Raw genomic sequence first — 115,343 nt, forward strand, 5'->3', positions numbered from 1 at the left:
ATGACGGATGTCAGTGGGCTGCCAGTCAGTCTGATCGGTCATCTCTATGCCATGGAGCCGTTGCCGATCCGTGGTGCTGGCCGGTCGGCAGGAGAGGCGGCGGATGCTGGTAATGCCGACACCGGTGTGAGTAGCCGGTCAGCGGAGCGCTGAGGTGAGCGATGCATCTTTCAGGACCCCCGTCGTCCCGGCATCGGGATCATGAGGGTTGTACGAGAGCCTGGTTTCGCTTATCAGGCCGTCTATCGTTACCTGATGCGATTGATGGCGGAGACGGCTGGTGATGACAACACCAAGCTACCTTCGCTGCGTCAGCTGGCAGAGCGTCTGAACGTGTCGATTTCGACCATTCAATACGCTTATTCGTTGCTGGAGAAGGAAGGGCGGGTCTATTCAGTTGCCAAGTCCGGGTATTACGCACGGGCATCAGCAGGGCTGTCGTCTCCAGTTATTGGCAATGACCTGCTTGAAACGCTCTACATCAATACGCGGCGCCCGGGAATGCGGCTGTTGAGCGCCGAAGACCCGGTCTCCGTGCAATCGCTGGACAGCCCGTTGCTCTTACTCGAACGCGAACTGCTGCGGCAATATCCCCGGCAATCAACGCTGGTTGACCAGCCTTGCGGCGAGCTTGAATTACGCGGAGTCGTGGCAGCCCGCTATACCACTTCACCGCAGCAGTGCTGGCACGCCGAAGATGTCTACATCGGTGCGGATCTGCGCGGGGTGCTGGAAATTCTGGTTGCCGTTCTGAAGCTGAAACATGCAACGGTCCTGGTCGAGTCGCCCTGCGACTGGGTCATACTGCGGCTGCTTCAGGCTGCAGAGGTACGCGTAATCGAATTGCCGCTGCAGGCCTGCGGCGGGCTGGAACCGCAGCGCCTGGAAGCGCTGCTCAATACTGAAGATGTCAGGTTGATTGTGCTTTCTTCGGGGTTGTGCATGCCGCGTGGCACACAGGTTCCTGCAGATAATCGCAGCCGCATCGCCGGGTTGCTTGTCAAGCACGGCACCTGGGTGCTGGAAAACGATTGTTATGGTGAACTCAGCGAAGCAATGGACGGCGGGTGCCTGCGTGACTTGCTGGATCCCGAACGGCTGATGGTTTTCTCCACGTTCGAGAAATTCATGGGGATCGAAGCACCTTACGGGGTTGTGTTGTCGCGCCAATGGAAGAGCGAACTACTGCGGCATTTCCTGATGCGTTCGTTCCGACTGTCACCCATCCGCCAGAAAGCGATCGCTCGACTGTATGGAAACGGTCGGATCGATCAGCATCTGCATGTCCTTCGTCGGCTGCTCAGGGAGCGTCGGGCGCCCATGATCCACTTGCTGCGCGAGCGCTTGAGCGATGCACTGCAGGTCGTTGAGCCGCAGGGCGGTGCAACCGTCTGGGTGCGAGCAAAGCGTCCGGTGGACATGCGCGATGTATTTCAGCGCCTGCTCAGACAGCAGGTTCTGATCGCGCCGGGAGAGCTGTTCAGTTTGCAGGGTTTGCACCGTCGGCATCTGCGTCTGAATCTACTGGATCAGGGGGAAACCGGCTTGAGCGGGGCGATTGCAATGCTCGGGGATGCATTGCGCCTGGCTGCTGTGGAATGAACGTTGGAAAGCGTCGGATAGATCCCGTCGCGCTGCGGTCAAACTGCCAGTAAACTGCGCTGTATTTCCTGAACCACTCTATTTCAGAGGTTTTGCATGACTATCAGTCCTTTTGCGGGCAAACCGGCACCGGCAGAATTGTTGGTCGACATCCCGCGACTGGTAACGGCTTATTACACCGGCCAACCGGACGCTTCGATTTCCACCCAGCGTGTGGCGTTTGGTACTTCCGGGCATCGGGGCAGCTCCTTTGACCTGAGCTTCAATGAGTGGCACGTTCTGGCGATCAGCCAGGCGATCTGCCTGTACCGCGAAGCACAGGGCATTGATGGCCCGTTGTTTGTCGGTATCGACACTCACGCACTGTCGACCCCCGCCGGAGCCAGTGCGCTGGAGGTGCTGGCAGCCAACGGCGTGACCGTGATGATCGCCGAAGGTGACGAATACACGCCGACGCCGGCGGTTTCGCATGCAATTCTCTGCTACAACCGTGGCCGTACTTCTGGCCTGGCCGATGGCATCGTCATCACGCCGTCGCACAACCCGCCACAAAGTGGTGGCTACAAATACAACCCTACCAATGGCGGCCCGGCCGACACCCATATCACCAAGTGGATCGAAGCCAAAGCCAATGAACTGCTGGCCAACAAGCTGGCGGGTGTCAAACGCATCAGCTACGAGCAGGCGCTCAAGGCGAGCACCACGCACCGCCATGACTACCTCAACACCTACGTCGCCGACCTGATCAACGTGATCGACTTCGATGCCATTCGTGGCGCCAAATTGCGCCTGGGTGTCGATCCGCTGGGTGGAGCAGGGGTGCGTTACTGGTCGGCAATTGCCGAGCATTATCGTCTTGATCTGGACGTTGTTAACAAACAGGTCGATTCGACGTTCCGTTTCATGACGGTCGATTGGGACGGTCAGATTCGCATGGACCCATCGTCCAGCCATGCGATGCAAGGTTTGATCGGTCTCAAGGAACGTTACGACGTGGCGTTCGCCTGCGACCCGGATCACGACCGTCATGGCATTGTTACGCCTTCAGGCGGTCTGCTGGCACCGAACAACTATCTGGCGGTATCCATCGATTATCTGTTCCAGAACCGCCCGCAATGGCGCGCCGACGCTGCCGTGGGTAAAACCGTGGTCAGCAGTGGCCTGATTGATCGTGTGGCCAAGCGCCTGGGTCGGCGCTTGTATGAAGTCCCGGTCGGCTTCAAATGGTTTGCCGATGGACTGTTCGACGGCTCATTGGGTTTTGGTGGCGAGGAGAGTGCCGGCGCTTCGTTCCTGCGCAAGGATGGCGGCGTCTGGAGCACCGACAAGGACGGCCTGATTCCAGCTCTGCTGGCGGCTGAAATGACTGCGCGTACCGGTCGTGACCCAAGCCAGGTCTATCACGCTCTGACCGATGAGCTGGGCGAACCGTTCTCGGTGCGCGTCGATGCCAAGGCCAACCCTGAGCAGAAAGCCCTGCTGAGCAAACTGTCGCCGGAGCAAGTGACGTCGACCGAACTGGCGGGCGAGAAGATTCAGAGCATTCTCAGCCATGCGCCGGGCAACGATCAGGCCATCGGCGGTTTGAAGGTGATGACCGAAAACGGTTGGTTCGCTGCACGTCCTTCCGGCACCGAAGACATCTACAAGATCTACGCCGAAAGCTTCATTGGCGACGACCACCTGAAGCAACTGGTGGCTGAAGCGCAAACGCTGGTGGATGGCGCAATCAGCACCAAGTGATCTTCAGGGAGGTGAGTTCTTCCTGTGGTGAGGGGATTTATCCCCGATGGACTGCGTAGCAGTCCGCTCCATTGAAAAGACGGCCGCTTTGCGGCCTATCGGGGATGAATCCCCTCGCTACAAAAAAAGGGCGACTGTAATGGTCGCCCTTTTTTTGCCCGCAAATCAGCCGATCAAGCCAGATCCACCAAAACGACTTCGCTGTCTTCGAGCGCTGTCACCCTCAGTACTGATTCATGCTCGACGGCAACGCCATCTCGAGCTTGTGCACGCAAGCCATTGACTTCAATCAGGCCGGTGGCGGGCACCAGATACGCACGGCGTCCTGCATCCAGTTGATATTCAGCTGTTTCGCCCGCCTTGAGGTTGGCTGCGACCAGTCGCGCATCGGCGCGAATGCGCAAGCTCTGATCATCGCCTTCTTTGCCGCTGGCCAGGGTGACAAAGCCTTCGCGCTGACCTTTGGGGAACGGTTTGGCACCCCACGATGGCGGCGCCCCGGTTTCCGTCGGCAGAATCCAGATCTGAAAGATTCGGGTCTCTTTGTCTTCCAGGTTGTACTCACTGTGCGCAATGCCGGTACCGGCGCTCATGACCTGTACGTCGCCGGCTTCGGTCCGGCCCTTGTTGCCAAGGTTGTCCTGATGGGTAATCGCACCTTCACGCACGTAGGTGATGATTTCCATGTCGCGGTGCGGATGTAACGGGAACCCGGTGCCGGCGGCGATGACGTCGTCATTCCACACCCGCAGATTGCCCCAGTTCATGCGTTGCGGGTCGTAGTATTCGGCGAACGAAAAGTGGTGATGGGCATCCAGCCAGCCGTGATGAGCGCCGCCCAGCGTGTTGAAAGGTCTGAGTTCAAGCATGATCGTCTCCTCAAAAGGTCCGTCATGGGGCGTAACGCCAGAGCCACGAAGCGAGACCGTCGGTTAATGACGAGCATCATCCATCAGTCAATCATCGATAAAAAGCGTAAAAAGTGCGGCATTCTCATCGAATCCGTTGATGGGAAGCGGGTTCGAAACGGTCTCACCCCACTTTCATTTCATCGCCTAAACCTATGAGCTGTAAGCATTTCGCTAGAACTCAGGGGCAAATAAAGACACCATAGCCCCCAACAGCCTCACACACTGGAGCCCCTCAGCGTGGCGCAACACACTCCCGATCTGCCTCCCGAACTCCGTCCACTGGCCGAGATGCCATGGTTCAAGCGTCTGGCCGCGCGTTTCTTCGGCCACGGCCTGACGCGCTTGCGCGCTCAACACCGCGCGTCATGGTTGCATGGTCAGGCTGACGGCTTTCGCAGTGGCCACACCGCTGGTGTGGAGTACGGCTTCAAGGAGGGCAAACTCGAAGGCCTGGAGGAGGGTCGGCAAGTGCTGTTGATTCGTGACAGTCGCAGCACCGAACATCGTCCGCCGAACGTGGACAATCATTTGTTCGACGACTGGCGCCTGCCCCTCAGTGCCGAGCTGAAGAAGCGTATGAAGGCCGATGTGGCGCGCTTGCTGCCCGAACATGCTCAGCCAAGCGCCGCGCAATGGAAAATGATTTTCAGTGATACGCCTTCGACCTCGGTGATTGCCGGTGCCGGAGCGGGCAAATCGACGACGCTGGTGCTAAGGCTTGTGTTGCTCACTCACTACCTGGGCTTTGAACTTGATTCGATGACCGTGGTGACCTTCACCCGCGAGTCGCGCAAGGACTTCATCAACAAACTGATCGAATTGTTTGCGCTCTGGGGCTTGGCCCTGAGCCTGAAACAGGCGCGGGAACTGGTGCGCACCTTTCACTCGCGGATTCTGCCGATGGTGCGCAGTCTGCCGGGATTTGAGCGCTTGCAGGCGTTCGAGAACCTCAGCGACCGAATTCAGGGTGCTGACGAAGAGGTCGACAGCAATCCGTTCGATTTGCGGATCAACGACGCTCAGCGCCGCCAGCTCAATGCCTGTTACCACCGGTTGTTCACGGAAGACGAGCGTTTCCGTCAGCTCATTCAGCCGTTGGCCAAGGCGGGTTTGCAGCTCAAGGAGCTGGAACGCGATCACCCGGACGTGCAAAAGCGCATGGCGGTGACAGAGTTGGCGGCCAAGCGCGATGAAGAGCTGTGCGATGCCATCGAAGACTTGTGGTTTCGCGCAGGCGCCTGGCCGATCAAAGGCATTGAGCCCGGCCGGCAGACGTTCGAGATCAACGGTTCGACCTTTCACTGCCATGGCTACATTCCCAGCCTCGATGCCTGGGTGATGCTCGGGTTCGATCCTCGGGAAAACCCGCAGATCTGCCGACCCAACGCCAGGCTCGGAGTGCGCGCCGAGTGGGCAGTCAAGCGCACCCTGTTTCAAGCTTTCTGTCGTAAGCCATTGATTTGGTTGGATAGTTACGAAGCTTCGAAGCGGGTCTTGTCGACGTTGGCAGGCGACGCGAGCGCCGGTCCAGGCTTCGATTACAAGGTCAAAGGTGAGCTGGTTTCGGCGCCGCTGCTGGACTGCTTTGTCGCGGCGGCCGGCTTCATCGAAAACCTCGGGCTGGACGTGCCGGACGCTGTCGGCCGGATGAGTTTTGCCAAGGACGATCCGGACCGGTTCTTCTTCGAGGCGCTGAGCCTGTTCTGGCGTGCCCTGGAAGATCATTTGCTCGATCAGAAGCCGCCGGTGATGACCTATAACCGGATGTTTGCGCTGTTCAGCGAACATTCGCCAGAGAACCTCAAACTGCTCAGTGACGAGCTGCTGCGCCCCATGTCGCACTTGATGATCGACGAGTTTCAGGACGTTTCGCCGCAAATCGTCTCCTGGATCCGTGCCAGTCTGGCGGAAATCCGCAGTCGTGGCCCGGCGATGCATGTTGGGCGGGGCGCACAGCGTTCGTCGTTGCTGTGTGTGGGCGATGACTGCCAGTCGATCTACGGCTGGCGTGGCAGTTCGCCGAGCTATTTCATGGAATTCAACAAGGAATTCCCTTCACCGGGCACTACACGGGTGATGCTCAGCGACAATTACCGCAGTCATCAACACATCATCGATGCCGCTGAACACATCGTCCGTGCGGCGCCGGCAATCCCGGGCAAAAAAGCCAAAGCCAGCGGCGCCCCCAAGGCCTTGTGGCCGGTGAGCGTGCTGGAGCGCGATGATCAGGCTTTGGGGCAGCGCTTGGCCGAACACTATAATCGCGGCGATTCAATCTTGATGCTGTATCGAAAAGGTAGCGATAAGTCGTTGATTGAACAGCATATTCAGTCTGTAGTTAATGTTGATTCGAGCTTGCCGTACGAAGCGCGACGCCTGAAACAGCTGACTTACCACAGTGCCAAGGGACTGCAAGCCGATGCGGTGTTTCTGCTGGGTGACTGCCAGCACCTGACCAGTTCTCCGTACAAGAACCAGGTGTATCGCATGGCCGGCCTGGGCAAGGCTGGCGACAGTGAGCCCTATGACACGGCGCAGAAGGACGAAATATTGCGGCTGGCCTACGTCGGCATCACCCGGGCGGTCAGCCATTGCTATTGGTACGTCGAGCCGCAGGACACTCAGTCAGTCAATATGCCGAGAGCGTCTGACCGGGTGGCCCAAGACAAGGCATTCTTCGTCGATCATCGTAAGCAGCCGCAAACCGCGTGATGCACGCCCACACGCTCACGCACAAAAAAGCCCGCCGGAATTGGCGGGCTTTTTCAATAAAAACAAAAGGTTAAGCGTAACTCTTGAGAGACTCTGGAGGAATGAAAGTCTCCAGTTCGTCTTCCACGGCTTCAATGATTCGTTCGACATCGGCCGCGTTCATCACCGTGGCGCAGGGAATGCCGGCGATGGCGATCATGGTTTCACCGCTGGCACGATCGAACAGTCGGGCAATCATGCTGCCCGGCGCATCCATCGTCGCTTCAAAACCCATTGGATGAAAATGCCAGCGCATCAACTGGCACGCGTTTGGGAAGGTGACTTTACTGGAACCTTTATTCATGTGTTGCCCGCCTTCTTCATCGAGCGATTCCTTTTGCTCATGCTAGGTGGGAAGAGCCTTCATTGGCTCAACCGGTCAGTGACATTAAAAGTAGCATCCGCATGTGAATTTTCCGTGAGCTTTTTCAGTTCATTTTGCGATTGCTGCGCATTTTTTGATGTAAGCCACGCCTCATTCACTCTTCGCCAAAAGGCCACTACGGTTTACTGATTGATCGTCTGGATGAAGTTGGGCAAGCTCGGTGCTTTTGCGCAGAGCCCTTTATGCATGTCGACGACGACGGCCCAGAACAGACCCCGGCCACGGCCGCTACGGTCATGCGCTATCACTTGAGCTGGAAACATCGCGACCTGGACAGCGTCATGGCGCTGTACCACCCGGACGTCCAATACAACGATTTCTTTCAGAACCGGGTGCTCGGCTTTGATGAGTTGCGTGAGTACGTGCGTGTCAGCATGCCGCGAGAATCCGACGAAGCGCTGGAGCATTGCGACCGGATCCGCGTGGATGGCAACACTGCCTACATTCAGTACGAAGTGACCTTGCGCGGTGGCGACGGACTGGTGTCGTTCCGTTCCAGTGAAGCGATCACAGTGAAGGACGGCCTGATCTGGCGGGTCAACGAATACGCCTCGCTGGTTCGCACGCCAAACAGTGGCACCGTCGCCCCCAGCCAGCGTCCGGCGGTGAGTCGACTGGGCCTGTCACCGCGCCAGATCAGTTTCATGGCCGAAGACCTGCAGCAATATTTCGAACGGCAACAGCCTTACCTCGATCCCGAGCTGGATCTGCAACGGGTGGCGAAGGAGTGCGGGTACAGCCGCAATCAGATTTCCTACCTGCTCAATCAGGTGCTGGGGCAGAGCTTCTATCGATACGTCAACCACGCGCGCCTGCAGCATTTGCTCAAGTCACTGGATCACGCCACGCCACCGCTGCGTATCGATGAACTGGCATTTGCTGCCGGTTTCAACTCGCTGTCGGCGTTCTACAGTTGCTTTCGCCAGCACACCGGCCAGTCGCCGAAGGCCTACGCCAAACAAATTTCTTTGCGGGCACGCGCGCAAGACAGCCGTTGAAGACTCGCACTAGGATCGACGCCATCGAAGGTTTTCAGTGGCGGAGTCTTGCATGCCGGCGTGGCGCACTATCAGTTTGTGGATGGATCAACTCGACGAGCCGCTGATCGCGCGGCCGGCGCTGGAACAGGATCTGGATGTCGACGTGGCCATCATCGGCGCCGGTTATACCGGGCTGTGGACCGCGTACTACCTGAAGAAACTCGCGCCGGGTCTGGATATCGCCATCATCGAGGCGCAAACCGCCGGTTTCGGTGCGTCCGGGCGCAATGGTGGCTGGCTGATGGGCAATCTGCTGGGCGAGGATCGACTGCTCGCCGGCCTCTCGCCACAACAACGCCGCGCCTCTTTTGATCTGCTGCACAGCATCCCCGATGAAGTGGAAGTTGTCCTCGAACGTGAGGGCATCGACTGCGATTACCGCAAGGGCGGGGTGCTGTACTGCGCCGCTCGCTACCCGGAACAGGAAGCCAGCCTGCGCGAATACCTCGACAAGCTGCACGCCCAAGGCCTGACCGACAACGATTACCGCTGGCTGAGCCCCGAACAACTGGCGCAACAGATTCGCGTGGCGAAACCCTACGGCGGCATCTATGCGCCGCACGTGGCGACGATTCACCCGGCGAAACTGGTGCGCGGTCTGGCGCGTACCGTGCAGAACATGGGCGTGAAGATCTACGAAAACAGCCCGGTCACGCACTGGCAGTCCGGTAGTTTGCGCACGGCCAGGGCCAGTGTGCGCAGCCGCTGGATCGTGCCGGCCGTTGAAGGCTATTCGGTGACGCTGCCGCCGCTGGGTCGCTATCAGTTGCCGGTGCAAAGTCTGATTGTCGCCACCGAACCACTGTCGGCTGCGACCTGGGATGAAATCGGCCTCAACCGTGGCCAGGCCTTCAGCGAGTTCAGCCGTCAGGTCACTTATGGTCAGCGCAGTGCCGATAACCGCCTGATCTTCGGCGCTCGCGGCGGCTACCAGTTCGCCGGCAAGTTGCGCCACAACTTCGATCTGACCCGCGATGAAGTCGAACTGCGGCGTTATCTGTTCGGTGAGCTGTTCCCGCAACTGAAACACGTGCAAATCACCCACGCCTGGGGCGGCAACCTCGGCATGTCGCGGCATTTCAAGCCGCACATGCTTTGCGATCGGGCCAATGGCATCGCGCTGTCCGGCGGTTATGGCGGGGAGGGCGTGGGTGCCAGCAACCTTGGCGGCCGCACCCTGGCCGATCTGATTCTGGAGCGCGACACCGAACTTGCGCAGCAGCCGTGGGTGCTGCCAGACGGCGGGATTCATGCGTTGCGCGCCTGGGAGCCGGAACCGTGCCGCTGGCTCGGTTACAACGCGATCATCAAAAGTTTTGTCCACGAAGACCAGACCCTGGCCAATCCGGCCACCGCACCGTGGCGGCGCAAGCTCGCCAGTCAGGTCGCGGGCTTCATGGAAGGTTTCATGCACTAACCGCCGTTTTCTTCACAAGACAGGTCTCACCATGAGCATTACGCAGTTCAAGAACACCGCCAGCCTGCAACTGGACCAATCCAACCCGGTCGCCGTGCCGATCGGCGAGCCGGTCGCGATGGCCTCGACCACCAGCGTCGAGCGCGACGACGGCGTTGAAACCGGCGTCTGGGAATGCACCCCGGGGCGCTGGCGCCGGCAGATCACCGCGCAAGAGTTCTGCCATTTCATCTCCGGGCGTTGCACGTTCACCCCGGACAACGGCGGTGAAACCCTGCACATACAAGGTGGCGACGCACTGATGTTGCCGGGCAACACGCTCGGCATCTGGGATATCCAGGAGACCGTGCGCAAGACCTACGTCCTTATTTTCTGATTGTTTGATCCTTTGATTGCCTGCCAACAAAAATAGCCACTACAGGAATCGACCCCCATGATCCAGAAAACCCTCGCTCTGGCGCCGCTGCTGCTGGCTGCCTCCATTAGCCATGCCGCTGAAACGGTGAAGATTTACAACTGGTCCGATTACATCGCGCCGGATACCACGAAAAACTTTCAGAAAGACACCGGCATTGGCGTCACCTACGACGTCTACGACAGCAACGAAACCCTCGACGGCAAGTTGATGACCGGCAAATCCGGGTATGACGTGGTGTTCCCGTCCAACCACTTCATGGCGCGGCAGATCCAGGGCGGGGCGCTGAAGAAGCTCGACAAGAGCCAGTTGCCGAACTGGAAGAACCTCAATCCGGTATTGCTCAAGGCCTTGCAGGTCAATGACCCGAACAACGAGCACGGCTTTCCGTACCTGTGGGGCAGCACCGGCATCGGCTACAACGTCGCCAAGGTCAAAGCGGTACTGGGCGACAACGCGCCGGTGGATTCCTGGGACCTGATCTTCAAACCCGAGTACATGGAAAAACTGCAGAAGTGCGGCGTGGCGATCCTTGATAACGGCCCGGAACTGCTGCCGGCGGCACTCAACTACCTGGGTTTGCCACCGCATAGCAAGAACCCCGAGGACTACAAGAAAGCCGAAGCACTGCTGATGAAAGTGCGGCCGTATGTCAGCTACTTCCATTCCTCGAAATACACCAGTGACCTGGCCAATGGCGATATCTGCGTGGCGGTCGGTTTTTCCGGCGACATCCTGCAAGCGGAAAACCGCGCCAAAGAAGCGAAGAACGGCATCGACATTGGATACGCGATTCCCAAGGAGGGCGCGGCAATCTGGTTCGACATGGTCGCCATGCCCGCCGATGCGCCGGACGAGAAGGCCGGTTACGCGTTCATGAACTACCTGCTGCGCCCGGACGTGATGGCCAGCATCAGCAATTACGTGCACTACGCCAATGGCAACCAGCAGGCCGACGGCCTGATCGACCCGGCCATCAAAAGTGACACCAAGGTTTATCCGAGCCCGGAGATGATGGGCAAGCTGTTTGCGCTGGAAGCCATGCCGCTGAACATCGACCGGATCCGCACCCGTGTCTGGAACAAGATTCGTACTGGTAGCTAACCCACCCCAAACCCTGTAGGAGCTGCCGAAGGCTGCGATCTTTAGATCTTCAAATGCAAAGATCGCAGCCTCGTTCCACTCGACAGCTCCTACAGGGACAGGGGTATCAGGCGTTATTAAATAGTTGATATCAATACACTGGCATCGCACTAATAGAGTGCAGGAAAGTGAGACGCGTCTAACAAAAAACAACTTACCAATATTTAATATTTAAATAGAAAATCGTCAGACAATTGGAGGCGGTGAAACCGGGTAAAACAATCTTTCGACCCCGCAGGCTTTGTTTACGGTAGTTTTGCGCAACAGTGCAATTTGATCTCAAAAAAAGGCTAGACGTATGATTTCAAATTGTGTCAGGTTCGTTACGCCTTCATTGGGCGAGTGATAGGACGATCTCGCCAGGGATCGTCGCTATCTGACAAAAACTGTTCCATTGCTAAACAAGGAAGTGTGTTTATGTCGAAAGTAAAAGCTAACGCTATTGATATCACTGCAGACACATTCGTGCCGGTAGGCGCAGTGCAGGCTCTGGCGGCAACCAGCTCCGCCTGGAACCAGATCAATAGCTTCAGCCATCAATATGATCGTGGCGGCAACCTCACGGTCAATGGCAAACCCTCCTTCTCGGTGGATCAAGCCGCCACCCAACTGCTGCGAGACGGAGCCTCCTGGCACGACCTCGACAACAGCGGCAAGATCGAACTGACCTACACCTTTCTGACCGCCAAAACCGCTAACTTCAGCGGCCTGGGCGTCACCGGTTTCAGTCAGTTCAGTGCCCTGCAAAAAGCCCAGGCGGTGCTCGCCATGCAATCCTGGGCGGATGTCGCCAACGTGACGTTCACCGAAGCTTCCCGTGGTGGCGACGGTCACATGACCTTCGGCAACTACAGCGGCGGCCAGGAAGGCGCGGCGGCGTTTGCGTTCCTGCCAGGCACCGAGCCAGGTTATGACGGTCAGTCCTGGTATCTGACCGGCAGTGGCTACGACGTCAACAAAACCCCGGGTCTGAACAACTACGGGCGTCAGACCCTGACGCACGAAATCGGCCACACCCTGGGCCTGTCTCACCCTGGCGACTACAACGCCGGCGAAGGCAACCCGACTTACAAGGATGCTTCCTACGGGCAAGACACCCGCGGTTACAGCCTCATGAGTTACTGGAGTGAAAGCAACACCGCCCAGAACTTCAGCAAGGGCGGTGTGGAAGCCTATGCCTCCGGCCCGCTGATGGACGACATTGCCGCGATCCAGAAGCTGTACGGCGCCAACCTGACCACCCGTACCGGTGATACGACCTACGGCTTCAACTCCAACGCCGGTCGCGATTTCCTCAGCGCCTCGTCGTCGAGCGACAAGCTGGTGTTCTCGGTGTGGGATGCGGGCGGCAAGGACACCTTCGACTTCTCGGGTTTCACCCAGAACCAGAAGATCAACCTCAATGAAGCCTCGTTCTCCGACGTGGGCGGCATGATCGGTAACGTATCCATCGCCAAGGGCGTGACCATCGAGAACGCCATCGGCGGCTCGGGCAACGACCTGCTGATCGGTAACAGTGCGTCCAACGAGCTCAAGGGCGGTGCCGGCAACGACATCATCTACGGCGCCGGTGGTGCGGACAAACTGTGGGGCGGTTCGGGTTCGGACACTTTCGTGTTCGCCTCCAGCTCCGACTCCAAGCCGGGTGCAATCGACCAGATCCTCGATTTCGTCAGCGGTCTGGACAAAATCGACCTGAGCGCCATCACCAACGGGTCCGGCCTGCACTTTGTCAGCAGCTTCACCGGTTCGGCCGGCGACGCGATCCTGACCTCGTCGGGCGGCAACAGCCTGTTGTCGGTGGACTTCTCCGGGCACGGCGTGGCGGACTTCCAGGTCAGCACCGTTGGCCAGGCAGCGACCAGCGACATCGTGGCGTGATGTAAACGGGAAAGCGGCGCTTCATGCGTCGCTTTCTTTGCTTGCATCGTGTTGATGGCTGGGCAAGGCTAGGTGCCGGAGCGAATTTTCTGATGATCCGTAAAGTTTTTACCTACAAGGGAATGGCGTGGCTTTCGGCGGCGCTGATCATGATTTCTGGAGAAGCAACCATGGCAAGCAGCCTCAGACTGGAAGACCCCTCCGTGTTCGCCGGGCAGTGGCAGGCGATTCTGACTGCGCCCGATGACGCCCCAGAGGCGCAGGCATTGCAGGATAAACCCTCGAACACCTGTCTGATCGATCTGGAACCCAACCAGACACTGGGCAAGGGCGCCGAATGCCTGGGGGCATGGCTTGAGCAAGCGCCAGTCGGCTGGTTTCCTGATCCGGACGGCCTGTCGATTACCGGCAAGGAGGGTTCAAGAATCCAGTTCTTCAGCCGACAACGTGATGGGCTTTATCTGAGCACTTTGAAGTCGGGACTGGTGATTACGCTGACGCGCCATACACCGCAGCTGTGAACAACGGCACCGACTGAACCGTTGACTATAAGGTTTGATGTTGCAGTTATAAGCAACAGCTCAATGCAACGAGTGGCGTTGAACTGTTGAAAGTTGTTATTGAAGTGTAAGTGCAAGTTGCAAGAACCCGTCCGGTCTGTGCACGGATAATTAATAGAAGCGTCTCGCCAAAGAATGGCGGGGATTACATTCAGGAATAATCAATGAAGATGGCGAAGGCCCCAGCCACCGCTCCCTTATTCAAGGCTTTGGGTGACTATAAAAGCATTCTGATCAGCGTCGGGTGCTTTACCGCACTGATTAACGTGCTGATGCTGGTGCCCTCCATTTATATGCTGCAGGTCTACGACCGCGTGCTGTCTTCGCAGAACGAAACCACCCTGGCGATGTTGTCCTTGATGGTGGTCGGCTTTTTCGCCTTCATCGGCATGCTGGAAGTGGTGCGCAGCTTCATCGTAATCCGCATCGGCAGCCAACTGGAGCGCCGCTTCAACCTGCGGGTGTATCAGGCGGCGTTCGAACGCAACCTGTTCAAAGGCGAGGGTAACGCCGGGCAATCGCTGGGCGACCTGACCCACATTCGCCAATTTGTCACCGGGCCAGCCCTGTTCGCGTTTTTCGACGCGCCGTGGTTCCCGGTCTATCTGTTCGTGATTTACCTGTTCAACGTCTGGCTCGGGGTCCTCGCCACGGCGGGTGCGCTGCTGCTGATCGCGCTGGCGTGCCTCAACGAATACATGACCAAGAAGCCGCTGGGCGAAGCTGCCGGTTACTCGCAGAAGTCCAGCCAACTGGCGACCAGTCACCTGCACAACGCGGAAACCATTCAGGCCATGGGCATGCTTGGTGCGTTGCGCAAGCGCTGGTTCGGCGTGCATTCGCGCTTCCTCGGTCTGCAGAATCAGGCCAGCGATACCGGTGCGGTGATCAGCTCGATCAGCAAGACCCTGCGCCTGTGCCTGCAATCGCTGGTGCTGGGGCTCGGCGCGTTGCTGGTGATCAAGGGCGACATGACGGCCGGGATGATGATCGCCGGTTCGATCCTGATGGGCCGGGTGCTGAGCCCGATCGATCAGTTGATCGCCGTCTGGAAACAGTGGAGCGGGGCGAAGCTCGCCTACCGCCGTCTGGATGCCTTGCTGCAGGCGTTCCCGCCGAGCGACGAGGCCATGGCGTTGCCTGCGCCAAAGGGCCAGATTGCCTTTGAACAAGTCAGTGCCGGCCCACCGGGGCAACGCGCGGCGACCCTGCACATGGTCAACTTCGCGATTGGCGCGGGCGAAGTGCTGGGCGTGCTCGGTGCTTCCGGGTCCGGCAAGTCGACCCTGGCCCGAGTGCTGGTTGGCGTGTGGCCGACCCTGGGTGGCACGGTGCGCCTGGACGGTGCCGACATCCATCGCTGGAACCGCGATGAGCTCGGCCCCTATATCGGCTACCTGCCACAGGACATCGAACTGTTCAGCGGCAGCATCGCCGAAAACATTGCCCGGTTCAGTGAAGCCAACCCGGAAAAGGTCGTGGCTGCCGCGCAACAGGCTGGCGTGCACGAGATGATTCTGCGGATGCCGCAAGGTTATGACACACAGTTGGGCGAGGACGGCAGCGGTCTGTCCGGCGGCCAGAAACAACGTGTCGCATTGGCGCGCGCCCTGTATGGCGACCCGAGCCTGGTGGTGCTGGATGAGCCGAACTCCAATCTCGACACCGTCGGTGAGGCTGCGCTGGCCAGCGCCATCGCCCAGCTCAAGGCCAAGGGCACTACCGTGGTGCTGGTCACACACCGCTCTTCGGTATTGGCCCAGGCCGACAAGTTGCTGGTGCTCAACGACGGTCGTCTGCAGGCATTCGGCAACAGTCAGGACGTACTCAAGGCGCTGTCCGGCGCTCAGGAACAATCACGGGAAAAATCTGCGCAGGCACCGGGCGGGCTCAGCATGAGCCGGCAGTACCAGCCCACGACAAGGAATTCGGGTGTATGAGCAGCGCCAGCATGAACACTGAAAACGAAGCCTCCATGGAACACGCATACGTCACCGAGCGCCCGGAGCGCGATGCGAAATTCTTCGCGCGCATGGGCTGGATTCTGGCCATCGTCGGCGCCGGCAGTTTCTTCACCTGGGCCGCCCTGGCGCCGCTGGATCAAGGCATTCCGGTGCAGGGCACCGTGGTGGTGTCGGGCAAGCGCAAAGCCGTGCAGTCAATGAGTGCCGGCGTGGTCAGCCGGATTCTGGTGCGCGAAGGCGAGATCGTCAAACAGGGCCAGCCGCTGTTCCGCCTCGACCAGACCCAGGTCGCGGCCGACGTGCAGTCGCTGCAAGCCCAGTACCGCATGGCCTGGGCCAGCCTCGCACGCTGGCAGGCCGAGCGCGATAACCTCAAGCAGGTGACCTTTCCGGCAGAGTTGAGCAATGATCCGGATCCGCGTCTGGCGCTGGTTCTTGAAGGCCAGCGTCAACTGTTCAGCAGCCGCCGTGAAGCGTTTTACCGCGAGCAGGCCGGCCTGCGCGCCAGCATCGAAGGTGCCACCGCGCAACTGGCGGGCATGCGTCGCGCCCGCACCGACCTCAACGCCCAGGCCGATTCGCTGCAGCAGCAACTGAGCAACCTGCAGCCGCTAGCGGACAACGGCTACATCCCGCGCAACCGCTTGATGGAGTACCAGCGGCAGCTGTCGCAAGTGCAGCAGCAACTGGCGGAAAACACCGGTGAAAGCGGCCGGGTGGAGCAGGGCATCCTCGAATCGCGGCTGAAGCTGCAACAGCATGGCGAGGAATATCAGAAGGAAGTGCGCACGCAACTGGCCGACGCACAGCTCAAAAGCGTGACCCTGTCCGAGCAACTGACTTCCGCCGGTTTCGACCTGCAGCACAGCGAGATCCTCGCCACCGCCGATGGCGTGGCGGTCAACCTTGGCGTGCACACCGAAGGCGCCGTGGTGCGTCAAGGCGAAACCTTGCTGGAGATCGTCCCGCAAGGCACCACCCTGGAAGTCGAAGGGCACTTGCCGATCAATCTGATCGACAAGGTCGGCACGCATCTGCCGGTCGATATCCTGTTCACCGCGTTCAACCAGAGCAAGACCCCGCGCGTGCCGGGTGAGGTCAGCCTGATTTCCGCCGACCAGATGGTCGACGAGAAAACCGGCGTGCCGTACTACGTGTTGCGCAGCAGCGTCAGTGATCAGGCGATGGAAAAACTCCACGGTCTGGTGATCAAGCCCGGTATGCCGGCGGAAATGTTCGTGCGCACGGGCGAACGTTCACTGCTCAACTACCTGTTCAAACCGCTGCTCGATCGGGCCGGCTCCGCGTTGACCGAAGAATAAGGATGTTCGGCTGTATGAATAAGCTTTCGATGTTGGGGGCGGCGTTCGCGCTGCTCGCAGGAAACAGCGCACTGGCGGCCATGGGGCCATTCGAGGTCTACGAACAGGCATTGCGCAACGATCCGGTGTTCCTCGGCGCGATCAAGGAGCGCGACGCGGGCCTGGAAAACCGCATCATCGGCCGCGCCGGACTGTTACCAAGACTGGGTTACAACTACAACCGGGGTCACAACACCTCGAAGGCCACGCAACTGACCGCTCGCGGCAACCTGACCGAAGACCGCAACTACAACAGCTACGGCTCGACCCTGACCTTGCAGCAACCGTTGCTCGACTACGAAGCTTATGCGGCGTATCGCAAAGGCGTGGCGCAGGCGCTGTTCGCCGACGAGGCGTTTCGCGGCAAGAGTCAGGAGCTGCTGGTACGGGTGCTGGACAACTACACCAAGGCCTTGTTCGCCCAGGATCAGATCGACATCGCCCAGGCCAAGAAGAAGGCTTACGAGCAACAGTTCCAGCAGAACGAACACATGTTCAAGCAGGGCGAGGGCACGCGCACCGACATTCTGGAAGCCGAGTCGCGCTACGAACTGGCGACCGCCGAAGAGATCGAGGCGCGCAACGAGCAGGACGCCGCGCTGCGTGAACTGGGCGCGCTGGTTGGCGTGCAGACGGTGGATATCAGCGAGCTGGCACAACTGGATCAGAACTTCCAGACCTTCGCGTTGATGCCGGCCAACTACGACACCTGGCATGAGCTGGCGATCAGCAACAACCCCAATCTGGCGTCGCAACGGCAAGCGGTAGAAGTGGCCAAGTACGAAGTCGAGCGCAACCGCGCCGGGCACCTGCCGAAAGTCAGTGCCTATGCGTCGATCCGCAAGACTGAATCGGACAGCGGCAACACCTATAACCAGCGCTATGACACCAACACCATCGGCTTTGAAGTCAACGTTCCACTGTATGCCGGTGGCGGGGTGTCGGCCTCGACCCGCCAGGCCAGCCGCACCATGGAGCAGGCGGAATACGAACTCGACGGCAAGACCCGCGAAACCTTGATCGAACTGCGCCGCCAGTTCAGCGCCTGCCTGTCGGGCGTCAACAAATTGCGTGCCTATCAGAAGGCACTGGCGTCGGCTGAAGCGCTGGTGGTGTCAACCAAGCAAAGCATTCTTGGCGGTGAACGGACGAACCTCGATGCGCTGAACGCCGAACAGCAACTGTTTACCACCCGCCGCGATCTGGCTCAGGCGCGCTATGACTATCTGATGGCCTGGACCAAGCTGCATTACTACGCGGGGACCTTGAACGAACAGGACCTGGCGCGGGTGGATGAGGCGTTCGGACAAGGCCCGAAAACCCAGTAACACTGAAAATCCTGTAGGCGCTTTAAGCAGAGCAAAAGATCGCAGCCTGCGGCAGCTCCTACATTGAGCAAGGACTGGCTGAACTGTAATCCCTGTAGGAGCTGCCGAAGGCTGCGATCTTTTGATCTGGCTGTCAGTGCCTGCAAAACAATAAGAAAAGTGAGTGGTGAACATGGACGTACGCATCAAGCCGGCAGCGGTCGGCACCCTGTTGCTCGCAGTTTCCATCGCGCAAGCCCATGCGCAGTACCTTGAATCCGGCAAGCCCGGCGATCCGGCCAGTTGGCGCAGTGCCGAATTCCAGCGCGACTGGGGCCTGGCGCGGATGCAGGCCGATCAGGCTTACGCCGCCGGTATCACCGGCAAAGGCGTGAAGATCGGCGCCCTCGACTCCGGCTTCGATGCCGCCCACCCTGAGTTCGCCAGCGACCGCTATCACCCGGTGCTGGCGTCCGGCAGTTACGTCGACGGCTCGCTGTTCAACGTCAATGGCACCCTCAACCCCAACAACGACTCCCATGGCACTCACGTGGTCGGCACCATGGGCGCGAGCCGTGACGGCACCGGCATGCACGGCGTGGCCTACAACGCGCAGATCTACGTCGGCAACACCAACAACAACGACAGTTTCCTGTTCGGCCCCAAACCCGATCCGCGCTATTTCAAAGCGGCCTACGACGCGTTGGCCGCGGCCGGCGTACGCGCGATCAACAACAGTTGGGGCAGTCAGCCGCCGGATGTCAGTTACCGCACCCTGGCCGATCTGCACGCCGCGTACGCCCAGCACTGGAATCAGGGCACTTGGCTCGACGCGGCGGCGGATGTCTCGCGCCGTGGCGTGATCAACGTGTTCAGTGCCGGCAACAGCGGCTACCCGAACGCCAGCGTGCGTTCGGCGTTGCCGTACTTTCAGCCGGATCTGGAAGGCCATTGGCTGGCGGTGTCCGGGCTGGACCAAAGCAATCAGCAGAAGTACAACCAGTGCGGCATCGCCAAATACTGGTGCATCACCACGCCGGGGGCGAAGATCGACAGCACCATCCCGGGCGGCGGTTATGCGATCAAGTCCGGCACTTCGATGGCCGCGCCGCACGCCACCGGCGCACTGGCGCTGGTGATGGAACGCTATCCGTACATGAACAACCAGCAGGCGCTGGAAGTGCTGCTGACCACCGCCACGCAATTCGACGGCTCGGTCACCGATGCGCCGACCGAACGGGTCGGCTGGGGCGTGGCCAACCTCGGTCGGGCGATGCGCGGACCGGGGCAACTGCTCGGCGCGTTTGATGCCAATCTGGCCGCCGGGCAAAGCGATGTGTGGAGCAACGACATCTCCGACAAGGCCCTGATTCAGCGGCAAAGCGAAGACCTCGCCGAACACCGCGCCTGGCAGCAAACCCTGCAGGACAAAGGCTGGCAAAACGGTATCCCGGCCGGCGCCAGTCAGCAGGATCAGACCGACTACGCGGTCGGTATGGCGCGTGATGCCGCAGCGGCGACGCGGGTCTATCAGGGCAGCCTGATCAAGTCCGGGGCAGGGCGCTTGTTGCTGACCGGTGACAACACTTTCCGTGGTCCGACCACGGTCAATGGCGGCGTGCTCAGCGTCAACGGTTCACTGGCCTCGGCGGTGACCGTCAACGACAGCGGCACCCTTGGCGGTTCGGGGCGCATCGGTGCGCTGATCGCCAACAGCGGCGGCCGCGTGGCGCCGGGTAACTCCATCGGCACGTTGAACGTGACCGGTGACGTGGCCTTCGCCCCCGGTTCGACCTACGCGGTGGAGCTGTCGCCGATCAGCAGCGACCGCATCGTTGCCGGCGGCAGCGCGAGTGTCAGCGGTGCCACGGTCAGCCTGTCGCTGGAAAACAGCCCGACCCTGCTCAGCACCACGCAAGCGCGCAGCCTGCTCGGTCATTCGTACGACATTCTGCAAGCGGCCGGTGGCATTCAGGGCCAGTTCGGCGCGGTGCTGCCGGATTACCTGTTCATCGGCGGCAACCTCGACTACACGACCAATGCCATTCAACTGGACATCCAGCGCAATGCGACCTCGTTCGCCAGCATCGGGCAGACCCCGAATCAGCGTGCGGTGGCGACTGCAGTCGAAGGTTTGGGCGCCGGCAACTCGGTGTACGAAAGCTTGCTGGTGTCGGCGTCTGCTGCATCGGCGCAACAGGCGTTCCAGCAACTCAGCGGGGAAATCTACCCGGCACTGGGCTCGATGCTGATCAATGACAGCCGCCAGTTGCGCGACGCGGTCGGTGAACGTCTGCACGATGCCAACGCCACGCCAGGCAATGGCTGGATCAAGGCCCTCGGCGCCTGGGGTTCGACCGAATCCGGTAACGACACCTCGCGCTACAGCACCTCGATTGGCGGTTTGCTGGCCGGTGTCGACGGCGCGCTGGATGAGCAGACGCGCATCGGTCTGGTCACCGGTTACAGCGACAGCTCGCTGAACATGGGCTCGGACACGCACTCGTCGGCCAAGGTCGACAGCTATCACCTCGGCGCTTACGCCGGTCATGACATCGGCGCCTGGCGCCTGAGTACCGGCGCGGCCTACAGCTGGCATCGCGCCGATGTGAAGCGCGATCTGCAATACGGCGACGTCAGCGCCAAACAGAAAGCCAAGGTCGATGCGGCCACCACGCAGGTCTTCGGTGAAGCGGCTTATCGCCTGAACTTGCAACCGGTCGCGCTTGAGCCGTTCGCCAACCTCGCTTACGTGCATCTGGATACCGAAGGCTTTACCGAAAAGGGCGACGCGGCCGCGCTGAAAAGCTCCGGCGAGCAGCGTGATGCGGTGCTCAGCACCCTCGGTGTGCGTGCGGTCAAGCGCTTCAATCTGTCGACTCAACAGTCGCTGGATGTCAGTGGTCGTCTCGGCTGGCAACACAGCTTGAGTGACATCGACGCCGAACAGCATCTGCGTTTCGCCAGCGGTAGCACACCGTACTCGGTCGAAAGTTCGGCGCTGGTGCGTGATGCGGCGCTGGTGGGCGTGCAAGCCAGCCTGGCGTTGAGCAAGGACGTACGGGTCAACCTCGATTACAACGGACAACTGGCCAACCGCGAGAAGAGCCACGGCGTGGGGCTGAGCCTGAACTGGCAATTCTGACGGAGGGCGTACGCCTGTCCCTGTAGGAGCTGCCGAAGGCTGCGATCTTTTGATCTTGCTGTTAAAAAGATCGCAGCCTGCGGCAGCTCCTACAGGGGGATGTGAGCACACACCTGTGGTGAGAGGATTCATCCCCGATGGGACGCGAAGCGGCCCCGATAGTCGTCCGGGTGTGCGACTGCTGAGCAGTCGATCGGGGATAAATCCCCTCGCCACAAGCGTTATTTCCCGGGCCCGGGTGTGGGCCTGGTAGACGGATTTTTCGCAACAACACTAAGGAAGGTCGCTGGATGAATAACAACAATACCCCCGCGCAAACGGGCGGTCGCTTCGCCATGAAAACCCTCAATTGCGCCGTACTCTGTGCGTTGACCAGCTGGGGCACCGCGCACGCGGCGCCTTACGTGGAAAACGGCCGCAGCGGTGATCCCGCCAGTTGGCGCAGCGCCGAGTTCCAGGCAGATTGGGGCCTGGGCGCCATCGGGGCGGATTCCGCTTACGCTGCCGGCTACACCGGTAAAGGCGTGAAACTGGGAATCTTTGACCAGCCGGTGTACGCCGCGCACCCGGAGTTCTCCGGCCCCGACAAAGTCGTGACCCTGGTCACCAGCGGGATCCGCGAATACACCGACCCTTACATCCCGGTCAAAGCCGGGGACGCGTTCCGCTATGACGGTTCGCCCTCGGTCGGTTCCGACGGCAAGCTCGGCGCCCACGGTACTCACGTCGGTGGCATCGCTGCCGGCAGCCGTGACGGCGGGCCGATGCACGGCGTGGCGTTCGGTGCGCAGATCATCAGCGCCGACAACGGCGACCCGGGCCCGGAGGACGGCATTGTGCGTGGCAACGACGGCGCGGTGTACAAGGCCGGATGGGATGCGCTGATCGCCAGCGGCGCGCGGATCATCAACAACAGTTGGGGTATCGGCATCACTGACCGTTTCGACCTTGGCGGCCGCGACCCGGCGTATCCGCACTTCACCGTCAACGACGCGCAAGTGCAGTTCAACGAAATCCGCACATTGCTCGGCACCAAGCCGGGCGGCGCCTACGACGGCGCGATTGCCGCCGCCCGTAGCGGTATCGTGACGATTTTTGCCGCCGGCAACGATTACAACCTGAACAACCCGGACGCCATCGCCGGCCTCGGTTACTTCGTGCCGGACATCGCGCCGAACTGGATCACCGTCGCCGCGTTGCAGAAGAACCCGGATCTGGCCAGCGCCAATCCGTACATCATGAGTACGTTCTCTTCGCGTTGCGGTTACACCGCGAGCTTCTGCGTTTCGGCACCGGGCACGAAGATCTTCAGCTCGATCATCGAAGGCACCAACGCCGACAACCTGACCACCGGCTACAAAAACTACAACGGCACCTCAATGGCCGCGCCGCACGTGGCCGGCTCGATGGCGGTGTTGATGGAGCGCTTCCCGTACATGACGGGTGACCAGGTCGCCACGGTGCTGCGTACCACCGCCACCGACCTCGGCGCACCGGGCATCGACGCCTTGTACGGCTGGGGCATGATCAACCTGCGCAAGGGCATTGATGGCCCGGCGATGTTCGTCACCGAGCAGGACATTCCGGAAGAATTCCGCATCCAGGGTGCCTACGGTTCCGGGCAGTTTGTTGCGGACCTGCCGGGCATTGGCGCGATCATCGACAAGGGCAAACCCACCGAGCGCGTCTGCACCGACATCACCTGCGGCCTCGACACCTGGCGCAACGACATTTCCGGTCACGGCGGCCTGACCAAGCAGGGTATCGGCACGCTGGTGCTGACCGGCAACAACAGCTATAGCGGCCCGACCCTGGTCAATCAGGGGCGTCTGGCGATCAACGGCTCGCTGGCTTCGGCGGTCACGGTCAACGACAGCGGCATCCTTGGCGGTAACGGCCGCATCGGCGCACTGACCGCGAAAAGCGGCGGTACCGTGGCGCCGGGCAACTCGATCGGCACGCTGAACGTCGCCGGTGACGTGACCTTCGAGCGCGGTTCGACCTACGCGGTGGAAGTGTCGCCAACCAGCAGCGACAAGATCGTTGCCGGTGGCCAAGCGGTGATCGATGGCGCCACGGTCAGTCTGTCCCTGGAAAACAGCCCGACCTTGCTGACCACGACTGAAGTGAAGAGCCTGCTCGGCACGCAGTTCAACATCCTGCAAGCGGCCGGTGGCATTCAAGGCCAGTTCGGGCAAGTGCTGCCGAACTACGCGTTCCTCGGCGGCACCCTGGCGTATTCGGCGAACGGCGTACAACTCGACGTCGGGCGCAATGGCGCGTCGTTCGCCAGTGTCGGCCTGACGCCGAACCAGCGTGCGGTCGGTGCGGCTGCCGAGGGGTTGGGCGCGGGCAATGCGTTATTCGAAACCTTGCTGTTGTCGCCGAACGCGGCGGCGGCGCAACAGGCGTTCCAGCAACTGTCCGGCGAGATTCATCCCGCCATTGGCACGATGCTGATCAACGACAGTCGCTACCTGCGTGAAGCGGTGGGCGAGCGTCTGCGTGAGCGCGATCTGTTCAATGCCAACGCACCGACTGACGAGCGCAGCAATGCCTGGGTCAAGGTGCTCGGTTCGTGGGGCAAGAGCGATGGCGGCCATGAAAATGCCGACTCCAACAGCTCCATCGGCGGGCTGCTGGCCGGTGTCGACGGCTTGATTGCTGAAGATACTCGTCTGGGTTTCGTTACCGGTTATAGCGACAGTTCGTTGAACATGGGCAGCGGCACGCATTCGTCGGCCTCGGTCGACAGCTATCACCTGGGTGCGTACCTGGGGCATCAGATCGATGCGCTGCGTCTGACCGCCGGTGCGGCGTATAGCTGGCACCGCGTGGATGTGAAGCGTGATCTGCAGTTCGCCGGCGTCAATGGCAAAGAGAAAACCAAGCACGATGCCGCGACCACTCAAGTGTTCACCGAAGTGGCTTACGATCTGCGTCTGCAACCGATGAATCTGGAACCGTTCGCCAATCTGTCGTATGTGCACCTGAACACCGACAGCTTCACCGAAAAGGGTGATGCCGCGGCGCTCAAGAGCTCTGAAGACAACCGCGATGTGGTGCTGTCGACCCTTGGCGTACGCGCCAAGCGCAGCTTCGCCCTGTCGGACAAGCATCAGCTGGAACTGGGCGCGACCCTCGGCTGGCAGCACAACCTGAGCAGTGTCGATGCTGACAGCCACCTGGCCTTCGCCAATGGCAACAGCGCGTTCACTGTGCAGAGTGTGTCGATGGATCGTGATGCGGCCGTGGTCGGCGTCCGTGCCGGGCTGGCGCTCAATCGCGATGTCCGGGTCAACCTGGACTACAACGGACTGATCGGTAACAACGAGAAGGACCACGGTGTGGGTCTGACCCTCGACTGGCAGTTCTAAAGGAGTACCGGCAGCCCTCCAGGGGCTGCCGGTCATGAAGGAAGAGAGAGCACAACATGGGATTGTTCGATTACAAAAATGCCGATGGCAAAGCGTTGTACAGCGATGCCATCGCCCTGACGCTGTATGCCTACACGCCAACCGGCCAGCCGTTGCCGGCCACCGCCTGGAAACCCCTCAGCGCCACGGCGCTGGGCTATCAGGGCAAGGTCGGCGCGCAGGGCACGTTCTTCGGCGAGAAGGACGGCTTCACCAGCGCCGAGGCTGAAGTGCTCGGCAAGTACGACGCCGGTGGCAAGCTGATCGGCATCGGCGTGGCCTTTCGCGGCACTGGCGGACTGGGTTACAGCGACACTTTCGGCGACATGAAGAACAATCTGCTGGCCGCCATCGGGCCATCGGATTACGCGAGTAACTACGCGAAAAACGCCTTCGACAACCTGCTCAAGGCGGTTGCCGCGTTCGCGCTTGCCAACGGCATTGCCGCCAAGGACGTGCTGTTCAGCGGTCACAGCCTCGGTGGCCTCGGGGTCAACAGCGTGGCCGAGTTGAGCGCCAGCAACTGGGGCGGGTTCTTCAAGGACGCCAACTACATCGCGTTCGCTTCGCCGACCCAGAGCAGCACCGGCAACAACGTGTTGAACATCGGTTACGAAAACGATCCGGTGTTCCGCGCACTGGACGGCACCACGTTCAGCAGCGGGTCGCTGGGCAAGCACGACGGGCCGCATGAGTCGACCACCGACAACATCGTCAACTTCAACGACTACTACGCCTCCACCGCGCAGAACCTGGTGCCGTTCAGCATCGTCAATCCATTGAGCTGGTCGGCCCATGGCTCGTTGGGGTATGCCGATGGCTTGAACCGGGTCATCGATTCGAAGTTCTACAACCTGACACACAAGGACTCGACCCTCATCGTCTCCAACCTGGAGGAATCGTCCCGGGGCAAGACCTGGGTCGAGGACTTGGGGCGCAGCGGCGAGCCGCACACCGGCAGCACTTTCATCATCGGCACCCAGAGCGGCGACTGGCTCAAGGGCGGGGCGGGCAACGACTTTCTCGAAGGCCTGGGCGGTGATGACCGGTTCCGCGATGACGGTGGCTTTAACATTCTGCTCGGTGGTCAGGGCCACAACACGTTCGAGCTGCAGAAACCGCTGCAGAACTTCAGCTTCGCCAACGACGGTGACGGCACGCTGTATGTGCGCGACGCCTACGGCGGCATCAGCATGACCCGCGACATCGGTGCGCTGGTGAGCAAGGAGTCGGGGTCGTGGTGGGGCAGCAAGGACATCACCTGGGGCGTTACGGCCAAGGGTTTGACCAATGGCAGCGAACTGACCCAGTACACCCATTCGCTCAACGGCGATGGGTACGGCAATGCGCTGCACGCCAGCGCCGAGGGTGACTGGCTGTTCGGTCTGGGTGGCGATGACAAGCTGATCAGCGACAAGGGCCACGTGACCTTCGTCGGCGGCGCCGGCAATGACGTGATGACGGCGGTGGGCGGCAACAACACCTTCCTGTTCAGCGGCGCCTTCGGTTTCGACGCGATCAATGGCTACCAGGGCAGCGACAAACTGGTGTTCATGGGCGTCGAAGGCGCGGGGCAGGGCTACGACTACAAGCAGCATGCTGTGCAGTCGGGAGCTGATACGGTGCTGAAGATTGGCGAGTATGCCGTGACCCTGGTGGGGGTGGGAGTGGCTAACCTGTCGGACTCGGCGTTCGTCTTCGCCTAGCTCTAATGTGGGAGCGAGCTTGCTCGCGAAAGCGGTTTGCCAGCCAAGCAAATGGCAGCTGACACTCCCTCTTCGCGAGCAAGCTCGCTCCCACAGATTTGATGTGTAAGTAGTGAAAATGCTCCGGGGCGTGCCCGTGAGGGGCGCTCTGGCTGTGAGCTATCTCTGACAATTCAAACAAAAGAGAGGCAATAGCAATGGGTGTGTATGACTACAAGAACTTCGGTACAGCCGATTCCAAGGCGCTGTTCAGCGATGCCATGGCGATCACGCTGTATTCCTATCACAACCTCGATAACGGCTTTGCCGCCGGTTATCAGCACAACGGTTTCGGCCTCGGCCTGCCCGCCACGTTGGTGACCGCGCTGCTCGGTGGCACCGATTCGCAAGGGGTGATCCCCGGTATTCCGTGGAACCCCGACTCGGAAAAACTCGCCCTCGACGCGGTGAAAAAGGCTGGCTGGACACCGATCACCGCTTCGCAACTGGGCTACGACGGCAAGACCGACGCGCGCGGAACCTTCTTCGGCGAGAAGGCCGGTTACACCACCGCTCAGGTGGAAATTCTGGGCAAATACGACGCTCAGGGCCATCTCACCGAAATCGGCATCGCTTTTCGCGGCACCAGCGGCCCGCGGGAAAACCTGATCCTCGACTCGATCGGCGACGTGATCAACGATCTGCTGGCAGCTTTCGGCCCCCAGGATTACGCCAAGAATTACGTCGGTGAAGCGTTCGGCAATCTACTGAATGACGTGGTGGCGTTCGCCAAGGCCAATGGCCTCAGCGGCAAGGACGTGCTGGTCAGCGGCCACAGCCTCGGCGGGCTGGCGGTCAACAGCATGGCTGACCTGAGTGGCGGCAAGTGGGGCGGGTTCTTCGCCGATTCCAACTACATTGCCTACGCCTCGCCGACCCAGAGCAGCACCGACAAGGTGCTCAACGTCGGTTACGAAAACGACCCGGTGTTCCGCGCCCTCGACGGCTCGACCTTCACCGGCGCCTCGGTCGGCGTGCACGACGCGCCCAAGGAATCGGCCACCGACAACATCGTCAGCTTCAACGATCACTACGCCTCGACCGCGTGGAATCTGCTGCCGTTCTCCATTCTCAACATCCCGACCTGGATCTCGCACCTGCCGACTGCGTACGGCGACGGCATGAACCGGATCATCGAGTCGAAGTTCTACGACCTGACCAGCAAGGACTCGACGATCATCGTCGCCAACCTGTCGGACCCGGCGCGGGCCAACACCTGGGTGCAGGATCTGAACCGCAACGCCGAAACCCACAAGGGCAGCACGTTCATCATCGGCAGCGACAGCAACGACCTGATCCAGGGCGGCAGCGGCAATGACTACCTCGAAGGGCGCGCCGGCAACGACACGTTCCGTGATGCTGGCGGCTACAACGTGATTCTCGGTGGCGCCGGCAACAACACCCTCGAGTTGCAGAAATCGGTGAACACCTTCGACTTCGCCAACGACGGTGCCGGCAACCTGTACATCCGCGACGCCAACGGCGGGATCAGCATCACCCGCGACATCGGCAGCATCGTCACCAAGGAGCCGGGCTTCCTCTGGGGGCTGTTCAAGGACGATGTAACCCACAGCGTCACGGCCAGCGGTTTGAAGGTCGGCAGCAACGTCACCCAGTACGAATCCAGTGTCACCGGCACCAGCGGTGCCGACACACTCAAGGCGCATGCCGGCGGCGACTGGCTGTTCGGTCTGGACGGCAATGACCACTTGATTGGTGGCGCGAGTAACGACGTGTTTGTCGGTGGCGCCGGCAATGACCTGATGGAGTCCGGGGGCGGGGCGGATACGTTCCTGTTCAACGGCGCGTTCGGTCAGGATCGGGTGGTGGGTTTTACGGCCAACGACAAACTGGTGTTCCTTGGCGTGCAGGGTGTGTTGCCCAATGATGACTTCCGCGCCCATGCCTCGACGGTGGGGCAGGACACGGTGCTGAAGTTTGGTGGTGATTCGGTGACGCTGGTCGGGGTGGCGCTGAATAGCCTCAGTGCCGATGGAATTGTGATCGCCTGATGCATCCGTAACCTGTGGCGAGGGAGCTTGCTCCCGCTGGGTCGCGAAGCGGCCCTGAAGATTTTGTGAGCGCTACGCGCTCAAGCGGGAGCGAGCTCCCTCGCCACAACCTGGTATCAAAAGTGACTCGATAGCCACACCCTGACTCAAAAGCTGTGCAATCAGCAAAAGCGGCCTAAAGCCAGCACGTGCCCACACGTTCTATAGCCAGCCGCCATTGAGTACAGGAGATGCACACGTGAGAAGGGTCAAGGGGTATGTCGGACTTGTCGGACTGGCGCTGTTATCGGCCAATGCCTGGGCCGATCTGCCGCCAACCTCGATTCTGAGCCGTTACGGCATCAGTAGCGATCAACTGCCGAAACCGGCGAAGACGGAAGCCATCGAACCGGTCGAAGAGAAAAGCCTGTTTCAGATCCAGCCCGAACAGCCGTTCGTGACGTTTCGGCGGGGTGACGACAAACAGGCGCAAGCCACCGGCAACCTGAGCATCGACCGCATGACCCAGCAGGATCTGGAGCGCTGCCGACGTCTGCAAGCCGAGCTGGCGCGCCGGGGTGAACAGTATTTCAGCTGTGATCACAGCATTGTGGGCCTGCCTGCTTTCGAATAACCCACACAGATCACGCTCTCCCTGTAGGAGCTGCCGCAGGCTGCGATCTTTTGATCTTGTTTTTAAGATCAAAGTCAAAAGATCGCAGCCTTCGGCAGCTCCTACAGGTAAAGCGGGGGTGTCAGTCTTCCTTGCGTACGGTCGCGACTTCGTCGGAACGGACTTTCACCTTGGTCCCGGAAATATCCTCGAACTCATAGAACCCGTCCTTGTTCTTGGTTTTCGGCATGTCCTTGGTCAAATACTGGGTGCCGTTCTGCAAGGTCACCACGGTCGGAGTCGAGCAGCCGGCCAATGCCAGAAAGGCTGCTACCGCCAGGGGAAGACCCAGAGTCTTGATGTTCATACCCACCTCAAATACCTCATTCCATATGAATTGACCGTATCCGGTCTCTAACGCGGTTGGTGCCATCGAACCGGGAAAAGTTCGACAGCACCCTGAAAAAATTCCGATTGTCGCTGCCATTGATCTTTTTCCGTTTGCACGCGACCGGCCAGAGCTGGTATCTGTACGCATAACCAGTACTCGCTCGCCATGGCCCTGAATTCCCGTGACTGCCAACCCACTCGACGATCCGTTCTATTACCTCAACAACTTCCGGCAAGTGCTTGATTGGCTTGGGCTTCGCTATGCCGATGTGATGAGCGAATCCGAGCATGGCTTCATCCGCGACTTCAAGATCCTGCCGCGCGCTTCGCAGGGGCTGCTGGTGCGCATGGTCATGCGCAAGGGCGTGCATTTCCGCCTCGGCAAACTCAACTACCCGGAAATCGGCGACATCAGCGACGCCGCGCAGCCATTGTTGAGTCACGGCTGGCTCGACGATCAGGCTCTGTTGAGCGTGGCCGAGGTGTTCGACGTGTTGCTCAAGGCTGAACTGCTGCAGGCGTTCGGCCAGTTCATCGAACAGCCCAAGGGTCGCAAGGACGACTGGCTGCCGGCGCTCGCCGAGCAATTCAGCGAGTCGCGCAGCCTCTGTGATTGGGCGCCGACGCTCGGCGACCGCTTGCTCAGCCTGACCATCATGGACCTGTGCGACCGTCTGCGTCTGATGTTCTTCGGCAACCTGTACCAGGACTGGTCGGAATTCGTCCTTGCCGACCTCGGCATCTTTACCTACGAAAAAGTCGAGTTCTGCGCCGACTCCCGTGGCCTGCGCAGCCGCGAAGACGTGGACGCCTGCCTGTTCCTGCATCAGTGCCAGCAACGCTTCGAGGCCGGTGAGCCGTTGGAGATCATCGTCGAACAGGTCAGCGCACTGCAATTCGACAACCCGTGGCTGCAACGGCGGCGCGGCAAGGTGCTGTTCCAGATCGGCCAGTATTGCGAACGCATCACTGAGTTCGCCCTGGCGCTGAGCATTTACCGCGATTGCGCCTATCCCGGCGCCCGTCAGCGAATGATCCGCGTGCTGGAGCGCTGCGGCGAATACGCACTGGCGCTGGAGCTCGCGACGCTTGCCGAACAGGCGCCGGAAAGCGCCGCCGAACAGCAGAGCCTGCAACGGATGCTGCCACGGCTGCGGCGCAAACTCGGCGGGCCACCGCTCAAGCGGGCAACGCCACGCCCGGTCGAGCGCCTTGATCTGCAACTACCGCGCACTTATCCGGGATTGTCAGTGGAGTTCCACGTACAAGCGCATCTGCACGAAGACAGCGGCCCGGTGCATTACGTCGAAAACAGTCTGATCAACTCGCTGTTCGGCCTGTTGTGCTGGCCGGCGATTTTCGCACCGTTGCCGGGGGCGTTCTTTCATCCGTTCCAGCGCGGGCCGGTGGATCTGCTCAATGAAGATTTTCAGCAACGCCGCGCCGAACTGTTCCAGGCCTGCCTCGACCAGCTCGACGACGGCCGTTACGCCGCAACCATTCGTGAGCGCTTCGTCGCCAAATGGGGCGTGCAGTCACCGTTCGTGTTCTGGGGCGCGTTGAATGAGCAACTGCTGGAGCAGGCGCTGGCGTGTTTGCCGCCCCAGCACCTCAAACACTGGTTCCATCGCCTGCTGCTCGACATCAAGGCCAACCGCACAGGCATGCCCGACCTGATCCAGTTCTGGCCGCAGCACAAGACCTACCGGATGATCGAAGTCAAAGGCCCGGGTGACCGCCTGCAGGACAACCAGCTGCGCTGGCTGGAGTTCTGCCACCAACACCAGATGCCGGTCGCCGTGTGCTACGTGCAATGGGCGGAGCAGAGCGCTTGAGCTACAGCATTGCCGTCCGCGCGCTGTGCGAGTTCACCGCCAAGACCGGCGACCTCGACCTGCGTTTTACCCCTTCGCCGACAGCGCTCGAAGGCATGCTCGGGCACCGTACCGTTGCCTCGCGGCGCAGCGATAAATACCAAAGCGAGGTGGCGCTGGAAGGCGAGTTTCTGCAATTGAAAGTCAGGGGCAGGGCGGACGGCTACGACCCGGCGCAGAACTGCCTGGAAGAAGTCAAAACCTATCGCGGCGACCTCAGCAAGCAACCGGCCAACCATCGCCAGTTGCATTGGGCGCAGGCGAAAATCTACGGCTGGCTGATGTGCCGCAAGCTTGAACTTGAACAGATCAACCTGGCGCTGGTGTATTTCGACATCGTCAGCGAAAAGGAAACCTGTCTGGTCGAGACCTTCAGTGCGCCGGTCTTGCAGGCGTTTTTCGAACAACAATGCCGGTTGTTCCTGAACTGGGCCGAGCAGGAAATGGCCCATCGCGAGGCGCGCAATCTGGCCGCGCAGCAATTGGCCTTTCCCCATGCCGACTTTCGCCCCGGCCAACGGCATCTGGCCGAATCGGTGTTCAAGGCGGTCAGCACCGGCCGTTGTCTGATGGCCCAGGCGCCCACCGGGATTGGCAAGACCCTCGGCACGTTGTTTCCCCTGCTCAAGGCCCTGGCGCCGCAGCAACTGGACAAGGTGTTTTTTCTGACCGCGAAGACCCCGGGGCGCAAACTGGCGCTGGATGCCAGTCAGGTGTTGTTCGATCAATCGCAAAACCTGCCGCTGCGGGTGCTGGAGATGGTCGCCCGGGACAAGGCCTGCGAATACCCGGACAAAGTCTGTCACGGTGAATCCTGCCCGTTGGCCCAGGGCTTTTATGATCGACTGCCCGCCGCCCGGCAAGCGGCCAGCCGGATCAATCTGCTCGATCAGGCGGCGATGCGCGAAGTGGCCCGTCAGCACACGGTTTGCCCGTATTACCTGAGCCAGGAGATGGCGCGCTGGGCCGACGTGGTGGTAGCGGACTACAACTATTACTTCGATTTCAGTGCGCTGCTGTTCGGTCTGGCTCAGCTCAACCAGTGGAAAGTCGCGGTGCTGGCCGATGAAGCGCACAACCTGGTCGAACGCGGGCGCTCGATGTACAGCGCCAGTCTCGATCAGGCCGCGCTGGCCAGCGTACGCAAGTCCGCCCCCGAAGCCTTGAAGAAATCCCTGCAACGGGTCAACCGCGAGTGGAACGCGCTGCATCAGCCGCAACTGGCGCCGTATCAAGCCTACGACAAAGCCCCGGAGAAACTGCTGCAAGCCGTGTCCCTGTGCAGCGCGGCCATTGGCGATTACCTCAATGATCATCCGCAGGGGCTCGACAGTGCGCTGCAAACCTTCTATTTCGACCTGCTGCAGTTTGGCCGGGTCGCAGAGCTGTTCGACGAGCATTACCTGTTCGACATCAGCAAGCGCGACCTCGAGCGTAAACGACCGCTGTCGCAACTGTGCCTGCGCAACGTGGTGCCGGCGGCGTTCCTCGGCCCGCGCCTGAAAGCGGCGCGCAGCAGCGTGCTGTTCTCGGCGACACTGAGCCCGCGACGCTATTACGCCGATCTGCTCGGCACGCCCGTCGACACGGTCTGGATCGATGTCGAATCGCCGTTCAGTGCCGAACAACTGCAGGTGCAGATCGTCAGTCGTATTTCCACGCGCTTCAATCATCGGCAGGCGTCGCTGGAACCGATCGTCGAGCTGATCGCTCGCCAGTTCAGTGAACGCCCGGGCAATTACCTGGCGTTCTTCAGCAGCTTCGATTACCTGCAACAGGTGCTGACGCTGCTTGCCGAACGCCATCCGCAGATCAATCTGTGGCAGCAGTCCCGGGGCATGGCCGAAGGGCAACGACAGGCCTTTCTCGATCAGTTCACCGCCGACAGCCAGGGCGTCGGCTTCGCCGTGTTGGGCGGTGCGTTCGGTGAGGGCATCGACCTGCCCGGGGCACGGCTGATCGGCGCGTTCATTGCGACTCTGGGACTGGCGCAGCTCAACCCGGTCAACGAACAGTTGAAACGACGCATGGCGGCGATTTTCGGTGCCGGTTACGACTACACCTATCTGTATCCGGGCGTGCAGAAAGTGGTGCAGGCTGCCGGGCGGGTGATCCGCACGCGTGAGGATCGCGGCGTGGTGATGCTGATCGATGACCGCTTCGCCGAACCCAGGATCCAGCAACTGCTGCCACGCTGGTGGTCGCTCGGCACAGACTCCTGCGCAACGAGTACTTTGATCACGTCGTGAATTGACGCGCGTTTGCACCTTCCCATGGCGCCGGATTGCCGCATACTTGCGCTAATGAAAACCAGCGGTGAACCTGATGAGTGACAACCCGAGCAAAACTGCCGCGATCGAGGAGATGCGTTTCCGTCTGTTGATCGATGCGGTGGTCGATTATGCGATTTACATGATCGATCCGGACGGCATCATCACCAGCTGGAACACCGGCGCCAAACGCTTCAAGGGCTACGAGAAGCAAGAAATCATCGGCGAGCATTTCTCGCGTTTCTACACCGAGCAGGACCGTGCGGCAGGCTTGCCGCAACGGGCGCTGGACACCGCAATCCGCGAGGGGCGATTCGAAGGCGAAGGCTGGCGCGTTCGCAAGGACGGTACGCATTTCTGGTGCCATGTGGTGATCGACCCGATCATCGATCCGGACGGCACGCTGCTGGGCTTCGCCAAGATCACCCGCGACCTGACCGACCGCAAAATGGCCGAAGAAACCCTCAAGCAAAGCGAGCAGCAGTTCCGTCTGCTGGTGCAGGGCGTCACGGACTACGCGCTTTACATGCTCAGTCCGGACGGTCGGGTATCCAACTGGAATCAGGGCGCCCAGCGGATCAAGGGCTATCGACCGGAAGAAATCATCGGCGAGCATTTCTCGGTCTTCTACACCGCTGAAGACCGCGAGCGCGGCGAGCCGCAACGGGCGCTGGAAATCGCGGCGCGGGAAGGGCGTTTTGAAAACAACAGCTGGCGGGTGCGCAAGGATGGCAGCCGTTTCTTCGCCCATGTGGTGGTGGATGCCATTCGTGGCGAGACCGGGACATTGCTCGGTTTCGCGAAAATTACCCGTGACGTGACTGAAGTCCATGAATCGCAGCAGGCGCTGGAGAAAACCCGCGAGGCATTGCTGCAGGCGCAGAAGATGCAGGCCATCGGTCAGCTCAGCGGCGGCATTGCCCACGACTTCAACAACCTGCTGACCGTGATCCTGGGCAACCTGGAGATTGTGCGCAAGCGTGTGGGTGACGACCCGAAAATCAATCGCCTGCTGGAAAATGCCGCACAAGGTGCGCTGCGCGGCGTCTCACTGACCCAACGCATGCTGGCCTTTGCCCGGCGTCAGGAACTCAAGACCGAACCGGTCGACATTGTGCACCTTGTGCAAGGCATTACCGGGCTGTTGCGCAGTTCGCTGGGGCCGGGGATCAGTATCGAAACCTCACTGCCCGCGGGACTGGAACCGGTACTGGCCGATGCCAATCAACTGGAACTGGCGGTGCTCAATCTGGCAACCAATGCCCGCGACGCCATGCCCGATGGCGGCAGCGTGGTGATCAGCGCCCGGGCGGAAGTCGTCCTTGAACCGAGCGATTCGACCCTGGCGGCGGGACGTTATGTGTGCCTGAGTCTGCGCGACACCGGCGAAGGCATGGACGAGCACACGCTGGCCTCGGCGCGGGATCCGTTTTTTACCACCAAAGGCCTGGGCAAAGGCACCGGGCTGGGGCTGTCGATGGTGCACGGATTCATTGAGCAGCTCGGTGGCCGTTTCATCCTCAAGAGCGAAAAGGGACAAGGCACGACAGCCGAACTCTGGTTACCGGTCGCGGCGGAAGGCGCACAGGCCCCACGGGTGCAGCCAGGCAGCGAAGCCATCACGGTGCCACGCCTCAGCGTGCTGGTCGTGGACGACGATTCGCTGGTGTTGACCAGCACCACGCTGTTGCTCGAAGACCTTGGCCATCGTGTGGTCAGCGCGACTTCCGGTGCCAGGGCGCTGGCGTTGTTCGAGCAGGGCGAAGTCATCGATCTGATGATCACCGACATGGCCATGCCGCAGATGAGCGGCGCGCAATTGGCGCACGCAGTGCGTCTGCTCAAACCGGACCTGCCGATTGTCCTCGCGACCGGTTACGCCGAACGTCTGGAGGGTTTTGCCGCGCAATTGCCGCGTCTGCCCAAGCCGTTCACCCAGCTGAACCTGATGGAAATCATTGCCCGGTCGATGAAGTGAATCCGCCTGAACTTGTCCGGGACTGGGGCCTTCTAACAGGTTTCCCCGCCCCGGAGCGCGCGTCCCTTGCCTCGCATACTGACTCAGCCCAGCGCTGAAGAGCACCTGACCGAACACGATGCCAAGATGTTCGGCTCACCCAAGGAACGGCTGGATTTCTATCGCAAGGAAATCCAGTACGAAACCAGCATTCTGGCCAACCGCACCGATGCCTATCTGGCCGCGCAGTCGTTTCTGGTGATCGCGTTTGCTTCGTGCATGTCCAACCTCAACCCCGAGTGGGGCAAATTGTTCACGCTGGTGGTGCCGCCATTCCTGGCGCTGCTCGGGCTGCTCAGCTCGCTCAATGCGTGGCCGGGAATTCGTGCCGCGTACGACATCATTGACCATTGGCATTACAAACAGAGCGAGTTGTTGCGCAGCGAACCGATCATGGGCATGGCTTACGACGAGTCGCCACTGTTCAGCGAGATGGAGTCCAGCCATAAGGGCTATCGCAAATCGCTGTTGTTTTCGGTGCGCACGCCGTGGATTTTCGCCACGTTCTGGATCCTGCTGGGCGCTTATGCGGTGTTCATTCAGGTGACCAACCCCGGGGGTTGAGCGCCGCCCAAAGAAAAAGCCCGGACTTCGCAGCCGGGCTTTTTCTTGTGCGCTTTATTCGACAGTTTCAAGCTGCCGACGCAATGCCTGCGAGTGATGCGGGGACATCGGAATTGGCGGAAAGTCCTCGTTGAGGACACACAAGTGATCGATGGCTTCGGCGAACTTCGCATCGGCTTTGCGGCGCATTGCTCGATAGTGCTCAAACTGCTCAAGGTCCAGATTGTCCGCCTCCAGCAGCTCGTAAGCGGCGCGGTTGAGGGCGTGGGCATCTTCGAACAGTTGACGATTGCGTTCCAGGGCCAAAGCCCTGCAAGCCTTGATTTGTGCCGGATTCGAGCATTCTTTCATGACCGTGACCTTGTTATCCAAAGATTCCTCTTCATGGGCTGCAAGCCGCAGGGGAACCGAACCTGCCGGACCTCGCCAAGTGCATCCAGCGAGGGGTTATGGTTGTGACTGCCGGAATCTGGAGAGGGATCCATTTATTTTCAGAAAAAACTTCGATGAATTTCCCAAGATAATCCCACCGGAAAAATCAGTTTTTTCGTTTCTGCCGTTGCTCGTAGCGCGCCAGCAACGGCTGCGTGCTGATGCCATGCAGCAAAATGCTCAGTGCCACCACCGACAAGGTGATATGAGTGCACAACGTCGCGACCGAAGGACTCAGACCGTGATTCAAGGCATAAAACAGATAAAACAGACTGCCGATTCCGCGAATGCCGAACCAGCCGATCAATAGTCGCTGACCACCGTCGAGCAAGTTACCCCATGGCATCAGCGCGACGCAGAGTGGACGCACCACGAAAAAAAGCACCGCGCCGATGACCAACGCCCGCCAGTCCCAATGCGGCACCAGTACCACGCCGAGCAGCGTTACCAGAAACACTTCCATGGCCCGTTCCACCAGGCTGCCGAACGAGAGCATGTCGCCCATCATGATGCCGGCGGCGACCTGACTGCTTTCCAGTTGTTCGGTGTCACCGTGCACCGCGTTCTGCGGTTCGATGTTCTGATGGCCCACCACCGGTTGCACCAGATGTTCGGCCGGCGGTTGGCTCGCGCCGGTGGATTTGACTTCCTCCTGGCGCAAGCCGAGGCCGGCAGCGAACACTGACAGAAAACCATAGCCGCCAATCGCCTCTGCGCCGACGTAAGCCAGAGCAATCAGCGACAGCGCCAGGTAATCATTCGGGCTCAGGGTGCTGTCGTCGTTACGGATGCGCAGCGACAGGGTCAACCGACCGATGCCGCGACCCATCCAGTAACCGCTCAGCAGTCCGACCGGCACCGCCCAAAGCAAATCATGCAGCAGCCAATCGGTGAGTGCGCCGGGTTGCGCGTCGGCCTGCAACAGCAGCAAACCGAGCATCACGAACGGAAACGCGATGCCGTCATTGAGCCCGGCTTCGCCAGACAGGCCAAAGCGCACACTGTCGACATCCCGTGCATCGTTGACCTGCACCAGCGCTGCCAGCACCGGATCGGTCGGCGCCAGCATCGCCCCGATCAGCAGCGACGGCCCCCACGACAGTTGCAGGCCCCAATGCAGCAATACGCTGACCCCGGCGATGGTCAGCACCATCACCGGGCCGGCCAGCCCAAACGCAATTCGCCAACGCTTGTCGCGCAGTGGCAGGCGCAGCTTCAGGCCGCAGACAAACAGCGAAAACAGCACCGCCACTTCCGTGAGGTGTTCCATCCACACGGAGGCGTTTTCCAGTGACAGTTTCAGCAGGTCCAGACCGCTGGGGCCGATGCCGATCCCCAACAACAGGCACACGGCCGAAGTGGTAACCGGCATCCAGCGCAGGTACGACGAGGTCAGCGCCAAGGTCAGCAACACGGCACCCAGTACCGCGACCCAGATGGCAAAGCTCATCTTTGCTCGTCCAATGACGATAGCGTTGGCACCCGGTTAACCAACGGTCGTTCGCAGGTACTCGGGCGAGAGCACGTTGAACCACAGCAGAATCATCGACACCAGAATGGTCACCATCACCAGCAGGCCGACGCCCCAGACGCAAGCCGAGTACAGCAGGCCCTGTTCCTTGCGTTCATGCATAAACGTCGGCAAGCCAACAAACAGCAAGAACGTCGAATACACCGAAGCGGCCCCCAGTACCAGAATCGCCAGCCAGCGACTCGGATAGAGGCCGGCGATCCCGGCGACGAAGAACGGTGTCACGGTATAGGCGGCAAAGCCGATGCACTGGTTAAGCGTGGGGCGCGCGTCGAACGTACGCGACATCCAGCGGATGAACCCGCCGATGACGGCGACCCCGGCGACAATCGCCACATACAGCAGAATGCTCAGTTGCAGTGCACTGGCGGTGCTCAAGCGTACTGTCTCGCCAGCCGCCAGACTCCAGCCGACATAGCTGGTGCCGAGGAACAGACACACGGCGGGAATCAGCGCCAATAGCAGCAGATGCGCCAGATAGTGACGGGGATGGGCCTCTTCCTCGCGGCGGATGTCGGTCCAGGCGAAGTTGGGCTGGGTGAAGAGTTTGATAAGTGGGGCGGACATGACGACCTCCTGATCCTGCGGACCGGTTGGGGCTGTTACAGGTATGGAGGGACGTCATGCCGCCAGGTTCAGTTTTTTCTTGCGCCGCTCAGAGCATCGGCTTGCCGCCGGTCACGCCATAGCGCTGCCCGGTGATGTAGCTGGCTTCATCCGAGGCCAGCAGCACGTAAATCGGCGCCACTTCCACCGGCTGCCCCGGTCGGCCAAGCGGGGTGTTGCCACCGAAGTTCTGCACTTCTTCATCGGGCATGGTCGAGACGATCAGCGGCGTCCAGATTGGTCCGGGGGCCACGCAGTTCACGCGGATTTGTTTCGGCCCGAGGATCTGCGCCAGACCGCCGGTGAAGTTGGCAATCGCGCCTTTGGTGGTGGCGTAGGCCAGCAGTGTGGGTTTGGGCATGTCCGAGTTGATCGAGCTGGTGTTGATGATTGAAGCGCCGGGGCGCATGTGTTTGATCGCCGCCTGGCACAGGCGGAAAATCGCGGTGATGTTGACGTCGAAGGTCATCACCCATTCGTCATCGGGGATTTCTTCGAAGGTTTCGTGGGTCATCTGGAACGCGGCGTTGTTGACCAGAATGTCGATGCGCCCGAAGCGCTCAACGGTCTTGTCCACCAGTTCCTGGCAATGGGCCTTGTGCGCGAGGTCGCCGGACAACAGCAGACACTGGCGGCCCGCCTGTTCGACCCAGCGCGCAGTCTCTTTGGCATCTTCATGCTCATTCAGATAAGCCACGACCACGTCAGCGCCTTCACGGGCAAAGGCAATCGCCACCGCACGGCCGATGCCGCTGTCGGCGCCGGTGATCAGCGCAATCTTGCCGGCGAGCCGCCCGGAACCGACGTAGGTCTGCTCGCCACAATCGGGGTAGGGCTGCATGTTGCTTTGCGAGCCCGGCACGGCTTGAGCTTGTTTGGGGAAGGGTGGTTTTGGGTAATCGGTCATCACAAATCTCCGAGGTTCTCAGGGCGGGTATGGGCGGTTGACCCGGACGGTTTGCCGTGAGTTCGATCGGATTTGCGCTGGATTTTTTGGCGATGACAATGCAAAACCCTGTGGGAGCGAGCTTGCTCGCGAAGGCAGAGTGTCAGCCGACATCAATGTTGACTGAACCACCGCATTCGCGAGCAAGCTCGCTCCCACAGGGGGATCTACTGTGGATTCAGGTATTGCGCTGGGTCAGGGCATGCTCCATGCGGCGGATGCCTTCTTCGAGCAACGACCGCGGGCAGCCGAAGTTCAGGCGCACGAACTGTTGGTGCTGATCACCGAAATCCAGTCCGGCGCTGAGGCCGACTTTGGCCTGTTCGAGGAAAAACTGCTGCGGATTGTCCAGGTCCAGCGCCGAGCAATCGAGCCACGCCAGATAGGTCCCTTGCGGCACATTGAGGGTCACGCCCGGCAAGCGGCTGCGCACCGCATCCACCAGCCAGTCACGATTGGCCTGCAGATAGGTTTTCAGTTCGGCCAGCCACGGCGCACCTTCGCTGTAGGCGACGCGGGTGGCTTCCATGCCCAGCGGGTTGACGCTGTCGACCATGCCGCAACGGGCGTGGTTGACGCGCTCGCGCAGGGCGGCGTCCTGGATGATCATGAACGAGGTCTTGAGGCCGGCAATGTTGTAGGCCTTGCTGGCCGACATCAGGGTGATGGTGCGCTTGGCGATTTCCGGGCTCAGGGAGGCGGTCGGAACGTGCACGCGGCCGTCGAAGCACAGCTCGGCGTGGATCTCGTCGGAGATGATCCAGGCGTCATGCGCCAGGCAGATGTCGGCGATATCCGTCAGCTCTTGGGCGCTGAACACCTTGCCGATCGGGTTGTGCGGGTTGCTCAGGAGCAGCGCACCGCCATTGGCCAGGGACTGACTCAACGCATCCAGCGGAGTGGCGTAGGTACCCCCGGCCTGGGCGACGAATTCCAGCTCGACCTTGTTCAGCCCCCAATGCCCCGGCGCGTGACGCAACGGCGGATAGTTCGGCACTTGCACCACGACGTTCTGCTGCGGCTGCACGAGGGCTTTCAAAGCCATGTTGAAACCGGATTCAACGCCCGGCAGAAAGATCAGCTCCTGCGGTTTGACCTGCCAGGCGAACTTGTTCCACAGGTCGGCGACGATGGCTTCACGCAGGTTGTCCTGCGCCACGCTGTAGCCCACCAGCGGGTGCAACAGGCGTTGCTGCAATGCCTCGATGATCACCGGCGGCGCGGCGAAATCCATATCCGCGACCCACATCGGCAAGACATCGGCCGGGTAGCGGCTCCACTTGGTGCTGCCGGTATTGTGGCGGTCGAATACCTGATCAAAATCGAAAGTCATGCGCGGTCTCGTGAAGGCGGGGTTGGTTCTGGGCGCCATTCTAAGCCCAACGCGACCCCTGTGGGAGCTGGCTTGCCAGCGATGGCGTCGTCACTGTCGCTATTAGTGTTGACTGATCCACTGCTTTCGCTGGCAAGCCAGCTCCCACAGGGTTTTGCGTTCATTGGCCAATAGACCGACAAACGGCCGACGGTCGGTTTTCACACAGAGCATGTGGTCATTGTCTACAGTGAAAAAGCCGGCAGCCATTCTGCCGTAACCGTGTTTGTCCAGAAAAAGCCCGGCTCAAGTACCGGGTTCCACCTGATCAGGAGTGCACGATGGATCTCAGCCGTCGTCAATTCTTCAAGGTCGCCGGTATCGGCCTTGCAGGCTCTAGCCTGGGCGCGTTGGGCATGGCCCCGACGCAGGCCTTCGCCGAGCAGGTGCGTCACTTCAAGCTTGCCCACACTCATGAAACCCGCAACACCTGCCCGTATTGCTCGGTCGGTTGCGGGTTGATCATGTACAGCCAGGGCGATGCCGCGAAGAACGTCGCGCAAAATATCATCCATATCGAGGGCGACGCCGACCACCCGGTCAACCGCGGCACCCTGTGTCCAAAAGGCGCGGGCCTGCTGGACTTCATTCACAGCCCCGGCCGCTTGCAATACCCGCAGGTGCGCAAGCCCGGCAGCAGCGAATGGACGCGGATCAGTTGGGATGAAGCGCTCGATCGTATCGCCGACCTGATGAAGGCCGACCGCGACGCCAACTTCATCGAAAAAAATGCCAACGGGCAAACGGTGAACCGCTGGGTCTCCACCGGGTTCCTCGCGGCGTCGGCAGCGTCCAACGAAGCGGGCTACATCACCCAGAAGGTGATTCGCAGTCTCGGCATGCTGGGGTTCGATAACCAGGCGCGTGTCTGACACGGCCCGACGGTGGCAAGTCTTGCCCCGACGTACGGCCGTGGAGCCATGACCAATACCTGGACCGATATCGCCAACGCGAATCTGATCCTGGTGATGGGTGGCAACGCAGCAGAAGCGCATCCGTGCGGCTTCAAATGGGTGACCGAGGCCAAAGCGCACAACGCTGCCCGGCTGATCGTGGTCGACCCGCGTTTTACCCGGACCGCTTCGGTGGCCGACTATTACGCGCCAATCCGCACCGGTACCGACATCGCCTTCATGGGCGGGTTGATCAATTACTTGCTGACCGAGGACAAGATCCAGCACGAGTACGTGCGCAACTACACCGACGTTTCGTTCATCGTCAAAGCCGGGTTCAGCTTCGAAGACGGTCTCTTCAGCGGCTATGACGCGGCCAAGCGCAGCTACACCGACAAATCCGGCTGGGGCTACGAGCTGGGCGAGGACGGCTTCGTCAAGGTCGACCCGACCCTGCAGGACCCGCGCTGCGTCTATCAATTGATGAAGCAGCATTACAGCCGCTACAACATTGATCTGGCGAGCCAGATCTGTGGGATGCCGGTCGAGGCGATGAAAAAGATCTGGGAAGATATCGCCACTTGCTCGATCCCGGGCAAGACCATGACCATTCTCTACGCCCTCGGCTGGACGCAACACTCGATTGGCGCGCAGATCATCCGCAGCGCGGCGATGGTGCAATTGCTGCTGGGCAACGTCGGCATGCCCGGTGGCGGGGTGAATGCCTTGCGCGGCCACTCGAACATTCAAGGCCTGACCGACCTCGGGTTGTTGTCCAACGCACTGCCGGGCTATCTGACCCTGGGGGGCGATGCCGAGCAGGACTACAACGCCTTCATCAAAAAACGTACGCAAATGCCGTTGCGTCCGGGGCAGTTGTCCTACTGGCAGAACTACAGCAAATTCCACGTCAGCCTGATGAAGTCGTGGTACGGCGCCAACGCCACCGTCGAGAACAATTGGCTCTATGACCATTTGCCGAAACTCGACATTCCCAACTACGACGTGCTGAAAATGTTCGACCTGATGAGCCAGGGCAAGGTCAACGGCTACATGTGCCAGGGATTCAACCCCATCGCCGCGCTGCCGGACAAGAACCGGGTCATGGGCGCACTGGCCAAGCTCAAGTGGCTGGTGGTGATGGACCCGCTGGCCACCGAGACCTCGGAGTTCTGGCACAACGTCGGGCCGTACAACGACGTGAAAAGCGCGGAGATCCAGACCGAAGTGATTCGCCTGCCCACCACCTGCTTCGCCGAGGAGGACGGCTCGCTGGTCAACAGCAGCCGCTGGCTGCAATGGCACTGGAAGGGCGCTGATGGCCCGGGCGAAGCGCAAACCGATATCCGCATCATGAGCGAACTGTTCTTGCGCCTGCGCAAGCGTTATCAGGCCGAGGGCGGCAAGTTCCCCGACCCGCTGCTGAAACTGTCGTGGCCGTACAAGATCCCCGACGAACCTTCGCCGGAAGAACTGGCGAAGGAAATCAACGGCAGCGCCATGGCCGACTTCACCGATGCCAGTGGCGCGACGGTCAAGGCCGGTTCGCAACTGGCGGCATTCGCTCAGCTCAAGGACGACGGCAGCACCGCGTCCGGTTGCTGGATCTTCGCCGGCAGCTGGACCGAGGCCGGCAACCAGATGGCCCGGCGTGACAACGCCGACCCGTATGGCATGCACCAGCATCTGGGCTGGGCCTGGGCGTGGCCGGCCAACCGGCGGATTCTCTACAACCGCGCTTCGGCAGACGTCGCGGGCAAACCGTGGGATCCGAAAAAACGTCTGGTGTGGTGGAACGGCAAGGCCTGGGGCGGCACCGATGTGCCGGACTACAAGGCCGATGTGCCGCCGGAAGCCGGGATGAACCCGTTCATCATGAACCCCGAAGGCGTGGCGCGGTTCTTCGCCGTCGACAAGATGAACGAGGGGCCATTCCCCGAGCACTACGAGCCGTTCGAAACGCCCATCGGCATCAACCCGCTGCACCCGCAGAACAAGAAAGCCACCAGCAACCCGGCGGCGCGGATCTTCGACTCGGTCTGGGAAAGCCTCGGCGAAGCCAAGGACTTCCCGTACGCCGGCACCAGTTACCGGCTGACCGAGCACTTCCACTTCTGGAGCAAGCATTGCAAGTTGAATGCGATTGCCCAGCCCGAGCAGTTCGTCGAAATTGGCGAAGTGCTGGCGAAGGAGAAGGGCATCGCCGCCGGAGATCGAGTGCGGGTCAGTTGCAAGCGCGGGTTCATCGAGGCGGTGGCGGTGGTGACCAAACGCATCCGGCCGCTGCAGGTCAACGGCCAGGTGGTGCATCAGATCGGCATCCCGCTGCACTGGGGATTCACCGGTCAAACGCGCCACGGTTACCTGACCAACACCCTGGTGCCGTTCCTCGGCGATGGCAACACACAGACCCCGGAATCCAAGTCATTCCTGGTCAACGTGGAGAAACTGTAAATGGCCAGCCAAGACATCATTGCCCGCTCGGCCACCACCACGGTGCCGCCCTCGGTGAGGAATCAGCAGGAAGTCGCCAAGCTGATCGACACCACCAAATGCATCGGTTGCAAGGCCTGCCAGGTCGCCTGCTCGGAATGGAACGAGCTGCGCGACGAGGTCGGCCACAACCACGGCACCTACGACAACCCGCAGGACCTGAGCGCAGAAACCTGGACCTTGATGCGTTTCACCGAACACGAGACCGACGCCGGTAACCTGGAGTGGCTGATCCGCAAGGACGGCTGCATGCATTGCGCCGAGCCGGGTTGCCTGACGGCCTGCCCAAGTCCCGGGGCGATCATCAAGCACGCCAACGGCATCGTCGATTTCGATCAGGATCATTGCATCGGTTGCGGTTATTGCATCACTGGTTGCCCGTTCAACATTCCGCGGATTTCGCAGAAAGACCACAAGGCCTACAAATGCACCTTGTGTTCGGATCGGGTGGCGGTAGGGCTGGAGCCGGCCTGTGTGAAAACCTGCCCGACCGGCGCCATCGTCTTCGGCACCAAGGAAGACATGAAGGAGCACGCCGCCGAACGCATCGTCGACCTGAAAAGCCGTGGCTTCGACAACGCCGGGCTGTACGACCCGGAAGGCGTCGGCGGCACTCATGTGATGTACGTGTTGCATCACGTCGACACGCCGAAGATCTACGCCGGGTTGCCGGATGCACCGGCCATCAGTCCGCTGGTGGGCTTGTGGAAAGGCATCAGCAAACCGCTGGGCTTGCTGGCAATGGGCGCAGCGGTGCTGGCCGGGTTCTTCCACTATGTGCGTATCGGGCCGAATCGCGTTGAGGAGGATGAACATCCGACGCCACCTGATACCTCGGTGCACGTTGTCGATCCGGCGGTGCACACCTTCGACCCACGCGGGGAGGACCGGCCATGAGCAACAAGACGATCCTGCGCTACACCGCCAACCAGCGCACCAATCACTGGCTGGTAGCGATTCTGTTCTTTATGGCCGGGCTGTCGGGGCTGGCGTTGTTTCATCCATCGATGTTTTGGTTGACCCACCTGTTCGGCGGCGGACCATGGACGCGGATTCTGCACCCGTTCATGGGCGTGCTGATGTTCGTGTTGTTCCTCGGCCTGGTGTTCCGTTTCTGGCGCGCGAACTTCTTCATCGACAACGACGGGAAGTGGCTGCGCCGCATCGACCGGGTGCTGGTCAACGATGAAGAAAGCGTGCCGCCGGTGGGCAAATACAACGCCGGGCAGAAGCTGCTGTTCTGGACTTTACTGCTGTGCATGCTCGGCTTGCTGTTCACCGGGCTGGTGATCTGGCGCGCGTATTTCAGCGCGTATTTCGGCATCACCGCGATTCGCTGGGCCATGCTCCTGCATGCGCTGGCCGGGTTTGTGCTGATTCTCAGCATCATCGTGCACATCTACGCCGGCCTGTGGATCAAAGGTTCGGTGGACGCGATGCTGCATGGCTGGGTCAGCCGCGCCTGGGCCAGGAAACACCACGAACTCTGGTATCGCGACATCACCCGTAATGAACGCAATCCGGACGTGTCGGAACGACCGATCACCAAAAAGGGCTGACTTTTGCCAACCATTCTTGAACCCGGGGAAATCGAAGCGGCGGCCAGTTCGCCGCCGTTTCTGCACCTGCCGCCGCACAACCTGTTCACTTTGCGCGCCCAGCGTCTGGAGCAATTGGCTCATGGGCATCCGCTGGCTGATTACCTGCGGCTGATCGCCGGATTGTGCCGGGCTCAGCAGCAGGTGTTCGATGATCCGCCGCTGACAGTACCGTTTGATCAGCAAAGGATCGAAGCCTGTCAGCAACATGGGTTACCGCCGTTCGCCGCCGACACACTGGTGCGCGAAGACGCTTGGCAGGCTTATCTGGAGGCTTTATTGCAACGTTACGTGGCGCCCGAGCAACCCGCCGTAGTCGACGCGCTCGCTACACTGCGCAGCGCCAGTGCCGGCCAGTTGCGTGCGTGGGCGGTGGCGTTGGTCAGCGGTCAATACTCGATGGTGCCGGCGCAGTTGGTGCCGTTCCTCGGCGCCGGGCTGCAAGCGGCGTGGAGCCACTGGTTGCTCAGCGCACCGAACCTGCAACTGAAACCCGGCGACAGCCTCAGCCAATGCCCGGGCTGCGGGTCACCGGCGATGGCCGGGGTGATCCGCCACCGCGGCAAGCACAACGGTCTGCGTTATCTGGTGTGTTCGCTGTGCGCCTGTGAATGGCATGTGGTGCGGGTCAAGTGCGTGTATTGCGAGTCGAGCAAGGGGCTGGATTACCTGAGCCTTGAGGATGATCGCCACGCCGCCAATCAGGCGCCGATTCGGGCGGAGGTGTGCCCGGGCTGCAACAGCTACCTGAAGCTGGTGTACCTGGAAAACGATGCCGAAGGCGAAGCGCTGTCGGCGGATCTCACCAGCCTGCTGCTCGACATGCGTCTGGCGCAGGACGGTTATCAGCGTCTGGCACCGAATCTGTTGCTGGCGCCGGGAGACGAATGACCAGAACGTCTACACTCGCCGGACAGTCTTGTTTTTTCGGGAGTGGCTGATGTCCGCAAGTGTGGCCCCGCGTTTACCTTCCATTGATGGGTTGTTACGTCACCCGGCCTGTCTGCCGCTGGCCGAGCGTTATGGGCGTGAGTCGTTGCTGGCCGGTTTGCGCCAGTTGCTCGATGAGTTGCGTTCCAGCGTATTGAACGGCCAATTGTCGGCGATTGAAATCAGCCCCGACGTGCTCGCCGGCCGCGTCGGCGAACGTCTGGCCCAGCAGCAGCGCAGCAACGTACGGCGGGTGTTCAACCTGACCGGCACGGTACTGCACACCAACCTCGGCCGGGCGTTGCTGCCCGAAGAAGCCATCGACGCGGTGCAGATGGCCGCGCGCTATCCGCTCAATCTGGAATTCGATCTGGCGACCGGCAAGCGCGGTGATCGCGACGACCTGATCGAAGGCCTGATCCGCGAACTGACCGGTGCCGAAGCCGTCACCGTGGTCAACAACAATGCTGCTGCGGTGTTGCTGACGCTCAATAGTGTCGGCGCGCGCAAGGAAGGCATCATCTCGCGCGGCGAACTGATCGAGATCGGCGGCGCGTTTCGCATCCCCGACATCATGGCCCGTGCCGGGGTACGCCTGCACGAAGTCGGCACCACCAACCGCACCCACGCCCGCGACTATGAAGCGGCGATCAGCCCGCGCAGCGGCTTGATCATGCGTGTGCACGCGAGCAACTACAGCATTGAAGGCTTTACCGCCCGGGTGCCCACCGCCGAACTGGCCGAACTGGCCCATCGGCATGGTTTGCCGTTGCTGGAAGATCTGGGCAGCGGCAGTCTGCTCGACCTGACCCGCTGGGGCCTTCCAGCGGAGCCGACGGTAAGGCAGGCGCTGCTTGATGGCGCGGACATCGTTACCTTCAGTGGCGACAAATTGCTCGGCGGGCCGCAGGCCGGGTTGATTGTCGGGCGCAAAGACTTGATCACAAAGATCAAAAAGAATCCGTTGAAGCGCGCCTTGCGGGTCGACAAGTTGACTCTGGCCGCACTGGAAGCGGTGCTTGGCCTGTATCGCGATCCGGATCGCCTCGCGGAACGGCTGCCGAGTTTGCGGCTGTTGACTCGTCCGCAAGCCGACATATTCGCCCAGGCTTGCCGTTTGCAACGGGCGATGGCTGGCGTCTTGGGCGAACCCTGGCAGGTCAGCGCCGTGCAGGCCTTGGGCATGATCGGCAGCGGCAGCCAACCGGTGGCGCGCCTGCCGAGTGCCGCGCTGTGCCTGCGTCCGCAAGTGTCGAAACGCTTGCGCGGGCGTTGCCTGCTGAATCTGGAAGCGGCGCTGCGCGGGTTACCGATCCCGGTGCTCGGGCGTATTGACGACGATGCGCTGTGGCTCGATCTACGCCAACTCGACGATGAACCGGCGTGGCTGGCGCAGTTGCCGCAGTTGCAGGTCGAGTCGTGATTGTCGGCACCGCCGGGCACATCGACCACGGCAAGACTTCCTTGCTGCAAGCCCTGACCGGGCAAGCCGGCGACCGCCGCCCGCAGGAGCGCGAGCGCGGGATGACCATCGACCTCGGTTATCTCTACGCGGAGCTGGAGCCCGGTGCCGGGCTGACCGGGTTCATCGATGTACCGGGCCACGAGAAATTCACTCACAACATGCTCGCCGGCGCGCAGGGCATCGATCTGGTGTTGCTGGTGGTGGCGGCGGACGACGGGGTGATGCCGCAAACCCGTGAGCATCTGGCGATTGTGCAGTTGCTGGGCATTCCCCGGGCACTGGTGGCGATCACCAAATGCGACCGGGTCGAACCGGGCAGGGTGGAAGAGGTTGAACGCCAGGTGCTCGACCTGCTGGAAACCGGGCCGTTTGCCGAGGCACCCATGCTGACGGTGTCCAGCGTGACCGGGCAAGGTGTCGATGAACTGCGCCAGAACTTGCTGCAAATTCAAAGCGAAGTCCATGAGCGCAGCCGCGAAGGTGGTTTTCGCCTGGCCATTGATCGTGCCTTCAGCGTGGCGGGCGCCGGGATTGTGGTGACTGGCACCGCGTTGTCGGGCGCCGTTTGCGTCGGCGATAAGCTCGCCCTCGGGCCATCCGGTAAAGCGGTGCGGGTGCGCGGGTTGCACGCGCAGAGTCAAACCGCCGAACAGGCCTTTGCCGGGCAACGGGTGGCGCTGAATATCAGTGGTGACCGGTTGACCCTGGAGCAGATTCATCGCGGCCAATGGCTGCTGGCCGAATGGCTGCACGCACCGACGCAACGGGTCGACATTGAGTTTCAACTGCTGCCCGGCGAGCGCACGTTCGAACACTTTCATCCGGTGCATGTGCACCTCGGTACTCAGGACGTTATCGCCCGCGTGGCGTTGCTTGAAGGCCCGCGTCTGCGTGCCGGTGAGCGCATGTTCGCGCAACTGCTGATCAACGCGCCGGTACACGCGGTGAAGGGCGATCGCCTGATCCTGCGTGACCAAAGCGCGCAACGCACCCTCGGTGGCGGTCAGGTGCTCGATCCGTTCGCCCCGGCCCGGCAGCGCCGCAGCCCGGAACGGCTGGGGCAGTTGCAAGCGCTGGCCGACAGCGTCAGTCTTGAGCAGGCGCTGCCACTGCTGCTCGACCACAGCGCGGGCGGCCTCGATCCGCAACGGCTGGAGCGCCAGTTCAATCGCCCGCGTGATGACTGGACGCTACCGGCCAATGTGCGCCTGATCGATACCCGCCAAGGCCCGGTGCTGTTCAACGTGCAGCGCTGGGGGCAGTTGAAGTTCATTCTGTTGGAACAGTTGGCCAGACTGCATGAGCTGGAACCGGACCAGATGGGACCGGATCGCGATCGCCTGCGACGCTTCAGTGGTCTGGCGCTGGAGCGCTCGACCTTTGCCAGTCTGCTGGAAGAGCTGCGCAGCGCCGGATCGATCAACGCCAGCGGGCCATGGCTGCATCTGCCAGATCATCAGGTGCGGCTGAACGCCGAAGACGAAACCCTGTGGCAGCGCATGCAGCCGCTGTTCGAAGAAGCCGGCTACGATCCGCCGTGGGTGCGCGATGTTGCGAAAATGCTCGGTGAAGACGACGCTGCGGTGCGTCTGCTGCTGCGCAAACTGGCGCGCCTGGGGCTGATGCACCAAGTGGTGCGCGATCTGTTTCTGCCTGCTGGGCAACTGCGGCGCATGGCCGATGTCCTGTTGCAACTGGAGCAGGAAAATCCACAGATCCAGGTGACAACTTTTCGTGATGCGCTAGGCTTGGGACGCAAACGCTGTATTCAGTACCTGGAATACTTCGACCGCCTCGGCCTGACCCGGCGCATCGGCGAATCCCGGGTGATCCGCCACGACAACGCGCTGGCCAGTGCCGACGCACCCTGAGTTCAAAGGAAGGCAATCGCGCCCGGTGGCGCGGCCGGGCTTCAAACCCGGTTGGGGACGGCATCCGTTCCCGGGCAGGTTCGACTCCGGCTGCCTTCCGCCAATTACCGCAGCATTCACGACGCACTGAATCCCCTGTGGGAGCGAGCTTGCTCGCGAATGCGGTACGTCATTCAACATCTGTGTCGACTGATCGGGCGCTTTCGCGAGCAAGCTCGCTCCCACAGGGGATTGGGGTTTTCAGACTGGCGTGTACAGCAGGGTTTCGTTGTCGGCGGCTTCGTGTAGTTTTCCAGTCGATGGATTCGTAGGGCGACGTCAGCTCTGAGTCTGGGTTTAACCACCCGCCATCAAAGCCCCAACGGATACTGAATCACCACATAAATCCGGTCGATATCATCGCCGGCCTGTGCCTCATTCGCTCGGTGCGAGACGTGCGACAGCTGCACCGACAAATCCTTCGCCGCTCCCGATTGCACGATGTATTTCAGGTCGATATCCCGTTCCCAATGCTTGCCGCCAGCGCCTTGCTGCGGTTGATAGTCGCCGGTGTCGGCATCGAACGGGTTGTACGCGCCGCCCTTGGGCGCGTGGGTGCCGTCGATGTGGCTGCCGCGAACATATCGGGTCATGAAGGTCAGGCCGGGGATGCCGAAGGCGCCGAGGTCAAGGTCGTAGCGTGCTTGCCAGGAACGTTCGCCGGCGCCGTTGAAGTCGGCGTATTTGATCGAGTTGGCGAGGTAGATCGAGTCGCCGCCCACGAAATCGAACGGCGTGTCGCCATTGATGCGTTGCCAGCCGAGCATGACCGCGTGCGGGCCGAAGTTGTACTTGCCGGACAGGCTGAACGCGGTGTTGTCGATCGCCCCGGCCAGCGCGCGACCGGTATCACGGGTGTGGTAGAGGTTCGCGTCGAGCAGCAGGCCGGACTGTTTGACGTGCAGATTGGCGTAGTACTGATGCCAGGTGTCCGTCAGTTCCGAAGCGTACAGCGAACCACCGACGGGGCTGTCGCCATACAGGTCGGCGCCGAGAAAACTGATTCCGCCGGCCTCGGTGGTGGCGCCGTAGCCGGAAAAGTCGCCGTGGCTTGAAGAACTGTCCTGATTCTTGAACGCGGTGAAGTGGCCAGCCGTGAGGTTTACGTTGTCGACTTCACGGCTGTTCAACAGCAAACCTGTGGCGTATTCCGGTTGCAGGCGTTTGTCCGAGGTGTCGAACACCGGGGTTTCCACGGTCATCTCGCCGAACGCGAGGGTCGTTCGCGAAACCTTGAGTTTGAACGCGCCGCCAGCACTGGAGTAGTTCGGTTCACTGCGACCGCTGCTGTCGACCGGCAACAGACCGGTGCCGGAATGACCTTTGCCACCGTCGAGTTTCAGGCCGAGAAAGGCGTGGGCATCGATGCCAAAACCGACGCTGCCCGGTGTGTAGCCAGAGGTGAACGTGCCAATAAAACCCTGGGCCCACTCCTGCTTATAGTTTTTGCCGGCGGGCGAGGGCGAGCGGTAGTCGTTGCTCAGGAAGAAGTTGCGGCTGAGCACTTCGGTTTTGGCGTCGTTGAAGAAGTCGCTGGCGAAAACAGTGTCGGTCGCTGCGCAAAGCAGGGCCAACAGTGCAAGGCGTGGTGTCGAGGGAGCCATCGAGAGAGACCGACAATCAGGGAAAGTCTCCGATGATGGGCACGATCAACCGGGCCGGATTGAGCCGATGTGCTGAGTTCAACCGAGTGCCCTTGTGGGAGCTAGCCTGCTAGCGAAGGCGGCCTGCCAGTCGACATTGATGTTGAATGACACTCCGCTTTCGCTAGCAGGCTAGCTCCCACAGGGGGTATGGGTTACAGGCGGCCGTATTCGCGAGCGGTGCGATCCACGGCGATGCGCGTTTTGTCGACCAGCTCATCCAGCTCCGCCCGCGTGGCAATCAATGCGGGGGCCATGATCATTCGGCCCAGCGTCGAACGAATGATCAAGCCTTCTTCAAAACCAATGGTGCGGCAGCGCCAGGCGATGTCGTTCTCGTTGGCAAAGCGCTTGCGGGTGGCTTTATCTTCGGCGAATTGCAGCGCCGCCACCAGCCCGACGCCCTGAATCTCGCCCACCAGCGGATGGTTGCCGAACACTTCGCGCAGGCAGCTTTGGAGGTACGGGCCGGTGTCGTTTTTTACCTGCGTGACCACGCCTTCATCGCGCAGGGCCTTGAGGTTGGCGATCGCCACCGCCGCCGCCACCGGGTGACCGGAGTAGGTCAGACCATGGGCGAACACGCCGCCTTTTTCCACCAGCGCTTCGGCCATGCGTCGCGACAGGATCAGGCCGCCCATGGGGATGTAGCCGGAGGTCAGGCCTTTGGCGATAGACAGTGTGTCCGGTTCAAAACCGAAGGCCTGGTGCGCAAACCATTCGCCGGTGCGACCAAACCCGCCAATCACTTCGTCGGCGCACAGCAACACGTCGTACTTACGACAGATGCGCTGGATTTCCGGCCAGTAGGTGGCGGGCGGGATGATCATGCCGCCAGCACCCTGGAACGGTTCGGCGACGAACGCGGCGACCTTGTCGGCGCCCAGTTCAAGAATCTTGTCTTCCAGTTGCCGTGCGGCGCGCAGGCCGAATGCTTCCGGGCTGAGGTTGCCTTCATGAGCGAACCAGTACGGCTCATCGATGTGCGCGACGTCGGGGATGCTGCCGCCCATTTCGTGCATGAATTTCATGCCGCCCAGCGCCGTCGCGGCCAGCGTCGAGCCGTGGTAGCCGTTCCAGCGGCCGATCATGATTTTCTTCTCGGGCTGGCCCATCACCTGCCAGAACTTGCGCACGGTGCGGATCAGCACTTCGTTGGCTTCGGAGCCGGAGTTGGTGTAGATCGCGTGGCTGTAGTGCCTGGGCAGCAGGCTGAACAACAGTTCGGAGAGCTCGATCACCTGCGGGTGAGTGGTGTGGAAGAACATGTTGTAGTAGGGCAGTTGTTGCAGCTGCGCGGTGGCCGCGGCGGCCAGATCCTTGCGCCCGTAACCGAGGTTGGTGCACCACAGCCCGGACATGCCGTCCAGATAGCGCTTGCCGTCGTTGTCCCACAGCGCCAGGCGATCCCCGCTGACCATCACCCGCGGGCCTTCCTCGTTGAGCGCCTTCTGGTCGACGAAGGCGTGAATGTGGTGGGCGGCGTCGGCGGCCTGGTAATCGCGGGTGCTGCGGGTCGGATCGAATACGGCGGACATGGCGGTTCTCCAGAGAAACGGGGCAAGTGAGTGCGCGTTCATTCCAGCGGTGCACGGCTAATATTTTTCACTTAAAAATATTTTTGTAAAGAAAATATTTGTCGGTGAAAAAAGAAATCCGTAGGCTGACGGCCATCAGCAAGACAGGACACCAGCACCATGAGCGGGCTCAGAGAACGGCAAAAGGAACAGCGCAGGGAAATCATCGCGCAGGCAGCGCTGGAGTTGTTCATCAGCAACGGCTTCGGCGCGACCACGCTGGAGCAAATCGCCAATCAGGCCGGGGTTTCCGCGCCAACGGTGGTCAATTATTTCGGTGGTAAACAGGAAATTTTGCTGGCCTTGCTCAAACAGCCGGACGAGCAGGCGATGCGTGATGCGCGGGCCAATCTGGACGACGACAGTGATCCGCTGGAGGCGCTGTGCGAGTTCGAAGGCTTGATGACCGACTACCAACTGCAAGCGATGCCGGCCTCGCTGTGGCGTGAGTTGGCGCCGTTTCTGCTGACCGGCGAGCTGGCTCAGGCGATGAGTCCGTGGAATGCGGCGGTGATCGAAGAAACCAAAGCGCTGCTCGGGCATTTCCAGACACAGGGCAAGCTGCGTGCGTCGGTCGATCTGGACGTGGCGGCGACGCTGTTCAACCAGTACGCGAACATGGCGTTCATCCGTTTGGCGACCCAGGAAGTACCGGACCGGCCGGCGCATGCCTTGCACATGCGCGGGGTGTTGACGCTGTTGTGTCACGGCATGCTGGAGGGTTGAGCGGGAGTTACAGATCCAGACCGTCGCGCCGGGCGGTATGGGTACCTGTCAACTCTGACAGTTATGCGGCCAGTCAAAGAGCCCTAGGCTTGGGGAGCCCTTTGTTCGGGGACGATCCACTGGCTGGATAACCAAGGAGTGCCGACATGACACCTACATTGCTGCGTCACACGACGGGACGGGTCGAGGCAACGATCAACGAAGAACCGTCTTTGAGTTTCCTTGCAGAAACAGACCTCAAGGTCACTATCGTTGGGGCCAAGTACAAAGTTGCGGCCAGAATGCCGCTGGAAAACAACCGTGAGCGGTACATTGATCTCTCTTTTCCCTCTGACCTTGCAGGCGATGGTCGGGAATACTCTTTTCCACTGACCCCATCCTCTGAGGCACAGGGTCGCTACTCACGCTTCCCGGAAAACGAATCCCTGGCGTCGAATGAAGGTTCGCTGCAGGTGCATTTCGACACCACGCAAAGGCGCTTGTGGGGCACGTTCGATTACCGTGTCGGCTCTGGCGACTTGAGATTCGAAATAAGCAAAGGCAATTTCGATCTCTTTGGCTTCGACACTGCAAAACCGGGAGGCACCGGTACATTCACGGGAACGGTCGACAAACAGACCTTCGACGCGAGTGAAGTGGGCATACGACGTGTAGACGACATCGGACTGCCCGAGCCCTACCTTGAGGTCATTGGCCGTACCCGACCCGCCGTTGGCGCCGAGCATATCGCCATCCAGATCGACACTGACGTGAATGGGCTGCGACACACACTCGGACGCGACGATAGCCAAGTGCGGGCGCTTTACTTTCACTCGCTATCAGGATTTTTTCTCGCCACCAGCGGTGAAGTGAACTTTGCCGCCTTGCCCACGCCAACTCAGGCAAAAGGCACGATAGTAAAAGGCATCTTCCAACAAAACACGGAACAACTCCGCGAGATCGACTGCACATTCGATATCACCGAAAACCCGACCGGTAATGGGTGAAGCAACGGGGGGAGGCTGCCAGAGGGCGAACGACGGCAATCAAGACTTATCGTCATCACCCTCATCCTGCAAGCCGATCTGACAACCGTTCAGCGCTCAACTACGCTGCCTTACGTATTCCTCTGACACCCGGGCGTAAGGAAACACGTGCATGCGAAGCAGGCTGCTGGCGGTAGCGATGATGGTCTGTGCGTTGCTCGGGTCCGGAGCTGGCTGGGCGCTTGAGGAGACGGCAAAGCCTGCGAATGAAGCGGTGGAGCTGAAGGTCGCCAACCGCAGCATCATGCTGTTTCGCGCGACGCTGCTGGGCGAATCGCCGGCGACCCGCGTCAAGCGAGCGAAGACAGTCATCACCGAGGCGCTGGACGAGTCGGAGAATCTGACGGTATCGATCGACCCGATCCAGAACAGCTACATGGTTTTACTGGGCGACAAGCGCGCGTTCATCGTCGCGCCCAAGGACGTTGATGGCCTCGAGTACGCCTCGGTGCAGCAGGCTGCCGAAGGTGCTGCCGAGAAACTGCGCCAAGTGGTCACAGAAACCGGGGAGGCGCGCAGCCTGCACCTGATCATCAGGTCTCTGGCGCTGGCGGCGGCGTCAACCGTGATCTATGTCGGCTTGCTCTGGTGCCTGGCCTACCTGCGTCGCAAGTTGCTGAGCAAATTGCCCGAGCTGATGGAACGCCATACCCAGGTGCTGAAAATCGGGCGGGTGCAGTTGATAGACGCCAATTTCCTTTATCCGTTGGTCAGTCGCCTGCTGTTGGTGCTGCGTTGGCTGGTGATTGCGCTACTGACCTACGAATGGCTCGGGTTCGTCCTGTCGCGATTTCCCTATACCCGGCCATGGGGTGAAAGCCTCAACAACTATCTGTTCGAGTTGGCCGGCTATCTGCTGGATGGAATTGTCGGGGCTATTCCCGGACTCGGCGTGGCGTTGGCCATTTTCTTTATCGCCCGTGGGGTGACGGCGTTTGCCCGGCGCATTTTGCGGCGCATGGCGACCCCGGGCACCTTCAGTTGGCTGAACCATGAGACCTTGCAACCGACCCAACGCCTGACCTCGCTGGCCATCTGGCTGTTTGCCCTGGCGATGGCGTATCCGTATCTGCCGGGCGCCGGCACCGATGCGTTCAAGGGCTTGTCGGTGCTGATCGGCCTGATGATTTCCCTCGGTGCTACCAGTGTGGTGGGGCAGGCGGCAGCCGGATTGATCCTGACCTACACGCGCACTTTGCGCCCCGGCGAGTTCGTCAGGATCGGCGAATATGAAGGCACCGTCACCGAGCTGGGCATGTTCACTACACGCATCCGCACCGGGTTGGGTGAAGTGCTGACGCTGCCCAATTCGATGATCACCGGCACCGTCACCAAAAACTACTCGCGGACCGTGAAGGGGCCCGGTTACGTGGTCGATACCGTGGTCACCATCGGTTACGACACCCCCTGGCGGCAGGTCGAGGCGATGTTGCTGGAGGCGGCTCGCCGCACGCCGGGTGTTCTGGAAGACCCGCCGGCTCAGGTGTTCCAGACTGCCTTGTCGGATTTCTATCCCGAATATCGCTTGGTGGCGCAGGCCATTCCGAGCCAGCCGCGCCCGCGTGCGGTGTTGCTGAGCATGCTTCACGCCAATATTCAGGATGTGTTCAACGAATATGGCGTGCAGATCATGTCGCCGCATTATCTGGATGACCCGCAGCAAGAGAAGCGAGTGCCGAAGGACAAGTGGTTCACGGCCCCCGCACAAAAGCCGGAGGGTGAGGATTTGCCTTAGTCAGTGCCGCTCTTGCGAAACGTCAGCGACGGATCGCGGCATACGACTTGCCCAGATCACTGGCCCAGCCGTCCAGCACGCCTTTGACGTCATCGGCAGTCAGCACCTGTTTGTCGTTTTCCAGCGGCACGCCGGTGCCCTTGCGCACCACTTCGGCGACCACTTCGCCGGTGGAGCCGTCCTCGAACGAGACTTCGGTGGTGATTTCGCTGTCCTGATCGCGGATGCCGGTGGCGGTGCTCACGCCGGCGGCAACCAGGGTCACCGGCAGCCATTCATACAAGCGCAAGCCCTGGGTGCTGGCGGCGACGCGGGTAATCGCGGGTCTGACGATCAGGGTATTCGGCCCGGGTTGCGTTACCAGGTGCATGACCTTGCCCAGTTCCAGCCTGAGCGCGGCGTCGTAGTAGTCGGTGACGCCGGACAGCGTGCTCAGCGGAACTCGCCCGGTCGGCGCGACGCTGGGGTAGAACTGACTGGGCGCCAGATAGGCCTGGGTGTAACGCCCTCGGGCCAGCGCCGGGCTGACCCAGCCCAGCACGCTCTGCCCGGACGGCGATGTGTGCTCGCTCAGCACGCTGTAATCGTGCAGAAATCCCGTGTACTTCTGCGGTTCAACGGTTTTGCTGCTGCAGGCCGACAGGCTCAGAGACGCTGTGCACATCAGTGTCATCAAGCAATGGCTTTTAATCATGCGAATCCTTGCTTTGCGCTTTTGACCCGCGTCGTTCAAGCGCGGGCAGTGATTGGGGAGGAGAGCGGCGGGGTGTTGTCCGAGCATTCGATGTGCAGCTGGCCGTGGCTCATGATCCACTGGATGAGGTCGGCGGTCGGAATCGAGTGCACGTACTCGACCCATTGCGAATCGCCGGGGCCGTACTGCTCGAAATAGCGGCGCAGGACGATACGGCTTTGGTCATCTGACAGGCCCAGGCAGAACTCCTGAAACAGCAACGGCGTATTTTGATCAGGCGCGCTGGTGCGCTGGCTGAGAATCAACGGATAGCGGGCGTCGTGGCCCTCGGCGGTGTACCTGTCGTGCAATGCGCTCATTGAATGCCCCCCGGTTGTCGATGGCGAGCAGAGTGCCTGAGGGGTTTTGCCGCAGCATGTCCGCTTGATGTCCGCGACGAAGGAATGTTGCTCGATTGAAATATATGACCTGGCGGCCAGAATGGTTTTAGATGCGTTCTTTTTTTGGCCTGAGGATCCTGTGCCCGTGAGCAGACTGCTGATCGTCGACGATGACGTGGAAATTCTCGCCCTGCTGAAGAAGTTCTTCGTCCAGCACGCCTACGAGGTCGATGTCGCCGCTGATGGCGCAGCGATGTGGGCGGCGATTGCCCAGCAGCGCCCGGACACAATCATTCTCGACCTGATGCTGCCCGGTGAAGGTGGCCTGAGCCTGTGCCAGAAAGTGCGGGCGCAGATGGGCATTCCGATCATCATGCTGACCGCCATGGGCGAATTGAGCGACCGGATTGTCGGCCTCGAACTGGGCGCCGATGACTACGTGACCAAACCGTTCGCCCCGCGTGAATTGCTGGCGCGCCTGCGCGCGGTGCAGCGTCGCGCCGGTGAGCAGGTCAGTCCTGTCAGCGAACCTTCGCGACCGGTGATCGCCTTCGCCGGTTGGCATCTGGATATCACTTGTCGCGAGCTGCGCTCCCCGGAAAACGTGATGATTCCGCTGTCCGGTGGCGAGTTCGATCTGCTGGTGGTGTTTCTCGATCACCCGCAACGCATTCTCACCCGCGAGCAACTGATCGACCTGTCTCGCGGTCAGGGCCACGACGCCTTTGATCGCAGCATCGACGTGCAGGTCAGCCGCTTGCGCCGCAAGATCGAGCCGGACAGCAAGCGTCCGGACCTGATCCGCACCGTGCGCAACGGCGGTTACCTGTTCACCGCCAAGGTCACGCGCGCATGATCCGTCGCTTCCTGCGCCGTGATCCGCTGAGTCGGCGGATTGCCCTGACCATCGTCGCGGCCATGCTCGCTTCGCTGGCGCTCAATTTTCTGTTCGTGGAGGTGGCAGGGACCTGGGCGCGGCCACCGATTGAGCGCACCGGGTTGCTGGAGCAGATTGCCGCGACCGTCAAAGTGATCGAGGCTGCACCTGCGCCTTTACGCCCGAAACTCGCGCACGCGGCAACCGGCCCGACGCAGGAGGTGACGTGGAGTGCGCAACGTGACGAACTCGGATTGCCAGCGGGAGGAACGCAGCTGATCGCCAACAAGACGTCGGGGTTGCATCAGTTGCTGGGTGATGAGCGAGACATTCGAGTGTTCAATCCCGCCGACTGGCCGAGCGGCAGTCCGCTGGCGCGCTACGCGGCGCTGATTCAACTGCCGGATGCCAGCTGGTTGTTGTTCTCTTCGCCCGAGCGCTCCTGGGGCCTGGACATCGGCACACGCATCGCGATCATCATCGCCCTCGGTCTGATCGCCACCGTGCTGGTGGCCTGGCTGGCCACGCAGCAACTGGCCAAACCCCTGCAACGCTTTGCCAGTGCCGCCCGCCGCTTTGGCGGTGATCTGCGCGCGCCGCCGATCAAAGTCGAAGGCCCGGACGAGATCCGCCAGGCAATCATCGCTTTCAACACCATGCAGGCGCAGATCCAGCACTACATCAGCGAGCGCACGCACATGCTCGCATCGATCTCCCACGACTTGCGTGCACCGCTGACCCGCATGCGCCTGCGCAGCGAGTTCATGGAGGACTTTGATCATCAGGGCAAACTGATCCGCGACATTGAAGAAATGCAGTCGATGATCAATGCCGCGCTGGCGTTCTTTCGGGAAGACACTCAACCTGAGCAAAGCACTGCGTTCGACCTGTCGGAGTTGCTGCAGACCATCATCGACGACTACCGCGACCAGAACATCGCCATCGATTTCCATGGCCCGGCGCATCTGGTCTACGAGGGCCGCCCGCTGGGAATCAAGCGTGTGATCGTCAATCTGCTGGAAAACGCCGAAAAGTACGCGCAGCAGCCGACCATTATCTTGAGCAGTGATGGCTACAGCGTCTGCATTGACGTCAGCGACGAGGGGCCGGGGATTCCCGAAGCGTCGTTGCAGCGGGTGTTCGACCCGTTCTTCCGCCTTGAAACCTCGCGCAACCGGGAAACCGGTGGCGTCGGGCTCGGGCTGTCGGCGGCGCGGGCGATCGTGCGCGAGCAGGGCGGCGAACTGACGTTGAGCAATCGCAGCAGCGGCGGCTTGCAGGCTCGGGTTGAGCTGCCTTTGTAATACTTTGAAACATTTGCTCGTGACGGGCGGTCAACAGGACACATTCTCTGCAAGAAGCGTCCATGAAAACCCCACGGCCCTCCGCACGCCTCGAACCGCTCTCACAACTTCGCAATCTGAAAATGGCCCGTTCCGCGCACGCTTATGTGCGCGGCAGTACGGTGCAGTTTTATGAGTGGCTGCACAGCCAGCCCGGGCGTCGCCTGCCGAAAGGGCCGGCGGTGTGGATCTGCGGCGATTGTCATGCCGGCAATCTGGGACCGACCGGCGATCTGAAAGGGCGCATCGATATCCACATCCGCGACCTCGACCAGACGGTTATTGGCAATCCCGCGCATGACCTGGTGCGACTCGCACTGTCGCTGGCGACTGCCGCCCGGGGTTCCGATCTGCCCGGTGTGGCCACGGCGCGCATGCTCGAGGAGATGATGCGCGGCTACGAGCAGGCGTTTGAAGACGACGTCGACAAAGAGCCGCCACGCCCCGCGCAAGTCAAGGCCGGGATGCGCAGCGCAGTGCAACGCACGTGGAAGCATCTGGCCCAGGAACGCATCGAAAACACCAAACCGACGATTCCGCTGGGCAAGCACTTCTGGTCGCTGTCACGCGAAGAGCGCAGTGCGCTGAAGACCCTTTGCGCCACGCCAGATCTGCACACGCTGGTGACCTCATTGAAGGGGCGCAACAAGGACGACCGGGTGAAAATGCTCGATTCGGCCTATTGGGTCAAAGGCTGCAGTTCGCTGGGACTCAAGCGTTATGCGGTGCTACTCGGTGTGGGCGAGGGTGATGACGAGGAATATTGCTTGCTCGACGTCAAGGAGGCCGTTGCCGCCGCAGCCCCGCGCGTCGCCCGCACCGCGATGCCCCGCGACAACGGCAAACGTGTGGTCGAAGGCGCGCGGTTTCTCTCGCCGGGCCTGGGTAACCGGATGATCGCCACCCGGCTGCTCGACCATGGCTTCTTCATCCGCGAACTGCTGCCACAAGACATGAAACTTGAGCTCGATCAGTTGAGCCAGACCGACGCGAAGCTCGCCGCCGGCTATCTGGCCCGTGTCGTGGGGCTGGCCCACGCCCGGCAGATGGACATGAGCACCCGCGCCTCATGGATGCGTGAACTGCAGGCGTGCCGCTCGAAGACCCTGGATGCACCGTCGTGGCTGTGGTCCAGTGTCGTGCAATTGGTGGGTCGTCATGAGAAAGGCTATCTCGAACATTGTCGGCGTTATGCGCTGGAGCATTGATCTGCGTGAGTGAAACAGTTGTCGGTTGCCGATATGAAATTTGTTCTGTAGATTTTCATGAAATTATAAGAAATAAATTTCATGAGGCGCCGAATGTTTCAGCAATCCCAGCAGCATGTCGCCAGTTATTACGCCCACAGTTGCGCCGATGTTCTCAGCACGCGGCCGGCGCTGGAAGGCGCACACGACACCGAAGTGCTGATCATCGGCGCCGGATTCAGCGGGCTGCACACCGCGTTGCGTCTGGCTTTGGCCGGCAAGCGCGTCACTGTGCTCGAAGCCAGTCGCGTGGCCTGGGCCGCGTCGGGACGCAATGGCGGGCAAGCGATTCTGGGCTGGTCGTGCGACATGCCGCCGCTGGAAGCTGCGCTCGGCTATGAGCGCGCCCGTCGCCTATGGGACGGCATGCGCTGGGCCGCGCAGGAACTGCGTGAATTGCCCGTGCGACACGGTTTTGATTGCGACTATCGCCCCGGCCATTTGTGGACCTCGGTGATGCCGCGGCGAGTCAGCCTGCTGACTGAGTGGCAACACGAAGCCAGTCACAAATGGGGCCATGACGGCCTGCAATTCATTCCCCGTGAAGACCTGCCGCAATGGGTCGCCAGCGAACGCTACCAGGCCGGCCTGTACGACGCCGAAGGCGCGCACCTCAATCCGCTGAAACTCGCCCTCGGGCTGGCCGCCGCCATCGAGCGTGCTGGCGGGCGTATTCATGAGCAAAGCAAAGCGTTGAGTTATCAGCAGGAGGGCAATGGCTTCCGGGTCAATACCGAGCGCGGTTCGGTGAAGGCCGATGTGCTGGTGCTGGCCTGCAATGCCTATCTCGATGAACTCGATCCGCAGCTCTCCAGCTGCATCCTGCCGGTCGGCACCTACCAGGTCGCCACCGCGCCACTGACCCCGGAGCAAGCCACGGCGCTGCTGCCGAGCAACGTCTGCGTGACCGACAACCAGTTCGTCCTCGACTACTTCCGCCGCACGCCGGACAACCGCTTGTTGTTCGGCGGCGGCTGCACCTATCTGGGTGGCATGCCCAAGGACATTGCGGCGGCGACCCGGCCGTTTCTCGAACGGGTGTTCCCGCAACTCAAGGGCGTTGAATTGCAATTCGCCTGGGGCGGGCACATCGACCTGACCATGAACCGTACGCCGGATGTCGGCGGCGAGGGCAACCGATATTGGCTTCAGGGTTATTCGGGGCATGGCGTGCTGCCGACACTGGCCGCCGCCCGCGCGGTGTCCGACGCGATTCTCGGCGAGGCGGATGAACTGGCGTTGTATCAGGGCCTGAGTAATGGCCGTTTCCCCGGTGGCAAGCACTTCGCCGCACCGCTGGAAGCCATCGGCAAGGCCTGGTATCGGCTGCGCGACAGTATTTGATGGGATTTTGACCATGAACAAGCAAGAAGAAATCGCGGCGCTGGCGATCCTGATCCACGACCTGCGCAAGCACAAGAAATGCACCCTCAAGGAACTGGCGGACAAAATCGGTCGTTCGGTGGGGTTTCTCTCGCAAGTCGAACGCGGCCTGTCGCGCCCGACCGTGGCCGACCTCACCGCGATCAGCGAAACCCTCGGCGTGCCGACCACCTATTTCTACAGCCTGCCCAAACCCAGACAAGTGCCGTGGGTTACCCGCCCGGACGAGCGCCGCACGCTGTATTACGCCAGCGGCATTACCGACATTCTGGTGTCGCCGCAGATGCGTGCCTCGTTCTCGATGCTCGAAAGTCATCTGGAACCGGGCGCGAGCAGCGGTGACCGGCACATGAGCGACAGCTCGGAGCAGGGCGGTTACGTCCTCGAAGGCGAGCTGACCTTGTGGCTGGGCAACGACGACGAACCGGTGACCTTGAGCGCCGGCGACAGCTTTCAATTCGACAGTCACACCCATTGCCGCTACGGCAACCTCACCGCGCAGCTTACCCGCGTGCTCTGGGTCTACACCTGATAACAACAAAGGATGAACACGATGGACGCTGTCTGCTCTGACCTGCTCGCCGAAGTGCGCGCGTTTCGCCAACGCTACCCCGAGGTACGCTATGTCGACCTGATTTCCCTGGACATTCCGGGGCATTTTTACGGCAAGCGCTATCCGGTGGACATGCTCGAAAAAGTCGCGGCGGGAAGCGCCTTGAAACTGCCGCAGAACTGCGTGTTGCTGGGCGTGCAGGGCGGTCTGTTCAAGATCGGCGATTACTGCTTCAACGACGGCGACCCGGACGCTGTGCGCCGCTTGGTGCCCGGCACCCTCAAGCCCGTGACCTGGGAAAATCAGCCGCTGGGGCAGATGCTGATCACCTCCGACGGTACCGCCAAACCCATCGAGTTCGAACCCCGCGAAGTGCTGGCAAAAGTACTGGATCGATTGGCGAGCAAAGGCATTCACCCGGTGGTCGCGTTTGAGCTTGAGTTCTATCTGTTCGACAAAAAACTTCGCGACGGCATCCCGCAATTCCCTCGCGACGAGCTGACCGACGACGCTGATGATCAGCCGAACATGCACATCGAGCGTCTGTCGCGTTTCGCCCCGGTGCTCGACGACATGGTTGAAGCGACGCGGGCGCAGGGCATCGACGCCACGGTGATTACCGCAGAGCTGGGGCCGGGCCAGTTCGAGATCAATTTCGGCCATCTGGACGATGGTTTGCGCGCCGCCGACTGGGCGGCGCTGTTCTGTCGCAGCACCCGCGGCGTTGCGCTCAAGCACGGCTATCGCGCCAGTTTCATGGCCAAGCCGTACGTGCAGCATCCGGGCAGCGGCATGCATGTGCATGTCAGCCTGTATGACGCCGCCGGCAACAATCTGCTGGCCGCCAATCACCAACAGCCGCTGCGCCATGCGGTGGCGGGGTGCCTGGATCTGCTGCCGCACAGCATGCCGATCTTCGCGCCGAACCAGAACGCCATGCGCCGTTTGAGCGGCACGGTGAACACTGCGACCAAGGCGAGCTGGGGTTACGAGGATCGTGACGCCTGCCTGCGCATCCCCGAGTCGGATACGAAAAACCTGCGCATCGAATACCGACTGGCCGGCGCCGACGCCAACCCGTATCTGGTGCTGGCGGCAATTCTGGTGGGCGTGGAACATGGTCTGGAATCAGGCAAGGAACCGATCCCGCCCCTCAACGACGATCGCAACAGCGGCATCGCTTTTCCCACGGAAATCCTCGATGCCGTGCGCGCGTTGCAGCATCAGCCGCAACTGCGGGCGGGACTGGGCGCCGAGTTTGTCGACGTGTATTGCGAGAACAAACGTCAGGATCACCTGGCATTCATGCAGGAGATCAGCGCGCGGGAGTATCGCTGGTATTTGTGATCACTGGTTCAGCGCCACACTTGAGTCAGGTCCAGCGGCCGCCATGAACGGATGGAATTCAGTACCGGTGAATTCCATCGCTCATCGAACTGATGATGGAGCCACCAGGTATTTTGAACACCGGGCGTGACCATGGCGAAAGAACGGCTTGAATGACGTCTGGAGAAAATCCAACGCCATCCCATGCGGTGTTTGCGCTGAGTTGGAAATAGTTGACGTTGGCTGGCAGCTATCAGCCAAAAGCGGTCAGTGACAATATTCGCAAAGGCTACCGCTCAGCTTCCCGAAGACCGATCTCGACTATTCGTTAGGTACAGCACCATCGCTGCACGAGCCGCATCTTTGATTACCTTCAGCCTCAACCAAGGTGATATTCCCGCCTTTATCAGCCAGGTGATACGCCAGCGAAGCGCCCACGATGCCGGCACTAATGACAACGACTCGTTTGTCCAGAGCATTTCCCATATCAACCTTCATTCTGTCGACCTGAAGGCGGTGTCAGTGTCTGCCTCTGGTCGGTTTCTGCTTGTCGTAACGGGCAGCCGTTGTCGTCCAGAAAGCAGATGTAGATTTGTCTGAAGTGGCGAAATAGCTGCCAAAATCATCGTGTTAAAGCGCCGCCTGAAATGGCAGCAAGATAAGCGCGTAAGTGTTGTTGGCACTTGAGGGTACCGAAAATTCGTTCAGCGACTACGGCAAGCGTCATCAACGACTATAGTCATTGGTGAGCCAGAGCGAATCTGACCATTCCCCTGCCAACCTGGCCTAATCCAATTCCGCGATTACACGGCGGATCTTCTTGTGTTCCTTGATGCGGAACGTGAACGTTTCGCTGCCGAAATCACTCAGGCTCAGGCTGAGATCGAGGCAGCGTTGTCTTTTTTTGAACCCCTTGATGGTGGATGGAGTTATCCCGCCGGGCACGTCGCATCCCACTGAGCACGTCCCAACCACCCATCTATCAAGGTTCAAGCAATGAATACTTTAGAGTTCGATGATGCACAAAAAACCAATGGCGACCTGGTTCAGGGTCCGCTGCCGGCCGGCACTGTCGCGCCCGACTTCACTCTTCACGCGACCCCTGATCAACAGTTGTCGCTGCGTGAGCTAAAGGGAAATCCCGTGATATTGGCGTTTTATCCCGCTGACTGGACTTCGGTGTGTGGTGACCAACTGACCTTGTACAACCAGTTGCTACCCACATTCAGAGAATACGGTGCGGCGCTACTGGGTATCTCGGTTGACAGCGCCTGGTGTCATCAGGCCTTTGCCAAAGATCGGAATTTTCACTTCAGCCTGCTGGCCGATTTCGAGCCCAAAGGGGCTGTTGCACGACAGTATGGAGCGTACGAGTCCCAGCTCGGGGTTTGTAAGCGTGCGCTGTTCGTGATTGACAAGGACGGGGTGGTCGCCTGGAGCTACGTCTCACCAATGGCAATCAACCCTGGGGCGGACGGCATTCTGGATGCGCTGGATGCTCTGGTGAATTCGCCACAAGGCACGCCAATCAAAAATTAACAGGTGATTACATGGCCACTCTCAAAGTCCCAGTAAGTGCCAACGACCATCGTCAGGGAAGTGCGCATGCCAAGGTCACCTTGGTGGAATTTGGCGACTATGAATGTCCCTATTGCGGTGAAGCGTATTGGATGGTCAAGAATCTGCAGCAGCATTTTCGCGATGATTTGCTGTTCGTGTTCCGTAACTTTCCTCTGACCACCGCTCACCCGCATGCGCTGGGTGCAGCGGTCACCGCGGAGTATGCCGGGAGTCGAGGGTTCTTCTGGGAGGCTCACGACGAATTGTATGAAAATCAGGATCGATTGGGTCTGCCGCTGTATCGCGCCATTGTTCTCAAACACGGCCTTTCCAGGGAGGAATTCGATCTTGCAATGCAAGAGGATACTTACATTCCCAAAATACAAGCCGATTTCAATGGCGGTGTACGCAGCGGCGTGAATGGCACCCCAGCGTTTTACATTGACGGGATTCGCTATGACGGAGTTCCAGAGTTCATCGGGATGAGTCAGATGATTGAGCTTTTGTTAGTGCGTGGACGAAATCGCTAGAGAGCCAAATCGGCTTGGCATCACCCACATCGGAGCCGAGGAAAAACCAACGTTAGCTTCCTTTTACATTAAAGAGGTGGACACGGAGCCGGCAACTAATGAAATCTTTGAAGTATTATGAAAAAAATCGACACGCAACATGGTTGGAGTTGTTTTTTGACCTGACTTTCGTTGTTACGATAGGCCAGGTTACGCACACTCTCGGACATGTTCATGAAGGCCACTTTGAACATAAGCAACTATGGACATTCTTACTGCTTTTTGTACCGTTGTGGTGGATCTGGTCCAGTCACACGATTTACTCCAACAGGTTTGATACAGACAGTAATCTTCACCGTTTGGCAACATTATTCATAATGCTCCTGCTCATTGTGCTATCGGCACGGATCGGGGAAGGCCTGGAAGTGAACTACCCGCTTATTATTGCCTGCTATTTTGGTATACGTGCGATCATCAGTGTCATGTATATTTCGTCCATTAGTAAACTCGATTCTCGCGGAGAACTTTCCTCAAAGCTCGGCTTCGCCCTATTAGTTAGCGCAGTTATTAGTCTTTCATCCGTTACTTTTGACCCGCCCTTGCGTTACCTTGTTGCTTATATTGGGATTGTTCTTGATATTCTGTTTCCTGTACTTTTCTGGACTAAATTAAAACCGTTGCCAGCACACACGGAACACTTGGTTGAGCGCATAGGCCTACTCACCCTAATCTTATTGGGGGAGTCAATTATTAGCCTTTCCGGAGGCTTATCTAACATTCAATGGGGTTATTATAGTGTGATGGCGGCCATCACCGGATTTATCATGATTTGCAGTATCTGGTGGATCTATTTTGATAGTTTTTACTTATTGAACAAACATCAAAGCAGCATGAGTGGGCACGCCTTGATCTACTCGCACCTTTTTCTTTTTATGGGGCTGGCACTCCTGGCAAATTTGATCAGGCATGCGATCCTGAATGACATTGCGATGCGCGATTTCCAGATTATGTCGATAACCGGCATGGTCTTGTTTTTCCTGGGGAAGCAATATGGCTATTTCATAGCTGTGAGTCGAATAAGGAAATACATACTGCAAAACACCTTGATCGTGTTTTCTTTAGGTGGGTTAGTTATATTTCTACCGCGTGTCGAGTACATATTGGTCGGCTTGACAGTCACCATGATCTGTTATGTTCTCCTGAATTTCAGATATCGTTGAGTCTTGATTATCAGGCCACAGCTCGGGAAAAGTGATCAAGCGGCTGGTCTGCGGTTTGCGCGCTGCCTACTACGTCATTCTCAGTGTCCGAGCGACATGCGACGCTACCCTTGGTCTCTTTGGGTTTGTAATCCTGGTGTCGTCGACCATAGTTAACAGCCGGATGCCCCTTTTAGCTATTGCGACCAGATAGCACCAGCCGCATCGTAACAACAGGAGCCACGTCATGGTCAAAGTAGCGTTGTTCGTTCGTCTGGAAGCAAAACCTGGGAAAGAGAAAGAGGTGGAGCGCTTTCTCTTGAGCGGCCTTCCTTTAGTGGAGGAGGAGCCAGCCACTACAGCCTGGTTTGGAATCCGCTTGGGGCCGTCTACCTTTGGCATCTTTGACGCATTCCCGGATGAAGCGGGCCGGCAGGCTCATCTTTCGGGCAAGGTCGCGGCGGCGCTTATGGCAAATGCTGCCGAGCTGTTTGCCGAACCTCCATCAATCGAGAAGGTTGACGTCCTTGCGGCCAAGCTGCCCGGTTAAGCAAATCCAACAGGAAGTTCCATTCAGTTCGGGGAGGCCCAGGATGTATTTTGTGAAAATCAGGATAGCCTGGGCCTGCTGCTGTTCCGGGCGGTGATCAATCAAAACACCTGTATTGAAGATAAAAGTCATGGCTAAAGTGCCGTGTCAAGGATTCATACCATGCTCGCGCGCTCGGTTAAGTGAAAGGATACGCGCGCAAATCGTGTCCATGGACGGCGTGGAAGCCGCACAGAATCTGCAAGGCAACGTGCTCATCACGGGTTTAGGCTGGGTAGGGTAGATTGTTTGCCGGGCACCGGTCGCTCATGGCGCGAAGATCTCCATCAGTGATATAGAACCGGAGGTCATCCGCGCCGTGACACCTTATGGTTTCGTCAAGTGAGCATTCGTCGGCGTAGCAGTGACCGATGTTCAATGAGCTGCCGGACGCGGCTGCACTCCGAACTGCGCAACGATGTGCGTACCCAATTCCTCGATAACCTCCGCCGCAGGGCGCTTGCCATATTTGAGATTGAGAATGACGTGGTCCACGCCGATTTCCTCAAGCGACTCCAGCAAAAACCGTAGATGGTAACGTCCAAGTTTGAACCCCAAATGGATACGTGTGGGTGACGTGGACGGATTCTCATCGAGATCGATGTACAGCGACTGAGTAAAGGGCTTGTACACAGAGCCACATTGCCTGGTGACCTCCAGCCGCCAGTCTTCCACGACCAGCCGCTGCATATTCGGTATGCGTGGATAGTTGATCCATCCGTTGCTCTCACGCGCGATCCAATCCAGTGACTGGCGACTGTTGCCGGTCACCAGCATTGGAATGAATTGGGTGGTGGGTTTCGGAATCAGGTCTGCGCCGTGCATTTCGCCAGTGCTCCAGTGGATGGGCTCAAAGCTGGTGCTGTGGGCTTGCCGAATCACTTCGTAGTGTTCTCGAAAGATTTCTCCACGCCTTTCGGGATCGACACCAAAAGCCGAAAACTCCACCGGCCGATCTCCCGAAGCCACCCCCAGAATCAAGCGACCTGTGCTCAACTGATCGACGCTGGCTGACGCCTTGGCCGTGTGCAGGGGATGGTGCAAAGGGATGGCAATGGAAGCGGTGCCAAGCGCAATCTCCGAGGTATGGGCAGCCATATAGCCCAGGTACACCCAGGGGTCGAAGACTTGGCCGACATCGCCGAAGCCAGGGTCGCGAAGCGGCACGTCGCGAAACCAGAGCGCGCAGAAGCCCAGCGCCTCGGCTTGTTTAGCCAGTGTGACCTGGTTGAGCATGCTCGGAGTGTCCCCGTCGAACGCCTCCATGGGAAAGAATAATCCAAGGCTCAAATGCCCCTGAGTGAAGGTCCGGCTGAACCCTCGATGCTGCTGGTAAGGAGTCGTGCTCGGCCGATACATACGGATTGACCTCATGGCAGAACGTGAACAGCGCCCCCGTTTCCAGAGGTGCTGCGGCATCGGTCGCTTTTGAACGACAGGTGGGGGACTGGGTCTGGCTTTTACCCGTTGCGCCGTACTGCTGGTCGTGTGGACCGGATTCAGGGGGCAGTTGCTGGCGATAGGCGCGGGTCGGTCCGGGTGGGTGTTAAGTGGACGGTCAAAGGAAGTCAGATCTCTCGGCTCTATACCACCAGATGGGCAAGGTGTTCGAGGAGTCATTCTATAAGCGTAGGCGGTTTTGCAGCTCTCCGCCATATTCTTACAATCGAGCCGCTGCCGGGCGAAAGTTGCATATCGAAGACATCTATCGGTCGTTTCCTGCCATTCCACAACGGCCGCTATTAGGCAACAGCGGTCGCTTGCCGATGCCCGCTTCTGGCCGATTGCTGCCTGTCGTGAAGGCCTGCACCGGCCCGAAGTTGACGGACTGCTTGGCTCGGTTTCAGAACGGGCAAGCCGGTCTCTCCCCCAACCGCTCTACCAACCTTACGAGATAACCGTAGGGGTCCTGGACGATGAATTCGCGCTGGCCTACTTCTACATTTTCAGCCCGATACCAAGTGTTTTTGCATTCTCGATAGAGTGGACATCCAGCCTCATCAAGTTTCTGGATGATGGGTGCGACAGCCTCAACATCAATCTGTAAGTTGATGCCTCTTCCAAACGGCTTGGCCAACGGCGCAGTCAGCCATTGACCCGCGTCCGAATCAATCTGCTCAAGCATCACTTGAGCACCATTCAAATCAAGATATGCAAATCCATCTTCCGGGCGTTGATAAGCGACTTTGAACCCCAGACGAGAAACCCAAAAAGCCAGGCTGCTATCCAGGTTGGTGACCATTAACTCCGGAACCAGTTTGTTACGTTCGAACATGAGAAGACTTCCGTTTCAAAAGACTCGTTTTGCGGACGGGCAGGTTCTGCACTGATGGCTTCGATACCACGACGGGATCGTGGCGATGATGCACGCTCGGGTGAGAGTTAACGAGTCGCGTTGACCGGAAGCTGCCCTACGCGAATGGCGGATCAAGAGAAACGTCTGTCGCTCTCGCTTAACCCAACCTCACGCCAGCGCATCATCCTGATGTGACAGCGGCTGCACCGCCAGGTGTGGCGTTTCGCCGAAGAACTCGATCAGCAGTTCAGTGAGCACACGAATTTTGCGCGCAGGATGCGGACCCGGCGGGCGGAGGATGTAGGCACCGGCCGGAGGGGGAGGATGGTTTGTCATGATCGGCACGAGTGCGCCGGATGCCACGTGTTCATGGGTGAGGCAGTCGGGCAGGTAGGCGACACCGAGGCCTGCGGTCGCGGCGGCGACCAGGGCGATGCCGTTGTCGGCCTTGAAGCGGCCTTGCGGACGAACCGTGATGACTTTATCGCCATCCATGAATTGCCAGGCTTCGGTGCCCTGCATGAGCGCCTGATGGGCAATCAGTTCATCCGGCGTCTGGGGTTCTCCATGCGCGTTGATATAGGCGGGGCTCGCGACGAGCTTGGCGTAGACAGGGCCAATCCGTCTGGCGATCAGATTGGAGTCCTGCATATAGCCCACCCGGATGGCGCAATCGTACCCCTCGGCAATCAGGTCAACGAAGCGATCGCTGTAACACGTCTGGATGTGCAGCTGCGGATGCCGACGGGCCATTTCTGCCAGCATCGGGGCGAAGTGACTCTGGCCGAACGACAGCGGCACGGCCACGCGCAAGCGGCCGCGGAGGGCGCCGGCGGGCAGGATCGTTTCCTTGGCGATGTCGATCTCAGTGCAAACCCTGGCGGCATAGTCCCGGAACATCGCACCGGCCTCGGTAAGTGCCGCGCCGCGAGTGGAGCGTGCCAGCAATTGCACACCCAATTCGGTTTCAAGCCGAGCCAGGCGGCGGCTGACGATCGATTTCGACACGCCAAGACGCAGGGCAGCCTGCGAAATGCCCCCGGCATCAGCCACTTCCACGAAGGTCTGCAGTTCTTCGATATCCACGCTTGCGTTCCTCTTTTCGCGACACAGCACGTCGCGCAATGCTACTACTGCGTCGAACATGGGAACAGCACAATGGATTTTCCGGGCATGGCGTCATTCGCACGTGTCTCGGAATCCATCACCCGCACAGGCTCCGGCCTGATTCATCAACGTGCGTCACCCATGAAAAGGATTTACCGATGGCAAGCGAGACTCTCCGCAACCCCCATACCGATCAGCTACTGACCCCGGAAAACTCGGCGTTGATCATCATCGATTATCAACCTGTTCAGGTTTCTTCGATCCGCTCGATGCCGCGTGATGAACTCGTCTTCAACATAACCAGCGTCGCGAAGGCGGCGGTCAACTACAACCTTCCGATCATCCACTCGACAGTCAATGTCGCGACCGGCCGCAACAAGCCGCCGATTCAGGAGCTGCAAAAGGTGCTCGGCCATCTACCGACCTATGACCGCACATCGATCAACAGTTGGGAGGACACGCAATTCAAGCAGGCAGTCAAGGCGCTCGGGCGCAAGAAGCTGATCATGACTGCACTCTGGACCGAAGCGTGCCTGACATTCCCGGTGCTCGACGCGATCCAGGAAGGTTATGACGTTTATGTGCCGGTCGATGCGGTCGGCGGCACATCGCTCGCCGCGCACGAGGCGGCGTTGCGCAGAATGGAACAGGCGGGCGCGAAGCTCATCAGTCGGGTGCAAATGTACTGCGAACTACAGCGCGACTGGGCGCGAGAAGTAACCGTACCGGGCTTTCTGGGCGTATTCGAGAACTTCGACGGGTTCAACGCTGAAAAAGCGCTGGAAGAGGCGAACAAGAAGGCTTGATTAGGAGGCAGTGGATGAAGGTGTCGCTCGCGAAAGCGGGCGCCACCTTATTTTTTCCTGCTCCAAACGACCGCTTTTGTGCAGGCCCTGCCGCCGATTCAGTACCTTGGATGCGTCATGACCCCGTCAGATACCAACATGTGGATGCTGGACAGTCGTGTCGCTAACTCATGAATCAGGAAGAGGCTTCACCAAAACCAATACGGCAAAAACTTCGGTGTGGGTTCGATCATGAGTTCCAGGTGGTAGGTGATCGGGTTGAAGAAAAACATATCCAGTATCAGAAAAGCCGCTACGCCAAACGACAGCGTCATGAACTCCCGATAGGGATGCTCGGCGAAGTACTGGTGTTTGCCATGGTAGAAGCTCAGCAGCGCAGACAATCCCAAGGCTACACCCAAGTAGTTGGGCTGTAACGGAACATCGGCGAAGTTGTTGTAGACCAGCACCGCTACCAGCATCCCCAACCCCAGCAGGGGCAACTTCAGGCAGACGTTGAGCAGGCCGTTTTTGGCGCGGACGAAGGCGGCTTCCTTGCTGACGAAGAGGTAAGCGGCCAGCAATGAAATCGCCGGGGTGATTGCCAGGATGTAGCGTGCTTTCTTGGAACTCGGAAGAGTGAACAGCACCAGCAGCACTAGCAGCCAGCCGGTTAGATAGCGCAGCAGGTCGATGTTTCTATCGCGGTTCGAACGGAAGAACAGTTTGTACTTCTTGAGAATGACGTTGATGGCGTAAAACACCGTGATGCCGTAGGTCAGCAGACCTGCCGAGAAGTAGAAGTAATAGCGTGGCGCGTGGTCGGAACCGAAGCGTGCGATGCCCTGCATGTTCAGCACTTCGTCGAGGAACGCTGGTCCTCCTTGCACGTAGGCCGCCCAGGCCAGTAACACCACCCCAACAGTCAGAATCACCCCCGAGAGCAGTGAAAACAGCAGCAACATGCGCCACTGCCGGCTCAGTAAGTAATAAGCGCCAATGACACTCGCAGGTCCGATCAAGCCGATAGGCCCACGAAAAGCGAAACCCAGTGCCAGCCCGACGTACAGAAACACCAGGCGGCGCGGGTCTTTTTTGATCTCGGCCGTATAGGCAAAGTAGAAGCACATCACCGTTAACAGCGCCGGATAGATATCCAGTGCCAGCGAGTTGACGCCGTCGAGAAACGCCCAGGTCAGCAGACTGAAAAGAACGCCGTACGCCCCCCACTTCTTGCTGTGCAGCGCGCCCAGTCGATAAATGAATACCAGCATCAGCGACGCGGCTACGCAGGACGGAAAACCCATGGAAAGAACGGATACCCGGCCGAATGGCAAGGACACCAGGTAGACCAACAAGGTATTGAGGACCGTGTAGTCGGGATAGGGTTTTAGGTCTTCGGCGATCGGGAACAGTGTGATGCCGTGCAGCAACATGTAATCGGCAAAGTCGACAAAGCGTGTTGTGTAGTTGAGGACCGCGGGTTTGTACTGCAATGCCATGAACACCGCCAGTGTCATGAAAAAAATGCTCAGGCATGGGTTTCTCGTAATCAGTCCCGTCAACATTCCAGCCCGCGAAGTGCGCTCTACAACAAGCGGGGCATCATATCGATCCATCGCTAACCCTTTAGTGAAGTTGTTCTTTTGACCGCAATCCTGACAGTCCGATGACGCCTGCATTGAACTCGTGTGTGGCGCGAGATTGATGTTGAGCCTGGCCCGCGGCGAGGACTATTCAAGCATGACGGCCCTAAACACACCCTGAACAAAATCAATTGAAGTCAACAGGAAAACCGTATTAACAACGCGTGTCGAAACGGGCTTTGTGCATTTCAATGATTGAATGCCAGTGATACAAGGCCGGCTAGATGACGCGTCCTTTCTTCGACGGCGAATGATCGGCCGGCCGGGTTCTGGCGGTTTGCAACAATCGGGCGAACGCCGCTTTGTCGATCGGCCGACTCATGAAATAGCCCTGAACCTCGTTGCATTGATCCTTGCCCAGAATCGCCAGTTGCTCCTCGGTTTCCACGCCTTCGGCGGTCACGGTCAGGCCCATGGCTTTACCCAGGCCGATGATCGCCTGGACCACGGCGCGATCGTTGGCGCCGTTGCTGATCGAGGCGATGAAGCGCTTGTCGATCTTGATCCCGTCGAACGGGTAGGCGCGCAGGTAGCCGAGGGACGAATAGCCGGTGCCGAAGTCGTCCATGTTCAGGCGCACGCCGAGTTGCTTGAGCGCATTCATCGTGGCCAGCGCGCCGTCGGTGTCGACGAGCATCACGTTTTCGGTAATCTCCAGTTCCAGGCGACTGGCCGGAAAACGGGTCTGGATCAGCGCTTCGCGTACGTCTTCGACGACATCGCTGAGGGCGAACTGTGCCGGGGACAGGTTGACTGACAGGAGGATGTCTGACGGCCATTCGAGTGCGGTTTCACAGGCTTCGCGCAACACCCAGCGTCCCAGCGCCACGATCAGATCGGTCTGTTCCGCCAGGCCGATGAACACGTCCGGGCCCAGCAGACCCTTGGTCGGGTGCTGCCAGCGCACCAGCGCCTCGACCGAGACGATGTGCTTGCCGTCGACGGTGTAGCGCGGCTGGTAATGCAGAATGAATTCGTCGTTTTTCAGCGCGCCGCGCAGGTCGCTTTCCATTTGCCGGCGGGTCTGGATCTGGTCGTTCATGTGCGCTTCGAAATAGCACCAGGTGTTTTTGCCCTCGGACTTGGCCTGATACAGCGCGATGTCGGCGCAACGGATCAACTCGCTGGGCACGAAGCCCTGACGGCGGCTCAGGGCGATACCGATGCTGGCCCCGACGTGCAACGGATGGTGCTCGAAGAGCATCGGTTGATGCAGGCTCTCGACCAGCCGGGTACAGAACCGGTCGACTTCCTGCCGAGTGTCCATGCCATTGAGCACCACGACGAATTCGTCGCCACCCAAGCGTGCGACGATGTCGTGCTCGCGGGTGCATTCGCGCAGACGACTGGCGACTTCCTGCAACACCGCGTCGCCTGCCGGATGGCCGAGGGAGTCGTTGATCGGCTTGAAGTTGTCCAGGTCGATCACCAGCAGCGACAGCGGCGGCGCGTGCTCCTTGAGCAGCAGCGCTTCATCCAGATAACGCGCCAACTGGTTGCGATTGGGCAGGCCGGTGAGGGCGTCGTGCATCGACAGGTGCTGGATCTGCGCATGGGCGGCGACTTCGTCGGTGATGTCGCTGGCGGTGCCGCGATAGCCGACCACGGTTTGCTTCTCTATAATCGGCCGCGCCGACAGCCGGCAGTGGCGTTGCTGCCCGGCGTGATCGCGGTAGGTGCAACGCAAGTCGCTGGCATTGCTGTCCTCGGTGAGTTTTTTCAGCCACAGCTCCAGCGGCGTGGTATCGCACGCCACCAGTTGCCCGATGCCCTGGCCCAGCCACTGGGTTTGCGGGTAGCCGGTCACCTCGCTGAAGCGCGCCGAGAGATAGGTCAGGCGCAAGTGCCTGTCGACTTCCCAGATCCAGTCCGACGCCGCTTCGGCGACCGCGCGAAAGCGTTCTTCACTGGCTTCCAGCGCATGGTTGGCCGACTCCAGTGCCTGATTCGAAGCCTGCAGCGTGCTGAAACTGTGGTCGACGTAGGTCGAAGAACGCACGGCGTGACGCAAGAAATAGGCGGTCAACAGCATCAGCACGGCCAGCACGGCGCCGAGGGTTGGCAGCAGTGACCACAGCAGTTGCTGCCCGGGTCGTTCCAGATCCGCTATCAAGCTGTAACCGGTGCTGTCCAGCGGTACTCGTGATTGTTCTTCGGCAAGTTGTCCGTCCGGAGTCAGGGTCAGGTTGCTCAGGCCATAAGCGACTCCGATCACCCGCAGTTTGGCGGGCGTCAGCTTGTCGACGAACACCAGCACCGAGGTCTGTGTCGGATCGCCCACCGGACGTTCGTCGTTGGGCAGAATTGCCGCTGCTGTAACCAGTGCCGGCCATCCGTCGAACAGTGAGTAGGTGCTGACAGGCACCGTCAGACTGGATTGGCTTTGCACCTGATCAATCAGTGAGGCGGCAGATACCTCGAGCCAGCGCGAGATGTCACCTTCTTTCTGTTGCCCTTGCACCACGGCGTATTGGGTCCCCTGTCGATTCAACACAAAAACACCGTCATAACCGTCGGTGGTGAACAGGGTTTTGCCGATATTTTGCTGGTTGTACGCCCAGTCGGTATCGACATGTGGATGCAGGTGTTCGTAGGCCGTGTTCCAGTCAGCGTAACTGGTGATGTAGCTTTTGGAGGTCGCGATGCGATTTTCCAGGGCGCGGGCCGTATAGAAGCGGGTTTGCTCGACATCCTCGCGATCCAGGCGAGCGGCAATGCTGAGCAGGGTGCCAATCGCAGCAATCACCCCGACGATAAACAGCGTGGCGACCGCAAATGCCAGGCGGCGGGTAATGGCGCTTTGCTGAGGCGGAACCGGCGTGGCAGGAGCGAAACTGTCCATATGCTCGTCCTTGGTAGCTAGGGTTTGCTCATCTGGAACAGCGGCCCGAGCGCATTGTTCAATCTGTTGTTGGCAATGGCGCTGCGGTGGATTTCTCAAGCGTAGTGAATACGCGGGGATTTTGCCTTTGGCGTAACGTCATTGCGCTCTGAGCAACTGCCCCAAGACCTCCAATTCTCCTTTCTCCACATCCGACACCAGCACGAAACGCATATGAGCGGCCTGCCACGAAACCACGTTGAATCCGCGCACGCTGTGACTCTGCACGACTTGGTCCGCCTCGTTCGTCGGCAGGATGAACAGGTTGATGATGTGCTTGGCATGCCCGTAGCTCAGGGCGGCGGTGGTCTGGTGTTGCAGGTAATCCAGACGCCCGCCAAGCAAGGGGAAGCCTTGCGCCGTGTAGTCGAATACCGGCGGCGAGAAGTCGAGTTTGCCGGCGAACCACGGTTTGACGGTGTGGCGATCGGACGACACCACGTCGTTGAGGTGTTCGCCCATCAACGAGCGTACGTGGCTGGACACGGCCTCGTCGATCAAGGGTTGCTCGCTGCCGGGAGTGTCGACATACAGCACCAGCGCCAGAGCCAGCGCGGCGGCGGAAAAGGCCGGGGCCAGCCATTTTTGCCAGCGCTGGATGAACCTCGGCTCAGGTTTGTCTGCGGCGAACACGCTCGCCGCCCATGCGGCGGGCGCCGGATAGTAGGGTACATGGCGCTTCACGCTGACCTTGAGCAACTTCGCTTGCTCGTGCAGCTGTGCGCATTCGGCACAGGTGCTCAAGTGCGCGGTCACCTGCGCCGCCGTCGCCGGATCCAGTTCCTGATCCAGATAGCCGTGCAACTGTGTCTGGCAAAGCGCGCAGTCGAGTTCATTCATGATCGTGCAACTTCAGTAGTTCGAGCTTGAGCAGGGCACGTGCCCGGGCCAGTCTGGACATGACGGTGCCAATCGGAATGTCGACCACCAGGGCGATGTCCTTGTAAGGCATGTCTTCGAGTTCCTTGAGCACAATCACTTCGCGAAACACCGGCGGCAGGGCACTCAGCGCCTGCTGGAGCAAGGCGGCATTTTCCATGTGAATGGCCAGCAGTTCCGGGGTCTGGCTGTGGCTCAACGGACCTTCGTCAGCGACCCGGTCGTCATCGATGGCGACCCAATGGCGCCCGGCCGAAGCCTTGAGCCAGGTGTAGCTCTCGTTGCGCACGATGGTCAGAAACCACGCCTTGGCGTTGCCGTCGGCGAAACGTTGCAAAAACCGGAAGGCGCGCAGGGCGCTTTCCTGCACGACGTCGCGCGCAGCGCTGTCGTTGCCGGTAAGCCAGCGCGCAAGGTTGTAGGCCGCGTCCAGATGGGGCGCAATCAATTCCTCAAATCGCTTCATGGTCGGTTCCGCACCGTCACCCCCTGTAACCGCGCTGCGGCAGGTTTTATTCGCGCAAAAAGATTTATTTTTTGCCGTGGAATAAAGCCTCACGCCACAAGGTTTACCTCGTGTCAGCTACCTCACTGTAGTTCGCCCGCGAGGACACATCGATGGACATTCAAGCAAAACAGCCACTGCGCACCGACGGCCCGCTCAACCCGGACCGGCGAACCCTGCTCAAATGCTCGGCGTGGGCCGGGGCCGGGGTTCTCTGGGCCCTGAGCGGCGGCATCCCCAAAGCCTTTGCGCTGGATGACGCAGGCAACGTCAGCGATCCCAAGGCGCTGGACAGCACCTTTCACTTCGTGCAGATCAGCGATTCGCACATCGGCTTCAACAAGGAAGCCAATCCCGAACCGGTCAAGACCTTGCAGGTGGCCATCGACAAGGTCATCGCGCTGCCCAGACGGCCATCGCTGATCTTGCACACAGGCGACATCACCCACCTGTCCAAGCCCGAGGAATTCGACACCGCCGCACAGTTGCTCAAGGGCCTGCCATCCACCGTGCATTACGTCCCCGGCGAACACGACACCCTCGACGAGGGCGGCGGCACGCTGTACCTGGAGCGTTACGGCAAGGGCACCAAAGGTAACGGCTGGTATAGCTTTGATGATCATGGCGTGCATTTCATCGGGCTGATCAATGTCTTCAATTTCCAGGCCGGTCATGAAGCCACCCTCGGCGCCGAGCAACTCGCCTGGCTGGCCGATGACTTGCGTGCAGTTAGCAGCAGCACGCCGATCGTCGTGTTCACCCACATCCCGTTGTGGACGGTTTATCAGCCGTGGGGCTGGGGCACCGAGGACGGCGATCAGGCGATCGCGATGCTGCGCAAGTACGGCTCGGTGACGGTGCTCAACGGGCACATCCATCAGGTGATTCAGAAAGTCGAGGGCAACATGACCTTCCACACCGCCCGTGGCACCGCTTATCCGCAGCCGCCACCGGGCGCAGCACCGTCACCGGGGCCGATGACGGTGGCGGCGGATCAGTTGCGCAATTACCTGGGGATCACCGACGTGCGCGCGACCCAGGGCGATCACCCGCTGGCCCTGATTGATTCGACACTGGTTTAACCGAGGGCAAACCGATGAAAACGCGACTATTGGCACTGGTGGGCCTGTTGTTGGCGATGCCGGTGTGGGCAGCGGAAGTGAAGATCGACATCAAGGAATTCATGTTCGCCCCCAAGGACCTGACCGTGGCCGTCGGCACCAAGGTGACGTGGCTCAATGATGATCAGATCCCGCACACGGTGGCGGAAACCCACAAGGTGTTTCGCTCGGGTGCGCTGGACACCAATGACAGCTTTTCCTGGGTATTCGATACGCCGGGGGAGTTTGAATATTTTTGCGTGTTGCATCCGCAGATGATCGGCAAGGTGGTGGTGACGCAGTGAAACGGACCGCAGGGGACGGTGCGGTCTGCAGCAATACGCACCTGCACAAGTTTAAAATCGATGCTGAACGTTTTTGAGCGTCGGACCTGCAATGAGCCCGTCAGTAATTTCTTGAATCCGACGGTGGTTGACAGCGTGTGGCCAAACAAGGGAACAGAGAAAAACCCTGCAGTTGAACTGCAGGGTGTGGAGAGGTTTCGACATTGAGTGCCACTAACTCGCGATCGCTTTAAGCAGGCATGGCACGTTTCTACTTCATAATTTATTGGTCGAGAGGGTAAGCTCAGAACTATTTAGGCACTGGAAAAGTCCACTCATTCGAGCGACTGCTCTGCACTCCATCTGTTCCTGCTTGCGTGGCATACACTCTATATTGATCCTGATCAGACTCCATGTTTTCTATATAAAGACCGATATTCCAACTTCCGTCCTGCCCGGCTGTGGTCGTCCCCAGTACCTTGGAGCCTTTTATGTCGTACAGAGTCACTGTGGCAACGGGTATAGCGGTACCTGTGTACTTAATAATAGTTTTTCGAAGTTGGTCAACTCCAAGTCTTGCTTGGCGAATTTCAGGAGGGGTTGTGACGTTGCCTGGAGCTGACCTATTCACGGTGAAAGACACATTTTCCGCCCATCCGCTCTGCCCATTTGTCCCAGATTGGGTGGCAGTCACCTCATATTTCTCGCCCCGGACACTGGCCTCGTTACAGCGAATGGACCAATTTCCGCCCTGATCGGCATAAGTCGTTCCCAACAAGGTCCCGACATAGCTTTTGTATAGCTCTACTTTTGCATAGGGCTTAGCCATGCCACTGATTTCAGGATTAGGATCGACAAATGATCCGCGGTCCGGGCGTTGAATTACAGGAGGGCCTTGAACGATGAGTTCTACGGTGAAATACACATTATCTGCCCAATCGCTCTCTGACCCATTCTTCCCCCTTTGTTTCGCGGTCACGCCATATTGCTGCCAGGGAACAATGGCTGCTTCGTAAACGGCAGACCAGCGCCCGTCTTCACCTGCATAAACAGGCCGTCCTACTGGGTTACCGCTACCAGCTTCATATAGCTGTATCTCAGCGCGCGGCGTAGCGGTGCCTTCAACTAAAGGTCTAAGCGGGGTGATTTCTCCTGATTGCGGGCGCTGAATTGCAATAGAGCTACTGAGATTAACCCCAAAGTCGCCATCGACGACCTTAAAACTGACATTATTTGCCCAGCCCGACGGGGTACCATCGCTGTCAAACTGTCGAGCAGTTATCCAGTAGGTCTCATTAGGGTCTGCGGCGAGAGTAAGTTGGATCTCCCAGATTCCACGCGAGTCAACCCAGCCTACCCCCCATTCATATCCTGTACCTGATTGATTGACGGTGACTTTGCAATTGGGTTTGCCGCGACCGCGAACAACCGAAGTCGTCTGCATACTTGCGCCATTTTCGGGTGTATCGATGATAGGGGCACTTATGGACATAATGTTTCTCCTGTTATTAAGAAACCACTCCAAATAAACAAAGGCCAAAAGTGTTCAATTGAAAAGCGTGGTGTTGGCGTGAGAGTAAGGCGTGTTCAAAAACAGCACTACTGTCAGTTCTGACAGGGCATAAGAGTCATTGGTAATAATGTTAGTAGTTGTTATCGCGGTTTTAATGGAAAGTAAGTGAGCCTGCAGAAAGATGGTGATGACGAAGTGAAACGAACCGCAAGGTTGCCGTGCCGTGTTACCCGGCTACCGAATTGCACCTTTGTGGAGCTCGTCATGGGCGATCGGGTAGCACATTTCACATCTTGCCGGGGCAGCGGCTGAATGCTGTTTGGCCGCTTAATTCATGCAAATCAAAAGCTTGTCCTGCTAATCCGAAGTTTGGCATGCATCGTGCTTTTTGCATCCGTGGATAATTGGATACAAAAAGACAAAAGGTGCTGCCATGCAATTCGCTCCTGCCTTCGATCAACGTCAACCGATGACCGCCGAAGAAGAGGCCTACAACTTTCTGTTGGAGGGCATTTGTGGTGGTCGATACCGCAAGGGCGACCGGTTGATCGCCGAGGACATCGCCAGTGAAATCGGCATGAGCCGCATGCCGGTGCGTGAAGCGTTTCGCCGTCTCGATGCGCAGGGTCTGGTGACGCTGAGGCCCAATCGCGGCGCCGTGGTCAGTGGTCTTGATGTCGAGCAGATGCACGAAGTGTTCGAGATGCGCAGTGCACTAGAGGGCCTGGCGATTCGCATCGCGGTGCCCAAGATCAGCGAGCGTCAGTTGACGGCGCTGGAACGGCTTCTCGATGAAATGGATGACTACCGCGACGAGAGTGCGGCGTGGGTCAGCCGTCATCGCAAGTTCCATGAATACCTGTGCAGCCTCAGCGAACGCCCTCGGTTGCTCAAGCAGATCAGCGCCCTCTACGCGCTGATCGAAGCGCCCATGCGCCTGTGGCTGCAGCACATCGAAAAGCCCCTGAGCGCCCGCCAGGAGCACCAGATCATCCTTGATGCGATTCGTGCCGGCGACGCCAGCAAGGCCGAAGCCGTGGTGCGCGAGCACATCGAAGGCACCGTCCCCGAACTGATCAGATTTTTGCAATCGGAAAAATAACCACAGAGCGGAACACGAGTCCGCCGATGTTTTGACGTTGAGTACTGCCCCGTTACTAACCGAACTGGAGTGTCTGGTCATGCATACGTCTCGCCTGTTACTGGCTGCAATTTCCCTCGGACTCTGTTCGCAATGGGCGCTCGCCGCACCCACGGTGCCGGAGCGTCTGGTCAAGGTCGACAAACTGACCTATTGCTCGGGCATGGATTCACCACCGCTGGTGTCTTTCGATGAAGCGCAAAAGCCCAAAGGGCTGACCGTCGACCTGGGCCTGGAAATCGCCAAGCGCCTGGGCGACAAGAAGGTCGATTGGCGGGTGATTCCGTTTTCCGGATTGCTCCCGGCCTTGCTTGCCAAACAGTGCGACATGATCGTCGACCAGCTGTTCGACAAGCCCGAGCGCCGCGAGGTGATCGACATCGTCAACTACATGTATTCCAGCCAGGCAGTCGTCGTGCCCAAAGGCAATCCGAAGGCGCTGAAAACCCTGGCGGATCTGAGCGGGCACAAGATCGCGGTGCTTAATGGCTCGACCATCAAGACCTTGCTCGATGCGGAAAATGAAAGCCTGACCAAGGCCGGCAAGCCGCCGATGAAACTGGTGGTCTACAACACCGACACCGATGCCTTCCAGGCCCTGCGCATCAATCAGGTCGACGCTTACGGCACCACGGTGGAAACCGCCGGTTATTACGCGGCGATGGCCCCGGATCTGTTCGAAGAAGGCGTTCCGGCCTTCAGCCGGATTCTCACCGGCCTGGGCATCCGCAAGGACGATGCGCAACTGAGCGCTGCGGTGCAGCAGATCATCACCGACATGCGCAGCGACGGCAGCTACAACCAGCTTCTGAGCAAATGGCACGTTTCCAGCGACACACTCGATTGAGGTAAGCGTTGATGAACTTCAATTGGGATGTGTTCTGGCAATACCTGTTGCAGCCGAGCGGGGTTTATCTCACCGGGCTCTGGCTGACCTGTCTGATCAGTGTGCTGGCAATGCTGCTGGGCTGTGTGCTGGGGTTGGCCGCTGCATTGTTGCGTTTGTCGAAGAACCCGTTGCTGCATCTGCCCGTGCGTTTTTATGTGTGGCTGATGCGCGGCACGCCGTTGCTGGTGCAGATCGTTTTCCTCTACACCGCGCTGGCGGCGGGCGGGATTTTTCGCTTCGAAGACATTGAGCTGTTCGGGCTGGTGGTGCCCGGCAACATTCAGGCGGCAATCATTGCTCTGGGGCTCAACGAAGGCGCGTACATGGCCGAGATCATCCGCGCCGGGATCGGCGCCGTGGACAAGGGCCAGTACGAGGCCGGGCGTTCGCTGGGCATGACCTTCGCCAAACTGATGCGCCGCATCGTCCTGCCGCAAGCGTTCCGGGTGATCGTGCCGCCGCTGGGCAACGAGTTCAACGTGATGCTGAAAAACACCACGCTGGTCAGCGTGATCGGCGTGCAAGAACTGTTGCTCAGCACGCAGATGGTCACCTCGGCGACTTTTCGGGTGTTCGAGTTGTACCTGGTGGTGGCGATTTATTTCCTGTTGCTTACCACGCTGTGGGGCTTCTTTCAGCGCTGGCTGGAGCACCGCTTCGGTCAGTCCGACCGACCTTCTTCGCCGCCGCCGGCCTCCAGTCGGATGTTCGGTCGCAGCACTCTGAAACTGCTGAGGGGACGCTAAGCATGGCGCAGCCAACTGACGAACTGATCATCGAAGCGCTGAACATTCACAAGTCCTTCGGCGATCTGCAGATTCTCAAGGGCATCTCGTTGCAAGTGCGCCGTGGCGAAGTGGTGGTGCTGATCGGCGCTTCGGGCTCAGGCAAAACCACGTTTATCCGCTGTATCAACCTGCTCGAAGACATTCAGGGCGGGGAGATCCGGGTCAGCGGTCGGCCCATGGGCTATCGCACCCGGGCGGACGGCAGTCTGGTGCGTGATTCGGAGCGCAACATCGCTCGCCAGCGTCGCGACATCGGCATGGTGTTCCAGCGCTTCAACCTGTTCCCGCACATGACCGCTCTGGAAAACATCATCGAGGCACCGATTCAGGTGTTGGGTGTGCCACGCCAGGCTGCGCTGGAACAGGCGCGGGCCTTGCTCAAGCGAGTCGGGCTGGCAGACAAGGCCGGGCATTACCCGTCGATGCTTTCCGGCGGCCAGCAGCAACGAGTGGCGATCGCCCGAGCGCTGGCGATGAAACCGCAGGCGATGCTGTTCGACGAACCCACCAGCGCCCTCGACCCGGAAACCGTCGGCGAGGTACTGCAAGTGATGAAAGAGCTGGCCGAGGAGGGCATGACCATGGTCGTGGTCACCCATGAAATGGGCTTTGCCCGCGAGGTCGCCGACCGGGTGGTGGTGCTCGATCAGGGCGAACTGATCGAACAAGGCCCGCCGGAACAGATCTTCAGCCGTCCGACTCATCCCCGAACCCAGGCCTTCCTCAGCCGCGTGCTGTGAATTTCACAAGGAAATCGACGATGCGTTTATCGAGTGTGTTTGCGGCGCTGTGCTACGCCGCCGTGGTCCCCATGCTTCAGGCCGCCGACTCGGTGGTGAAGGTCTACAACTGGTCCGATTACATCGGTCCCGACACGCTGAAGAACTTCGAAAAGGCCAGCACGATCAAGGTTCAGTACGACATTTTCGACACCAATGAAATGCTCGAAGCCAAGTTGCTCTCTGGGCATTCGGGCTATGACGTGGTGGTGCCGTCCAGCCAGTTTTTGTCCAAGCAGATTCGCGCCGGCGCCTATCAGCCGCTGCAACGCGGATTGCTCGATAACTGGAAGCACCTCGATCCGCGTTTGATGCAACGTCTGCAGGCTGCCGACCCCGGCAACCAATACGCCGTGCCGTACATGTGGGGCACGGTAGGCATCGGCTACAACGAGGAGAAAGTACGCGCCGTGCTGGGCAAGGATGTGCCGCTCGATTCCTGGTCAATGGTGTTCGACCCGCAAAATCTCGCCAAGCTGAAAAGCTGCGGCGTGGCGTTCCTCGATGCGCCGGTGAAGATCATTCCCCAGGCCCTGCTTTACCTCGGGCTTGACCCTAACAGCGTCAAGCCGGACGACTACAAACAGGCCTCTAAATTGCTGATGACGTTGCGGCCTTCGGTGACCTATTTCAACTCATCGAAGTACACCGCCGACCTGGCCAACGGCGATATCTGCGTGGCGATCGGCTATTCCGGTGACGTGATGCAGGCCCAGACCCGGGCGCGCGAGGCGGGCAAAAACATCGACATTCGTTACCTGATTCCCAAGGAAGGCGTGAACCTCTGGTTTGACATGCTGGCGATCCCCAAAGACGCCGCTAACGTCGCCAACGCCCATGCGTTTATCAATTACCTGCTGCGCCCAGAGGTGATTGCACCGGTCAGCGATTACGTCGGCTACGCCAACCCGAACAAGGACGCCACGGCGCTGATGGATCCGAAGGTCAGCGGTAATCCGGGGATCTACCCGACTGACGAGGTGATCAACCACGCCTTCGTCTCCGCCGATCTGCCGGAAAACATCCAGCGTCTGATCACCCGCGAATGGAACCGGATCAAGTCCGGCCAATGAATTGCTGATTTGAAGAGCCTTTGCCATGTTGAAATTTTCTGCTCACGAATACCCTTATCCGTCGCAACGCCAAAGCGTCTTCGCCCGTCGTGGCATGGTTGCGGCGTCCCAACCTTTGGCCGCGCAGGCCGGTATCGAGATGCTGCAAAAGGGTGGTAACGCGATCGACGCCGCCATCGCCACGGCGGCGGCGCTGACCGTGGTCGAGCCTACGGGGTGTGGCCTGGGCGGGGATGCATTTGCGCTGGTCTGGTTCAAGGACCAGTTGCATGGCCTCAATGCCAACGGCCATGCCCCGGCCAGTCTGAGCATCGAAGCGGTGAAAACGGCCGGCCATGAGCAAATGCCGTTGTATGGCTGGACGCCCGTGACGGTGCCCGGTTGTCCATCGGCCTGGGCCGAGTTGTCGCAACGTTTTGGCGTGTTGCCGTTCGCCGATTTGCTGCAACCGGCGATCAGTCTGGCCAGAGACGGTTTTCCGCTGTCGCCGGTGGTTGCCCATCAATGGCAGATCGCGCTGGATGAATTCAATCCCCATCGCAATGAAGTGCTGCAGGCCTGGTTCGACACGTTCCTGATTGACGGTCGCGCGCCCAGGGCCGGAGAGATTTTCCGTAACCCGTCGCAGGCGCGTACCCTCGAAGAACTGGCCCTCACGCGTTGCGAGAGTTTGTATCGCGGCGATTTGGCGCAACGCCTGGATGCGCATTCGCGGGCAACGGGCGGCTATCTGCGCGCCACGGATCTTGAGCATTACCGCGCGCAGTGGGTCGAGCCCATCCACGTCAATTATCGCGGCGTGGATGTCTGGGAAATCCCGCCGAGCGGGCAGGGGCTGGTCGCGCTGATGGCGCTGAAGATTCTTGAAGGCTTCGACTTCGACCACCGTGACAGCCAACAGACCTGGCACCGTCAGCTGGAAGCGATGAAACTGGCCTACAGCGATGGTCTGCACTACATCACCGATCCGCTGCACATGCGCGTGGCCGTGGCCGATCTGTTGAGTGACGGCTACAGCGCCCGCCGACGTGCTCAGATTGGCGAACAAGCGCAGCCGCCGAAGCCGGGCGATCCTCACGCCAGTGGCACGGTGTACCTGGCCACCGCGGACGGGCAGGGCAACATGGTCTCGTTCATCCAGAGCAATTACCACGGCTTCGGCTCCGGCGTGGTGCTGCCCGACAGCGGCATCGCCCTGCAAAACCGAGGGCAGGAGTTCAGCCTTGATCCCGAGCATGCCAACGCGTTGGCGCCGGGCAAAAAGACCTTTCACACGATCATTCCCGGCTTCCTCACCAAGGACGGCCAGGCGCTGGGACCGTTCGGCGTCATGGGCGGCTACATGCAGCCGCAAGGCCATGTGCAGATGGTCATGAACCTGGTGGACTTCGGCCTGAACCCGCAGTCGGCACTGGACGCGCCGCGCTGGCAGTGGCTGGGCGGGATGAAGGTTGGCATCGAGCAGGGCGCTTCAAGGGATCTGGCCAATGCGTTGGCGCGTCGCGGACATGAGGTGCAGATCGCCAGTGACCTCACGGATTACGGACGCGGGCAGATCATTTTGCGTGATCCGGTGACGGGTGTGCTGTGTGGCGGGACCGAGCCCAGGGCGGATTCGCATATCGCGGTTTGGTAGCGATGTCAGGCACTCGTCAGGTCAGGAGCACACACTTTTTCACAAAGACCTCCCGGGATCCAATCGGTGGCAGAATCTCCCTGACTTGACTGTTTTGGAGAACACCATGCTTCGTGTGTTTGAACGAAGACTCGACCCTTTCCCGCCTGACGAGTTGCCACCGCCGCCCAACGGTCTGGCCAGGTTTCTCTGGGCCTGCACTCGGGGGGCTCGTGGCTACGTCCTCGCGCTGGCGTTGCTCAGCGCCGCCGTGTCGGTTTATGAAGCGTGGCTGTTTTCCTTCCTCGGCCAGGTCGTCGATCTGCTCTCGACCTGGCAGGCGGGCGGGGAAGCGGCTGCGCAGGAGCGTCGCGTGTTGTGGGGCATGGGCATCGTCATGGTGCTCAGTGTCGGATTGGTGGCGTTGCGCACCATGGTTCAGCACCAGATTCTGGCAATTAACCTGCCGCTGCGCCTGCGCTGGGATTTCCATCGGCTGATGCTGCGGCAAAGCCTTTCGTTTTTCTCCGATGAGTTTTCCGGACGGGTCACGACCAAGGTGATGCAGACAGCGCTTGCCGTGCGCGACGTGTTGTTCACCATGATCGAGATCTTGCCCGGGATTGGCGTGTACTTCATTGCAATCATTGCCCTGGCCGGCGGTTTTGCGCTGAAGCTGATGCTGCCGTTTCTCGCGTGGGTCGTGTTGTTCGGGCTGGCCATGGCGTACTTCGTGCCGCGCCTGGGCAAGGTCGGCCAGGAGCAGGCCAATGCGCGCTCGATGATGACCGGGCGTATCGCCGACGCGTACACCAACATCACCACGGTGAAACTGTTCTCCCACTCCAACCGCGAAGCGCACTTTGCACGGGCGGCGATGGAGGATTTCAAGCAAACCGGTTTTCGCCAGATGCGTCTGGTCAGCCTGTTCGAGATCGTCAATCAGGCCCTGGTGGTGGCATTGATCATGTCAGCCGGCGGCTATGCCCTGTGGCTGTGGCACCAGGGCGATGTCGGCGCCGGCGCGGTGGCGGCGATCACCGCCATGGCGTTGCGGATCAATGGCATGTCGAACTGGATCATGTGGCAGATGACCTCGCTGTTCGAAAGCATCGGCACCGTTCAGGACGGCATGGCGACCCTGACCCAGGGCACCAAGGTGCAGGACGCGCCGGATGCCGGCGTGCTGGTGACCTCGGGCGGCGCGGTGACGTTCGACAAAGTGAAATTCAATTACGGTGGCGAGCGTCAGGTCCTCGATGGCCTGAGCCTGAGCATTCGACCCGGGGAAAAGATCGGTCTGGTGGGCCGCTCCGGTGCCGGCAAATCGACGCTGATCAACTTGCTGCTGCGTTTCTATGATGTCGACAGCGGCGAGATTCGGATCGACGGCCAGAACATTGCGCACGTGACTCAAGACAGCCTGCGCAGTGCCATTGGCATGGTTACGCAGGACACTTCGCTGCTGCACCGCTCGATTCGCGACAACATTGCCTACGGCCGGCCCGATGCCACCGACGAGCAGATCCGCCGTGCGGCGGCCAACGCCCAGGCTGACGAATTCATCAACCAGTTGAGTGACCGCCAAGGTCATACCGGTTACGACACTCTGGTAGGCGAGCGCGGGATCAAGCTGTCCGGCGGCCAGCGCCAACGGGTGGCGATTGCCCGGGTGATGCTGAAGAACGCACCGATTCTGCTATTGGACGAAGCCACCAGTGCGCTGGATTCGGAGGTTGAAGTGGCGATTCAGGAAAGCCTCGACGACATGATGCAGGGCAAGACCGTGATCGCGATCGCGCATCGACTGTCGACGATTGCAGCGATGGACCGGCTGATTGTCATGGATGACGGGCGCATCATCGAGCAGGGCACCCACGCCGAATTGCTGGAGAAAAACGGCGTGTATGCACGGCTGTGGGCGCATCAGAGCGGCGGCTTCCTGGGTGAGGACAAAGGCGTGATCGAGGCGGTGGATCAGGCCTGACCCACCGACGTTGCTCGTGCCGTCGGGGCAGGGTGACGCGACGTCATCAGGCCGATAAAGGAGATTGCCAGCGCCAGGCCAATAGTGGTGGTGACTTCAGTGCGGTGCTGCGGGGTGATCATCATGACCGCCAGCGCCGCACAGATGAAGCCGATCACCAGCCACGTCAGCCAGGGAAACAGCCACATGCGGAAGGTCAGCTCGACCTTGCGCTGTTGCAATATCCGCCGCATGCGCAGCTGCGACACCGCAATCGCCAGGTACACCAGCAAGGCAATCGCCCCGGAACTGGCCAATAGAAACTCGAACAGCCCGGCGGGCATGAAGTAGCTCCATACGGTGATCGATGCGCCCAGCACGGTGCTGGCGATCACGGCGGCCCGCGGCACACCTGCCGCGGAAGTCGCCTTTAGCGCTTTCGGTGCATCGCCTCTACGACCCAGCGAGTACAACATGCGCGAGGCAATGTAGATCGAGGAGTTCATGCAACTGGCCACGGCGATCAGGACGACGACGTCGACCATGAACTTGGCATTTGGAATGTTCATGATTTCCAGGGCGCGCTGATACGAGCCCACCGAGGCCAGCAACGGATCATTCCAGGGCACCACGGAGATGACCACGAAGATCGACAGCAAGTAAAACACGCCAATGCGCCAGATCACCGAGCGGGTGGCCTTGGCAATGTTCTGCGCCGGGTTATTCGATTCGGCAGCGGCAATGGTCACCGCTTCAGTGCCGATGAAGCTGAACATGATCGTGATGAAAGCGCCGACCACCGCCGACAAGCCGTTGGGCGCAAAACCGCCGTGCGTGGCCATCAGACTGCTCAGCCCGCTGACTTCGCGGTCGGGAACCCAGCCCATCAACACGGCAAAACCGACACCGATGAAGCCGATGATCGCCACCACTTTGGCCATGGCGAACCAGAACTCGAACTCACCATATTTGGACACGCTGAACAGGTTGGTCACCACCAGCGCAATGATCGATCCCAACGCGAACAGCCACGCATCGACCTGCGGAAACCATTGGTTCAACACATGCCCGGCTGCCAGCGCTTCGATAGGAATGACCAGCACCCAGAACCACCAGTACAACCAGCCGATGGTAAAACCGGCCCAGCGGCCGATGGCCTGGTCGGCATAGGTGGAGAACGAACCGGTGTCCGGATTTGCCACCGCCATCTCGCCGAGCATGCGCATGACCAGCACGACGAGCAAACCGGAAAACAGATAGGCGAGCAGCACCGCCGGCCCTGCTGCGGCAATGGCGTGCCCTGAACCGACGAACAAACCGGCGCCGATAATCCCGGCGATGGACAGCATTGTGACGTGACGAGGCTTGAAGCCCTGCGCCAATTGGCTACTCGAATCCATGGAGATCGGGCTGATCATCGGTATTTTTATTCTCTGCTGATCGACATTTAAGCGAATTGAACGGGCACCCGATCGAGCACCATCGTTGCCTGCTGAAACTCCCGAAAGAAGCCCGTCCAACCGCCGCAGTTCTTATCAACCCCATGATCCGAGCGGGGTCGTTTGATACGAAGACACGGCACCTTAGCCGGCCTTGTCGCTGATTCAGTAGCCTGATTGCGCCATGATCGTGTCTGATATCGACATGTGAATACCATGAGGTCGTACTGGAATTTTCTACGAATCTCTCAGCTATTCGACTGAACCGCGCGTCAGCCGGGAAAAAGATCGAGTCGAATATGTCAACATTCAGGGCGGTAGTTCAGACAGCGCCCGCCGGCGGGCGGCTGACTATTACGATGGGGGCTTTTGGACAGGGGCTATGCAATGGATCTGAAGTTCAGTCATGTAGATGTACTGGTCAATAATCTCGAGGAAGCCTGTGCTTACTACGCACACATACTAAACGCCAGGATTTCCAAAACGCTTGTCTGGGAGCGGGGCGGTCTGCATGTTCGCTACGCGATTGCACTGATAGGTCAAGAACGTTTCATGCTGGTGCAACCGTTGGCAGGCAATCTGAAAGAGCTTTTGGATTCCTCGGGTGAAGGCATGATTTACCGCCACTGCTACTCAACGAAAGATATCGAAAAAGCCTATGACGAGCTGATGGACGCGGGTGTTCAGCCTCAAGACGAAAATGGAGCGCCATTGCCTCGCGCGAATCTGCAATCCCCGGCCGGCGCACGCATTATCTGGTTACCAAAGCGCTTCGGGCATTTTTCTATTGAGATACTCGAAGAAAAGGCGCTGGAAGCGTTTATCCAGACTGCGTTTATCTGAAAAACAGCGGCCACTCCTGGATCAGGTGACTTGGCAATGGCAGCGAGCGGCGCGGTGCCAATGCCGGCTTTTATTCGATTGCAGCCCTTCGCTAACAGGCAACAACTGGGATAGGTCGGCCAAAAGCAGCCGTTAGGGAAAGACGGATCTACAAAGCAGGCACTGCCTGCCATCGGATCAAGTTCGCTTGAGTTGGAACGCAATCTTAATCGCGGCTTCAGCCTGGCCAGCGAGCAAAGCTATTTGCGGGGGGATGAGAACCTCGCCCCAAGACAAGTTTGTCGCGACGGACACAATCAAATGCAGCTCGTAATGGCGCCCGTTCAACTCGGTTTTGACCCAAGCAAGAGTGCTACCTAGAGTGTCAACTGTTACTGGGATAGAGATAAACCTGCTTTGGTCCGTCGGTCGCACACCGCCGCGACGACATTCAAAGTGAACAGCCATCCGTTCATAGGTTTGAGCGTCAATGCCATGCACGACGACGAAATAGTTTGAGCAATCATATTGGTCCACCGTAGTAATCATAAATTTACAGTCCATTGCAGAGACCAATCTGCGTTGATATCTAAGCAGCTAAAGTTTTCTTGGGGCCGGTTTCTGCCATTATCCATTATTGACTGACTGCCTTGTGTCCGTAATCAGTCGACCGGTTGAATCCGCAGCCAATAGCTGCCACCCACAAACAACTCTCTTCGGCCAAAAGCAGCCCGCCAGCAGCCAATAAATCTGCCATCCTCTCTCGCCACAAAGCGTTACTCACCAAGCCACCATTCAAGTACCGGCAGTTGCCGGGGCTCGCCACACACCGGGCGCGATACATTGCGCACGTGCCGGGCCCCGAGCCGCTCGTAGAAGGCTTGGGCCGACGGATCGGACTCCACCGACAAGGTGGACACGCCCAGGCCGCATGCCACAGCCAGTGCATGCTCCACCAGGCGTCGTCCGTGGCCTCCGTTCATGGCCGACGGGTCGACCCAGCAATGCTCCAGTTGCCAGCCATCCTCGTCGCGCTCCAACCCACAGAATCCCAGTAGCGGGCCATCCGCCGCGACCAGCACCGCGTAATGGCCGGTCAGTTGTGCCGGGGTTAACGTCAGCGCCGGTTCCCAGGCCTCCATCCACGCTTCGGGATAACCCCAGTGGGCCTTGCTGCGCCGGGCCAGGGCACTCAGCGCCGGTGCCTCCGCGCCACGGCATGGCCGCAGGATCGGCGTCTCGTCCTCCAATAACGCTCGCGCCGCCGGGTCAGTGGCCAGCAGGCTGTACTGGTGCAGGCTGAGGAAGCGCTCGTCCTTGTACTCCAACTCCCGCAGGGTTCCCTCAAACACGAAACCGAGCCGCTCCAGCAGGCGGGCGCTGGCGGGGTTTTCCGGCTCGACGTCGGCGTGAATGCGGTGCACGCCGAGGTTGCTCAAGGCGAAGCGCAGAAGGGTGGGCAGGCAAGCCTGCATCAGACCTCGCCCCCAGTAGTCCGGCATCAGCCAGTAGCCGATATCCAGGCAGCGATCGGCATGAGACCAATCATTGAAGCCACAGGCGCCCACCCATTCATCGCGCCCCGGCAGTGCGATGCCCCACCAGATACCCCGGCGTTCTTCCAGCAACGCGTCGTACCACCGCATCTGTTCGTCCGTCGCTTCGAGGCTGTTGTAAGACACGCCATAGTGGGCAATCACCTGCGGGTGAGACAGCCCGGCGAAAATCGCATCGACATCACGACGATGAATTCGCCGCAGCGTGCAGCGTGGCAGGAAAAACTCGGGGAAATCAGCAATAAGGTCCATCAAATTCACTGCGCCAGGTGAGTGCAGGAATACTCGCAGCAAAGTGGCCAGGCGCACAGATACAGTCAGGGAAGGGCTGGGCGTAACAGACTGACACTCATATCGAATTGCTGGGGAGGAAGGGCGTTTATGCGCGACGGCGGGCGCATCAGGTCGGAGCTTTTGGGTCTACAGTCTTGTGTATCGGGCACTGGAAGCAATTGAAATGAACCTGTCGTCTTCGCTCTCGCCGCCAAGGTATGTCAGTCTGCTGGGCTATGGCGGTTTGCTACCGTTTATCGGCCTTGTGCTACTCATCCTCACATCTTTGGAATATCGAATGTTTTGGGCGGTAGCGCTGGTCAACTATGGCGCTGTCATCCTCAGCTTCATCGGCGCCTTGCACTGGGGGTTCGCCATGTCAGTGCAAAACATGAGTGATGAATTGCGCCGCGACCGTCTTGTATGGAGTGTCATTCCGGCACTTGTCGCTTGGCTCAGCACGTTACTGCTGGTGCCAGTGGGTTGCTTGCTGTTGATCATCGGATTTGTCGTGCACTTCTGGCAAGACCGGCAGTTGGTTCGGGTTGTGAGCCTGCAAACCTGGTACCTGCCAATGCGATTGCGCCTGACGGCCGTGGCGTGTGTTTGCCTGCTGACTGGCGCAGTTGCTGTAGTCATTCATTCGTGAAACCGCGCCTGCCCGAATCGTCTGCAGTGAGAGCGTCTTAACAATCAACCGTTTTGATCATGGACGAGCAACTTGCCGCCTCACGACGGCAAGTTGCATCAGGCCCTACAAGGTAAACGACAGCGCAGAGAAAACCATCCCGCCGCTGCCCGCCCAGCCCATGCAAAACTGCCCGGTCTCGGCTTCGCCGCGACTCATCGCATCGAAGATGCCGTAGGGGATGGACGCGGTAATGATGTTGCCGGTTTTGTGCCCGACATGGTGCAGCTTGTGATCAATACCGATCAGTTGCCCAATGTGCTCCCACATCTTGGGTGAACCGGTATGAATAAATACTTTATGAACATCCGCCGCAGAGACGTTTTGCAAGTTGAAGACTTTTATCGCTTCGTTGCGGCCATCTTCATGCAAGGCTGCTGCGTAGGAATTGAATTGATACTGGCCGCCGGTCGGTGAAATACGCGGAATATCTTCCTCATTGCAGAACAGTTTCCAGTCCGGCAGGGAGATGGTCGACAAGTCACTCAAGTCCGGCCTGTTGATGTACGAGAACTTGAAGTTGCCGGGGGCTTCATGACTGAGAATGGTGACCGTGACAGCTTCGCCAATGGTAAAACTCGGAAACTTGTAAGCCAGTTCCGCCGACGACTGTAAAGAGAAGTTCTTGGGCATCACCGGCCCGCCAGCAGACATGCCAAATTCCATATTGACGATCGCCGCGTAGCGAATCTCGCCGGCCTGCATTTTACTGTTGATGACATCCATGGCGGTCACCCAGCCGTTGCAGGCGTCCACCACATCGAAGTTTCTGCAGCTCAGCCCCAGCGCCTTGGCGATGAACGTACTGTTGGCCGGCTCGATGAAGCCTCGCGTGACGTTCGGATAGATCAACAGATCCAGGTCGGCCTTGTCGATATTGGCCTGGGCGAGCGCGGAGTTGAACGCTGTCTCCATCAGTTCCATCGGCGTCTCGTCGGCGCCCAGCCAGTGCCGCGTGCCACTGCCGCTTTTTTCAAGCAACTTGCTGATGGTCTTCAAGGTTTTTGGCAAGTCTTCCTGGAAGGTATCTTTAGAGTGTTCCTCGACCAGGTTTATAACGTCTTGATTGCTGATAATGCGTGACGGGAGAATCCCGGACAGCCCAACTATTTTCATATGACTTCCTTGTTGAAAGTATGCATCCGTGGGCAATGGCTGCGGATGAGCAAACCCTTACTCATCCCTGTAAGGAGCCACTGGCGGCAATACTTTTAGCACAAAGAAAATGCGGATCAAGAAAGTTGTTGGTTATTTTCCTCAATCGAATTGAATCATGATCTGAGTCAATTTAACGCGTCATTCCTTATAAACGAGCGCATCCACCACAACCCCGAACGCGGACGAATGTTCACGACGATTCGGGTAGTAAAGGTGGTAACCGGCAAACGGTTGGCACCAATCCTCAAGTACGCGCACCAGTGTGCTGTTGGACAACTGGCTCATGACCATGTCTTCCGGCAGAAACGCCAGCCCGCAACCTGCCTCCGCCGCACGCAGGATCGGCATGCTGCTGTTGAACGTCCATTGCCCCTCGACGCGCGCCTTGAGTTCGTGACCGTCTTTTTCAAAATCCCATTGCATCAGGCTGCCGTGGGTGGGCAGGCGCAGATTGATGCAGTTGTGCGCAGCCAGATCGCTCGGTGCCTGCGGGATCGGTCGGTGCTTGAAATACTCGGGAGAACCCACTACCGCGATGCGCAATGACGGGCCGATCGGCACGGCAATCATGTCCTTCGCCACCTGATCGCCCAGACGCACGCCGGCGTCATAGCGCTGTGCAACGATGTCGGAAAGGGCATAGTCGACCGTGATTTCGACCTTGATGTCCGGGTAGTCGGGCAGCACCTTCAACAGCTTCGGCCAGAGGATATTGTTGGCGGCATGTTCGGACGCCGAGATCCGCACATTACCGGCCGGGGTGTCGCGAAATTCACTGACCGCAGCCAGTTCCAGTTCGATCTCATCGAAGCGCGGCGCCATCGACTGATACAAGCGCTGGCCGGCCTCGGTCGGCGAAACGCTGCGCGTGGTTCGCGTCAGCAGGCGCACGCCCAGCCGAGTTTCAAGGGCGCGCATGGTGTGGCTCAGCGCCGACTGCGAGACGCCCAGCTGTGCGGCTGCGCGGGTAAAACTGCCTTCGCGGGCGATCACCACGAAGGCTTGCAGGTCGTTGAGGTTGGCGCGGGACATTGATGAGGGCCTCTCATGAGGGACGCGGGATTATTCCATGAAAGCAGGTTGCGCATGGATGCGCGACCCTCAAGGCGCTCATCACAGGGTGCGTGCGTAAAATTCGCTCAGCTTGCCAATCGCCGCATCAACATATTGCGGCACCCAGTAGGTTTCGATGTGTGTCGCGCCATCGACAATGAACACTTCCTTGTCCGTGGTGCCGGTGGCTTTGGGGAAGGCATCCTGAGTCATGTACAGGCTGTCGGCCTTGCTGCCGGCGATCATCAGCAAGGGTTGATTGATCAGTTCAATGTGGTCGGTGGCGTCGAAACGCATCAAATCCAGCAAGCTGCTGGTGGTGTATTTGAAGGTCGAGTTGGGGTGTGCGTGGGTTTTCCAGTAGTACTCGTAGCCCTGGCGATACAGTTCGAAGGGCAGTTTGGCTATCTGCTCATCGGTGAGGTTGGCATCGCCCGAATACAGCACCGCACCGCCGGCCGCTTCCTGCGCGCGGGCTGCTGATGCCTGTTGCAAACGTTGCTGGATGCTGTCGATTTGCGAATCGTTGTAGCCGTTGCGGCGTACCCGGCCCGAGTTGAACATGCTTACGGTCGCCAGCGATTTGAAGCGTTTATCGGTTTGCGCCGCCGCCAACGAATAGCCGCCACCGCCGCAGATGCCGAGCAGGCCCAGACGCTTGTCATCGACACCGGCAAACTGGCTGATGAAGTCGGCCATGCCGTGGATGTCTTCGATGCGATACGCCGGTTTATCGATGCTGCGCGGCTGACCACCGCTGGCGCCCTGATAGGCTGCATCGGCCGTGATGGTGATGTAACCCTGTTCCGCCAGACGCTGGGCATACAGACCGGCAACCTGTTCTTTCACGCCGCCATTGGGGTGTGCAACGACCACGGTCGGGTAAGTCTTTTTCGCGTCGTAGTTGGCCGGGGTGTAGACGTTGGCGGCGATGTCCAGACCATTGAGCGAGTACTTGACCGGGTGGATATTGACCTTGCCCGGTTCGTTCTTGCTGATCGCGCCGTCGTAGGCGAGGGTGAAAGGGTTCTTTTTGTAGTCGGCGGCCAAGGCCTCGCCCGCCGAGAGGCCGACCAATGCCGACATGAGCGTGGCTTTGAGAGTGTTCTTCACGTGAAGCTCCTGAGCAATCAATTAGGGCGGCAGTTGCAAAAGTGTTGGGGTCAGTCCAGCTGTTTTTCTTTGAGGAATTGCGCGACCAGGTCAGCGATCTGCACGTTGTTCAGATCCGACATGGGGAAGTGGGTGTTGCCGTGAATGCCAATCTCCGGCAGGTGGATCAGTCGCACATCACCGCCATGTCGATTGACCGCGTCACGCCAAAGCCGGGCCATTTTCAAGCGTGCGCGCCAACTGTCCTGAGCAGGCAGGTCGACGGCCTGTTCCGGGATGTTATCGCCGTAGAGGATCAGAATCGGAATGCGCGTCAGCGCCATGAATTGCTCCATGGGCACCGCTGCGCCTTGCACCGTGTCGAACGCGCTGGGAATCGGCGCCGGCACTTCACCGTCAGCAAACACGAAACTGCTGCCCGGTTCGAATGCCACGATGGCTTTGACCTTGTCGTTCTTGATCGCCGTCAACCAGCCCGGCCCGCCACCTTGCGAATGGGTGAACAAAATCCCCGGGCCGATTTTGTCGAACAGCGCCGACACGCCGTCGGAGACCACGCCCATGTCGAATGGCCCGGTGTTTGGCGTCATCGCCCGGAAAAACTGCTCGCGGGTTTGTGCGTCCTGTGCCACTTGTACGCCATTGAAGTAGTTGGGCCACAGGCCGATGCGGAACTGGTTGAACCACAGTTGTTCGTCAGGCACAGGCTTGAGTGTGGTCTCGACCATGCTGCGTCCGGCATCGCCACGCCGAGGCTGATCGATCAGATAGACGCCGTAGTGCCGGCGCAGAAAGATGTTCTGAAACCCCTCGCGGCCATCGGCAGTGGTTTCCCAGGTCTTGGAAAATTGCCCCGCGCCGTGCCACATGACGATGGGCAGTTTTCGCGCATCGACCGGGATCTGATAGAACGCGTAGGCGTGGTCACCGTGGTAAGTCTGGCCGTTGGGCGCCATCGGTTGGCGCGGGTTGAAAGTGCCCGGTGCCGTGATCATCGTTCCGCCAGCGGCGAAGCTGCCTTGCTTCTGGATCAGCAGCGGGCCTTCGGAATGGTTTGCGCAGGCCGCCAACAGGCTCAACAGTGAGAGGCACAGCAAATGTTTTGCAGCTTTCATGTCATGCCCCCGAAGCTGCGAGGGCTTGGGTCAGCGCGGTGTCGGCACGTTCAGCCGTCTGCGCATCGCCGTGTTTTTTCAGCAGCTCGGTGACCTGGCGCAACTGTGCCGCGCTGAGACCGACGCGCAGGCTCGCCGCCATGTGCGAACGCAGCTGCGATTCCACCCCTGGCGTGGCTGCCAGCGCTCCGACGGTCGCCAGTTCGCGGCTTTGCCAGTCGAGGTTGTCGCGCTCGAAGATGTCGCCGAACAAGTGCGTTTGCAGGAACCGGTTGATCACCGGAGCGAACTCGAACACCGGGCCTTTGACCGGGCCGCCGGAGATCCTGGTTTGATTCGCGGTGCCGGCAGCCAGCAGTTCGTCACCGGTCGGGATAGCGCGTCCCGGCTCGCGTCCCGGCGCATCATCGATGCCGCGCTGTTTGCGCGCCTGCACCACGGTCATCAATTCATTCAAGGCGTTGAGGCTGCGCGGGAAGCCGACGTAGGCGTAGAGCTGCACCAGAACTTCGCGGGTTTCGCTGATGGTCAGGCCGGCATCGAGTCCCTGGTTGAGCGCCGCGTTGAGGTGAGGCATGTCGCTGGTCGCCATGAACGCCGCGATCAGTGGAATCGCTTGTTGTTGGCTCGACAATGTCGTTGCGCTGGCGGCTGTGTTGGTCATGGTTTGCGCTGCCTCGGCTGCTTGAGTGGTAACGCTGAAGATCGCCGCAACGCCCAGACAAAGCGCCATGAGTGCGGGGAGGGCGGTGCACTTGCGTGCGTCAGTGGTCATCATGAAAGGCTCCATCCATTGCAGGTCACTGCGGTGTTGCTGGATCGTACGGAGGATGGTGGTGGCGATTAACCCCGAAAAGGCGCATGGACTCCTGAGCAAAACTCATGAGTCAACGTTGCCATAACCGCTGCAATCCTGACGCGGCCCCGCTGTTACGGGGCCCGGAGCTTAGATGATGGTTTGCCGGAAGAGTACCGAGCGAACAGCTTCGACACATTCAGTAACTTCATTGGCCGGCGTATTGCGCCTCCGAGACCTGCTCCGCCCAGGTGACGGTCTGGCCGTCCTCGGCTTCAGCGACGGCGATGTGGGTCATGCCACTGTTGGCCGTGGCGCCGTGCCAGTGCCGGGTGTTCGGCGGAATCCAGACAGTGTCGCCCGGACGGATTTCCTGACGCGGGCCACCCTCTTGCTGCACATAGCCAACGCCAGCGGTGACGATCAGTGTTTGCCCCAGCGGATGGGTGTGCCACGCCGTGCGTGCGCCAGGTTCGAAGGTCACCGTGCCGCCGGCGATGCGCGCAGGTGCGTCACCTTTGAACAGGCCATCAACGCGCACCGCGCCGGTAAAGTTTTGCGCCGCGCCCTTGATCGAGGGCTGGGAACCGTTCGGGGTAATGCGGATTTCACTGGCAGCCTGGGCTTCTGCGGTCATGAGTGAGAAAGCCACGAGTGGCGCGATCAATCGGTTCATCGGATCAACTCCGGTCAGGCAATGGAAGCGGCGCCGCACGCAGCGCCGCGTTGGGCAGACTCAAAGTCCGGTCATTTTCAGTGCCGACTCCGGCAGGCGTTCACCGTGCACCTGAATTTGCGCCATTTGCTCGTTGATCACGCGCAGATCATCTGCGCTCAATGGCAACTCGACCGCGCCCAGGTTTTCTTCCAGGCGATGCGGTTTCGTCGTACCCGGGATCGGCACAATCCACGGTTTCTGTGCGAGCAACCAGGCCAGGGCCACTTGTGCCGGCGTGGCGTGTTTGCGTTGCGCGACGGCTTTCACCACATCGACCAGCGCCAGATTGGCCCTGCGCGCTTCAGGGGAAAAGCGCGGGACGACATTGCGGAAATCGCTCGCGTCGAACTGCGTGTGCTCGTCGATCTGACCGGTGAGGAAACCGGCGCCCAGCGGGCTGAATGGAACGAAGCCGATCCCCAGTTCTTCCAGCACCGACAGCAGTTCCAGCTCCGGGCCGCGCCAGAACAGCGAATATTCGCTCTGCACCGCCGTGACCGGTTGCACCGCGTGAGCCCGGCGTATGGTCTCCACACCCGCCTCAGACAGGCCAAAATGCTTGACCTTGCCCTCGGCGATCAGCTCCTTGACCGTGCCGGCGACGTCTTCGATGGGCACCTGCGGATCAACGCGGTGCTGATAAAACAGGTCGATGCAATCGGTGCGCAGACGCTTCAACGAGGCCTCGGCCACGGCGCGGATATGCGCTGGACGGCTGTTGGTGCCGCCGCCGCGTGCGCCGGTGATCAGGTCGATATCGAAGCCGAATTTGGTAGCAATGACGACTTGCTCGCGGATCGGCTGCAAGGCCTCGCCCAGCAGTTCTTCATTGGCGAACGGGCCATACGCCTCAGCGGTGTCGAACAAGGTGACGCCTTGCTCGTGGGCCGAACGAATCAGCTTGATCATGCTGGTTTTGTCGGCAGCCGGCCCGTAGGCCGACGTCATGCTCATGCAACCAAGGCCCAGTGCGGACACTTTCAGGCCATTGCCCAAGGTGCGGATTTTCATGATCTCACTCCGTACAGAATTCGATTAACGCGTGAGGGGGTGATCGCTCAGCCAGCCATTCACGCGCTCCATGGTCTTGCGCTCTTGCTCACCCTCCATCACAAAACCTTCCAGAACCTTAGTCTTCGGCGCGTGCTTGACGAGCACGCTGCGACTGTTGCCCAAGCCATAACCGCCGTGGGTGTTGAAGGGGATGAGGGTCTTGCCGGTCAGGTCGTGGGCGCTGAGGAAGGTGCGCACGATCGGCGGCGCGGTTTCACCCCAGATCGGAAAGCCGAGATAAATCGTGTCGTAGTCGCTGAGGGCGTGAACCTTGTTTTGCAGTTCGGGTACGTAGCCGCTGTCACGTTCCTGACGCGCCTGCTCGACGGTTTGCAGATAGTCCTCGGGGTAGGCGTGGGCCGGGCGAATCTCGAACAGATCGGCACCCAGCCCACGCTGGATCAGCCCGGCAACCACGCGGGTATTGCCCGAGCGCGAAAAGTACGCGACCAAAATCCGCGAGCCTGAGCGCGGTGTTTCACTGGCGCCTTGCGTGTCGGCGAGCGACAGCAGCGGAGCGCTGGCCAGTGCGGCGATCACCGTGCGCCGCAGCGGATCGTGATCGTTGCTCATCGACCGACACGCGCTTTAAGGGCCTCGGGATAGCGCTCGCCTTCGATGCGGATCTGCGCCAGCGCAACATCAATCGCCTTCAGCTCGGCGGCATCGAGCGTGATGTCCGCGCCGCCGAGGTTTTCTTCCAGGCGATGCAGTTTGGTCGTGCCCGGAATCGGTACGATCCACGGCGCTTGCGCCAGCAGCCAGGCCAAAGCGATCTGCGCCGGCGTGGCGTGTTTCTGCGCGGCGATCTGGCGAATCAATACCACCAGCCCCTGATTGGCTTGCAGCGCCGCTTGGCTGAAGCGCGGCACGATGCTGCGGAAATCGTCGCTGCCGTAAGTGGCCTCCGCCGACACCGTGCCCGTGAGAAAGCCCTTGCCCAAAGGGCTGAACGGCACGAAGCCGATGCCCAACTCCCAAAGCGTCGGCAGGATTTCCTGTTCGGGCTCGCGCCACCACAGCGAGTATTCGCTTTGCAGCGCCGTGAGCGGCTGCACCGCGTGCGCACGGCGAATGGTCTGTGCACCGGCCTCCGACAGGCCGAAATGCTTGACCTTGCCTTCGCTAATCAGGTCTTTCACCGTCCCGGCGACGTCTTCGATCGGCACGTCCGGATCGACGCGGTGTTGGTAAAGCAAATCGATGTAGTCGGTTTTCAATCGGCGCAGCGAACCTTCGACGGCGACCCGAATACGTTCGGGCCGGCTGTCCAGAGTCTGCTTTGTATTGTCGGCACCGACGGCGAAGCCGAATTTTGTGGCGATCACGACCTGGTCACGAACCGGGGACAGCGCCTCGCCGACGACTTGCTCATTGAGATAAGGGCCGTAGAACTCGGCGGTATCGAAGAAGGTGACGCCTAGATCAACGGCCGTGCGAATCAGCGAGATCGCTTGCGGCGTTTCTGTCGCTGGACCGTAGCCATGGCTCAAGCCCATGCAGCCAAAGCCCAAAGCTGACACTTGCAGTGAACTGTTTCCGAGTGTGCGCTTGTGCATGTCGATCTCCCGTCAGACGTTGGGAGCACAGTAAGCGAGCTGATTTAAGGGCACTAGAGGGGTAAATCGGCAAGGGTTTATGAGGCTCACTCATCAGTCACTCGATGTGTCGACCGCGCTCTGCCGGCATCTGTATGTGAGCAAAGGTCTCCCTGAAGGGATAAACACCGTCAATAGCCAATTTCTGTCACATCGTTGCGTAAAAGCCTCAAGATGGCCCTAACATCCGCGATAAATAGGGAACTATTAACGTCCACAAATAGACTGAGCTGCTGTTGCGACGTCGCACGAAACAATTTCTACAAAAAATGGAGCACACAATGGGCAGGGCACGCGATGAGTTTGATTTTTGGTGGGGTACGTCCGGGTCGTGGGTGGAGCCCCCGAATGTGCGCCGCAGCGGCACCAGCGGTGTCCAGCTGATTGTTCAAGGTGACAAGACGTTTTTTGTAAAGCGTCAGACCGGCCATTTGTTCCGCAGTCTGCGTTACCCCACTGGCCGACCCACCGCATTGCGTGAAGGCGTTGCCCTTTCAAGACTCGAGCAACTGGGCGTGAATGCACCAAGGCCGGTATTTTATGGTGCGAGAAAAGTTGACGGTCTATGGCAGGGTGTTCTGGTTACCGAAGACCTGGGCGGCTTCATCGATCTGGATACCTGGTATGGCCAGGGCGCTGCAAGCCTGTTGACCACAACGCAACATCTGCGACTGCTTGAACGTTTAGCGCAAATGCTGGCGCGGCTGCACTCGGGCAAATGGCAGCACGGTTGCATGCGTTCCAAACACATCTTTATCAAGGCCTCGATTACCGACGCTGACTTCGATTTCGAACTGGCGCTGCTTGACCTGGAGAAGTCTCGCGGTCGTGCTACGGCAATGGGCGCGGCGCGTCACGACATTCCTCAACTCAGACGGCATTCTTTCTGGGATGAGTCGCAGTGGCGGCATTTCCTTTCCTGCTACGAGCAAGCCCTTGGCAGAACCCTGTAAGACGGTAGTGCGGCAGTGACTCCAGCTCAATCTGCGTCTGACAACAGCACCAGCGAACGCCGTCCGGGTTGGTACTGGGCGCGTTCAGGTGTGGGTTGGCGGGCGACCGCAACAGTCGCCCGCTGACTGCTCAGATTTGCGCCTGGCCGCCGTCAACAAACAGCTCGATACCGTTGACGAAACTGGCGTCATCCGAGGCCAGGAACAACGCGGCGCTGGCAATTTCATCAGCCTCACCGACGCGCCCCATGGGGATCAGCGACGCCAGGTAGTCGAGCAAGCCCTGCTGTTGAGCGGCATCAGGGCCGGCCAAATCAACCAGGCCAGGCGTGCGGGTGGCGCCGGGGCTGATGGTGTTGATGCGCACCTGGCGGTCTTTCAAATCCAGAATCCAGTTGCGGGCAAATGAGCGCACGGCGGCCTTGGACGCGGCGTACACACTGAAGGCGGCGGTGCCCGAGCTGCCCGCCGTAGAGCCGGTGAGAATCACCGAGGCTTTTGGGGCCAGCAGCGGCAGTGCCTTTTGCACAGTGAACAGCACGCCTTTTACGTTGCGATTGAAGGTGTCGTCGTACTGCTGCTCCGTGATGTCACCCAGTGGCAGCATGGATCCACCGCCGGCATTGGCGAACAGCACATCGATCCGACCGTGGGTCGCGCCAATCTGGCGATACAACGCGTCCAGCTGATCAAGGTTGGTGGAATCCACCTGCACGCCGGTGGCGTTGCCGACCGCGGTAACAGCGGCGTCCAGTTCGGCTTGGCGACGGCCGGTGATATAGACATGAGCGCCTTCTTGAGCGAAGCGTTTGGCGGTGGCCAGACCGATGCCCGTAGTGCCGCCGGTGACCAATGCAATTTTGCCTTCGAGTTTGTTAGTCATGGTGTTTCTCCCGTATTTCGATTGAGTGAGTTGCGGTGTGGGAGAAGCTTATCGACGAAGAAAAGCTTTCAAAATAGAATTGTCTGAAACCTATCGTTGCAGAAATGAAATGAGCAGACTTCCGGATTTCGAAGGGTTGGCAATGTTTGCCAAGGTGGCCGAAGAGGGCTCGTTCGCCGGCGCGGCGCGCGTCATGAGCGTGTCGGTGCCAACGGTATCGCGGGCGGTCGCGCGGTTGGAGGCGCGCCTGGGTGGGCGCTTGTTCAACCGTACGTCGCGGCAACTGGCACTTACTGAATTCGGCGCGAGCATGGCGGCCAAGGCGGGTGAGATTTATCGGCAGGCTGAAGAGGTGGAAAGCGAGGCTCAGGATTTGTCGGTCCAGCCCCGCGGCCAAGTACGATTGGCGATACCCATGTCGTTTGGCTTGCGTTGGGTGGCACCGCTGATGCCGCAGTTGCTGCGCCAGTATCCCGAGCTGTCGATTGATCTGCACCTTTCAGATGCCTCGGTAGACCTGATCGCCGAGGGCTTCGATGCCGCTTTGCGCATCGCCGTATTGCCGGATTCCTCGCTGGTTGCACGGCGCCTGTGTGCCGTCACTCAATACCTGGTCGCTTCACCGGCTTATCTGGATGCTCATGGCCATCCTGGCCACCCCCGCGAACTCGCGTCCCGCACGTGCCTGAGTTATGCCTACCGCGCCCGCAGCCAAGTGTGGCGGTTCACCCATCAAGACGGCAGCGAAGAAGACGTGGTGCCCAGCGGCCCGCTGAGAGTGACCAACTCGGATGCATTATTGCCGGTGTTGCTTGAGGGCTTGGCTATCGCCGAACTGCCGGAGTTTATTGCCAGCGAGTACTTGAAAGACGGACGCTTGGTGGTGGTGCTACCGCAATGGAGCATGGCCCGTGGCGGCCTGTATTTCGTCACCCCCTCGGCGCGTACACGGCCGGTAAAAATCAAAGCGCTGTCGGACTTTTTTGCCGAACATTTAAGCCAGCCCGAATGGCGATGGCCGTCATGAAAAATGCCGTGCAATGACTTCAGCATCAGCTCGAGGCCACCCATTCGCCGCCGGTCAGTCGTTCACGCAGGGAGGCGCACTCGGCTGGCATCTCTTGATGGCGGACACCCGAACTGACGACTGTATTCCCGGCTGAATTGCGAGGGGCTTTCGTAGCCCACTCGATAACAGGCACTCGCCACATCCAGCCCTTCGCCGAGCAGCAGACGGCGGGCTTCCTGCAGGCGCAGTTGTTTCTGATACTGCAGCGGACTCATGGCCGTCACTGCCTTGAAGCGATGATGCAAGGTGGAGTTGCCCAGATTGGCGACCCGGGCGAGTTCTTCAATGCGCAAGGGTTGGGTGTAGTGGTTGTTCAACCAATCGATCGCCCGCGTTACCCGACGCGTTTGCGAGTCACCGAGGGCAAGCTCATACAGACGACGTCCGTGTACGCCCCGCAGCAGGCGGTAATACAGCTCCCTCAATGCCAGAGGCGCGAGCATGCCGATGTCTTTCGGTGTTTCCAGCAGCCGGACCAGCCGCAGCATGGTTTCCAGCAGGGGTACATCGACTTTTTCCAGGAACAGGCCAAGCTCCGGCTCGTCCGGGACGCCCGCCGGAGGGGCATCGGCGATGACCTGCGCAATTTCCGTGGCCTCGAAATCAAAGCGGATACACAGGTAGGGCGCCTCCGGACTGGCCATCAGCACACGCCCGGACACTGGAAGCGTCACCGATACCACCAGGTAACTCAGCGGGTCGTACAGGTAATGGTCGTCACCCAGGCCGATTTCCTTTTGTCCTTGCACGATCAGGCACAGTGCCGGCTTGTGCACGGTATGGATAAGCTCTGAGGGGGCGTCGAAACGGATGACATGCAAGGGCGCTATCGCGGTTTCATAGACTCCGGGCGTGGAAAAGCGCTGTGTCAGCAGGCGAACCAGTTCGTCACGGTAGATGGCTGTGTTTTGCAGAATGAAAGCATCGCTCTGTTCCATTTCAAGGCTCTCACAAGTATTCATGAGCGTCTGCCCTGAACTGTCCAGGCAGACGACATTCATCCGACATCATCAAAGTGCTCATTGCCGATAGAGGATCATGCCGGCGTGATAGAGCACGTCGTCATGAAAATGCCCGTCAGCGGTGAAGCCGGTGTCGTCCCAGTACTGGATGTAATCACCGACCAGTTCGTAGCGGCCCTGATAGGCGCTCTTATTTTTACCACGGGCCTCGTCGTAACGCCCAGTCGTCAGAAGCTCGTGACGGATGAATCCGTCAGCGGTGACCCACATGCCCGCGTAACGATGATCCTGAGTGGTTTTCCTGGCATTTTTCATCAGTTTTTCTCCGCGATTGTCCGGCTTAGCAGATACGACCCAAAGCCGTGTGATCAGAGCCGTCTTCGGCCACGCGAAACCCCGGTGTGCGGTCACTTCCGCCTTCACTTACGCGCATGCCGGGGGTGCGGTCCGAGCCGTCTGCGGCAACGCGGAACCCTGGTGTGCGGTCACTTCCACCCTCACTCACACGCATGCCGGGAGTTCGATCAGCACCATCAGCGGCCAGGTTAAGGCCGATGGCGGAAAGGTTCATCGCGCAGGCCAGCATCGCGCTGATCACCAGTGAAAGGGAAAGCCGTTTTGCGTTTTTCATTGTTCAGTCCTCATTGACGTTGTTCATTCTGAGTGGCCTGCCGTGGCCTGTGTCTGCATCCGTTGCGTGCTTTCAGATTACGTAGGCGAGCCGGGCGGTGTTAGGACGAAACTGCCGCAGATTTGCCTGATCCTCTCGGGCTTGTCGGGCATGTCGTGCGGCGCCTTGTGCTGCGGCTCAGCCGGCCGTGACAGTCATGCCACCGTCGGCCATGACCACCGAACCGACCATGAAACTGGCGCGATCCGAGGCGATGAAGGCGACCACTTCGGCGATCTCTTCCGGCTGGGCGGCGCGACCGATTGGTGCGGCCTCGCCATGTTGGGCGAGAAACGCAGGGCCATCGTCGACCACATTGTTGAGGATGTTGGTCACCACATCGCCGACGCCAACGGCGTTGACGCGGATGCCGTGGCCAATGACCTCAAGCGCCAGGGTGCGCGTCAGTTGCGCGAGCGCGCCTTTGGAAGCGGTGTAGGCGGCAATGGTGGGGAAGGCGAAGTAAGAGGCGTAGGAGGCGATGTTGACGATCGATCCGGATTTGTTGGGCATCATCGCTTTGACGGCCTCCCGGCTATGCAAAAATGCCGCGGTGGCATTCACTGCCTGAATCCGTTCCCAGTCTTCGCGGGTCATGTCGATGACCAATTTGTTGATGATGATGCCGGCGTTATTGACCAGAATGTCCAGCCGGCCGAATTGCTCGACGGCCAGGGCGACTGCGCGCTCGGCGGTACCGTCCTGCGAGATGTCAGCCACCAGTGGCACCAGACCTGGGCGGGCCAGCGCTTCCACCTCAGGGTTTATATCTTCGGCAATGACCTGAGCGCCACGGGCATGCAGCAGCAGTGCGATGGCCTTGCCGATGCCACTGGCCGCGCCAGTGACCAGCGCGACTTTACCGGCCACTTCGTTTGGGGTGCTGTTCTTGATATCAGTCATGATGTTCTCCAGCGTTTTGATCAAGTAGGGATAAGCCGTGCTGGCGCTTGCAAGGCGCTGTCATCGGCGACGGGTCTACTGTCTCGCAGCGGGCGGAGGTCGGCGTTCGTGAGATTGCCCAAACTGTCGGGGTTATGCGCCGAATGTCAGTGAGGGCGGTTCAGTGCTCGATTCAACCCACGGGAAAAGCCCGATATCATTGAGCCGGTCTACGTGACGCGGAGTACGGACAAGCCTATGAGACTTGCCTGGCTTTGCACCGCAGAATCCGCAAAGGACGATTTCATGGCCAATACCGGACGCACCTCCCAGGAACCGATGTCGACGTCATCTCGTGACCTGCGCATCACCGGCGAGTCAATGGCTGACTACCTGCCAGGCGAGCCGCAGGCGTTACCATCACGCCTGGAAATCAAGGACATTGTCATTGCGCTGTTTACCCATCGCAGCGTCAGTGAGCCCATTCTTGTGCCTGCAGTGGTGGAACCGCTGCTTGTTCTGGTTCTGGCGGGGGCGGCGAGGGTGGAGGAGCGCGCACTCGGTGGAGAGTGGGAAGCTGCGGAGGTCAGTGCCGGCGATTTTTTCCTCACCAGCTCCGATGAGCCCTATGAAATGCGTTGGCAGACGCATGAAGGCGATACCTTCGAAGTCATGCACCTTTATCTGGGACTGCCGTTGTTCGAGCAGGCGTCTCGGGAACTGTCAGGTGAGCACGCCGAGCCTGTGCGCTTGCGCGATGTTTCAGGGGCGCGTGACGAGCGCGTCGCTTTTGTCATGGAGCAGTTGCGTACTGAACTGGTCACTGAACGCTCGCCAAGTGCCCTTTTTTCCCGCTCCCTGGCGCAGGCACTGGCCGTACATCTGGTGCGCAGCTATCGCGCCGAAAGCCAGCCCGGGCGCCGGGTGAACGCTTTGCAAGCCTACAAGTTGCGCAAAGTCACTGACGCCATGAGTGCGCATCTGGACGCTGATTTCAGCCTGGCAAAGCTGGCCAGTCTTGCCGAACTGAGCGAGTACCACTTCAGCCGCCTGTTCAAACGTGCGACCGGGACTTCGCCGTCGCAGTACTTCATTCGCTTGCGCATGATTCGTGCGCGACACCTGCTGCTGGAAACCCGCCTTAGCATCATCGATATCGGACTCGAGGTCGGTTACTCAAGCCCCAGTCACTTCTCTCAGGTCTTTCGGCGTGAAGTGGGCGTAACCCCCAGCGAGTTCCGTGGGGCCTGAGCGGCGCTTCATTACAAATGTGCGGCGATGCACACAGACACGAATAGGCAAAAGTTGCGCAGGTTTCGGCACGCGTCGAGCAGGTCTGTGCCCTTAATCTTTTCGACACACCCAGCAGCAACGACCGCCCTCTGGTGGTCAGTGCTGAACTTCAATGCAGACAGCAGGAGCTACGGATATGTCGAACATTCAAAACAAAGTCGTCCTGATTACCGGTGCAAGCAGTGGCATTGGCGAAGCGGCAGCCAGGTTGATCGCCGCCAAAGGCGCGCATGTGGTCCTCGGTGCCCGCCGTACCGAGCGTCTGGACAAACTGGTCAGCGAGATCCACGCCGAAGGTGGCTCAGCAAGTGCCTGTGCACTGGACGTTACGGATCTGCAATCGATGCACGCATTCGTGGCATTCGCCAAGGCGCAACACGGCAAGGTCGATGTGATCATCAACAACGCGGGCGTGATGCCGTTGTCTCCACTGGCCTCGTTGAAGGTCGACGAATGGAACCAGATGCTTGATGTCAACGTTCGTGGCGTACTGCACGGTATTGCCGCCGTCTTGCCGGACATGCAGGCACAAGGTTTCGGTCAGGTGATTAATATCTCATCGATTGGGGGCCTCGCGGTTTCCCCGACAGCAGCGGTGTACTGCGCGACCAAATTCGCCGTCAGGGCGATCTCGGATGGTTTGCGCCAGGAAACGGACAAAATCCGCGTCACTGTGGTGTGCCCGGGGGTTGTTGAATCCGAATTGGCGGACACGATTTCGGATGAAGTGGCCCGCGAAGAAATGAAAGCCTTCCGGCGTGTGGCGCTCAATGCAGATGCCATTGCGCGAGCGCTCGCCTATGCCATCGAGCAGCCTGACGATGTTGATGTCAGTGAGGTTGTGGTTCGTCCGACCGCCAGCCCGCACTGAGTGGTCTTGGACGCAAGGTGATTCGGAGGCAATCGTGCTCTGGTGCGTGCTCGGCACACAAGTCACGCACCAGACACGTCTGGGTCATTGCCCCTGACCGCCGCCAAGGCGCTGTGTCGAGTCAAATAATCTGAACCCCGCCCGAACGCCCACGCCTAACGATCAGCTTGTGTTTATTCGCACAGGCCCGGTGCCAATACCGGCACATTTCGAGAGGTGGTCAACGTGGCTAAAGACGAGAAGAAAAGCAAAAAAGACGATGCTTCGAAAGCCAGCAAGGACTTGAAAGACAAAAAGTCCTCGCCGGAAAAGAAATCGGCGGCAGCCTCGACGCTTTCCAAGTCTTCCGACAAGAAAGACAAGACGAAAGACGCCGAACCGAAAAAATCTGCCAAGAAAGCCGATAGCAAGCCGGAAAAGGCCAAGGACGCAAAGAAGGCTGACAAGCCGGCGAAAAAGAAAAAGTAATACCTGCGACTCGCCAGGGCGTCATGCCCTGGCGTGCATGTGTTTAAACAGTCGCTTCAACCCTGCGCGCATCCCCCAATGAATCACGCTGCATCGACTGCAGGTTTTTCTCGATGGTTTCGCACAGGGCCTCCATCTGAATCTGGTGCTCGCTGTGGCGAAACGGGCTTTGCAGGTCGGTGCCGATGCGTTCGATGGCCAGCAACATGAAGCCCACCACGGTCGAGGCGAGCGGGGTGAACCAGCCCAGCGACTCCACCAGTCCAACCGGCACAATCAGGCAGAACAGCGAAATAAACAGGCGCGGGAAATACACGTAAGGGTAGGGCAGCGGGGTATTGGCGATCCGCTCCATCCCGCCCTGGCTGTTGGACAGCTCGACCATGGTCGATTCCAGCCGCGCCAGGCGAATGCTGTCCAGACGCCCGGCCTTGTATTCCCGGGCCAGCAACGATGCGGAGCCGGTGAGGATGTCGTTGGCGAAGTTGTTGGTGGTGCCGCTGCGGGCGAACTCATCTGCCGGGATGAACGCGCGGACTTCCTCCGGGCAAGGCTGACCTTGCAGGTGCGCGGCGAGGCAATTGACGTACGCCACATGGCGGCGCAACAGTGTCGCCTTCACCGGGTTGATTTCGTTTTGCGGATCATCCAGCAGCGTCAGCACCTGCCGGGCGAAGCTGCGCGAGCTGTTGATCATCATGCCCCAAAGGGTGCGCGCTTCCCACCAACGGTTGTACGCGCTGCTGTTGCGAAAACTGATCAGCACCACCAGCGCCGAACCCAGCAGCGTCAGGGGCATCAGTGGCAGATTGATCTTGGCGTTGAGGAACAACATGAAGTCGACGGTGACGGCGATGTCCCAGAGCAACAGCCAGAACAGCGACCAGCCCACGTAGCCCATGGTCTTGATGATCAAGCGGTATTTTTTGACGATGGTGGCTTTCAAGCGGAAACCTCGTGGCGAGCGGTAAGCGTTAACGCCTTAGCTCCGACGCAGGTTTGGGGGTAAAGGTTCGGTGTTGACTGAGCATCTTGGTTACGACAATTGTCAGGCAATAAAAAACCCGGTCATTACGCCGGGTTTTTTATTGCCTGCAGTTCTGCAAGAAGTCAGAGCGAAGCTTTCACCTGTAAACCAAACACCAACGCATTGTCGATGTCCTGCCCGGAAAACGCGCCCGGTTCGATGATGTATTGCAGGTTCGGGCGCAGTGTCAGCCAAGGCGTGGCCTGGTAGCCGTAGCCGAGTTCGATCAACTGCTCTCCACTGTCCAGATTCGGGAACTGCGTGCCGTTGGCAATGGCGGCGTCCTGCTGCACGTCGCGGCTGCGCGGGTTAGGCACGGCGCGACCGTAGCCCAGAGCGACGGTGTCACGCGGGCGACCTTCGAACGGTTTGTACAGCACCAGACCGGTGCCGTACCACTTGCTGAATGGCGAAGCTGCTTCACTGGCTGCCGAGTATTGGCCGAACGCATGCAGGCTGCGGCCCTCGGACGTTGGCGAACTCCATACGGCTTGATCGATCAGCAGGTAGTGACCGCCACGGCCGGAGACTTCTTTGTCGCTGCCGATGCGTTTCACGTCGGAGCTGTCGTAGTAGTAACCCAGCTTGTATTCGCCGGGCAATTGGCCCGCGTGCTTGTACACCAGTTCGATCGGCACCACGGTGCCAGTGGTGTGTTTCGGGCCCAGATGCCAGGCACGGCTGGAATTGCCGTTGCTTTCCGGATCGACGTTGAACGCGGCCACGCGCAGTTGCCACGATGGCGACAAGTCGTACTTCACCCGCACGCCCAGGTGAGCGTTGGGGTAGTTGGTCCAGCCGCTGCCGCCGGACATGTTCAGCGGATGGCCGCAGAAACCGGCGTTCATGAAGTTGCACAGGATGCCGCTGTCGAGGCCGCCGAGGTCGTTGCCCATGGCCATGTAACCGAGCTTCACGTTGAGCGCCGGGGTGAACAGGCTGCGCTCATAACTCAGTTCGGTCAGGCGGGTGTAGAGGCCGCCGTAGTTTTCCTGGATCGGCAGACGGTTGCCAACCAGGTCTTCGGAGGCGCTGTTGCCGCGGCGGTCGTTGATGGTCAACTGGACCTTGCCGGCGTTCTCTACGCCATACAGCTTGCTCAGGTCGAACTGGGCACCGAGCTTGATGTTCTGCGAGTAACGGCCGGAGCGATGCAGGCCGCCATCGGCGTTGTAAGCCATTTCACCGGTGTAATCGCCGGTGAATTTGATGCCGTCTTGGTCCATCTGGTGGCGCAGACCGCCCCAATCGCCGGTCAGGGTGTTGCGGGTCAACAGGTTTGAATCGGTATCGGCGAAGGCGGGCAGGGTGGCGCTGCAGGTCAGGCCCAACAGCACGCCGTTGACCCAGCCGTTACGAGTAAAACCAAACATGGAGATCTTCCTGCTCAAAGCGGTAGCGATATCGGAAAGCGGCGCGGCACCCTCAGGTGCCGCGCGCAAAAAGAAAGCGCCCGTGTTCAACACGGGCACTGCGGTTTACGGCAAGGCGTAAGCCATCACGTAGTCGCCACGGTCGGTCGACTGACGCGCGCCGCCAGCGGTGACAACGATGTACTGCTTGCCGGTTTTCGGCGAAACGTAGGTCATCGGGCCGCCCTGGCTGCCGACCGGCAGACGCGCTTTCCAGATTTCCTCGCCGTTGCCGCTGTTGAAGGCGCGCAGGTAGAAGTCCTGAGTACCGGCGATGAAGATCAGGCCACCCTGGGTCGACAGGGTGCCGCCGAGGGTTGGCAGACCGATCTTGATCGGCAGGTGCATGCGGATGCCCAGAGGACCGGTGTCTTCAACGGTGCCAACCGGAACCTGCCAGGCGACTTTCTGGGTCTTCATGTCGATCGCAGTCAGGGTGCCGAACGGCGGCGCCTGGCAAGGAATGCCGGCCACCGACAGGAAGCGGTTTTTGTTCACCGCATACGGCGTGCCTTTGAGCGGTACCGCGCCCATGCCGGTGTTCAACGCTTCGCCACCGGACGAGGCTTGAGCCTTGTTCTGCGACGGAATCATCTGGATCCACAGACCCAGGCGCATGTCGTTGACGAAGATGAAACCGTGGACCGGGTCAGTGGAGAGGCTGCCCCAGTTCATGCCGCCCAGCGAACCCGGGAAACTCAGCGATTTGTCGGTACCCGGCGCGGTGTACAGGCCGTCGTAACGCATAGATTTGAAATCGATCCGGCACAGCAACTGGTCGTACGGGGTGGCGCCCCACATGTCCGACTCAGTCAGGTGCTGGGCACCGATCTGCGGCATGCCCACCGATTTCGGCTGGGTTGGCGAGTACGGTTCATTCGGGATGTTCGCGGCTTTGACCGGGACTTCTTTAACGTCGGTCAATGGCTTGCCGGTGGCGCGGTCGAGCACGTAGATCTGCCCGGCCTTGGTGCCGATGACCAGCGCCGGAACGGTTTTGCCGTCCTTGGTGAAGTCGATCAGGCTTGGCTGCATCGGCAGGTCGAAGTCCCAGAGATCGTTGTGCACGGTCTGGAACACCCAGCGTTCATCACCGGTGGTGGCGTCCAGCGCGAGCACCGAGGCGCCGTAGGTGTGATCGAGTTTGCTGCGCTCGACACCATAGATGTCGGTGGAC

At 59.8% G+C, this 115,343-nt stretch carries 98 protein-coding genes, 1 tRNA gene and 4 pseudogenes (2 of these 103 only partly in view); 62 read left to right on the plus strand and 41 right to left on the minus strand.

Features of this window, described 5'->3' with window-relative positions; translation table 11 throughout:
* The 3 genes from HXW87_RS16715 to pgm form a co-directional block, all read left to right on the plus strand.
* On the plus strand, window positions 1-153 hold the 3' end of the coding sequence (locus HXW87_RS16715; protein ID WP_239776708.1) for a hypothetical protein. Its footprint begins 1,308 nt before the window's first position; 153 of the gene's 1,461 nt are visible here — the last part of the coding sequence; its start codon lies beyond the left edge, outside the window; it ends in the stop codon at window positions 151-153.
* A gap of 48 nt (window positions 154-201) precedes the next feature.
* The gene (locus tag HXW87_RS16720; RefSeq protein ID WP_182401282.1) at window positions 202-1,602 is read left to right on the plus strand and encodes a PLP-dependent aminotransferase family protein; all 1,401 of its coding nucleotides are present in this window, start codon (window positions 202-204) and stop codon (window positions 1,600-1,602) included.
* A 96-nt stretch (window positions 1,603-1,698) separates the two neighbouring features.
* On the plus strand, window positions 1,699-3,345 hold the full coding sequence (pgm, locus tag HXW87_RS16725) for a phosphoglucomutase (alpha-D-glucose-1,6-bisphosphate-dependent) (RefSeq protein ID WP_182401280.1): 1,647 nt from the start codon (window positions 1,699-1,701) through the stop codon (window positions 3,343-3,345).
* A 173-nt stretch (window positions 3,346-3,518) separates the two neighbouring features.
* Here the strand turns inward: pgm and HXW87_RS16730 are convergent, their stop codons facing one another.
* Window positions 3,519-4,214 carry a pirin family protein gene (locus tag HXW87_RS16730; protein ID WP_182401278.1) on the minus strand — a complete coding sequence of 232 codons (696 nt, stop codon included), beginning with the start codon at window positions 4,212-4,214 and terminating at the stop codon, window positions 3,519-3,521.
* Between the two features lie 279 nt (window positions 4,215-4,493).
* Here HXW87_RS16730 and HXW87_RS16735 point away from each other — a divergent pair, with 279 nt between their 5' ends.
* Window positions 4,494-6,968 (plus strand): UvrD-helicase domain-containing protein, encoded by a 2,475-nt coding sequence (locus HXW87_RS16735; RefSeq protein ID WP_239776719.1) that lies wholly within the window; start codon window positions 4,494-4,496, stop codon window positions 6,966-6,968.
* 70 nt (window positions 6,969-7,038) lie between these two features.
* On the opposite strand, the gene HXW87_RS16740 is transcribed toward HXW87_RS16735, so the two are convergent.
* Window positions 7,039-7,311, minus strand: coding sequence for a DUF1652 domain-containing protein (locus HXW87_RS16740; RefSeq protein WP_047294563.1), 273 nt, complete (start codon window positions 7,309-7,311; stop codon window positions 7,039-7,041).
* A 263-nt stretch (window positions 7,312-7,574) separates the two neighbouring features.
* Here HXW87_RS16740 and HXW87_RS16745 point away from each other — a divergent pair, with 263 nt between their 5' ends.
* From HXW87_RS16745 to HXW87_RS16810, 14 genes are all read left to right on the plus strand, one after another.
* Window positions 7,575-8,390 carry a helix-turn-helix domain-containing protein gene (locus HXW87_RS16745; RefSeq protein ID WP_239776721.1) on the plus strand — a complete coding sequence of 272 codons (816 nt, stop codon included), beginning with the start codon at window positions 7,575-7,577 and terminating at the stop codon, window positions 8,388-8,390.
* A gap of 52 nt (window positions 8,391-8,442) precedes the next feature.
* Window positions 8,443-9,849 carry an FAD-dependent oxidoreductase gene (locus tag HXW87_RS16750; protein WP_182401274.1) on the plus strand — a complete coding sequence of 469 codons (1,407 nt, stop codon included), beginning with the start codon at window positions 8,443-8,445 and terminating at the stop codon, window positions 9,847-9,849.
* 31 nt (window positions 9,850-9,880) lie between these two features.
* Window positions 9,881-10,225 carry a cupin domain-containing protein gene (locus HXW87_RS16755; protein ID WP_182401272.1) on the plus strand — a complete coding sequence of 115 codons (345 nt, stop codon included), beginning with the start codon at window positions 9,881-9,883 and terminating at the stop codon, window positions 10,223-10,225.
* Window positions 10,226-10,282: 57 nt separating this feature from the next.
* On the plus strand, window positions 10,283-11,368 hold the full coding sequence (locus HXW87_RS16760; protein ID WP_047294555.1) for a polyamine ABC transporter substrate-binding protein: 1,086 nt from the start codon (window positions 10,283-10,285) through the stop codon (window positions 11,366-11,368).
* Between the two features lie 456 nt (window positions 11,369-11,824).
* Complete coding sequence (locus HXW87_RS16765; protein WP_182401270.1) at window positions 11,825-13,288, plus strand: serralysin family metalloprotease; 1,464 nt, start codon at window positions 11,825-11,827, stop codon at window positions 13,286-13,288.
* Between the two features lie 92 nt (window positions 13,289-13,380).
* Window positions 13,381-13,809 (plus strand): AprI/Inh family metalloprotease inhibitor, encoded by a 429-nt coding sequence (locus HXW87_RS16770; protein ID WP_152620430.1) that lies wholly within the window; start codon window positions 13,381-13,383, stop codon window positions 13,807-13,809.
* A gap of 203 nt (window positions 13,810-14,012) precedes the next feature.
* Window positions 14,013-15,788 carry a type I secretion system permease/ATPase gene (locus tag HXW87_RS16775; RefSeq protein WP_047294551.1) on the plus strand — a complete coding sequence of 592 codons (1,776 nt, stop codon included), beginning with the start codon at window positions 14,013-14,015 and terminating at the stop codon, window positions 15,786-15,788.
* Window positions 15,785-17,134, plus strand: a complete 1,350-nt coding sequence (locus tag HXW87_RS16780) for an HlyD family type I secretion periplasmic adaptor subunit (protein WP_007963525.1) — start codon at window positions 15,785-15,787, stop codon at window positions 17,132-17,134. The genes HXW87_RS16775 and HXW87_RS16780 overlap by 4 nt, the downstream gene beginning before the upstream one ends.
* 2 nt (window positions 17,135-17,136) lie before the next feature.
* Window positions 17,137-18,501 carry a TolC family outer membrane protein gene (locus HXW87_RS16785; RefSeq protein WP_239776732.1) on the plus strand — a complete coding sequence of 455 codons (1,365 nt, stop codon included), beginning with the start codon at window positions 17,137-17,139 and terminating at the stop codon, window positions 18,499-18,501.
* Between the two features lie 172 nt (window positions 18,502-18,673).
* Window positions 18,674-21,625 carry an autotransporter serine protease gene (locus HXW87_RS16790; protein WP_239776740.1) on the plus strand — a complete coding sequence of 984 codons (2,952 nt, stop codon included), beginning with the start codon at window positions 18,674-18,676 and terminating at the stop codon, window positions 21,623-21,625.
* A 290-nt stretch (window positions 21,626-21,915) separates the two neighbouring features.
* Window positions 21,916-25,002, plus strand: coding sequence for an autotransporter serine protease (locus HXW87_RS16795; RefSeq protein WP_239776745.1), 3,087 nt, complete (start codon window positions 21,916-21,918; stop codon window positions 25,000-25,002).
* Between the two features lie 56 nt (window positions 25,003-25,058).
* A complete protein-coding gene (locus HXW87_RS16800; RefSeq protein WP_239776747.1) occupies window positions 25,059-26,747 on the plus strand; it encodes a polyurethanase in 1,689 nt (562 codons plus the stop codon).
* A gap of 197 nt (window positions 26,748-26,944) precedes the next feature.
* Complete coding sequence (locus HXW87_RS16805) at window positions 26,945-28,798, plus strand: polyurethanase (protein ID WP_239776750.1); 1,854 nt, start codon at window positions 26,945-26,947, stop codon at window positions 28,796-28,798.
* Between the two features lie 238 nt (window positions 28,799-29,036).
* Entirely contained in the window at window positions 29,037-29,411 is a 375-nt protein-coding gene (locus tag HXW87_RS16810) for a hypothetical protein (RefSeq protein WP_095669117.1), read from the plus strand.
* A gap of 121 nt (window positions 29,412-29,532) precedes the next feature.
* Here HXW87_RS16810 and HXW87_RS16815 read toward each other — a convergent pair whose 3' ends face one another.
* Window positions 29,533-29,757, minus strand: coding sequence for a YgdI/YgdR family lipoprotein (locus tag HXW87_RS16815; protein WP_047294538.1), 225 nt, complete (start codon window positions 29,755-29,757; stop codon window positions 29,533-29,535).
* A 205-nt stretch (window positions 29,758-29,962) separates the two neighbouring features.
* On the opposite strand from HXW87_RS16815, the gene HXW87_RS16820 reads away from it, so the two are divergent.
* From HXW87_RS16820 to HXW87_RS16835, 4 genes are all read left to right on the plus strand, one after another.
* Window positions 29,963-31,615, plus strand: a complete 1,653-nt coding sequence (locus tag HXW87_RS16820; protein ID WP_239776754.1) for a VRR-NUC domain-containing protein — start codon at window positions 29,963-29,965, stop codon at window positions 31,613-31,615.
* Window positions 31,612-33,903: an ATP-dependent DNA helicase gene (locus HXW87_RS16825; RefSeq protein ID WP_239776756.1), complete on the plus strand. Its 2,292-nt coding sequence runs from the start codon at window positions 31,612-31,614 to the stop codon at window positions 33,901-33,903. The genes HXW87_RS16820 and HXW87_RS16825 overlap by 4 nt, the downstream gene beginning before the upstream one ends.
* Before the next feature lie 76 nt (window positions 33,904-33,979).
* Complete coding sequence (locus HXW87_RS16830; protein ID WP_095669310.1) at window positions 33,980-35,902, plus strand: PAS domain-containing sensor histidine kinase; 1,923 nt, start codon at window positions 33,980-33,982, stop codon at window positions 35,900-35,902.
* Window positions 35,903-35,968: 66 nt separating this feature from the next.
* Complete coding sequence (locus HXW87_RS16835; RefSeq protein WP_041064140.1) at window positions 35,969-36,505, plus strand: hypothetical protein; 537 nt, start codon at window positions 35,969-35,971, stop codon at window positions 36,503-36,505.
* Between the two features lie 54 nt (window positions 36,506-36,559).
* Here HXW87_RS16835 and HXW87_RS16840 read toward each other — a convergent pair whose 3' ends face one another.
* The 5 genes from HXW87_RS16840 to HXW87_RS16860 all read right to left on the minus strand — a co-directional run bounded on the left by HXW87_RS16840 (window position 36,560) and on the right by HXW87_RS16860 (window position 41,353).
* Window positions 36,560-36,856 carry a hypothetical protein gene (locus HXW87_RS16840; RefSeq protein WP_047294696.1) on the minus strand — a complete coding sequence of 99 codons (297 nt, stop codon included), beginning with the start codon at window positions 36,854-36,856 and terminating at the stop codon, window positions 36,560-36,562.
* A 187-nt stretch (window positions 36,857-37,043) separates the two neighbouring features.
* Complete coding sequence (locus HXW87_RS16845) at window positions 37,044-38,387, minus strand: cation:proton antiporter (RefSeq protein ID WP_239776767.1); 1,344 nt, start codon at window positions 38,385-38,387, stop codon at window positions 37,044-37,046.
* A 36-nt stretch (window positions 38,388-38,423) separates the two neighbouring features.
* On the minus strand, window positions 38,424-39,035 hold the full coding sequence (locus HXW87_RS16850) for a Yip1 family protein (RefSeq protein ID WP_121185548.1): 612 nt from the start codon (window positions 39,033-39,035) through the stop codon (window positions 38,424-38,426).
* 88 nt (window positions 39,036-39,123) lie between these two features.
* Window positions 39,124-39,981 (minus strand): glucose 1-dehydrogenase, encoded by an 858-nt coding sequence (locus tag HXW87_RS16855; RefSeq protein ID WP_239776769.1) that lies wholly within the window; start codon window positions 39,979-39,981, stop codon window positions 39,124-39,126.
* 217 nt (window positions 39,982-40,198) lie between these two features.
* Window positions 40,199-41,353, minus strand: a complete 1,155-nt coding sequence (locus tag HXW87_RS16860) for a PatB family C-S lyase (protein WP_239776779.1) — start codon at window positions 41,351-41,353, stop codon at window positions 40,199-40,201.
* A gap of 320 nt (window positions 41,354-41,673) precedes the next feature.
* Here HXW87_RS16860 and fdnG point away from each other — a divergent pair, with 320 nt between their 5' ends.
* From fdnG to HXW87_RS16895, 7 genes are all read left to right on the plus strand, one after another.
* Entirely contained in the window at window positions 41,674-44,739 is a 3,066-nt protein-coding gene (fdnG, locus tag HXW87_RS16865; protein WP_239776791.1) for a formate dehydrogenase-N subunit alpha, read from the plus strand.
* Entirely contained in the window at window positions 44,740-45,675 is a 936-nt protein-coding gene (gene fdxH, locus HXW87_RS16870) for a formate dehydrogenase subunit beta (protein ID WP_239776800.1), read from the plus strand. It abuts the gene before it with no gap.
* Window positions 45,672-46,337 carry a formate dehydrogenase subunit gamma gene (locus HXW87_RS16875; RefSeq protein ID WP_047294520.1) on the plus strand — a complete coding sequence of 222 codons (666 nt, stop codon included), beginning with the start codon at window positions 45,672-45,674 and terminating at the stop codon, window positions 46,335-46,337. The genes fdxH and HXW87_RS16875 overlap by 4 nt, the downstream gene beginning before the upstream one ends.
* 3 nt (window positions 46,338-46,340) lie before the next feature.
* Window positions 46,341-47,267: a formate dehydrogenase accessory protein FdhE gene (fdhE, locus tag HXW87_RS16880; RefSeq protein WP_239776816.1), complete on the plus strand. Its 927-nt coding sequence runs from the start codon at window positions 46,341-46,343 to the stop codon at window positions 47,265-47,267.
* Window positions 47,268-47,316: 49 nt separating this feature from the next.
* Window positions 47,317-48,729, plus strand: a complete 1,413-nt coding sequence (selA, locus tag HXW87_RS16885; protein ID WP_239776826.1) for an L-seryl-tRNA(Sec) selenium transferase — start codon at window positions 47,317-47,319, stop codon at window positions 48,727-48,729.
* Window positions 48,726-50,642, plus strand: a complete 1,917-nt coding sequence (selB, locus tag HXW87_RS16890; RefSeq protein ID WP_239779163.1) for a selenocysteine-specific translation elongation factor — start codon at window positions 48,726-48,728, stop codon at window positions 50,640-50,642. The genes selA and selB overlap by 4 nt, the downstream gene beginning before the upstream one ends.
* Window positions 50,643-50,649: 7 nt before the next feature.
* Window positions 50,650-50,745 (plus strand) — tRNA-Sec (locus HXW87_RS16895).
* Between the two features lie 32 nt (window positions 50,746-50,777).
* On the opposite strand, the pseudogene HXW87_RS16900 reads toward HXW87_RS16895, so the two are convergent.
* The 3 genes and pseudogenes from HXW87_RS16900 to HXW87_RS16910 all read right to left on the minus strand — a co-directional run.
* Window positions 50,778-50,867, minus strand: a pseudogene (locus HXW87_RS16900) (metal ABC transporter ATP-binding protein); the annotation flags it as partial.
* Between the two features lie 125 nt (window positions 50,868-50,992).
* Window positions 50,993-52,285: an OprD family porin gene (locus tag HXW87_RS16905; RefSeq protein ID WP_239776828.1), complete on the minus strand. Its 1,293-nt coding sequence runs from the start codon at window positions 52,283-52,285 to the stop codon at window positions 50,993-50,995.
* Window positions 52,286-52,479: 194 nt separating this feature from the next.
* Window positions 52,480-53,862: an aspartate aminotransferase family protein gene (locus HXW87_RS16910; protein ID WP_239776830.1), complete on the minus strand. Its 1,383-nt coding sequence runs from the start codon at window positions 53,860-53,862 to the stop codon at window positions 52,480-52,482.
* Between the two features lie 159 nt (window positions 53,863-54,021).
* Here HXW87_RS16910 and HXW87_RS16915 point away from each other — a divergent pair, with 159 nt between their 5' ends.
* From HXW87_RS16915 to HXW87_RS16925, 3 genes are all read left to right on the plus strand, one after another.
* Window positions 54,022-54,627 carry a TetR/AcrR family transcriptional regulator gene (locus tag HXW87_RS16915; protein ID WP_121185525.1) on the plus strand — a complete coding sequence of 202 codons (606 nt, stop codon included), beginning with the start codon at window positions 54,022-54,024 and terminating at the stop codon, window positions 54,625-54,627.
* Window positions 54,628-54,773: 146 nt separating this feature from the next.
* Entirely contained in the window at window positions 54,774-55,613 is an 840-nt protein-coding gene (locus HXW87_RS16920) for a hypothetical protein (protein ID WP_239776832.1), read from the plus strand.
* Between the two features lie 151 nt (window positions 55,614-55,764).
* Window positions 55,765-57,387, plus strand: coding sequence for a mechanosensitive ion channel domain-containing protein (locus tag HXW87_RS16925; protein ID WP_047294504.1), 1,623 nt, complete (start codon window positions 55,765-55,767; stop codon window positions 57,385-57,387).
* Window positions 57,388-57,409: 22 nt separating this feature from the next.
* Here the strand turns inward: HXW87_RS16925 and HXW87_RS16930 are convergent, their stop codons facing one another.
* Window positions 57,410-58,081 (minus strand): DUF3313 domain-containing protein, encoded by a 672-nt coding sequence (locus HXW87_RS16930; RefSeq protein WP_239776834.1) that lies wholly within the window; start codon window positions 58,079-58,081, stop codon window positions 57,410-57,412.
* A 35-nt stretch (window positions 58,082-58,116) separates the two neighbouring features.
* Complete coding sequence (locus HXW87_RS16935; protein WP_047294501.1) at window positions 58,117-58,440, minus strand: hypothetical protein; 324 nt, start codon at window positions 58,438-58,440, stop codon at window positions 58,117-58,119.
* A 121-nt stretch (window positions 58,441-58,561) separates the two neighbouring features.
* Here HXW87_RS16935 and HXW87_RS16940 point away from each other — a divergent pair, with 121 nt between their 5' ends.
* From HXW87_RS16940 to HXW87_RS16965, 6 genes are all read left to right on the plus strand, one after another.
* The gene (locus HXW87_RS16940; RefSeq protein ID WP_239776841.1) at window positions 58,562-59,317 is read left to right on the plus strand and encodes a response regulator; all 756 of its coding nucleotides are present in this window, start codon (window positions 58,562-58,564) and stop codon (window positions 59,315-59,317) included.
* A complete protein-coding gene (locus HXW87_RS16945) occupies window positions 59,314-60,642 on the plus strand; it encodes an ATP-binding protein (protein WP_239776847.1) in 1,329 nt (442 codons plus the stop codon). The genes HXW87_RS16940 and HXW87_RS16945 overlap by 4 nt, the downstream gene beginning before the upstream one ends.
* 62 nt (window positions 60,643-60,704) lie before the next feature.
* On the plus strand, window positions 60,705-61,889 hold the full coding sequence (locus HXW87_RS16950; RefSeq protein ID WP_047294495.1) for a DUF2252 family protein: 1,185 nt from the start codon (window positions 60,705-60,707) through the stop codon (window positions 61,887-61,889).
* A 93-nt stretch (window positions 61,890-61,982) separates the two neighbouring features.
* Window positions 61,983-63,272: an FAD-binding oxidoreductase gene (locus HXW87_RS16955; RefSeq protein ID WP_239776849.1), complete on the plus strand. Its 1,290-nt coding sequence runs from the start codon at window positions 61,983-61,985 to the stop codon at window positions 63,270-63,272.
* Between the two features lie 13 nt (window positions 63,273-63,285).
* Window positions 63,286-63,843, plus strand: a complete 558-nt coding sequence (locus HXW87_RS16960) for a cupin domain-containing protein (RefSeq protein WP_047294492.1) — start codon at window positions 63,286-63,288, stop codon at window positions 63,841-63,843.
* A gap of 21 nt (window positions 63,844-63,864) precedes the next feature.
* Window positions 63,865-65,211, plus strand: coding sequence for a glutamine synthetase family protein (locus tag HXW87_RS16965; protein ID WP_131670454.1), 1,347 nt, complete (start codon window positions 63,865-63,867; stop codon window positions 65,209-65,211).
* A 351-nt stretch (window positions 65,212-65,562) separates the two neighbouring features.
* Here the strand turns inward: HXW87_RS16965 and HXW87_RS16970 are convergent.
* Window positions 65,563-65,676, minus strand: a pseudogene (locus HXW87_RS16970) (FAD-dependent oxidoreductase); the annotation flags it as partial.
* A 184-nt stretch (window positions 65,677-65,860) separates the two neighbouring features.
* Between HXW87_RS16970 and HXW87_RS16975 the strand changes: the two are divergent.
* The 6 genes and pseudogenes from HXW87_RS16975 to HXW87_RS17000 all read left to right on the plus strand — a co-directional run.
* Window positions 65,861-66,150, plus strand: a pseudogene (locus HXW87_RS16975) (TolC family protein); the annotation flags it as partial.
* Between the two features lie 36 nt (window positions 66,151-66,186).
* The gene (locus tag HXW87_RS16980) at window positions 66,187-66,729 is read left to right on the plus strand and encodes a redoxin domain-containing protein (RefSeq protein WP_239776861.1); all 543 of its coding nucleotides are present in this window, start codon (window positions 66,187-66,189) and stop codon (window positions 66,727-66,729) included.
* A gap of 11 nt (window positions 66,730-66,740) precedes the next feature.
* The gene (locus HXW87_RS16985; protein ID WP_182401190.1) at window positions 66,741-67,280 is read left to right on the plus strand and encodes a thioredoxin domain-containing protein; all 540 of its coding nucleotides are present in this window, start codon (window positions 66,741-66,743) and stop codon (window positions 67,278-67,280) included.
* A gap of 98 nt (window positions 67,281-67,378) precedes the next feature.
* Complete coding sequence (locus tag HXW87_RS16990; protein WP_182401188.1) at window positions 67,379-68,479, plus strand: low temperature requirement protein A; 1,101 nt, start codon at window positions 67,379-67,381, stop codon at window positions 68,477-68,479.
* A gap of 226 nt (window positions 68,480-68,705) precedes the next feature.
* Window positions 68,706-69,008, plus strand: a complete 303-nt coding sequence (locus HXW87_RS16995) for a hypothetical protein (RefSeq protein ID WP_025569629.1) — start codon at window positions 68,706-68,708, stop codon at window positions 69,006-69,008.
* 193 nt (window positions 69,009-69,201) lie between these two features.
* A pseudogene (locus HXW87_RS17000) lies at window positions 69,202-69,384 on the plus strand (potassium transporter); the annotation flags it as partial.
* Between the two features lie 38 nt (window positions 69,385-69,422).
* Here HXW87_RS17000 and HXW87_RS17005 read toward each other — a convergent pair.
* The 3 genes from HXW87_RS17005 to HXW87_RS17015 all read right to left on the minus strand — a co-directional run bounded on the left by HXW87_RS17005 (window position 69,423) and on the right by HXW87_RS17015 (window position 72,429).
* Window positions 69,423-70,406 carry an LLM class oxidoreductase gene (locus tag HXW87_RS17005; RefSeq protein WP_239776863.1) on the minus strand — a complete coding sequence of 328 codons (984 nt, stop codon included), beginning with the start codon at window positions 70,404-70,406 and terminating at the stop codon, window positions 69,423-69,425.
* 484 nt (window positions 70,407-70,890) lie between these two features.
* Window positions 70,891-71,322, minus strand: coding sequence for a VOC family protein (locus HXW87_RS17010; protein WP_239776865.1), 432 nt, complete (start codon window positions 71,320-71,322; stop codon window positions 70,891-70,893).
* Window positions 71,323-71,511: 189 nt separating this feature from the next.
* Entirely contained in the window at window positions 71,512-72,429 is a 918-nt protein-coding gene (locus tag HXW87_RS17015; protein WP_239776867.1) for a LysR family transcriptional regulator, read from the minus strand.
* A 179-nt stretch (window positions 72,430-72,608) separates the two neighbouring features.
* Here HXW87_RS17015 and HXW87_RS17020 point away from each other — a divergent pair, with 179 nt between their 5' ends.
* On the plus strand, window positions 72,609-73,256 hold the full coding sequence (locus tag HXW87_RS17020) for a hydrolase (protein ID WP_239776868.1): 648 nt from the start codon (window positions 72,609-72,611) through the stop codon (window positions 73,254-73,256).
* A 188-nt stretch (window positions 73,257-73,444) separates the two neighbouring features.
* Here the strand turns inward: HXW87_RS17020 and HXW87_RS17025 are convergent, their stop codons facing one another.
* The 4 genes from HXW87_RS17025 to HXW87_RS17040 form a co-directional block, all read right to left on the minus strand.
* Window positions 73,445-74,755 (minus strand): glycosyltransferase family 39 protein, encoded by a 1,311-nt coding sequence (locus HXW87_RS17025; protein ID WP_345773080.1) that lies wholly within the window; start codon window positions 74,753-74,755, stop codon window positions 73,445-73,447.
* A gap of 346 nt (window positions 74,756-75,101) precedes the next feature.
* Window positions 75,102-77,723, minus strand: a complete 2,622-nt coding sequence (locus HXW87_RS17030) for an EAL domain-containing protein (RefSeq protein ID WP_239776870.1) — start codon at window positions 77,721-77,723, stop codon at window positions 75,102-75,104.
* 138 nt (window positions 77,724-77,861) lie between these two features.
* Window positions 77,862-78,602 (minus strand): anti-sigma factor, encoded by a 741-nt coding sequence (locus HXW87_RS17035; RefSeq protein WP_239776871.1) that lies wholly within the window; start codon window positions 78,600-78,602, stop codon window positions 77,862-77,864.
* Window positions 78,595-79,107 (minus strand): sigma-70 family RNA polymerase sigma factor, encoded by a 513-nt coding sequence (locus HXW87_RS17040; protein ID WP_041064046.1) that lies wholly within the window; start codon window positions 79,105-79,107, stop codon window positions 78,595-78,597. Before HXW87_RS17040 ends, HXW87_RS17035 begins: the two co-directional genes overlap by 8 nt.
* Before the next feature lie 152 nt (window positions 79,108-79,259).
* On the opposite strand from HXW87_RS17040, the gene HXW87_RS17045 reads away from it, so the two are divergent.
* Window positions 79,260-80,228, plus strand: a complete 969-nt coding sequence (locus HXW87_RS17045) for a metallophosphoesterase (RefSeq protein WP_239776872.1) — start codon at window positions 79,260-79,262, stop codon at window positions 80,226-80,228.
* A 14-nt stretch (window positions 80,229-80,242) separates the two neighbouring features.
* Window positions 80,243-80,551 carry a plastocyanin/azurin family copper-binding protein gene (locus HXW87_RS17050; RefSeq protein WP_239776873.1) on the plus strand — a complete coding sequence of 103 codons (309 nt, stop codon included), beginning with the start codon at window positions 80,243-80,245 and terminating at the stop codon, window positions 80,549-80,551.
* A 289-nt stretch (window positions 80,552-80,840) separates the two neighbouring features.
* Here HXW87_RS17050 and HXW87_RS17055 read toward each other — a convergent pair whose 3' ends face one another.
* A complete protein-coding gene (locus HXW87_RS17055) occupies window positions 80,841-82,022 on the minus strand; it encodes an Ig-like domain-containing protein (RefSeq protein ID WP_239776875.1) in 1,182 nt (393 codons plus the stop codon).
* 454 nt (window positions 82,023-82,476) lie between these two features.
* Between HXW87_RS17055 and HXW87_RS17060 the strand changes: the two genes are divergently transcribed.
* From HXW87_RS17060 to HXW87_RS17090, 7 genes are all read left to right on the plus strand, one after another.
* On the plus strand, window positions 82,477-83,145 hold the full coding sequence (locus HXW87_RS17060) for a GntR family transcriptional regulator (RefSeq protein WP_239776876.1): 669 nt from the start codon (window positions 82,477-82,479) through the stop codon (window positions 83,143-83,145).
* Between the two features lie 79 nt (window positions 83,146-83,224).
* The gene (locus HXW87_RS17065; protein WP_041064034.1) at window positions 83,225-84,031 is read left to right on the plus strand and encodes an ABC transporter substrate-binding protein; all 807 of its coding nucleotides are present in this window, start codon (window positions 83,225-83,227) and stop codon (window positions 84,029-84,031) included.
* An 11-nt stretch (window positions 84,032-84,042) separates the two neighbouring features.
* Entirely contained in the window at window positions 84,043-84,819 is a 777-nt protein-coding gene (locus HXW87_RS17070) for an amino acid ABC transporter permease (protein WP_239776878.1), read from the plus strand.
* Window positions 84,820-84,821: 2 nt separating this feature from the next.
* Window positions 84,822-85,601, plus strand: a complete 780-nt coding sequence (locus HXW87_RS17075) for an amino acid ABC transporter ATP-binding protein (protein WP_239776879.1) — start codon at window positions 84,822-84,824, stop codon at window positions 85,599-85,601.
* A 20-nt stretch (window positions 85,602-85,621) separates the two neighbouring features.
* The gene (locus tag HXW87_RS17080; protein WP_275588682.1) at window positions 85,622-86,713 is read left to right on the plus strand and encodes a polyamine ABC transporter substrate-binding protein; all 1,092 of its coding nucleotides are present in this window, start codon (window positions 85,622-85,624) and stop codon (window positions 86,711-86,713) included.
* 25 nt (window positions 86,714-86,738) lie between these two features.
* The gene (locus tag HXW87_RS17085) at window positions 86,739-88,349 is read left to right on the plus strand and encodes a gamma-glutamyltransferase family protein (RefSeq protein ID WP_239776881.1); all 1,611 of its coding nucleotides are present in this window, start codon (window positions 86,739-86,741) and stop codon (window positions 88,347-88,349) included.
* Window positions 88,350-88,455: 106 nt separating this feature from the next.
* Window positions 88,456-90,315, plus strand: coding sequence for an ABC transporter ATP-binding protein (locus HXW87_RS17090; RefSeq protein ID WP_239776890.1), 1,860 nt, complete (start codon window positions 88,456-88,458; stop codon window positions 90,313-90,315).
* On the opposite strand, the gene HXW87_RS17095 is transcribed toward HXW87_RS17090, so the two are convergent.
* On the minus strand, window positions 90,306-91,712 hold the full coding sequence (locus tag HXW87_RS17095; RefSeq protein WP_121185489.1) for an amino acid permease: 1,407 nt from the start codon (window positions 91,710-91,712) through the stop codon (window positions 90,306-90,308). The genes HXW87_RS17090 and HXW87_RS17095 overlap by 10 nt on opposite strands.
* Before the next feature lie 408 nt (window positions 91,713-92,120).
* Here HXW87_RS17095 and HXW87_RS17100 point away from each other — a divergent pair, with 408 nt between their 5' ends.
* Entirely contained in the window at window positions 92,121-92,576 is a 456-nt protein-coding gene (locus tag HXW87_RS17100) for a VOC family protein (protein ID WP_095669142.1), read from the plus strand.
* Between the two features lie 755 nt (window positions 92,577-93,331).
* Here HXW87_RS17100 and HXW87_RS17105 read toward each other — a convergent pair.
* Window positions 93,332-94,363, minus strand: a complete 1,032-nt coding sequence (locus HXW87_RS17105) for a GNAT family N-acetyltransferase (protein ID WP_239776892.1) — start codon at window positions 94,361-94,363, stop codon at window positions 93,332-93,334.
* Between the two features lie 205 nt (window positions 94,364-94,568).
* Here HXW87_RS17105 and HXW87_RS17110 point away from each other — a divergent pair, with 205 nt between their 5' ends.
* Window positions 94,569-95,033, plus strand: coding sequence for a DUF3429 domain-containing protein (locus tag HXW87_RS17110; RefSeq protein ID WP_121185485.1), 465 nt, complete (start codon window positions 94,569-94,571; stop codon window positions 95,031-95,033).
* A 105-nt stretch (window positions 95,034-95,138) separates the two neighbouring features.
* Here HXW87_RS17110 and HXW87_RS17115 read toward each other — a convergent pair whose 3' ends face one another.
* From HXW87_RS17115 to HXW87_RS17155, 9 genes are all read right to left on the minus strand, one after another.
* Window positions 95,139-96,188 (minus strand): 3-oxoacyl-[acyl-carrier-protein] synthase III C-terminal domain-containing protein, encoded by a 1,050-nt coding sequence (locus tag HXW87_RS17115; protein WP_041064001.1) that lies wholly within the window; start codon window positions 96,186-96,188, stop codon window positions 95,139-95,141.
* Between the two features lie 180 nt (window positions 96,189-96,368).
* On the minus strand, window positions 96,369-97,262 hold the full coding sequence (locus HXW87_RS17120) for a LysR family transcriptional regulator (protein WP_239776894.1): 894 nt from the start codon (window positions 97,260-97,262) through the stop codon (window positions 96,369-96,371).
* An 81-nt stretch (window positions 97,263-97,343) separates the two neighbouring features.
* Window positions 97,344-98,396, minus strand: a complete 1,053-nt coding sequence (locus HXW87_RS17125) for an alpha/beta hydrolase (RefSeq protein WP_095669156.1) — start codon at window positions 98,394-98,396, stop codon at window positions 97,344-97,346.
* 50 nt (window positions 98,397-98,446) lie between these two features.
* Window positions 98,447-99,391 (minus strand): alpha/beta fold hydrolase, encoded by a 945-nt coding sequence (locus HXW87_RS17130; protein WP_174376813.1) that lies wholly within the window; start codon window positions 99,389-99,391, stop codon window positions 98,447-98,449.
* Window positions 99,392-99,512: 121 nt separating this feature from the next.
* On the minus strand, window positions 99,513-100,289 hold the full coding sequence (locus HXW87_RS17135; protein WP_239776904.1) for a carboxymuconolactone decarboxylase family protein: 777 nt from the start codon (window positions 100,287-100,289) through the stop codon (window positions 99,513-99,515).
* Between the two features lie 226 nt (window positions 100,290-100,515).
* Window positions 100,516-100,983 (minus strand): cupin domain-containing protein, encoded by a 468-nt coding sequence (locus tag HXW87_RS17140; RefSeq protein WP_239776906.1) that lies wholly within the window; start codon window positions 100,981-100,983, stop codon window positions 100,516-100,518.
* Between the two features lie 60 nt (window positions 100,984-101,043).
* Window positions 101,044-102,036, minus strand: coding sequence for an aldo/keto reductase (locus HXW87_RS17145; protein WP_041063991.1), 993 nt, complete (start codon window positions 102,034-102,036; stop codon window positions 101,044-101,046).
* A gap of 24 nt (window positions 102,037-102,060) precedes the next feature.
* Entirely contained in the window at window positions 102,061-102,651 is a 591-nt protein-coding gene (locus HXW87_RS17150) for a flavodoxin (RefSeq protein WP_239776908.1), read from the minus strand.
* On the minus strand, window positions 102,648-103,637 hold the full coding sequence (locus HXW87_RS17155; RefSeq protein ID WP_182401148.1) for an aldo/keto reductase: 990 nt from the start codon (window positions 103,635-103,637) through the stop codon (window positions 102,648-102,650). Before HXW87_RS17155 ends, HXW87_RS17150 begins: the two co-directional genes overlap by 4 nt.
* A 320-nt stretch (window positions 103,638-103,957) precedes the next feature.
* Here HXW87_RS17155 and HXW87_RS17160 point away from each other — a divergent pair, with 320 nt between their 5' ends.
* Window positions 103,958-104,629 carry a lipopolysaccharide kinase InaA family protein gene (locus HXW87_RS17160; protein ID WP_121185473.1) on the plus strand — a complete coding sequence of 224 codons (672 nt, stop codon included), beginning with the start codon at window positions 103,958-103,960 and terminating at the stop codon, window positions 104,627-104,629.
* A 130-nt stretch (window positions 104,630-104,759) separates the two neighbouring features.
* Here the strand turns inward: HXW87_RS17160 and HXW87_RS17165 are convergent, their stop codons facing one another.
* Entirely contained in the window at window positions 104,760-105,512 is a 753-nt protein-coding gene (locus HXW87_RS17165) for an SDR family oxidoreductase (RefSeq protein WP_047294458.1), read from the minus strand.
* Window positions 105,513-105,621: 109 nt separating this feature from the next.
* Between HXW87_RS17165 and HXW87_RS17170 the strand changes: the two genes are divergently transcribed.
* Complete coding sequence (locus tag HXW87_RS17170; RefSeq protein WP_041063980.1) at window positions 105,622-106,539, plus strand: LysR family transcriptional regulator; 918 nt, start codon at window positions 105,622-105,624, stop codon at window positions 106,537-106,539.
* 62 nt (window positions 106,540-106,601) lie between these two features.
* Here HXW87_RS17170 and HXW87_RS17175 read toward each other — a convergent pair whose 3' ends face one another.
* The 4 genes from HXW87_RS17175 to HXW87_RS17190 all read right to left on the minus strand — a co-directional run bounded on the left by HXW87_RS17175 (window position 106,602) and on the right by HXW87_RS17190 (window position 109,116).
* Entirely contained in the window at window positions 106,602-107,519 is a 918-nt protein-coding gene (locus HXW87_RS17175; RefSeq protein WP_239779165.1) for an AraC family transcriptional regulator, read from the minus strand.
* A gap of 81 nt (window positions 107,520-107,600) precedes the next feature.
* A complete protein-coding gene (locus tag HXW87_RS17180; protein WP_145598127.1) occupies window positions 107,601-107,858 on the minus strand; it encodes an Atu4866 domain-containing protein in 258 nt (85 codons plus the stop codon).
* 25 nt (window positions 107,859-107,883) lie between these two features.
* Complete coding sequence (locus HXW87_RS17185) at window positions 107,884-108,174, minus strand: hypothetical protein (protein WP_239776909.1); 291 nt, start codon at window positions 108,172-108,174, stop codon at window positions 107,884-107,886.
* 177 nt (window positions 108,175-108,351) lie between these two features.
* On the minus strand, window positions 108,352-109,116 hold the full coding sequence (locus HXW87_RS17190; RefSeq protein WP_095669160.1) for an SDR family oxidoreductase: 765 nt from the start codon (window positions 109,114-109,116) through the stop codon (window positions 108,352-108,354).
* A 285-nt stretch (window positions 109,117-109,401) separates the two neighbouring features.
* Between HXW87_RS17190 and HXW87_RS17195 the strand changes: the two genes are divergently transcribed.
* The 3 genes from HXW87_RS17195 (at window position 109,402) to HXW87_RS17205 (ending at window position 111,727) form a co-directional block, all read left to right on the plus strand.
* A complete protein-coding gene (locus HXW87_RS17195) occupies window positions 109,402-110,346 on the plus strand; it encodes an AraC family transcriptional regulator (protein ID WP_239776911.1) in 945 nt (314 codons plus the stop codon).
* A gap of 178 nt (window positions 110,347-110,524) precedes the next feature.
* Window positions 110,525-111,259, plus strand: a complete 735-nt coding sequence (locus HXW87_RS17200) for an SDR family oxidoreductase (RefSeq protein ID WP_239776912.1) — start codon at window positions 110,525-110,527, stop codon at window positions 111,257-111,259.
* A gap of 216 nt (window positions 111,260-111,475) precedes the next feature.
* The gene (locus tag HXW87_RS17205; RefSeq protein WP_182401142.1) at window positions 111,476-111,727 is read left to right on the plus strand and encodes a hypothetical protein; all 252 of its coding nucleotides are present in this window, start codon (window positions 111,476-111,478) and stop codon (window positions 111,725-111,727) included.
* A gap of 43 nt (window positions 111,728-111,770) precedes the next feature.
* On the opposite strand, the gene HXW87_RS17210 is transcribed toward HXW87_RS17205, so the two are convergent.
* Together HXW87_RS17210 and HXW87_RS17215 are read right to left on the minus strand one after the other, a co-directional pair.
* A complete protein-coding gene (locus HXW87_RS17210) occupies window positions 111,771-112,673 on the minus strand; it encodes a bestrophin family ion channel (protein ID WP_239776914.1) in 903 nt (300 codons plus the stop codon).
* Window positions 112,674-112,837: 164 nt separating this feature from the next.
* Window positions 112,838-114,127, minus strand: a complete 1,290-nt coding sequence (locus tag HXW87_RS17215) for a carbohydrate porin (protein WP_239776916.1) — start codon at window positions 114,125-114,127, stop codon at window positions 112,838-112,840.
* Between HXW87_RS17215 and HXW87_RS29510 the strand changes: the two genes are divergently transcribed.
* Complete coding sequence (locus tag HXW87_RS29510) at window positions 114,126-114,248, plus strand: hypothetical protein (protein ID WP_256198910.1); 123 nt, start codon at window positions 114,126-114,128, stop codon at window positions 114,246-114,248. The genes HXW87_RS17215 and HXW87_RS29510 overlap by 2 nt on opposite strands.
* Here HXW87_RS29510 and HXW87_RS17220 read toward each other — a convergent pair.
* A protein-coding gene (locus tag HXW87_RS17220) for a glucose/quinate/shikimate family membrane-bound PQQ-dependent dehydrogenase (protein ID WP_047294429.1) crosses the window boundary here: on the minus strand, window positions 114,233-115,343 show its 3' portion. 1,295 nt of this gene lie beyond the right edge of the window; the window shows 1,111 of its 2,406 coding nt (coding positions 1,296-2,406); its start codon lies beyond the right edge, outside the window; the stop codon is at window positions 114,233-114,235. The two genes, HXW87_RS29510 and HXW87_RS17220, sit on opposite strands and share 16 nt — an antisense overlap.

Origin of the sequence: Pseudomonas sp. Y5-11 (assembly GCF_022368695.1) — a bacterium.
Lineage (GTDB): Bacteria > Pseudomonadota > Gammaproteobacteria > Pseudomonadales > Pseudomonadaceae > Aquipseudomonas > Aquipseudomonas parakoreensis.

What these genes read in the sequence shown, in the direction of transcription:
- HXW87_RS16720 (WP_182401282.1), top strand. Translation starts at nt 202, where the DNA reads ATGAGGGTTGTACGAGAGCCTGGTTTCGCTTATCAGGCCGTCTATCGT.
- pgm (WP_182401280.1), top strand. Translation starts at nt 1,699, where the DNA reads ATGACTATCAGTCCTTTTGCGGGCAAACCGGCACCGGCAGAATTGTTG.
- HXW87_RS16730 (WP_182401278.1), bottom strand. Translation starts at nt 4,214, where the DNA reads ATGCTTGAACTCAGACCTTTCAACACGCTGGGCGGCGCTCATCACGGC.
- HXW87_RS16740 (WP_047294563.1), bottom strand. Translation starts at nt 7,311, where the DNA reads ATGAATAAAGGTTCCAGTAAAGTCACCTTCCCAAACGCGTGCCAGTTG.
- HXW87_RS16745 (WP_239776721.1), top strand. Translation starts at nt 7,575, where the DNA reads ATGCATGTCGACGACGACGGCCCAGAACAGACCCCGGCCACGGCCGCT.
- HXW87_RS16750 (WP_182401274.1), top strand. Translation starts at nt 8,443, where the DNA reads ATGCCGGCGTGGCGCACTATCAGTTTGTGGATGGATCAACTCGACGAG.
- HXW87_RS16755 (WP_182401272.1), top strand. Translation starts at nt 9,881, where the DNA reads ATGAGCATTACGCAGTTCAAGAACACCGCCAGCCTGCAACTGGACCAA.
- HXW87_RS16760 (WP_047294555.1), top strand. Translation starts at nt 10,283, where the DNA reads ATGATCCAGAAAACCCTCGCTCTGGCGCCGCTGCTGCTGGCTGCCTCC.
- HXW87_RS16765 (WP_182401270.1), top strand. Translation starts at nt 11,825, where the DNA reads ATGTCGAAAGTAAAAGCTAACGCTATTGATATCACTGCAGACACATTC.
- HXW87_RS16770 (WP_152620430.1), top strand. Translation starts at nt 13,381, where the DNA reads ATGATCCGTAAAGTTTTTACCTACAAGGGAATGGCGTGGCTTTCGGCG.
- HXW87_RS16775 (WP_047294551.1), top strand. Translation starts at nt 14,013, where the DNA reads ATGAAGATGGCGAAGGCCCCAGCCACCGCTCCCTTATTCAAGGCTTTG.
- HXW87_RS16780 (WP_007963525.1), top strand. Translation starts at nt 15,785, where the DNA reads ATGAGCAGCGCCAGCATGAACACTGAAAACGAAGCCTCCATGGAACAC.
- HXW87_RS16785 (WP_239776732.1), top strand. Translation starts at nt 17,137, where the DNA reads ATGTTCGGCTGTATGAATAAGCTTTCGATGTTGGGGGCGGCGTTCGCG.
- HXW87_RS16790 (WP_239776740.1), top strand. Translation starts at nt 18,674, where the DNA reads ATGGACGTACGCATCAAGCCGGCAGCGGTCGGCACCCTGTTGCTCGCA.
- HXW87_RS16795 (WP_239776745.1), top strand. Translation starts at nt 21,916, where the DNA reads ATGAATAACAACAATACCCCCGCGCAAACGGGCGGTCGCTTCGCCATG.
- HXW87_RS16800 (WP_239776747.1), top strand. Translation starts at nt 25,059, where the DNA reads ATGGGATTGTTCGATTACAAAAATGCCGATGGCAAAGCGTTGTACAGC.
- HXW87_RS16805 (WP_239776750.1), top strand. Translation starts at nt 26,945, where the DNA reads ATGGGTGTGTATGACTACAAGAACTTCGGTACAGCCGATTCCAAGGCG.
- HXW87_RS16815 (WP_047294538.1), bottom strand. Translation starts at nt 29,757, where the DNA reads ATGAACATCAAGACTCTGGGTCTTCCCCTGGCGGTAGCAGCCTTTCTG.
- HXW87_RS16830 (WP_095669310.1), top strand. Translation starts at nt 33,980, where the DNA reads ATGAGTGACAACCCGAGCAAAACTGCCGCGATCGAGGAGATGCGTTTC.
- HXW87_RS16840 (WP_047294696.1), bottom strand. Translation starts at nt 36,856, where the DNA reads ATGAAAGAATGCTCGAATCCGGCACAAATCAAGGCTTGCAGGGCTTTG.
- HXW87_RS16845 (WP_239776767.1), bottom strand. Translation starts at nt 38,387, where the DNA reads ATGAGCTTTGCCATCTGGGTCGCGGTACTGGGTGCCGTGTTGCTGACC.
- HXW87_RS16850 (WP_121185548.1), bottom strand. Translation starts at nt 39,035, where the DNA reads ATGTCCGCCCCACTTATCAAACTCTTCACCCAGCCCAACTTCGCCTGG.
- HXW87_RS16855 (WP_239776769.1), bottom strand. Translation starts at nt 39,981, where the DNA reads ATGACCGATTACCCAAAACCACCCTTCCCCAAACAAGCTCAAGCCGTG.
- HXW87_RS16860 (WP_239776779.1), bottom strand. Translation starts at nt 41,353, where the DNA reads ATGACTTTCGATTTTGATCAGGTATTCGACCGCCACAATACCGGCAGC.
- fdxH (WP_239776800.1), top strand. Translation starts at nt 44,740, where the DNA reads ATGGCCAGCCAAGACATCATTGCCCGCTCGGCCACCACCACGGTGCCG.
- HXW87_RS16875 (WP_047294520.1), top strand. Translation starts at nt 45,672, where the DNA reads ATGAGCAACAAGACGATCCTGCGCTACACCGCCAACCAGCGCACCAAT.
- selA (WP_239776826.1), top strand. Translation starts at nt 47,317, where the DNA reads ATGTCCGCAAGTGTGGCCCCGCGTTTACCTTCCATTGATGGGTTGTTA.
- HXW87_RS16905 (WP_239776828.1), bottom strand. Translation starts at nt 52,285, where the DNA reads ATGGCTCCCTCGACACCACGCCTTGCACTGTTGGCCCTGCTTTGCGCA.
- HXW87_RS16910 (WP_239776830.1), bottom strand. Translation starts at nt 53,862, where the DNA reads ATGTCCGCCGTATTCGATCCGACCCGCAGCACCCGCGATTACCAGGCC.
- HXW87_RS16915 (WP_121185525.1), top strand. Translation starts at nt 54,022, where the DNA reads ATGAGCGGGCTCAGAGAACGGCAAAAGGAACAGCGCAGGGAAATCATC.
- HXW87_RS16920 (WP_239776832.1), top strand. Translation starts at nt 54,774, where the DNA reads ATGACACCTACATTGCTGCGTCACACGACGGGACGGGTCGAGGCAACG.
- HXW87_RS16925 (WP_047294504.1), top strand. Translation starts at nt 55,765, where the DNA reads ATGCGAAGCAGGCTGCTGGCGGTAGCGATGATGGTCTGTGCGTTGCTC.
- HXW87_RS16930 (WP_239776834.1), bottom strand. Translation starts at nt 58,081, where the DNA reads ATGATTAAAAGCCATTGCTTGATGACACTGATGTGCACAGCGTCTCTG.
- HXW87_RS16935 (WP_047294501.1), bottom strand. Translation starts at nt 58,440, where the DNA reads ATGAGCGCATTGCACGACAGGTACACCGCCGAGGGCCACGACGCCCGC.
- HXW87_RS16940 (WP_239776841.1), top strand. Translation starts at nt 58,562, where the DNA reads ATGGTTTTAGATGCGTTCTTTTTTTGGCCTGAGGATCCTGTGCCCGTG.
- HXW87_RS16945 (WP_239776847.1), top strand. Translation starts at nt 59,314, where the DNA reads ATGATCCGTCGCTTCCTGCGCCGTGATCCGCTGAGTCGGCGGATTGCC.
- HXW87_RS16950 (WP_047294495.1), top strand. Translation starts at nt 60,705, where the DNA reads ATGAAAACCCCACGGCCCTCCGCACGCCTCGAACCGCTCTCACAACTT.
- HXW87_RS16955 (WP_239776849.1), top strand. Translation starts at nt 61,983, where the DNA reads ATGTTTCAGCAATCCCAGCAGCATGTCGCCAGTTATTACGCCCACAGT.
- HXW87_RS16960 (WP_047294492.1), top strand. Translation starts at nt 63,286, where the DNA reads ATGAACAAGCAAGAAGAAATCGCGGCGCTGGCGATCCTGATCCACGAC.
- HXW87_RS16965 (WP_131670454.1), top strand. Translation starts at nt 63,865, where the DNA reads ATGGACGCTGTCTGCTCTGACCTGCTCGCCGAAGTGCGCGCGTTTCGC.
- HXW87_RS16980 (WP_239776861.1), top strand. Translation starts at nt 66,187, where the DNA reads ATGAATACTTTAGAGTTCGATGATGCACAAAAAACCAATGGCGACCTG.
- HXW87_RS16985 (WP_182401190.1), top strand. Translation starts at nt 66,741, where the DNA reads ATGGCCACTCTCAAAGTCCCAGTAAGTGCCAACGACCATCGTCAGGGA.
- HXW87_RS16990 (WP_182401188.1), top strand. Translation starts at nt 67,379, where the DNA reads ATGAAATCTTTGAAGTATTATGAAAAAAATCGACACGCAACATGGTTG.
- HXW87_RS16995 (WP_025569629.1), top strand. Translation starts at nt 68,706, where the DNA reads ATGGTCAAAGTAGCGTTGTTCGTTCGTCTGGAAGCAAAACCTGGGAAA.
- HXW87_RS17005 (WP_239776863.1), bottom strand. Translation starts at nt 70,406, where the DNA reads ATGTATCGGCCGAGCACGACTCCTTACCAGCAGCATCGAGGGTTCAGC.
- HXW87_RS17010 (WP_239776865.1), bottom strand. Translation starts at nt 71,322, where the DNA reads ATGTTCGAACGTAACAAACTGGTTCCGGAGTTAATGGTCACCAACCTG.
- HXW87_RS17020 (WP_239776868.1), top strand. Translation starts at nt 72,609, where the DNA reads ATGGCAAGCGAGACTCTCCGCAACCCCCATACCGATCAGCTACTGACC.
- HXW87_RS17025 (WP_345773080.1), bottom strand. Translation starts at nt 74,755, where the DNA reads ATGACACTGGCGGTGTTCATGGCATTGCAGTACAAACCCGCGGTCCTC.
- HXW87_RS17030 (WP_239776870.1), bottom strand. Translation starts at nt 77,723, where the DNA reads ATGGACAGTTTCGCTCCTGCCACGCCGGTTCCGCCTCAGCAAAGCGCC.
- HXW87_RS17035 (WP_239776871.1), bottom strand. Translation starts at nt 78,602, where the DNA reads ATGAATGAACTCGACTGCGCGCTTTGCCAGACACAGTTGCACGGCTAT.
- HXW87_RS17040 (WP_041064046.1), bottom strand. Translation starts at nt 79,107, where the DNA reads ATGAAGCGATTTGAGGAATTGATTGCGCCCCATCTGGACGCGGCCTAC.
- HXW87_RS17045 (WP_239776872.1), top strand. Translation starts at nt 79,260, where the DNA reads ATGGACATTCAAGCAAAACAGCCACTGCGCACCGACGGCCCGCTCAAC.
- HXW87_RS17050 (WP_239776873.1), top strand. Translation starts at nt 80,243, where the DNA reads ATGAAAACGCGACTATTGGCACTGGTGGGCCTGTTGTTGGCGATGCCG.
- HXW87_RS17055 (WP_239776875.1), bottom strand. Translation starts at nt 82,022, where the DNA reads ATGTCCATAAGTGCCCCTATCATCGATACACCCGAAAATGGCGCAAGT.
- HXW87_RS17060 (WP_239776876.1), top strand. Translation starts at nt 82,477, where the DNA reads ATGCAATTCGCTCCTGCCTTCGATCAACGTCAACCGATGACCGCCGAA.
- HXW87_RS17065 (WP_041064034.1), top strand. Translation starts at nt 83,225, where the DNA reads ATGCATACGTCTCGCCTGTTACTGGCTGCAATTTCCCTCGGACTCTGT.
- HXW87_RS17070 (WP_239776878.1), top strand. Translation starts at nt 84,043, where the DNA reads ATGAACTTCAATTGGGATGTGTTCTGGCAATACCTGTTGCAGCCGAGC.
- HXW87_RS17075 (WP_239776879.1), top strand. Translation starts at nt 84,822, where the DNA reads ATGGCGCAGCCAACTGACGAACTGATCATCGAAGCGCTGAACATTCAC.
- HXW87_RS17080 (WP_275588682.1), top strand. Translation starts at nt 85,622, where the DNA reads ATGCGTTTATCGAGTGTGTTTGCGGCGCTGTGCTACGCCGCCGTGGTC.
- HXW87_RS17085 (WP_239776881.1), top strand. Translation starts at nt 86,739, where the DNA reads ATGTTGAAATTTTCTGCTCACGAATACCCTTATCCGTCGCAACGCCAA.
- HXW87_RS17090 (WP_239776890.1), top strand. Translation starts at nt 88,456, where the DNA reads ATGCTTCGTGTGTTTGAACGAAGACTCGACCCTTTCCCGCCTGACGAG.
- HXW87_RS17095 (WP_121185489.1), bottom strand. Translation starts at nt 91,712, where the DNA reads ATGATCAGCCCGATCTCCATGGATTCGAGTAGCCAATTGGCGCAGGGC.
- HXW87_RS17100 (WP_095669142.1), top strand. Translation starts at nt 92,121, where the DNA reads ATGGATCTGAAGTTCAGTCATGTAGATGTACTGGTCAATAATCTCGAG.
- HXW87_RS17105 (WP_239776892.1), bottom strand. Translation starts at nt 94,363, where the DNA reads ATGGACCTTATTGCTGATTTCCCCGAGTTTTTCCTGCCACGCTGCACG.
- HXW87_RS17110 (WP_121185485.1), top strand. Translation starts at nt 94,569, where the DNA reads ATGAACCTGTCGTCTTCGCTCTCGCCGCCAAGGTATGTCAGTCTGCTG.
- HXW87_RS17115 (WP_041064001.1), bottom strand. Translation starts at nt 96,188, where the DNA reads ATGAAAATAGTTGGGCTGTCCGGGATTCTCCCGTCACGCATTATCAGC.
- HXW87_RS17120 (WP_239776894.1), bottom strand. Translation starts at nt 97,262, where the DNA reads ATGTCCCGCGCCAACCTCAACGACCTGCAAGCCTTCGTGGTGATCGCC.
- HXW87_RS17130 (WP_174376813.1), bottom strand. Translation starts at nt 99,391, where the DNA reads ATGATCACGGCACCGGGCACTTTCAACCCGCGCCAACCGATGGCGCCC.
- HXW87_RS17135 (WP_239776904.1), bottom strand. Translation starts at nt 100,289, where the DNA reads ATGATGACCACTGACGCACGCAAGTGCACCGCCCTCCCCGCACTCATG.
- HXW87_RS17140 (WP_239776906.1), bottom strand. Translation starts at nt 100,983, where the DNA reads ATGAACCGATTGATCGCGCCACTCGTGGCTTTCTCACTCATGACCGCA.
- HXW87_RS17145 (WP_041063991.1), bottom strand. Translation starts at nt 102,036, where the DNA reads ATGAAAATCCGCACCTTGGGCAATGGCCTGAAAGTGTCCGCACTGGGC.
- HXW87_RS17150 (WP_239776908.1), bottom strand. Translation starts at nt 102,651, where the DNA reads ATGAGCAACGATCACGATCCGCTGCGGCGCACGGTGATCGCCGCACTG.
- HXW87_RS17155 (WP_182401148.1), bottom strand. Translation starts at nt 103,637, where the DNA reads ATGCACAAGCGCACACTCGGAAACAGTTCACTGCAAGTGTCAGCTTTG.
- HXW87_RS17160 (WP_121185473.1), top strand. Translation starts at nt 103,958, where the DNA reads ATGGGCAGGGCACGCGATGAGTTTGATTTTTGGTGGGGTACGTCCGGG.
- HXW87_RS17165 (WP_047294458.1), bottom strand. Translation starts at nt 105,512, where the DNA reads ATGACTAACAAACTCGAAGGCAAAATTGCATTGGTCACCGGCGGCACT.
- HXW87_RS17170 (WP_041063980.1), top strand. Translation starts at nt 105,622, where the DNA reads ATGAGCAGACTTCCGGATTTCGAAGGGTTGGCAATGTTTGCCAAGGTG.
- HXW87_RS17175 (WP_239779165.1), bottom strand. Translation starts at nt 107,519, where the DNA reads ATGGAACAGAGCGATGCTTTCATTCTGCAAAACACAGCCATCTACCGT.
- HXW87_RS17180 (WP_145598127.1), bottom strand. Translation starts at nt 107,858, where the DNA reads ATGAAAAATGCCAGGAAAACCACTCAGGATCATCGTTACGCGGGCATG.
- HXW87_RS17185 (WP_239776909.1), bottom strand. Translation starts at nt 108,174, where the DNA reads ATGAAAAACGCAAAACGGCTTTCCCTTTCACTGGTGATCAGCGCGATG.
- HXW87_RS17190 (WP_095669160.1), bottom strand. Translation starts at nt 109,116, where the DNA reads ATGACTGATATCAAGAACAGCACCCCAAACGAAGTGGCCGGTAAAGTC.
- HXW87_RS17195 (WP_239776911.1), top strand. Translation starts at nt 109,402, where the DNA reads ATGGCCAATACCGGACGCACCTCCCAGGAACCGATGTCGACGTCATCT.
- HXW87_RS17200 (WP_239776912.1), top strand. Translation starts at nt 110,525, where the DNA reads ATGTCGAACATTCAAAACAAAGTCGTCCTGATTACCGGTGCAAGCAGT.
- HXW87_RS29510 (WP_256198910.1), top strand. Translation starts at nt 114,126, where the DNA reads ATGGAGATCTTCCTGCTCAAAGCGGTAGCGATATCGGAAAGCGGCGCG.
- HXW87_RS17215 (WP_239776916.1), bottom strand. Translation starts at nt 114,127, where the DNA reads ATGTTTGGTTTTACTCGTAACGGCTGGGTCAACGGCGTGCTGTTGGGC.